Annotated in this window: 102 protein-coding genes and 1 tRNA gene (1 of these 103 running past the window's edge); 65 read left to right on the forward strand and 38 right to left on the reverse strand. The window is 55.3% G+C overall.

The window, feature by feature from the left end; translation table 11 throughout:
- Positions 1-65: 65 nt before the first annotated feature.
- A tRNA-Met gene (locus tag TH2_RS18435) sits at positions 66-142 on the forward strand.
- A gap of 200 nt (positions 143-342) precedes the next feature.
- Here TH2_RS18435 and TH2_RS18440 read toward each other — a convergent pair.
- Positions 343-2,304, reverse strand: a complete 1,962-nt coding sequence (locus TH2_RS18440; protein ID WP_008891961.1) for a 3-hydroxyacyl-CoA dehydrogenase NAD-binding domain-containing protein — start codon at positions 2,302-2,304, stop codon at positions 343-345.
- 1 nt (position 2,305) lies between these two features.
- Positions 2,306-3,142 carry an alpha/beta hydrolase gene (locus TH2_RS18445; RefSeq protein ID WP_008891962.1) on the reverse strand — a complete coding sequence of 279 codons (837 nt, stop codon included), beginning with the start codon at positions 3,140-3,142 and terminating at the stop codon, positions 2,306-2,308.
- Positions 3,143-3,322: 180 nt separating this feature from the next.
- Here TH2_RS18445 and TH2_RS18450 point away from each other — a divergent pair, with 180 nt between their 5' ends.
- The 15 genes from TH2_RS18450 (at position 3,323) to TH2_RS18520 (ending at position 18,040) form a co-directional block, all read left to right on the forward strand.
- Positions 3,323-5,617, forward strand: a complete 2,295-nt coding sequence (locus tag TH2_RS18450; protein ID WP_040824648.1) for a bifunctional salicylyl-CoA 5-hydroxylase/oxidoreductase — start codon at positions 3,323-3,325, stop codon at positions 5,615-5,617.
- 6 nt (positions 5,618-5,623) lie between these two features.
- Positions 5,624-6,382, forward strand: coding sequence for an SDR family NAD(P)-dependent oxidoreductase (locus tag TH2_RS18455; RefSeq protein ID WP_008891964.1), 759 nt, complete (start codon positions 5,624-5,626; stop codon positions 6,380-6,382).
- A gap of 2 nt (positions 6,383-6,384) precedes the next feature.
- A complete protein-coding gene (locus tag TH2_RS18460; RefSeq protein WP_143588777.1) occupies positions 6,385-6,879 on the forward strand; it encodes a MarR family winged helix-turn-helix transcriptional regulator in 495 nt (164 codons plus the stop codon).
- Positions 6,872-7,684, forward strand: coding sequence for an enoyl-CoA hydratase family protein (locus TH2_RS18465; protein WP_008891966.1), 813 nt, complete (start codon positions 6,872-6,874; stop codon positions 7,682-7,684). The genes TH2_RS18460 and TH2_RS18465 overlap by 8 nt, the downstream gene beginning before the upstream one ends.
- Complete coding sequence (locus TH2_RS18470) at positions 7,684-8,835, forward strand: acyl-CoA dehydrogenase family protein (RefSeq protein WP_008891967.1); 1,152 nt, start codon at positions 7,684-7,686, stop codon at positions 8,833-8,835. Before TH2_RS18465 ends, TH2_RS18470 begins: the two co-directional genes overlap by 1 nt.
- Before the next feature lie 25 nt (positions 8,836-8,860).
- Entirely contained in the window at positions 8,861-10,486 is a 1,626-nt protein-coding gene (locus TH2_RS18475; protein WP_008891968.1) for an AMP-binding protein, read from the forward strand.
- Positions 10,483-11,676, forward strand: a complete 1,194-nt coding sequence (gene kynU, locus TH2_RS18480) for a kynureninase (protein ID WP_008891969.1) — start codon at positions 10,483-10,485, stop codon at positions 11,674-11,676. Before TH2_RS18475 ends, kynU begins: the two co-directional genes overlap by 4 nt.
- A 1-nt stretch (position 11,677) precedes the next feature.
- Positions 11,678-12,526 (forward strand): tryptophan 2,3-dioxygenase, encoded by an 849-nt coding sequence (gene kynA, locus TH2_RS18485; RefSeq protein WP_008891970.1) that lies wholly within the window; start codon positions 11,678-11,680, stop codon positions 12,524-12,526.
- A 137-nt stretch (positions 12,527-12,663) separates the two neighbouring features.
- Complete coding sequence (locus TH2_RS18490; protein ID WP_008891971.1) at positions 12,664-13,803, forward strand: ABC transporter substrate-binding protein; 1,140 nt, start codon at positions 12,664-12,666, stop codon at positions 13,801-13,803.
- Between the two features lie 79 nt (positions 13,804-13,882).
- Complete coding sequence (locus TH2_RS18495) at positions 13,883-14,800, forward strand: branched-chain amino acid ABC transporter permease (RefSeq protein ID WP_008891972.1); 918 nt, start codon at positions 13,883-13,885, stop codon at positions 14,798-14,800.
- Positions 14,800-15,786: a branched-chain amino acid ABC transporter permease gene (locus TH2_RS18500; protein WP_008891973.1), complete on the forward strand. Its 987-nt coding sequence runs from the start codon at positions 14,800-14,802 to the stop codon at positions 15,784-15,786. The genes TH2_RS18495 and TH2_RS18500 overlap by 1 nt, the downstream gene beginning before the upstream one ends.
- On the forward strand, positions 15,779-16,528 hold the full coding sequence (locus TH2_RS18505) for an ABC transporter ATP-binding protein (protein WP_008891974.1): 750 nt from the start codon (positions 15,779-15,781) through the stop codon (positions 16,526-16,528). Before TH2_RS18500 ends, TH2_RS18505 begins: the two co-directional genes overlap by 8 nt.
- Before the next feature lies 1 nt (position 16,529).
- Positions 16,530-17,219 carry an ABC transporter ATP-binding protein gene (locus TH2_RS18510; RefSeq protein ID WP_008891975.1) on the forward strand — a complete coding sequence of 230 codons (690 nt, stop codon included), beginning with the start codon at positions 16,530-16,532 and terminating at the stop codon, positions 17,217-17,219.
- A gap of 1 nt (position 17,220) precedes the next feature.
- A complete protein-coding gene (locus tag TH2_RS18515) occupies positions 17,221-17,652 on the forward strand; it encodes an acyl-CoA thioesterase (RefSeq protein ID WP_008891976.1) in 432 nt (143 codons plus the stop codon).
- A complete protein-coding gene (locus TH2_RS18520; protein ID WP_008891977.1) occupies positions 17,645-18,040 on the forward strand; it encodes a RidA family protein in 396 nt (131 codons plus the stop codon). Before TH2_RS18515 ends, TH2_RS18520 begins: the two co-directional genes overlap by 8 nt.
- An 85-nt stretch (positions 18,041-18,125) precedes the next feature.
- On the opposite strand, the gene TH2_RS18525 is transcribed toward TH2_RS18520, so the two are convergent.
- The 4 genes from TH2_RS18525 to TH2_RS18540 form a co-directional block, all read right to left on the reverse strand.
- The gene (locus tag TH2_RS18525) at positions 18,126-19,286 is read right to left on the reverse strand and encodes an ABC transporter permease (RefSeq protein ID WP_008891978.1); all 1,161 of its coding nucleotides are present in this window, start codon (positions 19,284-19,286) and stop codon (positions 18,126-18,128) included.
- Entirely contained in the window at positions 19,283-20,203 is a 921-nt protein-coding gene (locus TH2_RS18530; protein WP_008891979.1) for an ABC transporter permease, read from the reverse strand. Before TH2_RS18530 ends, TH2_RS18525 begins: the two co-directional genes overlap by 4 nt.
- 12 nt (positions 20,204-20,215) lie before the next feature.
- Entirely contained in the window at positions 20,216-21,313 is a 1,098-nt protein-coding gene (locus TH2_RS18535; protein ID WP_008891980.1) for an ABC transporter ATP-binding protein, read from the reverse strand.
- Positions 21,314-21,471: 158 nt separating this feature from the next.
- Positions 21,472-22,614: a substrate-binding domain-containing protein gene (locus TH2_RS18540; RefSeq protein ID WP_008891981.1), complete on the reverse strand. Its 1,143-nt coding sequence runs from the start codon at positions 22,612-22,614 to the stop codon at positions 21,472-21,474.
- A 234-nt stretch (positions 22,615-22,848) separates the two neighbouring features.
- Here TH2_RS18540 and pdxR point away from each other — a divergent pair, with 234 nt between their 5' ends.
- Positions 22,849-24,363, forward strand: coding sequence for a MocR-like pyridoxine biosynthesis transcription factor PdxR (gene pdxR / locus TH2_RS18545; protein ID WP_008891982.1), 1,515 nt, complete (start codon positions 22,849-22,851; stop codon positions 24,361-24,363).
- Positions 24,364-24,434: 71 nt separating this feature from the next.
- Here the strand turns inward: pdxR and aptA are convergent, their stop codons facing one another.
- Positions 24,435-25,754 carry an omega-aminotransferase AptA gene (gene aptA, locus TH2_RS18550; RefSeq protein WP_008891983.1) on the reverse strand — a complete coding sequence of 440 codons (1,320 nt, stop codon included), beginning with the start codon at positions 25,752-25,754 and terminating at the stop codon, positions 24,435-24,437.
- A gap of 196 nt (positions 25,755-25,950) precedes the next feature.
- Between aptA and TH2_RS18555 the strand changes: the two genes are divergently transcribed.
- The 4 genes from TH2_RS18555 to TH2_RS18570 all read left to right on the forward strand — a co-directional run bounded on the left by TH2_RS18555 (position 25,951) and on the right by TH2_RS18570 (position 31,063).
- Positions 25,951-26,685, forward strand: a complete 735-nt coding sequence (locus tag TH2_RS18555; RefSeq protein WP_008891984.1) for a TSUP family transporter — start codon at positions 25,951-25,953, stop codon at positions 26,683-26,685.
- Between the two features lie 38 nt (positions 26,686-26,723).
- Positions 26,724-27,482 carry an SDR family oxidoreductase gene (locus tag TH2_RS18560; RefSeq protein ID WP_008891985.1) on the forward strand — a complete coding sequence of 253 codons (759 nt, stop codon included), beginning with the start codon at positions 26,724-26,726 and terminating at the stop codon, positions 27,480-27,482.
- Between the two features lie 138 nt (positions 27,483-27,620).
- Complete coding sequence (locus tag TH2_RS18565) at positions 27,621-29,054, forward strand: sigma-54-dependent transcriptional regulator (protein ID WP_008891986.1); 1,434 nt, start codon at positions 27,621-27,623, stop codon at positions 29,052-29,054.
- On the forward strand, positions 29,051-31,063 hold the full coding sequence (locus TH2_RS18570; RefSeq protein ID WP_008891987.1) for a sensor histidine kinase: 2,013 nt from the start codon (positions 29,051-29,053) through the stop codon (positions 31,061-31,063). Before TH2_RS18565 ends, TH2_RS18570 begins: the two co-directional genes overlap by 4 nt.
- Before the next feature lie 23 nt (positions 31,064-31,086).
- Here the strand turns inward: TH2_RS18570 and TH2_RS18575 are convergent, their stop codons facing one another.
- Positions 31,087-31,653, reverse strand: a complete 567-nt coding sequence (locus TH2_RS18575; RefSeq protein WP_008891988.1) for a GNAT family N-acetyltransferase — start codon at positions 31,651-31,653, stop codon at positions 31,087-31,089.
- A 410-nt stretch (positions 31,654-32,063) separates the two neighbouring features.
- Here TH2_RS18575 and TH2_RS18580 point away from each other — a divergent pair, with 410 nt between their 5' ends.
- The 9 genes from TH2_RS18580 to TH2_RS18620 all read left to right on the forward strand — a co-directional run bounded on the left by TH2_RS18580 (position 32,064) and on the right by TH2_RS18620 (position 42,950).
- Positions 32,064-33,788, forward strand: coding sequence for an OFA family MFS transporter (locus TH2_RS18580; RefSeq protein ID WP_051007672.1), 1,725 nt, complete (start codon positions 32,064-32,066; stop codon positions 33,786-33,788).
- A gap of 307 nt (positions 33,789-34,095) precedes the next feature.
- Positions 34,096-34,983: a LysR family transcriptional regulator gene (locus TH2_RS18585; RefSeq protein WP_008891990.1), complete on the forward strand. Its 888-nt coding sequence runs from the start codon at positions 34,096-34,098 to the stop codon at positions 34,981-34,983.
- Between the two features lie 5 nt (positions 34,984-34,988).
- Positions 34,989-35,606, forward strand: coding sequence for a hypothetical protein (locus tag TH2_RS18590; RefSeq protein WP_008891991.1), 618 nt, complete (start codon positions 34,989-34,991; stop codon positions 35,604-35,606).
- A gap of 171 nt (positions 35,607-35,777) precedes the next feature.
- Positions 35,778-36,242: a formate dehydrogenase subunit gamma gene (locus tag TH2_RS18595; protein ID WP_008891992.1), complete on the forward strand. Its 465-nt coding sequence runs from the start codon at positions 35,778-35,780 to the stop codon at positions 36,240-36,242.
- Positions 36,239-37,795, forward strand: a complete 1,557-nt coding sequence (locus tag TH2_RS18600; RefSeq protein WP_008891993.1) for a formate dehydrogenase beta subunit — start codon at positions 36,239-36,241, stop codon at positions 37,793-37,795. Before TH2_RS18595 ends, TH2_RS18600 begins: the two co-directional genes overlap by 4 nt.
- Positions 37,796-37,799: 4 nt before the next feature.
- On the forward strand, positions 37,800-40,679 hold the full coding sequence (fdhF, locus tag TH2_RS18605) for a formate dehydrogenase subunit alpha (RefSeq protein WP_008891994.1): 2,880 nt from the start codon (positions 37,800-37,802) through the stop codon (positions 40,677-40,679).
- Positions 40,680-40,771: 92 nt separating this feature from the next.
- The gene (locus TH2_RS18610; RefSeq protein ID WP_008891995.1) at positions 40,772-40,996 is read left to right on the forward strand and encodes a formate dehydrogenase subunit delta; all 225 of its coding nucleotides are present in this window, start codon (positions 40,772-40,774) and stop codon (positions 40,994-40,996) included.
- Positions 40,993-41,802, forward strand: a complete 810-nt coding sequence (gene fdhD, locus TH2_RS18615; RefSeq protein WP_238538733.1) for a formate dehydrogenase accessory sulfurtransferase FdhD — start codon at positions 40,993-40,995, stop codon at positions 41,800-41,802. The genes TH2_RS18610 and fdhD overlap by 4 nt, the downstream gene beginning before the upstream one ends.
- A 236-nt stretch (positions 41,803-42,038) precedes the next feature.
- Positions 42,039-42,950: a dihydrodipicolinate synthase family protein gene (locus TH2_RS18620; RefSeq protein ID WP_008891997.1), complete on the forward strand. Its 912-nt coding sequence runs from the start codon at positions 42,039-42,041 to the stop codon at positions 42,948-42,950.
- A gap of 25 nt (positions 42,951-42,975) precedes the next feature.
- On the opposite strand, the gene TH2_RS18625 is transcribed toward TH2_RS18620, so the two are convergent.
- The gene (locus TH2_RS18625; protein WP_008891998.1) at positions 42,976-43,686 is read right to left on the reverse strand and encodes a GntR family transcriptional regulator; all 711 of its coding nucleotides are present in this window, start codon (positions 43,684-43,686) and stop codon (positions 42,976-42,978) included.
- Positions 43,687-43,913: 227 nt separating this feature from the next.
- On the opposite strand from TH2_RS18625, the gene araD reads away from it, so the two are divergent.
- From araD to TH2_RS18640, 3 genes are all read left to right on the forward strand, one after another.
- A complete protein-coding gene (araD, locus tag TH2_RS18630) occupies positions 43,914-45,647 on the forward strand; it encodes an L-arabinonate dehydratase (protein WP_008891999.1) in 1,734 nt (577 codons plus the stop codon).
- Positions 45,648-45,658: 11 nt separating this feature from the next.
- Positions 45,659-46,378, forward strand: coding sequence for a ribonuclease activity regulator RraA (locus TH2_RS18635; protein ID WP_008892000.1), 720 nt, complete (start codon positions 45,659-45,661; stop codon positions 46,376-46,378).
- 69 nt (positions 46,379-46,447) lie between these two features.
- Positions 46,448-47,962: an aldehyde dehydrogenase (NADP(+)) gene (locus tag TH2_RS18640; protein WP_008892001.1), complete on the forward strand. Its 1,515-nt coding sequence runs from the start codon at positions 46,448-46,450 to the stop codon at positions 47,960-47,962.
- A gap of 93 nt (positions 47,963-48,055) precedes the next feature.
- Here the strand turns inward: TH2_RS18640 and TH2_RS18645 are convergent, their stop codons facing one another.
- From TH2_RS18645 to xylF, 5 genes are all read right to left on the reverse strand, one after another.
- On the reverse strand, positions 48,056-49,309 hold the full coding sequence (locus tag TH2_RS18645; RefSeq protein ID WP_008892002.1) for an ROK family transcriptional regulator: 1,254 nt from the start codon (positions 49,307-49,309) through the stop codon (positions 48,056-48,058).
- A 58-nt stretch (positions 49,310-49,367) separates the two neighbouring features.
- Positions 49,368-50,549, reverse strand: coding sequence for a fumarylacetoacetate hydrolase family protein (locus TH2_RS18650; RefSeq protein WP_008892003.1), 1,182 nt, complete (start codon positions 50,547-50,549; stop codon positions 49,368-49,370).
- Between the two features lie 17 nt (positions 50,550-50,566).
- Positions 50,567-51,394, reverse strand: coding sequence for an ATP-binding cassette domain-containing protein (locus TH2_RS18655; RefSeq protein WP_008892004.1), 828 nt, complete (start codon positions 51,392-51,394; stop codon positions 50,567-50,569).
- 11 nt (positions 51,395-51,405) lie between these two features.
- Positions 51,406-52,671 carry a sugar ABC transporter permease gene (locus TH2_RS18660; protein ID WP_081579325.1) on the reverse strand — a complete coding sequence of 422 codons (1,266 nt, stop codon included), beginning with the start codon at positions 52,669-52,671 and terminating at the stop codon, positions 51,406-51,408.
- A 101-nt stretch (positions 52,672-52,772) separates the two neighbouring features.
- The gene (xylF, locus tag TH2_RS18665) at positions 52,773-53,804 is read right to left on the reverse strand and encodes a D-xylose ABC transporter substrate-binding protein (RefSeq protein ID WP_008892006.1); all 1,032 of its coding nucleotides are present in this window, start codon (positions 53,802-53,804) and stop codon (positions 52,773-52,775) included.
- Between the two features lie 241 nt (positions 53,805-54,045).
- On the opposite strand from xylF, the gene TH2_RS18670 reads away from it, so the two are divergent.
- Both TH2_RS18670 and TH2_RS18675 read left to right on the forward strand, forming a co-directional pair.
- A complete protein-coding gene (locus TH2_RS18670; RefSeq protein WP_008892007.1) occupies positions 54,046-54,807 on the forward strand; it encodes an SDR family NAD(P)-dependent oxidoreductase in 762 nt (253 codons plus the stop codon).
- Positions 54,808-54,879: 72 nt separating this feature from the next.
- Positions 54,880-57,042 carry a dihydroxy-acid dehydratase domain-containing protein gene (locus TH2_RS18675; RefSeq protein ID WP_008892008.1) on the forward strand — a complete coding sequence of 721 codons (2,163 nt, stop codon included), beginning with the start codon at positions 54,880-54,882 and terminating at the stop codon, positions 57,040-57,042.
- An 81-nt stretch (positions 57,043-57,123) separates the two neighbouring features.
- Here TH2_RS18675 and purU read toward each other — a convergent pair whose 3' ends face one another.
- The 6 genes from purU to TH2_RS18705 form a co-directional block, all read right to left on the reverse strand.
- On the reverse strand, positions 57,124-58,008 hold the full coding sequence (gene purU, locus TH2_RS18680; protein WP_008892009.1) for a formyltetrahydrofolate deformylase: 885 nt from the start codon (positions 58,006-58,008) through the stop codon (positions 57,124-57,126).
- A gap of 82 nt (positions 58,009-58,090) precedes the next feature.
- Complete coding sequence (gene glnT / locus TH2_RS18685; protein ID WP_008892010.1) at positions 58,091-59,395, reverse strand: type III glutamate--ammonia ligase; 1,305 nt, start codon at positions 59,393-59,395, stop codon at positions 58,091-58,093.
- Between the two features lie 86 nt (positions 59,396-59,481).
- Positions 59,482-60,810 carry an FMN-binding glutamate synthase family protein gene (locus TH2_RS18690; protein WP_008892011.1) on the reverse strand — a complete coding sequence of 443 codons (1,329 nt, stop codon included), beginning with the start codon at positions 60,808-60,810 and terminating at the stop codon, positions 59,482-59,484.
- A gap of 66 nt (positions 60,811-60,876) precedes the next feature.
- Positions 60,877-61,563, reverse strand: a complete 687-nt coding sequence (locus TH2_RS18695; RefSeq protein ID WP_008892012.1) for a GltB/FmdC/FwdC-like GXGXG domain-containing protein — start codon at positions 61,561-61,563, stop codon at positions 60,877-60,879.
- Positions 61,564-61,647: 84 nt separating this feature from the next.
- Complete coding sequence (locus TH2_RS18700; RefSeq protein WP_008892013.1) at positions 61,648-62,544, reverse strand: class II glutamine amidotransferase; 897 nt, start codon at positions 62,542-62,544, stop codon at positions 61,648-61,650.
- Positions 62,545-62,662: 118 nt separating this feature from the next.
- Positions 62,663-63,367, reverse strand: a complete 705-nt coding sequence (locus tag TH2_RS18705) for a helix-turn-helix domain-containing protein (RefSeq protein ID WP_008892014.1) — start codon at positions 63,365-63,367, stop codon at positions 62,663-62,665.
- Positions 63,368-63,761: 394 nt separating this feature from the next.
- Here TH2_RS18705 and TH2_RS18710 point away from each other — a divergent pair, with 394 nt between their 5' ends.
- The 5 genes from TH2_RS18710 to TH2_RS18730 all read left to right on the forward strand — a co-directional run bounded on the left by TH2_RS18710 (position 63,762) and on the right by TH2_RS18730 (position 69,034).
- Positions 63,762-64,895: an aminomethyl transferase family protein gene (locus tag TH2_RS18710; protein WP_008892015.1), complete on the forward strand. Its 1,134-nt coding sequence runs from the start codon at positions 63,762-63,764 to the stop codon at positions 64,893-64,895.
- 81 nt (positions 64,896-64,976) lie between these two features.
- Positions 64,977-65,588 (forward strand): dimethylamine monooxygenase subunit DmmA family protein, encoded by a 612-nt coding sequence (locus TH2_RS18715; RefSeq protein WP_008892016.1) that lies wholly within the window; start codon positions 64,977-64,979, stop codon positions 65,586-65,588.
- A complete protein-coding gene (locus tag TH2_RS18720; RefSeq protein ID WP_008892017.1) occupies positions 65,585-66,550 on the forward strand; it encodes a PDR/VanB family oxidoreductase in 966 nt (321 codons plus the stop codon). Before TH2_RS18715 ends, TH2_RS18720 begins: the two co-directional genes overlap by 4 nt.
- Before the next feature lie 14 nt (positions 66,551-66,564).
- The gene (locus TH2_RS18725) at positions 66,565-67,605 is read left to right on the forward strand and encodes a heme-dependent oxidative N-demethylase family protein (protein ID WP_008892018.1); all 1,041 of its coding nucleotides are present in this window, start codon (positions 66,565-66,567) and stop codon (positions 67,603-67,605) included.
- Positions 67,606-67,672: 67 nt separating this feature from the next.
- Positions 67,673-69,034: an NAD(P)-binding domain-containing protein gene (locus tag TH2_RS18730; RefSeq protein ID WP_008892019.1), complete on the forward strand. Its 1,362-nt coding sequence runs from the start codon at positions 67,673-67,675 to the stop codon at positions 69,032-69,034.
- Between the two features lie 127 nt (positions 69,035-69,161).
- On the opposite strand, the gene TH2_RS18735 is transcribed toward TH2_RS18730, so the two are convergent.
- From TH2_RS18735 to TH2_RS18745, 4 genes are all read right to left on the reverse strand, one after another.
- Positions 69,162-71,546, reverse strand: a complete 2,385-nt coding sequence (locus TH2_RS18735) for a trimethylamine N-oxide demethylase (RefSeq protein ID WP_008892020.1) — start codon at positions 71,544-71,546, stop codon at positions 69,162-69,164.
- A 247-nt stretch (positions 71,547-71,793) separates the two neighbouring features.
- Positions 71,794-71,958, reverse strand: coding sequence for a hypothetical protein (locus TH2_RS21505; RefSeq protein WP_008892021.1), 165 nt, complete (start codon positions 71,956-71,958; stop codon positions 71,794-71,796).
- A gap of 36 nt (positions 71,959-71,994) precedes the next feature.
- On the reverse strand, positions 71,995-73,341 hold the full coding sequence (locus TH2_RS18740) for an ammonium transporter (RefSeq protein ID WP_008892022.1): 1,347 nt from the start codon (positions 73,339-73,341) through the stop codon (positions 71,995-71,997).
- Between the two features lie 293 nt (positions 73,342-73,634).
- Positions 73,635-74,645, reverse strand: coding sequence for a GlxA family transcriptional regulator (locus TH2_RS18745; RefSeq protein ID WP_008892023.1), 1,011 nt, complete (start codon positions 74,643-74,645; stop codon positions 73,635-73,637).
- Positions 74,646-74,783: 138 nt separating this feature from the next.
- Here TH2_RS18745 and TH2_RS18750 point away from each other — a divergent pair, with 138 nt between their 5' ends.
- Genes TH2_RS18750 through TH2_RS18765 form a run of 4 tightly spaced genes read left to right on the forward strand, consistent with a single transcriptional unit; the run spans position 74,784 to position 79,835 of the window.
- Positions 74,784-76,037: a sarcosine oxidase subunit beta family protein gene (locus tag TH2_RS18750; protein WP_202949030.1), complete on the forward strand. Its 1,254-nt coding sequence runs from the start codon at positions 74,784-74,786 to the stop codon at positions 76,035-76,037.
- A gap of 12 nt (positions 76,038-76,049) precedes the next feature.
- Entirely contained in the window at positions 76,050-76,328 is a 279-nt protein-coding gene (locus tag TH2_RS18755; protein ID WP_008892025.1) for a sarcosine oxidase subunit delta, read from the forward strand.
- Positions 76,325-79,300, forward strand: coding sequence for a sarcosine oxidase subunit alpha family protein (locus TH2_RS18760; protein ID WP_008892026.1), 2,976 nt, complete (start codon positions 76,325-76,327; stop codon positions 79,298-79,300). The genes TH2_RS18755 and TH2_RS18760 overlap by 4 nt, the downstream gene beginning before the upstream one ends.
- Positions 79,293-79,835, forward strand: coding sequence for a sarcosine oxidase subunit gamma (locus tag TH2_RS18765; RefSeq protein ID WP_008892027.1), 543 nt, complete (start codon positions 79,293-79,295; stop codon positions 79,833-79,835). Before TH2_RS18760 ends, TH2_RS18765 begins: the two co-directional genes overlap by 8 nt.
- A 5-nt stretch (positions 79,836-79,840) precedes the next feature.
- Here the strand turns inward: TH2_RS18765 and argE are convergent, their stop codons facing one another.
- Together argE and TH2_RS18775 are read right to left on the reverse strand one after the other, a co-directional pair.
- Positions 79,841-81,019 carry an acetylornithine deacetylase gene (gene argE, locus TH2_RS18770; RefSeq protein ID WP_008892028.1) on the reverse strand — a complete coding sequence of 393 codons (1,179 nt, stop codon included), beginning with the start codon at positions 81,017-81,019 and terminating at the stop codon, positions 79,841-79,843.
- On the reverse strand, positions 81,016-81,783 hold the full coding sequence (locus tag TH2_RS18775; RefSeq protein ID WP_040824675.1) for an NAD kinase: 768 nt from the start codon (positions 81,781-81,783) through the stop codon (positions 81,016-81,018). Before TH2_RS18775 ends, argE begins: the two co-directional genes overlap by 4 nt.
- A gap of 213 nt (positions 81,784-81,996) precedes the next feature.
- Between TH2_RS18775 and TH2_RS18780 the strand changes: the two genes are divergently transcribed.
- From TH2_RS18780 to TH2_RS18805, 5 genes are all read left to right on the forward strand, one after another.
- Positions 81,997-82,731 carry a TetR/AcrR family transcriptional regulator gene (locus tag TH2_RS18780; protein ID WP_008892030.1) on the forward strand — a complete coding sequence of 245 codons (735 nt, stop codon included), beginning with the start codon at positions 81,997-81,999 and terminating at the stop codon, positions 82,729-82,731.
- A 171-nt stretch (positions 82,732-82,902) separates the two neighbouring features.
- Positions 82,903-83,826 carry a sulfurtransferase gene (locus tag TH2_RS18785; protein ID WP_008892031.1) on the forward strand — a complete coding sequence of 308 codons (924 nt, stop codon included), beginning with the start codon at positions 82,903-82,905 and terminating at the stop codon, positions 83,824-83,826.
- 105 nt (positions 83,827-83,931) lie between these two features.
- Positions 83,932-85,143, forward strand: coding sequence for a YeeE/YedE family protein (locus TH2_RS18790; RefSeq protein WP_008892032.1), 1,212 nt, complete (start codon positions 83,932-83,934; stop codon positions 85,141-85,143).
- Positions 85,144-86,123: 980 nt separating this feature from the next.
- Positions 86,124-87,941, forward strand: a complete 1,818-nt coding sequence (locus TH2_RS21930) for a DEAD/DEAH box helicase (protein ID WP_008892033.1) — start codon at positions 86,124-86,126, stop codon at positions 87,939-87,941.
- Positions 87,942-88,019: 78 nt separating this feature from the next.
- On the forward strand, positions 88,020-88,229 hold the full coding sequence (locus TH2_RS18805) for a cold-shock protein (RefSeq protein WP_008892034.1): 210 nt from the start codon (positions 88,020-88,022) through the stop codon (positions 88,227-88,229).
- A 92-nt stretch (positions 88,230-88,321) separates the two neighbouring features.
- Here the strand turns inward: TH2_RS18805 and TH2_RS18810 are convergent, their stop codons facing one another.
- Positions 88,322-88,999 carry a FadR/GntR family transcriptional regulator gene (locus TH2_RS18810; RefSeq protein WP_008892035.1) on the reverse strand — a complete coding sequence of 226 codons (678 nt, stop codon included), beginning with the start codon at positions 88,997-88,999 and terminating at the stop codon, positions 88,322-88,324.
- Positions 89,000-89,208: 209 nt separating this feature from the next.
- On the opposite strand from TH2_RS18810, the gene TH2_RS18815 reads away from it, so the two are divergent.
- The 6 genes from TH2_RS18815 (at position 89,209) to TH2_RS18840 (ending at position 93,955) form a co-directional block, all read left to right on the forward strand.
- Positions 89,209-89,991, forward strand: a complete 783-nt coding sequence (locus tag TH2_RS18815; protein ID WP_008892036.1) for a transporter substrate-binding domain-containing protein — start codon at positions 89,209-89,211, stop codon at positions 89,989-89,991.
- A gap of 35 nt (positions 89,992-90,026) precedes the next feature.
- A complete protein-coding gene (locus TH2_RS18820) occupies positions 90,027-90,698 on the forward strand; it encodes an amino acid ABC transporter permease (protein WP_008892037.1) in 672 nt (223 codons plus the stop codon).
- The gene (locus TH2_RS18825) at positions 90,691-91,344 is read left to right on the forward strand and encodes an amino acid ABC transporter permease (RefSeq protein WP_008892038.1); all 654 of its coding nucleotides are present in this window, start codon (positions 90,691-90,693) and stop codon (positions 91,342-91,344) included. Before TH2_RS18820 ends, TH2_RS18825 begins: the two co-directional genes overlap by 8 nt.
- Positions 91,331-92,059 (forward strand): amino acid ABC transporter ATP-binding protein, encoded by a 729-nt coding sequence (locus TH2_RS18830; RefSeq protein ID WP_008892039.1) that lies wholly within the window; start codon positions 91,331-91,333, stop codon positions 92,057-92,059. The genes TH2_RS18825 and TH2_RS18830 overlap by 14 nt, the downstream gene beginning before the upstream one ends.
- Positions 92,060-92,186: 127 nt before the next feature.
- A complete protein-coding gene (locus tag TH2_RS18835) occupies positions 92,187-93,443 on the forward strand; it encodes an MFS transporter (protein WP_008892040.1) in 1,257 nt (418 codons plus the stop codon).
- Positions 93,444-93,481: 38 nt separating this feature from the next.
- Positions 93,482-93,955, forward strand: a complete 474-nt coding sequence (locus TH2_RS18840; protein ID WP_008892041.1) for a YaiI/YqxD family protein — start codon at positions 93,482-93,484, stop codon at positions 93,953-93,955.
- 130 nt (positions 93,956-94,085) lie between these two features.
- On the opposite strand, the gene TH2_RS18845 is transcribed toward TH2_RS18840, so the two are convergent.
- Positions 94,086-95,543, reverse strand: coding sequence for an aldehyde dehydrogenase (locus TH2_RS18845; RefSeq protein WP_008892042.1), 1,458 nt, complete (start codon positions 95,541-95,543; stop codon positions 94,086-94,088).
- Between the two features lie 393 nt (positions 95,544-95,936).
- On the opposite strand from TH2_RS18845, the gene TH2_RS18850 reads away from it, so the two are divergent.
- On the forward strand, positions 95,937-96,911 hold the full coding sequence (locus TH2_RS18850) for a helix-turn-helix domain-containing protein (protein ID WP_008892043.1): 975 nt from the start codon (positions 95,937-95,939) through the stop codon (positions 96,909-96,911).
- 137 nt (positions 96,912-97,048) lie between these two features.
- Positions 97,049-97,891: a DUF3750 domain-containing protein gene (locus tag TH2_RS18855; protein WP_051007673.1), complete on the forward strand. Its 843-nt coding sequence runs from the start codon at positions 97,049-97,051 to the stop codon at positions 97,889-97,891.
- Here the strand turns inward: TH2_RS18855 and TH2_RS18860 are convergent.
- Entirely contained in the window at positions 97,888-98,412 is a 525-nt protein-coding gene (locus TH2_RS18860; protein ID WP_008892045.1) for a TspO/MBR family protein, read from the reverse strand. The two genes, TH2_RS18855 and TH2_RS18860, sit on opposite strands and share 4 nt — an antisense overlap.
- A gap of 21 nt (positions 98,413-98,433) precedes the next feature.
- The gene (locus tag TH2_RS18865) at positions 98,434-99,600 is read right to left on the reverse strand and encodes an alpha/beta hydrolase (RefSeq protein WP_008892046.1); all 1,167 of its coding nucleotides are present in this window, start codon (positions 99,598-99,600) and stop codon (positions 98,434-98,436) included.
- Positions 99,601-99,933: 333 nt separating this feature from the next.
- On the opposite strand from TH2_RS18865, the gene TH2_RS18870 reads away from it, so the two are divergent.
- Entirely contained in the window at positions 99,934-101,625 is a 1,692-nt protein-coding gene (locus TH2_RS18870) for a methyl-accepting chemotaxis protein (protein ID WP_008892047.1), read from the forward strand.
- Positions 101,626-101,713: 88 nt separating this feature from the next.
- On the opposite strand, the gene TH2_RS18875 is transcribed toward TH2_RS18870, so the two are convergent.
- The gene (locus tag TH2_RS18875) at positions 101,714-102,415 is read right to left on the reverse strand and encodes a glutathione binding-like protein (RefSeq protein ID WP_008892048.1); all 702 of its coding nucleotides are present in this window, start codon (positions 102,413-102,415) and stop codon (positions 101,714-101,716) included.
- Positions 102,416-102,569: 154 nt separating this feature from the next.
- Between TH2_RS18875 and TH2_RS18880 the strand changes: the two genes are divergently transcribed.
- Positions 102,570-103,262 carry a glutathione S-transferase family protein gene (locus TH2_RS18880; protein ID WP_008892049.1) on the forward strand — a complete coding sequence of 231 codons (693 nt, stop codon included), beginning with the start codon at positions 102,570-102,572 and terminating at the stop codon, positions 103,260-103,262.
- 80 nt (positions 103,263-103,342) lie between these two features.
- Here TH2_RS18880 and TH2_RS18885 read toward each other — a convergent pair whose 3' ends face one another.
- Positions 103,343-104,683, reverse strand: a complete 1,341-nt coding sequence (locus TH2_RS18885) for an MFS transporter (protein ID WP_008892050.1) — start codon at positions 104,681-104,683, stop codon at positions 103,343-103,345.
- A gap of 449 nt (positions 104,684-105,132) precedes the next feature.
- Between TH2_RS18885 and cyoA the strand changes: the two genes are divergently transcribed.
- The 5 genes from cyoA (at position 105,133) to TH2_RS18910 (ending at position 110,239) form a co-directional block, all read left to right on the forward strand.
- Positions 105,133-106,263, forward strand: a complete 1,131-nt coding sequence (cyoA, locus tag TH2_RS18890; RefSeq protein WP_165374901.1) for a ubiquinol oxidase subunit II — start codon at positions 105,133-105,135, stop codon at positions 106,261-106,263.
- Between the two features lie 89 nt (positions 106,264-106,352).
- Positions 106,353-108,362 carry a cytochrome o ubiquinol oxidase subunit I gene (cyoB, locus tag TH2_RS18895; protein ID WP_008892052.1) on the forward strand — a complete coding sequence of 670 codons (2,010 nt, stop codon included), beginning with the start codon at positions 106,353-106,355 and terminating at the stop codon, positions 108,360-108,362.
- Between the two features lie 10 nt (positions 108,363-108,372).
- Positions 108,373-108,993 (forward strand): cytochrome o ubiquinol oxidase subunit III, encoded by a 621-nt coding sequence (cyoC, locus tag TH2_RS18900; RefSeq protein ID WP_008892053.1) that lies wholly within the window; start codon positions 108,373-108,375, stop codon positions 108,991-108,993.
- Positions 108,990-109,370 carry a cytochrome o ubiquinol oxidase subunit IV gene (locus TH2_RS18905; protein WP_008892054.1) on the forward strand — a complete coding sequence of 127 codons (381 nt, stop codon included), beginning with the start codon at positions 108,990-108,992 and terminating at the stop codon, positions 109,368-109,370. The genes cyoC and TH2_RS18905 overlap by 4 nt, the downstream gene beginning before the upstream one ends.
- Positions 109,371-109,516: 146 nt before the next feature.
- The gene (locus TH2_RS18910) at positions 109,517-110,239 is read left to right on the forward strand and encodes an SURF1 family protein (protein ID WP_008892055.1); all 723 of its coding nucleotides are present in this window, start codon (positions 109,517-109,519) and stop codon (positions 110,237-110,239) included.
- 8 nt (positions 110,240-110,247) lie between these two features.
- Here TH2_RS18910 and TH2_RS18915 read toward each other — a convergent pair whose 3' ends face one another.
- Positions 110,248-111,501, reverse strand: coding sequence for a DUF2235 domain-containing protein (locus TH2_RS18915; protein WP_008892056.1), 1,254 nt, complete (start codon positions 111,499-111,501; stop codon positions 110,248-110,250).
- A gap of 274 nt (positions 111,502-111,775) precedes the next feature.
- On the opposite strand from TH2_RS18915, the gene TH2_RS18920 reads away from it, so the two are divergent.
- Positions 111,776-112,414 (forward strand): glutathione S-transferase family protein, encoded by a 639-nt coding sequence (locus tag TH2_RS18920; protein ID WP_008892057.1) that lies wholly within the window; start codon positions 111,776-111,778, stop codon positions 112,412-112,414.
- Between the two features lie 92 nt (positions 112,415-112,506).
- Here TH2_RS18920 and TH2_RS18925 read toward each other — a convergent pair whose 3' ends face one another.
- The 5 genes from TH2_RS18925 to TH2_RS18945 form a co-directional block, all read right to left on the reverse strand.
- Positions 112,507-113,064, reverse strand: coding sequence for a peroxiredoxin-like family protein (locus TH2_RS18925; RefSeq protein WP_008892058.1), 558 nt, complete (start codon positions 113,062-113,064; stop codon positions 112,507-112,509).
- Positions 113,065-113,188: 124 nt separating this feature from the next.
- On the reverse strand, positions 113,189-113,812 hold the full coding sequence (locus TH2_RS18930) for a class I SAM-dependent methyltransferase (RefSeq protein ID WP_008892059.1): 624 nt from the start codon (positions 113,810-113,812) through the stop codon (positions 113,189-113,191).
- 109 nt (positions 113,813-113,921) lie between these two features.
- On the reverse strand, positions 113,922-114,503 hold the full coding sequence (locus TH2_RS18935) for a TetR/AcrR family transcriptional regulator (RefSeq protein ID WP_008892060.1): 582 nt from the start codon (positions 114,501-114,503) through the stop codon (positions 113,922-113,924).
- A gap of 117 nt (positions 114,504-114,620) precedes the next feature.
- A complete protein-coding gene (locus TH2_RS18940) occupies positions 114,621-115,145 on the reverse strand; it encodes a dihydrofolate reductase (RefSeq protein WP_008892061.1) in 525 nt (174 codons plus the stop codon).
- Positions 115,145-115,343, reverse strand: partial view of a thymidylate synthase gene (locus TH2_RS18945; protein WP_008892062.1) — the 3' end only. 596 nt of this gene lie beyond the right edge of the window; the window shows 199 of its 795 coding nt (coding positions 597-795); the start codon falls outside the window, past its right edge; its stop codon occupies positions 115,145-115,147. Before TH2_RS18945 ends, TH2_RS18940 begins: the two co-directional genes overlap by 1 nt.

Genomic DNA, 115,343 nt, shown 5'->3' on the forward strand with positions numbered 1-115,343 from the left:
CCGCTTCAAACATGAGCGGCGTTATCTGTTTAAAGCCCAGCGCCTAAACAGATATATCACCCTGACGCGGGGTGGAGCAGCCCGGTAGCTCGTCAGGCTCATAACCTGAAGGTCGCAGGTTCAAATCCTGCCCCCGCAACCAAAATAAAGCCCTTAACTCAATGAGTTAGGGGCTTTTTTGATTCTTGGCTTGTGGCGGGCTTTTTTAATGTTCGATTGACGGGTGCATATGGATTGGAACATCGCAAACAGGCCAATGCCTGTTTGCAGGTTCTTTGCGTAGGCCATAGGCCGGAGCTGAGCGAGCAAAGCGAGCGCTAATCCTGCCCCCGCAACTCTCTCCTAATCCTCATTGCCAGTCATAAACATCGGCCCACCCTTGTGCCTCGGGAAGCCATAGCCATTGACCATGACAACATCAATGGCATCAGCATTGTTGGCGATCCCTTCAGCGAGGATCTTGTCGCCTTCACTGCGCATCGCACCAAGGATGACATCCAAGATTTCCGTGCTGGTGAAATCACGCCGGGTAATGCCTTTTTTAGCTGATTCGGCAATCACCAATGCATCGACCTCCGGATCCGGCTGAGCCTTGCCATTGTCGTCATAGTGATACCAGCCAAGGCCGTTCTTTTTGCCAAAACGCCCCATCTCACACAGATAATCTCCCAAGGCGACGTAACGTTCGGCCGGATCGCGGAACGGGGCGAGGCGTTTGCGGGTTGCCCAGGAAATCTCAAGGCCCGCCATATCCTGCATGGCAAACAGGCCCATCGGGAAGCCGAATTCGACCATGGCGGCATCAATTTGATCGGGCAATGCGCCGTCTTCGAGCATGTATTCACAATGCTTGCGATAAGCCGACATGATCCGGTTGCCGATAAAGCCATCGCAAACGCCGCACGGAACGGCAATCTTGCCAAGGGCGCGGGCAAACTCGAATGCGGTTGCAAGGCTTTGGGCGTCGGCCGACTTAGTCCGCACTACTTCAAGCAGCTTCATGATATGGGCGGGCGAGAAGAAATGCAGGCCAATCACGCGTTGTGGATTGATGCACCGTGATGCGATTTCGTTGATATCAAGATAGGATGTGTTTGATGCAAGGACTGCATCGGCCTTGCAATGAAGACTTAGTTTGCCAAAGACATCGTGTTTAACCGCCATATCTTCAAACACGGCCTCGACCACCAGATCGGCGTGGGATAAGGCAGCGTAATCAATGCTGGTCGAAAGGGACGCCATCAGCGCATCAAATCGATCCTGACTGATCAGACCGCGCTTGAGGCTGCCAGCAATGTGTTTTTCAACCGTCGCACGGCCATTGTCACAGGCAGCTTCATCTCGTTCGATGATCGTGACATCAAAGCCCGCGAGCAGTGACGCGGTTGCTATGCCAGCCCCCATGATACCGCCGCCAATCACACCGACCTGGTGGATCGGGTTTGGTTCGACACCTTTGAGTTCGGGCAGTTTGGCAACAGAGCGTTCGGCAAAGAAGATGTGACGCAGCGCCTTTGACTGATCGCTGTCACGCAGTTCGATGAATTTTTCGCGTTCAAAATCAAGGCCTGCATCCGGTCCGTGTTCGATGCCATTTCGGATGGCAGAAATAGCGGCAAGCGGGGCGACCTGACCACGCGCCTTCTTTTTCGTCGCGGATGTTATGTCATCCCATTGCGCAGAGCTCGGCGCATCAATGGGATCCCTCGCAAGAAGCCATGCCGGTGTTCCACGACTGAGGATGGTTTTGGCAAAGTCGCGTGCGGCATCGCCCAAGGCGCCGTGGGTAATGGCATCAAGTAAGCCGATCTCGTTGGCCTTGGTGGCCGATATTGGTTTGCCGCTGGTAATCATCGAGACGGCTTCGCTAACCGGGATCAGGCGCGGCAAGCGGGTCGTGCCACCCGCGCCCGGGATCAGGCCGAGATTTACTTCCGGCAGGCCAAGTTTGGCGGTGCTATCGGCAATGCGGTAATGACAGCCAAGGGCCACTTCCAGTCCACCACCAAGAGCGTGCCCATGAATGGCGGCGATGAACGGTTTGGTTGCGGCCTCTATGCGTTTGATCACGTCGGGCAGGATCGGCGCCTTTGGCGGTTGGCCAAACTCGCTGACATCGGCACCGGCGATGAAGGTCTTGCCGTCGCAAATCAGAATCGCGGCGCGGATGTCATCATTGCCATCAATCTGATCCAGGGCATCGACGATCCCGCTGCGCACAGCGTGGCTGGTCGCGTTAATCGGCGGGTTGTTGATGGTGATAACGGCAATGGCGTTTTCAAGTGTCAGTGTGACAGTCGACATTTTAGGCGTCCTCTGCACTGATGGGGGTAAGCAGACAGGCAACGAGATCGGAATCCGGGTCGGCGAGATCGGCAATCACATTGAAATGATGTTTGTCCGGGGCATGTACACTTCGCGTGCGGGCGCCAAGACCGGTCCAGATATTGGCCAGCAGATCATTCTGGCGAACAAATTCCGGGCGTTCATCGGCCCCGACCCAGCAGGTGATCGAACATGGCAAGGCGGGCTTCAGAAGGGCAGCACTTTCACGTTCGGCTTCGGCCGCGTCCAGTCCGAGGGTGTCGTTCATGGAGGTCCGCAGCAGCGGGCGAAGATCATGAAGGCCGGAAATGGAAACCGTGTTTTCAATCCGTGCCAGAACGGAGGACGAAAGCGGCGACGTGTGGCTGACCATACGGCTGACAAGATGGCCGCCGGCCGAATGCCCCGTGATGTGGATCGGACCCGCGATCTGATCTGCGGCATGCGTGATGGCAGCCCCGACCTGGCGGGTAATGTCGGAAAGGTGTGCGTCGGGGGCGAGTGTATAGCTTGGCATGCAGACAGCCCAGCCTCTGGTCACGGCACCATTTGCCAGGTGCGACCAGCTGGATTTGTCAAATGCCTTCCAGTAGCCGCCATGCACGAACACGACCAGACCTTTGGGCGTGCCGGTTGGCAGGAAAAGGTCATATTTTTCGCGAGGGGCGTTGCCATAGGCGATGTCAAGCCGGGCGCGATTGTCGCCACTGAGCTCGTCGCGAAACTTTGCCGACTGGGTCGCCCAAAGTTCCGGATAGGTTGCGGCATCGGCAATGTAATCGCCATTGGCATAAGCATCATCCCAGTCGGTAATCATGGTCGGTTCCCTGAATTTTCGTACAGCACCTGTCTGGTGCATTCTGGTAATGGATCAAATTCTAGGCAAATCCATAGATATTTCAAACTTAAAATATATGTGCTTGAAATAAAATAAAACGAGGCGTACCGTTTTATCAGTTTCCCGAAACAACCAAACAAATCAGGAAGGGAAAAGCTGGTGAGAGTAGCTTGTCTGGGTGGCGGTCCTGCGGGGCTTTATTTTGCAATCTCGATGAAATTGCGCGACCCCGCGCATGAGGTTGTTGTGATTGAACGCAACAAGCCTGATGACACATTTGGCTGGGGCGTGGTGCTGTCCGACGAGACGCTGGACAATCTGGCCGAGAATGACACCAAAAGTGCCGAGGAAATTCGCGCCAACTTTTCCTATTGGGATGACGTTGCGGTTCAGTATCGCGGCGAAAAGACGATTTCCACTGGTCACGGGTTCTGTGGCATTGGGCGTAAAAAGCTTCTGATCCTGTTACAAGATCGGGCACGCGAACTTGGTGTGGAGTTGCGCTTTGAGACCGAGGCCGAAAGTGCCGCGCATTATGCCAAGGAATTTGATCTTGTCGTTGCCAGTGACGGCCTGAATTCCAGAACCCGCACCGAATTTGCCGAACATTTCCAGCCTGATATTGATACCCGCAAATGCAAGTTTGTTTGGCTGGGTACGCATCAGAAATTCGATGACGCCTTTACCTTTATCTTTGAAGAAACCGACAAGGGTTGGGTCTGGGCACACGCCTATCAGTTTGATGACGAAACCGCGACCTTCATTGTCGAATGCACTCAGGAAACCTGGGATGCCTATGGCTTTGGCGAGATGTCGAAGGAAGAGTCGATTGCGACCTGTGAGGACATCTTCAAGGATCATCTCGGCGGTCACAATCTGATCAGCAATGCGCTCCATATTCGTGGTTCGGCCTGGCTGAGCTTCCCGCGGGTTTTGTGCAAAAGCTGGTCGCATGAAAACATCGTTTTGATGGGCGATGCGGCGGCGACCGCGCATTTTTCCATTGGGTCAGGCACCAAGCTTGCACTTGAAAGTGCGATTGCGCTGGCGAACTACCTGCATTCCGAAGGCGACCTTAAGTCCGCCTTTGGCAAATACGAAGACGAGCGCCGTCTTGAGGTCCTGCGGCTGCAGTCAGCTGCACGCAACTCGATGGAATGGTTTGAGGAAATCGAACGTTATTTCGATTTTGATCCGACCCAGTTTACTTATTCGCTTCTGACCAGATCGCAGCGCATCAGTCACGAAAACCTGCGCCTACGCGATGCAAAATGGCTTGAAGGTGCGGAAAAATGGTTCCAGACGCAGGCGGGCCTTCCGGAAAGTGCGCCGGTGCGCCATCCGATGTTCGTGCCCTATCAGTTGCGCGACATGTCGCTTAAGAACCGCATCGTTGTCTCGCCGATGGCACAGTACAAGGCGGCTGATGGCTGCCCGACCGACTGGCATCTGGTGCATTACGCCGAGCGCGCAAAAGGCGGGGCAGGGTTGGTTTATACCGAGATGACATGTGTATCGCCGGAAGGCCGCATCACACCGGGCTGCCCGGGGGCCTATGATGCAAGCCATGAGAAGGCCTGGGCGCGGATTACGGATTTCATCCATGCCGAGACGGATGCCAAGGTCTGCATGCAGATCGGTCATTCCGGGCGGAAGGGTTCGACCCAGCTTGGCTGGGAAGAAATGGATGCACCATTAAAGGATGGCAACTGGCCGCTGATGTCGGCATCTGCCATCGCATGGTCGGACCGCAATGCGGTGCCAAAGGCCATGACGCGTGAAGACATGGATATGGTTCGTGATCAGTTTGTTGCATCTGCCAAAATGGCCGATCGCGCAGGCTTTGACATGATCGAGGTTCATGCCGCGCATGGTTATCTTCTGTCCTCTTTCATCAGCCCGGTCAGCAATATCCGCGATGATGAATATGGTGGGTCGCTTGAAAACCGGATGCGCTATCCGCTTGAAGTCATCAATGCCGTCCGTGCGGCATGGCCCAAGAACAAGCCGATGTCGGTCCGTATTTCGGCCAATGACTGGGTCGGTGATGCCGGTATTACGCCCGAAGAAGCGGTCGAGATTGCCAAGATGCTTAAGGCCAATGACGTCGATATTTGTGACGTTTCGGCGGGGCAGACGACAACGGATGCCAAACCGGTTTATGGTCGCATGTTCCAGACGCCGTTTTCCGACCGTATCCGCAACGAAGCCGGTATTCCGACCATGGCGGTTGGCAATATCTATGAGGCAGATCACGTCAATTCGATCCTGATGGCCGGGCGTGCTGATCTTGTTTGTCTGGCGCGACCGCATCTGGCCAATCCGTATTGGGCGCTGCATCAGGCAGCCAACCTTGGCAACCGCACCGAAAACTGGCCGGCGCCATACTATGCCGGGCGTGATCAGATGTGCCGTCTTGCCGAGCGGGCTGAAACCATGACCGGAAAGGTATAAGCACGGATGACCGATCTTGCCGTTCATAACGCATTGATCACCGGCGGCGGTTCCGGTGTCGGGGCCGTGATGGCCCGGATGCTGGCCGATAATGGTGTGAAGGTGGCTGTTTCCGGGCGGCGATCAGATGTGCTGGCTGAAGTTGCCGAACATCAAAACATCACTGCCATCGTGGCCGATGTCACCGATGAAACATCAGTGCAAGATATGTTCACAACCATGGTCGATGTGGTTGGCACCCCTGATCTGGTGATCGCCAATGCCGGCATGGCCGAAAGTGCCCCGATTGGTAAAACATCGGTCGATCTTTGGCAACGGACCATGGATGTCAATCTGACCGGGACGTTTTTGACGTTCCGTGAAGGATTGGCTGCGATGGACAAGACCAAGCCGGGGCGGCTGATTTCCATTGCCTCGACCGCTGGGCTTAAGGGTTATGCCTATGTTACGGCTTATTGTGCGGCAAAACATGGCGTTGTGGGCACGGTCAAGGGCATGGCGGCGGAATTGGCCAACAGCCCGATCACGATCAATGCGGTTTGCCCGGGTTTCATGGAAACGCCGATGTTGGCAAAGTCGGTTGAAAACATCGTTGCCAAAACCGGTATGAGCAAGGACGCCGCGCGCGCAAGCCTTGCCAAAATCAATCCGCAAAACCGGTTCATTCAGCCTGAAGAGGTTGCTGAAACCGTCATGTGGCTTTGCAGCTCCAAGGCGGCATCGATAACGGGACAGACGATTTCCGTTTCGGGAGGAGAAGTATGAACATGAACAAATCCGAAGCACTTTCCGAACGGGCAGGAAATGAGACGTCTGATCTGTCGAAGGCACGTTTACGCGCCTGGCTGCAAATCCTGAAGGTGTCGCGAAAGATCGAAGGCGAGCTGCGCGAAAAGATGCGCCTTGAGTTCGGATCAACGCTGCCGCGCTTTGACGTGCTGGCCGCCCTTTATCGCGAACGTGATGGCATGCGCATGAGCGAGCTTTCAAAGTCGCTGATGGTATCAAACGGCAATGTTACAGGCATCGTTGATCGTCTGGTGGCAGAGGGATTGGTTGTTCGCATGCCGGTCGAAAATGATCGCCGGGCATCGATTGTCCGCCTGACCAAGGCGGGTGAAAAGGATTTCGCTGAACGTGCGCTGGTACATGAAGGTTGGGTTTCTGATCTGTTTTCCGATCTGTCGTCTGGCGATGCCGATGCCCTGATCCGCATCCTGCGCAACATTTCTCATCATAACGAGGCGCCCCACCATGACTAAGATGGCAAACATCACGCCCAAACATTTCAACTGGCGCATGGAAGGCGACGTTGCGGTCATTTCGCTTGATCGCCCGGATCGCAAGAACCCGTTGACCTTTGAAAGCTATGCCGAGCTTCGCGATACATTCCGCGATCTGGTCTATGCCGATGACGTCAAGGCGGTCGTGTTTGGTTCGAACGGGGGCAATTTCTGCTCTGGCGGGGATGTGCATGACATCATCGGCCCGCTGATCGACAAGGACATGAAGGGCCTTCTGGAATTCACCCGCATGACCGGTGATCTGGTCAAGGCGATCATTGGCTGTGGCAAACCGGTAATTGCCGCGGTCGACGGTGTTTGTGTCGGGGCCGGGGCGATCATTGCCATGGCATCTGATCTGCGACTGGCGACGGCGGCGTCCAAAACCGCGTTCCTGTTTACCCGGGTCGGGCTTGCCGGATGTGACATGGGGGCATGTGCCATCCTGCCGCGCATCATCGGACAGGGCCGCGCTGCAGAGCTTCTTTACACCGGCCGATCCATGTCGGCGGAGGAAGGCGAGCGTTGGGGCTTTTATAATCGTCTGGTCGAGGCAGATGCGCTTGAGGCCGAAGCGATTGCACTTGCAGCCCGTATTTCCCAAGGCCCGAACTTTGGTCACATGATGACCAAAACCATGCTGGCCCAGGAATGGAATATGTCGATCGAACAGGCGATCGAGGCCGAAGCACAGGCGCAGGCGATTTGCATGCAGACCGAGGATTTCAATCGCGCCTACAAGGCATTCGTTGCCAAGGAAAAACCGGTGTTCGAGGGTGACTGATGGCAGATAAGACCTATCTTGATTGGCCATTCTTTGAAGACCGCCATCGCGAACTGGCGGCCAAGCTTGATGATTGGGCTGCGGCCAATATCAAGGGCATCAATCACGAGGATGTCGATGCGGCCTGTCGCGATCTTGTGGCACGCCTGGCCAGTGGCGACTGGTTGCGTCATGCCGCGGTTGATCCGGATGATGCGGGATCAAAGCTTGATGTCAGATCGCTTTGTCTGATCCGTGAAACACTGGCGCGTTATGACGGGCTTGCTGATTTTTCATTTGCGATGCAAGGGTTGGGGAGTGGCGCAATCTCCTTGTTCGGGACAAACGACCAGAAAGATAACTGGTTGCCAAAAGTACGTTCCGGCAAGGCGATTGCCGCCTTTGCACTGACCGAACCGCAATCGGGCTCGGACGTTGCCAATATCGCGCTTGAGGCAAAGCGTGATGGCGATGACTTCGTGCTGAACGGTGAAAAAACCTGGATTTCGAACGGCGGCATTGCCGATTTCTATTGTGTCTTTGCCCGCACGGGTGAAGCCCCCGGTGCCAAGGGACTTTCGGCCTTCATCGTTCCGGCGAACGTGTCCGGCTTTGAAATCGCTGAGCGCCTTCACACCATCGCGCCGCATCCGTTGGCACGTTTGAAATTTACCGATTGCCGTATTCAGGCCTCCGCCCTGATGGGCAAGGGGGGGGATGGGTTCAAGATCGCGATGTCGGTTTTGGATGTTTTCCGATCGACCGTTGCCGCAGCCGCCCTTGGCTTTGCGCGTCGCGCACTTGATGAAACCATCACCCGCGTTCAGGAACGCGAACTGTTTGGCGCGCCACTTTTTGATTTGCAGATGGTTCAGGGGCATGTCGCGGACATGGCGCTTGATATCGATGCCTCGGCCCTTCTGGTTTATCGCGCTGCCTGGCTTAAGGACAGTGGTGCTGCGCGGGTTAGTCGCGAAGCGGCAATGGCCAAACTTTATTCAACCGATCATGCACAAACCGTCATCGATAAGGCGGTGCAAATTCATGGCGGCGATGGTGTGCGCAGCGGGCACATCGTTGAATCGCTTTACCGGGAAATTCGCGCCCTTCGCATTTATGAAGGCGCATCCGACGTCCAGAAAATAATCATCGCACGGCAAACGCTGGCGTAATAATGGCTGTATCAGGGACTTCACAATGCTCGGACCAACCGCACATACCGATAGCTTCACACGGGACAAGTTGCCCCCGTTTGCAGAATGGCCGGATATCAATCTGGATGGGTTTGATTATCCCGAATATCTGAATGCCGGGGTCGAACTGACCGACAAGATGGTCGAACAGGGGTTTGGCGATAACACAGCCCTGATCGGCAATGGGCGCCAGCGTACCTATAAGGAACTGGCAGACTGGACCAACCGGATCGCCCATGCATTGGCCGAGGATTACGGTGTCAAACCGGGCAATCGCATCCTGATCCGTTCGGCCAACAACCCGGCGATGGTAGCTTGCTGGCTGGCGGCGACCAAGGCCGGGGCGGTTGTGGTCAATACCATGCCGATGCTCCGTGCCGGTGAGTTGGGCCAGATCGTTGACAAGGCCGAGATCGAATTTGCCCTGTGTGACACGCGCCTGATGGATGAACTGGTGGCGTGTGCCAAGGACAGCAAGTTCCTTAAGAAGGTCATCGGCTTTGACGGTACGGCCAATCATGATGCGGAGCTTGATCGCATTGCGCTGACCAAATCGGTCAAGTTCGAAGCGGTCAAGACCGGGCGCGATGATGTTGCCTTGTTGGGCTTTACATCGGGCACCACGGGCAGTCCGAAGGCGACCATGCATTTCCACCGTGATCTTTTGATCATTGCCGATGGCTATGCCAAGGAAGTGCTGAATGTCACCCCTGATGACGTGTTTGTCGGCTCCCCGCCGCTGGCCTTTACGTTCGGGCTTGGCGGGCTTGCGATCTTTCCGTTGCGGTTCGGGGCGACGGCGACCTTGCTTGAAAAGGCGTCTCCACCCAACATGATCGAAATCATCGAAACCTATAAGGCAACGGTTTGCTTTACCGCACCGACCGCATACCGGGTGATGTTATCAGCCATGGAAGATGGTGCTGATCTGTCATCGCTGCGCGCCGCCGTTTCGGCCGGTGAAACCCTGCCGGCCCCGGTCTATGAGGCGTGGATGGCAAAAACAGGTAAGCCGATGCTTGATGGCATTGGCGCGACCGAGATGCTCCATATCTTTATTTCCAACCGATTTGGTGACAGTCACCCGGCCTGCACCGGTCGCCCGGTGACGGGGTATGAAGCCAAGATTGTCGATGACAAAATGAACGAAGTACCGGTCGGAACCGTTGGGCGCCTTGCGGTTCGTGGTCCCACGGGATGCCGTTATCTGGATGACGTGCGTCAGAGCGTCTATGTCCGCGATGGCTGGAACCTGACGGGGGATGCGTTCTTTGTTGATGAAGACGGCTACTATCATTTTGCGGCACGCAACGACGACATGATTGTGTCATCGGGCTATAACATCGCCGGGCCAGAGGTGGAGGCGGCGTTGTTAGCACATGCGTCGGTTGCGGAATGTGCGGTTGTTGGCGCACCCGATGAAGAACGCGGAACGATTGTTCAGGCCCATATTGTCCTGGCCGAAGGGTTTGATCCAACGCCCGAGATGGCCAAAGCGCTTCAGGATCATGTAAAAGCGACCATCGCGCCGTTTAAATATCCGCGCTCCGTCGTCTTTATCGAGGCGTTGCCAAAAACCGCGACTGGAAAAATCCAGCGCTTCAGACTGAAACAGGAACCGTCTGCATGACCGACTTTGCCGCCACCAAATCCCTGTTCCATATCCCGGAAGGTGTGATTTACCTTGATGGGAACTCGCTTGGTGTGCTGCCGAAAACCGCAGCCAACCGCGCCAAGGAGATGATCGAACAGGAATGGGGGGAAATGCTTATCCGTGGCTGGAACGATGCCAAATGGATGGAGCAACCCGAACGTGTCGGCAATCTTGTCGCACGTTTGATCGGGGCGGCACCCGGTACTGTGGTGATGGGCGATACCCTGTCGATCAAGGTCTATCAGGCATTGGCAAGTGCGGTTGAAATGCGCCCGGATCGCAAGGTGATCGTTTCTGATAATGGCAACTTCCCGACCGATCTTTATATGGCAGATGGCCTGATCAAGTCGCTTGATCGTGGTCATGTGTTGAAAACACCGAACCCTGAAGATGTCGAAAGCCTGATCAACGAAGATCTGGCGGTGCTGATGCTGACTCAGGTGGATTACCGCACGGGCCGCATGCACGACATGAAACGCCTAACCGATCTGGCGCATGCCGCTGGCGCATTGGTGATTTGGGATTTGGCGCATTCGGCCGGGGCTGTGCCGGTTGACCTAACCGGATGCAATGCCGATTTCGCTGTGGGTTGTACGTACAAGTATCTGAATGGTGGTCCCGGTGCACCGGCCTTTATCTATGTCCACCCGGATCATGCAAAATCTGCCCGTCCGGCGCTTTCGGGTTGGCTTGGCCATGCGGCGCCCTTTGCCTTTGATCCCGATTATACCCCAGCACCGGATGTATCGCGCATGCGTGTCGGCACCCCGCCGGTTATTCAGATGACCGTGTTGGAAGAAGCCATGAAGGCATGGGACGGCGTTGACATGGCCGATATCCGCAAACGCAGTATCGAGCTGTGTGAGCAATTCATCGCCGGGGTCGAGGCAAATTGCCCGATGCTGGAACTGGCAAGCCCGCGCAATCCCCAAGAACGTGGATCGCAGGTGTCGTTCAAGTTTGATCAGGGCTATGCCGTCATGCAGGCCTTGATCGCCCATGGTGTGATTGGTGACTTCCGCGCACCGGATGTCATTCGCTTTGGCTTCACCCCGCTTTATATCGACAAGGGTGATGTTGATGGTGCGGTGAAAATTTTGGCTGAAATCATGGAAACCCGCGCTTGGGACAAGCCGGAATTCCACAAACGCAACGCGGTGACCTGAGATGGCAAAGCAGACCTCGCCATATGATCCAAGCACGGAAGGTGCGCGCACGGATTTCTCCGATCAGATGTCCTATGGGGATTATCTGTCGCTTGATGCGATCCTGACGGCCCAGCATCCGCAATCGGATGCCCATGATGAGATGCTTTTCATCATTCAGCACCAGACGTCAGAACTTTGGATGAAGCTTGCCATTCGCGAAATCAGTGCGGCCCGTAGGGCGATCCATGGTGGTGATCTGCGCCCGGCGTTCAAGATGCTGGCGCGTGTGTCGCGCATTTTCGAACAGCTTAACAACGCATGGGATGTCCTGCGCACCATGACGCCAAGCGATTACACGACGTTTCGCGATGCGCTTGGCCCGTCTTCGGGGTTCCAATCCTATCAGTACCGATTGATCGAATTCATGCTGGGCAATCGCAACCACGCGATGTTGCGCCCGCATGCGCACCGCGAAGACATCACCGAAATGCTCAAGGCGGAGCTGGCAACACCAAGCCTTTATGACGAAGCTCTTTGCTTGCTGAATGCTGAGGACGGGATTGAGGTGCCAGCAGACGTTCTAAACCGTGATGTGTCGGCACCCTATGCGGCTGATGATGCGGTGATCGCCGCCTGGCAAAAGGTTTACAGCGATCCGGGGAAATACTGGTCGCTTTATGAATTGGCGGAAAAGCTGGTCGATTTCGAAGACTATTTCCGGCGATGGCGCTTTAACCATGTCACGACGGTCGAACGCGTGATCGGGTTCAAGCGTGGCACTGGAGGCACGGGAGGCGTCAGTTACCTGAAGAAAATGTTGGAAGTAGAACTGTTTCCGGAACTCTGGCGGGTTAGAACCACGCTTTGAGGATGGACGGACCGGATGCAAATACTGCAAAATCAGGGGCAGGCATCAGGTTCACTAAAACCGTGACGCATAAAGACATAAATGTCGCGGGATCAACGTGTTGCTAAATGAAAAATTGTATAAACACGGAGGCTTAAATGAAGGGTATTAAGACAACCATCGCAGCAGCTGCTGCTTTGCTTGCAGCCGGAGCTGCGCAGGCAGAGCCGGTCAAGGTGGGTATGATCACCACACTTTCTGGCGGTGGTGCAGGGCTTGGTATTGATGCACGTGACGGCTTCATGCTTGCTGTCAAACAGGCGAACAATCCCGATCTTGAAGTCGTAATCGAAGACGATCAGCGCAAACCTGATATCGCGGTTCAGCTGGCCGATAAAATGATCCAGCAGGACAAGGTTGATGTTCTGACCGGTATCATCTGGTCGAACCTTGCGATGGCGGTTGTGCCGTCTGCGGTGGCTCAGGACAAGATCTACATGTCGGTTAACGCGGCACCGTCACAGCTGGCAGGCAAGGGCTGCAACAAGAACTATTTCAGCGTTTCCTATCAGAACGACAACCTGCATGAAGCCGCCGGTGGCTATGCTTCGAGTGCGGGTTATGAAAAGGCGTTCATCCTTGCGCCGAACTATCCGGCTGGTAAAGATTCACTGACCGGTTTCAAGCGTTTCTTCTTTGGCGATATCACCAACGAAGTTTACACCAAGCTTGGTCAAACCGACTACGCAGCTGAAATTGCACAAATTCGTGCATCAGATGCGGATCACGTATTCTTCTTCCTGCCGGGCGGCATGGGCATCGCGTTCATGAAGCAGTATGCCCAGTCTGGCGTCGACAAGCCGCTGATTGGTCCGGCCTTCTCGATGGATCAGGGCATCCTCGGTGCCGTTGGTGACGCAGCACTTGGTGTGAAAAACACCTCGAACTGGTCGAAAGATATCGACAACCCGACCAACGCAGCTTTCGTTGAGACCTTCCAGGCTGAATATGGTCGTCTGCCGTCGCTCTATGCATCGTTTGGCTTCGATACCGCCAATCTGCTGCTGTCGGCGATGGATAAGGCAAGCATTTCGGACAAGGATGCCTTCCGTGAAGCCCTGCGTGCGGCTGATTTCAATTCCGTGCGCGGCAAGTTCACCTTCGGTCCGAACCAGCATCCGATCCAGGATCTGTATGTCCGTGAAGTCGTCAAAGAAGGCGATGTGCTGACCAACAAGATCATTGGTACGGCGCTGACGGATCACTCTGACGCCTATGCGTCGGAATGCTCGATGTAATAAAGAGCTGACAAGAGGCCGGGGGCCGGTTTCGATTTTGTAGTTGGCCCCCGACCACCTTGTGACGGAGTTTCCAATAATGTTCTCTCTTTTTCTGGAGCAGCTGTTAAACGGCCTTCAGTCCGGGGTGATGCTGTTTTTAATGGCATCGGGGCTGACGCTGGTTTTCGGTGTGATGGGGCTGATTAATCTTGCCCATGGCTCCCTTTATATGATCGGTGCGTTTGCCTGTGCGGCTGTGGCTGCATGGACCGGGTCTTTCTGGCTGGGGCTTGTCGCCAGTCTGATGGCGGCTGCCATTGCCGGTGCGCTGGTCGAAATGTTGATTATCCGCCGTCTTTATAACCGTGATCACCTTGATCAGGTTCTGGCGACTTTTGCGCTTATTTTGATTTTTTCCGAAGGCACCCGCTGGATTTTCGGATCCTTCCCGCTGTTTTTAAGCGTGCCTGATTTCCTGACCGGCACTGTTATTTTGCCGGGTGGATCGCAATATCCGCTTTTCCGTTTGGCCATTATTGTTGCCGGGCTTGCTGTTGCGGTCGGTTTGTTCCTGTTGATTGGCAAAACCCGTCTTGGCATCCGTATCCGCGCGGGCGAGGCTGACCGTGGCATGATCGCGGCCCTCGGTGTCGATATTGATCGTCTTTACACCATTGTCTTTGCCCTTGGGGCTGCGTTGGCCGGGCTTGCTGGTGCCTTTGTTGGCACGACCCAGTCGGTTCAGGTTGGCATGGGTGAACCGGTTCTTATTCTGGCCTTTGTCGTGATCGTCATTGGCGGTATCGGCTCCATTAAAGGCGCGTTGGTCGGCTCCTTGCTGGTTGGGTTTACCGACACGATGGGGCGGTTCCTGTTGCCGCATGCTTTTGCGACCTTCCTTGATCCGTCAAGTGCCACGGCGATTGGCTCGGCACTGGCATCCATGTTGATTTATATCGTGATGGCGCTGGTTCTGTTCCTGCGGCCAAGCGGTCTGTTCGGGGCGACTTCCTGATGACCATGAACCGCGAGTTTCTCATTAATTCCATCCTTGCGATTGCGCTCATCACCGTTCCGCTGATCGCGCTTGGCATGGATGAACCTTTCATCATTACCCTTGCCACAAAGGTCGCGATCTTTGCCATGGCCGGTGTCGGGCTTAACCTTGTGCTGGGCTATGGCGGGCTTGTGTCGTTCGGGCATGCGGCGTTCTTTGGTATTGGCGGTTATGCCGCCGGTATCCTTGCCAGTCATGCGCTGAACTATGAACCGATCATGGAAAGCCCGTTCCTGATCGAAGGCACAACCCAGATGATCATCATCTGGATTGTTGCCCTGATCGTTTCGGCACTGGTGGCGCTGTTGATCGGGGCGATCACGCTGCGCACCAGCGGGGTCTATTTCATCATGATCACGCTGGCCTTTGCGCAGATGATCTATTACTTCGCGATCTCCTGGCCGGCGTATGGCGGGGAAGACGGGTTGTCGATCTATGTGCGCAATGGCTTCCCGGGGATCAACACCCTTGATCCGATCAGCTTCTTCGCGCTTTGTGCCGTGATGCTGGCGATTGCGATGGTGTTCTCGGCCGTTCTGATCCGCTCACGTTTTGGTCTTGCCCTTCAGGGGGCGCGTCAGAATGCGCAACGCATGACGGCGGTTGGCATTGCGCCGTTTCGCATTCGACTGGTGGCGTTTGTGATTTCGGCGATGATCACCGCCCTTGCCGGTGCGCTTTATGCCGACCTCAACCGTTTTGTCAGCCCGACAATGCTGTCCTGGCATATGTCAGGGGAAATCATGGTGTTTGTCATTTTGGGCGGGGTTGGTCGTTTGTTTGGCCCGCTTGCCGGTGCGGCCCTTTACATCATTCTGGAACACCTTCTGGGCGGTGTCTGGGAATTCTGGCAGTTGCCGTTGGGTGTCCTGCTGCTTCTGGTCGTGCTGTTTGCGCGCGGTGGACTTGTCGGTGTTCTGGCGGGGGAGCGTAAACATGTCTGATGCCATTCTTTCGCTTTCCGATGTCACCAAGCAGTTCGGGTCGCTTCTGGCCAGTGACAGTGTCACGCTTGATCTGCGACCGGGCGAAATTCACGCCCTGATCGGTCCGAACGGGGCAGGCAAATCCACCCTGATCAAACAGATCGCGGGCGAGATTAAATCTGATCGTGGCGATATCCATTTCAACGGTCAGAACATCAACGCGCTTGATGCGGTGGCGCGATCCCGCATGGGGCTGGCCCGAACGTTTCAGGTGTCATCCCTGATGCCGGAATTCTCCGTCCTGCAAAACGTCATGCTGGCGCGCCAGTCGGTCAGCGGCAAAGTGTTCCGGTTCTTTAAGCCGGTGTTGGGTGACAAGTCGCTGGTTGATCCGGCGATGGCACAGCTTGAACGGGTTGGCTTGGCGGATCGTGCGCAAATGCGTGCAGCCGACATTTCGCACGGGGAACGTCGCCAGCTTGAAATGGCCGTCGCCCTTGCCCTGGAACCCAAGGCGTTTTTGTTGGATGAACCGATGGCCGGTATGGGGCCGGAGGGTTCCAAACGCCTGACCGGGTTCCTTGATGGATTGCGTGGACAGGCACCGATCCTTCTGGTCGAACATGACATGGATGCGGTCTTTGCGCTCGCAGACCGGATTTCGGTTCTGGTGTATGGCCGGATCATTGCCACCGGCACGGTGGACGAAATTCGCGGCAATGATGATGTCAAACGTGCCTATCTCGGGGAGGAAGCCTGATATGACTGCACTTCTCGAACTTAGTGGCGTTACCGCGTTTTATGGCGCGTCGCAGGCTCTGTTTGGCATTGATTTGTCCCTGAACGAAGGCGAGGCCGTCGCCCTTATGGGCCGTAACGGCATGGGCAAGACCACCACGATCAAAACCATCTGTCGCATGATGGAACATCGTGATGGTTCAATCCATTTTGCCGGGCAGGATCTGGCAAAGATGCCATCGCACAAGGCGGCCCGCCTTGGTCTTGGTCTGGTGCCCGAAGGGCGCCGGTGTTTTGCCCAGCTAAGTGTGACGGAAAACCTGATTGCCGCCGCCCGTCCGGGCGAATGGGATTTTGACCGGGTGGCGGGACTATTCCCGCGTCTGGCCGAACGCTGCGATCAAAAGGCCATGACCCTTTCGGGGGGCGAGCAACAGATGCTGGCAATCGGCCGTGCATTGATGACCAATCCGCGTTTGCTGATCCTTGATGAAGCAACCGAGGGACTGGCACCGGTCGTGCGTCAGGAAATCTGGGCGGCGATCAATCAGCTTAAACAATCGGGGCTGACGATCCTTGTGGTCGACAAATCGCTTAAGGAACTTTCAGGTGTCGCTGATCGCTATGTGATCGTCGAAAAGGGCATCACGGCCTGGAGTGGGGCGGTGAACGAACTGACCGACGACCTGGCTGACCGGTATCTGGGGGTCTGATATGGCGGCATTCACCTATACCCAGAAAGTCATGTTTCAACATTGCGATCCGGCGGGGATTGTTTTCTATCCCCGCTATTTCGAGATGGTGAATGCCACGGTCGAGGAATGGTTTGATCAGGTCATCGGGTTCGGGTTCCCGACCATGCATGGTCCGATGAAGGTTGCCGTTCCGACAGCGGCGCTCAGTGTCGCCTTTACTGCGCCAAGCAAGCTTGGCGATGTTTTGGAATTCTGTCTGATCCCGACCCGGATCGGACGTTCCAGTTTAGAGCTGGAAATCACCGCACGATCAGGTGCCGAGCAACGCCTGAAAACAACGGTCACTCTGGTCTTTACGAAACACGGGGCCGGAAAGTCAGTGGCATGGCCAGATGATTTGCGTGCCAAAATCGAAAAAGAAATCAATCAAGTGGTAGAAAACAATGCATAAAATCATTCAGCCTGACGGATGGAAACAGCCCAAGGGATATGCCAACGGCGTCTTGGCCGATGGTGCCCGCCTTTACATCGGTGGCCAGATTGGCTGGAACGAAGATCAGGTCTTTGTTGCCAAGGATTTCGTTGGCCAGATGGAACAGGCGCTTAAAAACATTGTCGCCGTTCTGGAAGCTGCTGGCGGCAAACCCGAACACATTGCCCGCCTGACCTGGTATGTCACGGATAAAAAGGAATATCTCGCCCATCAGCGCGAAGTCGGGCAGGCCTATCAACGCGTCCTTGGCAAGCATTTCCCGGCGATGACCATGGTTGTGGTCAAGGAACTCATCGAAGACGAGGCACTGGTCGAGATCGAGGCAACCGCCGCCATTCCGTCCTGATCAGGCATCAGGGCCTGACGGAACAAAAAAGGGCAGCACATCGCGTGCTGCCCTTTTTGTTGATCAGCTTGCCGAAAGGTAATGTTTAATTGCCTTCCGGGGCACTGGTTCCGAGGTTCTCGGGCGAGAAGATGTTGTTGCCAAACGGGCTTGGTGCCGATGCACTGCCCTCATCACCGCCAAGCGGGCCAAGGTTGGGCATTGTCGGGGCTGGCACAGCCTGTTGCGGTGAGTTGATCGATTGCTGTTCCATCAACTGCTGTTGCAGGGCGCGCTTTTCTTCAAGGACTTGCGCCGTGCAGACACTGGAATCATGGTTCTGGATAAACAGAACCGCGGCAAGTGTCAGAGCACCCAAAATCACGGCAACCGTTCCCGGGTGCGTCGCGATCTTCAGGGCCGGTCGTTCGGCAATCACATGGGCCCAGCCCTTGCTGTAATAGCGATTGCGGCATTCATAAATGATCGCCCCGATCAGCGTGATGGCGATGATAATCACCGCCACGGCCGAGATTGACGGATCAAGACCATACCGCACCTTGGACGACAGAACCGTGGTGAAGGTGCTGCTTGAAACAATCGTAAACACGGTGGTGTTGTAGTTTTCAAGCGATGCCAGAAACGCCAGAACCGTGGCCGAACCAATCGCCGGCGCCATGAAGGGCAAAAGCACTTTGACAAACGCCTGCGTGGGCGTTGCACCCATATCAAGGGCCGCCTCGGTCAGCGTGGTGTCAAACCGCTGAATACGTGACAGGAACACCAGCATCGAATAAGCGGCGATAAAGGTCACCTGACCAAAGATGGTCAGGAACGTTCCGTCATAGAAGAAGCTCTCATACGGTGCATTGAACAACGTGCCGATCCGGTCCCAGAAAATCAGGGTCGAAAGACCGATGACAACGCCGGGCACGAGAATGGGCGCAATGAAGATCGTATAAAGGGCTGCGCGTAATTTGGGACCAACCTGTGACAGCGTGATCGCGGCTGCCAGTCCGATTGGAATGGCAACACAAACAACGCCCACCCCGATCAAAAGCGAATTACCAAGCCCGGAAAGAAGCTTGTCGTCGCTGGCAAGCTTGCCAAACCAGTCGGTGGTAAAACACTCCCACGGTGATACGCGCGGGAAGGTCGATGAGTTGAACGCGGTGATCACCATGATGATCAGCGGCCCGAATAGATAGGCAAAGAACAGGGTCAAATACAGACCGGGGATCAATGCAGTCGGGGATTTCATCTTCATTGTTTGATCTCCCCGATCGAAACCTTGAACAGGCGCATCACCAGCAGGACAAGCGCGATACAGACAATCAGAAGGACCATCGCATAGGCCGACCCGCGCGGCCAGTTGCCGCCGGAGTTAAACCATTGATAGACCAACTGCGTGAACCACAGGTTTGATGGGCCCCCCAAGATCTGTGGTGCCGCAAGTGCGCCTGATGTCAGCATGAAGACCATGGTCATGCCCGATGCAATGCCCGGCTTGGCATAGGGAATGACCACCTTGGCATGGACCTGCCACCAGTTGGCCCCCATGTCACGCGCGGCTTCGATCTGATTTCGATCAAGGCTTTCAATCGCGTTATAAAGCGGGAAGATCATCAAAAGGATGTAGGCATAAGCCAACCCGGCATAAAGCGCGACATCCTGACGGATAAAGTCAATTGGCGTATCCCAAAGTCCAAGCCCCATGCCCGTTTCATTGATGACACCCGTGGCGCCAAACAGAATACGAAACGCAAAGGCACGCAGGATTTCGTTGATCCAATAGGGCACGATAAGCGCCAATACTAGCAAGCGCGCCTTGGCCCCGGTCGATGATTTGGCCAGCACAAAGGCCACCGGGTAACAGATGATCAAATCGAACACTGTGACGAACACAGCCGCAAGCAGTGTTTTGAAAAGGATGCCGATATCAAGGGTGTTTATCCCGTCGGACGCACCACTTCCTTGGAAGAAATATCGATATTGCTCAAGGGTATAGACGTCTTCGGGGCCGCCAATCTTGGCCGGTGGCAGGTTAAATCGGAACGAATAATCCAGCATGGTCAGTTGCGGCAGGATGATCAGAATGAACACCCAAAGACTGACCGCAAGCATCAGATAGATCGAGACCGCCATCCCGTTGCGTCTGACAAGGTCATAAAAAAGATCACGCATGATACGGCCCCCTTACGCGCTGGCCAATTCGCCCGGTTTGAGCGCAATGCCCATTTCCGGTGCGAAATCGAGTTTGACCGGGGTATTGGCATCAATCGCGTTGGTGCCATCATTGATCAGCGAAAGCTTAAGGTCCGTGCCACTCGCATTCATCACGATATGGCGCATATTGCCCTCGAACTCTTCGGTGACGAAGTTGGTTTCGAACTGATTGATAGCACTATCGTCTTTCGAAAGCCGAAGCGCTTCTGGACGCACGAACAGATGGCAGGCATCCCCGGGCGCCAAGGCAGGGCCGCCCGCCGGATGGTTTTCGACCGTAAAGGGGGTGCCAAGACCCGCATCGATTTTCATTGTCTTGCCGTCATTGGACAAAACCGTGCCATCAAGCACATTGTTTTCACCGACAAATGACGCGACAAAGCTTGTCGTCGGGTGATCATAGATCGCCTTGCCATCGCCGATCTGCTCGATCTTGCCCTTGTTCATCACCGCAATGCGGTCTGACATGGTCAGGGCCTCACCCTGATCGTGGGTGATGTAGATAAAGGTCAGACCGACCTGTTTTTGAATGGCGCGCAATTCAGTGCGCATGTGTTGCCGCAGTTTAAGATCAAGGGCCGACAACGGTTCATCAAGAAGAAGAATGTCAGGTTCAACCGCAAGGGCGCGGGCAATCGCCACACGCTGTTTCTGACCACCGGAAAGTTCGCTGACTTTCTTGTCGCCCTGACCGGGCAGGGCAATCAGTTCAAGCAACTCATCGGCACGTTTGCGCCGGGTTTTCTTGTCCACGCCACGTACTTCCAGGGGGAAGGCGATGTTATCAGCGACCGTACGCAACGGGAAAAGCGCAAGGTTTTGGAAAATAAGCGCGGTGGGACGTTTGTTCGGGCCAACGCCACGCATGTCCTGACCACCGATTTTGACCTTGCCGCGTGTTGGTTCCTGAAAACCGGAAATACAGCGCAAAAGCGTTGTCTTGCCACAGCCCGACGGGCCGAGGAATGAAAAGAACTCGCCACCCGCGATGTTCAGATTTGCTTTATGGACAGCGGTGAATTCGCCGAACTCTACCCAGACATGCTCAAGCGAAATTTCTTTGGTCATAGAACTGACAACCCCCTGAAAACGTCAAAGCCCGTTCGCCCGTAAACACAGGCGATACCGGAATTATTGTTGTTTGAAATGCATCGGCCCTAGGATCATGTCCCTAGAAACCCAAAAAGGGCGACACGCGCAAAGTCGTGCCGCCCCAAAGATCGGAATCAGGCGCTTTCGAAGCGGTTCACATATTCGGTACGCATGTCGGCATACCACTGCGGTTCGGACGGCCACGGGTTGAGGTTGGCCAATGCTTCGCCCGGATAGGCATCGGCAAAGTTCTTGGCATAGGCTTCGCCTGCGAACTTGTCGGCACCCAGAACCGGGGAGTTGTAACCGTGATGGTCAATTGCCTCACCTGCCAGTTCCGGCATGTAGGCATATTTGATGAACTCATAAGCCTGTTCGATGTTTTCGGCACCAGTCGGCAGGGCAAGGCCATCGACCCATGCCAGCGCACCTTCTTTTGGCGCACGGTACATGACAGGTTCGCCAGCAGTTTTAAGCGCAAGCGGCGGGCCATCCCAGGTCTGGCCAACAATCACGCCTTCGTTCAGAAGACCGTTCTTCTGGGTATCGGCATCGTTCCAGATCAGTTTGATATTGCCTTTGCGCGCGATGCACCATTCGGTGATCTTTTCCCAAACAGGGCGCATTTCTTCTTCGGAGGTGTAGGCCTTCCAGACCGAACCCGGGGCCAGTTCGCCCGTGGTTTCCATGTAAAGGCCAGCCCCCAGCATCATGGAATGCGCGCGGCCCATGGTTTTGCCAGCATTGGCTTCGGACCAGACATCGCCATAGGACGGGAACATGCCTTCTGGCTGGAACATATCGGTACGCCACGCCATGCCTTCGGTGCCCCAGATATGCGGCAGCCAATAGGTGGAGCCAGCCTCAAACGCCCAATCGGTGCTGCCGATCTTGGCCATTGCCGGGTTCACCGCCTCAATGGCGACTTTGGACATGTCGAACGGCTGAAGCAGTTCCAGTGCCTTCCACTGAAGGGCACGGTTGTTGGTCGGCGATACGATGTCAAAGCCGCGACCTTTGGAAGCCTTCATCTTGTTGATGATTTCCTCGTTCGAGCCGATGCCGGTGTAATTCACCTTGATGCCCGTTGCATCGGTAAACGATTTGAGGAACGTCTCTGGCAGATAATCAGACCACATCAGAATGTTGATTTCGCCAGAGGATGCGAGTGCTTTTCTGCTGATAATTGCAGGCATTGCAAGTGCCGAACCGGCGGCAAGCGAACCTTTAAGAAGTGTGCGCCGGTTAAGTTTCGGGCCGGAAGTGAACTTGGTCATCCGTATGTCTCCTGATAGCCGGGATTTTTCCCTTATGTGCGGCGCACCATGCGCCTCCCTGGTGGACATAACTTCCCTGAACCGACCGCATTATGATCGCGGTTCTTGTTCCTGCTTTATCGCATTGACAAAATGGTACATCTGCCGGTTACTCTAGTAATAGAGCCACAAGGCAAAAACTATGGTGCCACGCCGGTTAACGTGCTGCAGTGCCGAATAAGAGGGGCATAACCGATGCTCGACATTCGACTTGAGGATCCGGCAATTGCCGGTCAAACCCTGCAGCAACAGCTGCATCAGTGCCTCGTCGATGCGATTCTTGAAGGTCGGTTACCGTCGCATGAACCCTTGCCATCGACCCGCGATCTGGCGTCCGCCCTTAAGGTGTCGCGCAATACGGTGGTGCTGGTTTATCAACGCCTGCTCGACGATGGATATCTGACAGCCGTCTGGCGGCGGGGACATTTCGTCAATGAGCAATATATCCGCCAGCAACTGCGCCTGAGTGTGGATACGCGGACCGCCTCGCTGTTTACCAAGGAACGCGATCCAGATTTGTGGCGACGCCATTTGCAGTTCCGCCCGACCGAGGCGCGCAATATCGTCAAACCCGCCAACTGGCGCGATTTTCCCTATCCGTTCATCTATGGCCAGGTTTCACCCGACAAAACCACCATTTCGCGCTGGCGCGATTCCATGCGGCTGGCCGGGTCGCTTGCCCATTCGCAAAGTTGGGTCGGTGATCAGGTCGATATGGATGATCCGCAACTTCTTGAACAGATCATTACCCGCATTCTGCCCCATCGTGGTTTGCGCGCCCATCCGGAACAGTTGCTGATTACCATTGGCGCGCAGAACGCGCTGTTTCTGGTCGGGCAGCTTCTGGCAGGGCGGGGCAGGACAGTTGGCGTCGAAGATCCGGGTTATGTGGATGCGCGCAATATCTTTGCCTCCACGGGGGCTGATATTTGCCCGCTTCCGATTGATAGCGAAGGTCTTGCCAACTCACCCGTGCTGTCGAACTGCGATATGGTCTACACCACGCCATCGCACCAATGCCCCACCAGTGTCACCATGTCACTGGATCGCCGTCTTCAGCTTGTTGAAAGGGCGCGCAAGGATGACTTCATCTTGGTCGAGGACGATTACGAGCATGAGCTGAATTATCTTGGTCATCAGCGCGCGGCGCTTAAAAGCTACGATAATTCCGGCCATATCATCTATATCGGCAGTCTGACCAAGCTGATGTTCCCCGGCTTGCGGATTGGTTACATCCTTGCCGACAGTGAACTGATCAAGGAATTACGTGCGCTGCGTCGCCTGAATTACCGCCACCCATCTGCACAGGATCAGCGCGCCATGGCCTTGTTCATCGGTGAAGGTCATCTGGACTCACATCTGCGCCGGACGCGTGATCGCCTGTCGGAGAAGTGGCAATTGATGCAAAACGAAATTTCGCGGCAATTACCCGAATTGAATGTCACCCCGACCACGGGCGGGTCGGCGGTTTGGGTTAAACTGCCCGACAATATCGATGCTTGGGCCGTCCATCGCGAAGCCGCTAAACGCGGGGTTTTGGTCGAGCCGGGCGATGTGCACTATTGCGATCCAGACCGCGCACCGCGTGATCGCCTCAGACTGGGGTTTGCCGTGATTGAACGCGATCAGATTGCACCCGGCATCACTCAGTTGCGCAATGCCATCATGGCGGTGATTGCTGAAAACAGGAAAGGGACCGCTGCACAGTAAACTGTGTGTATGGCGGTCCCTTTAACGCGACCCCACTCCCCTGAGATCGGCATCTGTCCCCTGCAGGCAGATTACATTGGTGCGCCAAGTACCTTCTGAAGGATGGCAACCATGTCGTCGATGTCCTGTTCGGTGCTGACGAACGCTGGCGCGAAAATGATCGCATCGCCGGTCGCCTTGACGTGAAGGCCTTCGTCGAACAATGCCCGCTGTGCCCAGCTTCCCTTTGCACCCGGCGCATCTCCCGGTGTCAGCTGAATACCCGACATCATGCCATAGCCGCGAAGGTCGCTGACATGGGGCAGGTTGCGCAGACCAAACACACCATCAAGAAAGTGCGAAGACAATTCGTTGGCACGTTCGAACAGTTTGTCCTTGGCATAGATATCAAGGGCTGCGATCCCGGCGGCACAGGCCACCGGATGGGCGGAATAGGTATAGCCATGGAAGAATTCCGGGCGATCCGCATCGCCGGCAGCCTCAAAGACAGCCGCCTGAATTTCGGCACTGGTGGCAACCGCACTCATGGGAATAGCACCGTTGGTCAGTGCCTTGGCCATGGTGATCAGGTCCGGCTTGACTGCGAATGCCTGGGAGGCGAAAGCAGAACCTGTTCGGCCAAAACCGGTAATCACTTCGTCAAATACCAGCAGGATGCCGTATTTGTCGCAAATCGCGCGAAGCTTTTCGAGATACCCTTTGGGTGGCACGATGGTGCCAATCGATCCGGCAATTGGTTCGACAAAGACCGCGGCAATGGTATCGCCGCCGTAGGTCTTGCAGATTTCCTCAAGATCATTGGCCAGATCCGCATCGGTTTCCGGCTGGCCGCGGGTGAATTTTTGTTCTTCGGTCCATGTGTGGCGCATATGCACGACATCACAGGTAATCCCGGAAAAATCACGTCGGTTATTAACCATCCCCGCAAGTGACGTACCGCCAAGGTTCACCCCGTGATAGCCCCATGCGCGTGACACAAACCGGGTGCGCTGGGCATTGCCGGTCGCACGGTGATAGGCCAGACACATCTTCATTGCGGTATCAACCGCCTCGGAACCCGATCCGGCAAAGAACACGCGATCAAGCCCGTCTGGCAGGATGCCGGCCAGCTTTTCGGCAAATTCAAACGACACGGGGGCGGCGCGCTGGAAATGCGGTGAATAGTCAAGTGTGCTCAGTTGCTTGTAAACTGCATCGGCGATTTCCGGTCGTCCATGACCGGCCGCACAGCAAAACAGACCAGACGAACCATCCAGAATTTCACGGCCTTCCGGGGTCCAGTATTTCACACCTTCTGCCTTGGCAAACATCTGCGGTTCTTCGTGAAACAGACGGTTGTTGGTGAAAGGCATCCAATGGTTGGTCATGTTCGGCTTGACGGACACGTTCATGCTGGCTCCTGTCGACAAGAGTGTGGGGCGGAAATCTTATGCTGCTAGCTAAACCCGTCCCCTCGCATGGCGTTAGTGCCAGAACTCGATAATATTTGGGTCCAGATCGCTATGTGGCTCCATCAAAAGGGACGATGTGGCTCTATTGCCGACGCAGTCAGTGGCGTAATTCAGGTCTGTAACAACGAGGAATTCCATGGAACTGATCTTGTCTGGCATGGTCGTCGCGGTTGCCGCCCTGTTTCGTGGCGTCACCGGATTTGGCTTTGCACTGCTGGCAGCACTTGGTCTGTCAAGCTTGCTGGCCCCGGCAACGGCGACGCCGATCATCCTGATCATTGATATTGTTCTGACCGGCTTGATCCTGCGCGATTTTGATCGGGCCAAGGTCGACTGGCGGGCCTGTTCGATCCTGCTGACTTTCGGGCTTTTCGGGGCGGTGCTTGGCCCTTATGTCGCCTTTGCACTGGATGATCAGACCATCCGGATTGCCACCAACCTTGCAATTGCGGTGGCGGCACTGGTTGCCATGTTGCACCATCCGCCAAAATGGATGGGACATTTTGTCATCGGGGCACTGCTGGCCTGTTCGGTCGGTATCCTGATGTCGGGCTTTGCCGTTGGCGGACCATTGGTTGCAGCCTGGCTTTTGGCCGGTGGCACGCAGGATGTCCGCGTGCGTAACACGCTTGCGATCTATTTCGGCGCGGTTGATGTGCTGGGATTTATCACCCGTGCGGCCGCGGGCATGTTGCCCGATAATTTCATCGCACTTGTCCTGCCGCTGCTGGTGATTGCCATGATCGCCTATTTCCCCGGCGAGATGATCTATCGTCGGATGTCGGCAACCACCTGGCGCCGTGTTTGCGCCATCAGCCTCGTTCTTATTGCCATTATCGGTTTCGCTCAGACCATCGCGATTGGTCTGTGACCCATTATATCAAACTGTCTAAACCACCGGAGATCCCCATGACCAAAACAGCACTCATTACCGGCGCAACTTCTGGCTTTGGCGCGGCAACGGCCCGGCGTTTTGTCAAGGAAGGCTGGAAAGTCATCGTAACCGGCCGACGGGCCGAACGGCTTGACGCCCTTGTCGATGAACTCGGTGGCGCATCGGTTGCCCATGCACTTTGCTTTGATATTCAGGACGCCGATGTAACCCGGAACGCAATTGACAGCCTTCCGGCGGACTTCGCCGAGATCGATCTTCTGGTCAATAATGCCGGTTTGGCGCTGGGCACCGGTCCGGCACAGGAATGCAATCTGTCAGACTGGATGACGATGATCGACACCAATACCAAGGGCCTGGTCGCCATCACCCGCATCCTGCTTGATAAACTGATCGAACGAAAAGGGGCGATTGTTAATCTGGCTTCCATCGCGTCGAACTGGCCTTATCCGGGCGGGAATGTCTATGGCGCGACCAAGGCGTTCGTTCAACAATTCTCGCTGGGCATTCGTTGTGACCTTGCGGGCACGGGTGTTCGCGTCACCTCGATCGAGCCGGGGCTTTGTGAAAGCGAATTCACGCTGGTCCGAACCGGTGGCAACAAGGAAGCCTACGACAAGCTTTACAGTGGTGCCGATCCGATCCAGCCCGAAGACATCGCCGAAAGCATCTTCTGGGTGGCGAACTTGCCAGCGCATGTGAATGTCAACTCGCTGGAAGTCATGCCGGTCAGTCAAAGCTGGTCGCCGTTTGCCATTCATCGCAAGCAAGCCTGATCCCATATTTTGCACATCCGTTGGTGAAGGTAACTTCTGTGTTAGAATGAGCTAACCCTCACCAACGGTTTTGCTTTTCTCTTTCCGCTGAACTAAGCTTTTAAAAAAACAAAAAGCATGTTTCATCGGAGGGACATCATGAGATCGACCGTTCTGGGCGCGTCAGATGGGGCAGCGTCGCCTGTCGGCAATGACGCAAGCCATGGCGGGCCGGGGCCTGAATTTGGGCCGTGGCTTGAAAAGGCATCCATCCTGATCGTCGATGACGAACCGGGCATGCGCAATTTCCTTGTCCGTACCCTGGGGCCACGCGCCAAACGCGTCGAAGAGGCTGCCGACTGCGAAGAGGCCACAGCCCTTCTTGACCAGCACCATTTTGATGTCGTCATCCTTGATAACATCATGCCCGGCAAAAGCGGGGTGGAATGGTTGACCGAACAGCGCGAAATCGGCTTTTTCTCCGACGCAATCCTGATGACGGCCTATGCCGATCTTGATACCGCCATCAAGGCGCTGCGTGCGGGGGCGGTCGACTTTGTCCTGAAACCATTTCGCTCCAACCAGATTTTGAACGCGGTGGCGCGCTGTCTGGATCGCATGCGGCTGCGCCGTGAAAACCATGTGCTGCGCCACGAATTGCGGGCAACGTCTGATCATGTGTTGCTGCGTGACAAGCTGATTGGCTATTCGCCGCAAATTCAGGAAATCCGTGAAACCATCGCCCGCGTGGCACCTCTTCCGACATCCATTCTGATTTCCGGGGAAAGTGGCACGGGCAAGGAAGTCACCGCACGTTCGTTGCATGCGCTTTCTGATCGCGCCGAAAAGCCGTTTGTTCCGATCAACTGTGCCGCCATTCCGTCTGAGATGATCGAGGCGGAATTGTTCGGTCACGTCAAAGGGGCCTTTACCGGCGCGCAATCCGCACGCGATGGGCTTTTCATGCATGCGCAGGGCGGAACCCTGTTTTTGGATGAAGTCGGTGAACTGTCGTTGGCGACCCAAAGCAAGCTTTTGCGCGCAATCGAAAGCCGCCGTGTCCGCCCGGTGGGTTCTGAACGCGAAGCACCTGTTGATTTGCGTTTTATCTTTGCCACCAACGCCGATCTTGAGGCTGAAGTCGAAGCCGGGCGTTTCAGGGCTGATCTGTTTTATCGCATCAATGTCATGCATATCGAAATGCCACCCCTTTCTGCCCGCGGGGATGATGTCCTTGAACTGGCCGAGCTTTTCATGACCAAACTGTCCAAGCAGCTTGGCGTACGTGCCGTGCCCATGGATGCGGCTGTGCGTGCCGGACTGACACGCTATGACTGGCCGGGCAATGTGCGTGAATTGCGCAACCTGATTGAACGGACCCTGATCCTTGGCAAGTTCCCGGCGGAATTCCGCGATGAACTTGCCGATCAGGGATCGCAGGTTGACCGAGATGAAACGCTTGATGAGATGGAACGTCGTCACATTCTGGCGATGTTGCACAAGACCAATGGCAATCGCAACGAAGCCGCCAGACGGTTGGGGGTATCGCGCAAGACCATTGATCGCAAATGCGCAAGCTGGGAACAGGAATGACCGACGCGTCATTGTCGGGCGCCACCAAGCCCCCCGCCAAAAGAACACGATCCGTTCGTTTTAAGTTGCTGGCGATTGCGCTTTTGCCGACGCTTGTGATCCTGCCATTGTTGCTTGGCGTGATGATGGTGCGGTGGAATACCAAGTTCGATGCGCTGTTAACATCAAAGGTCAGTGGCGATCTGACGATTGCCCATCAGTACTTCACGCATATCCTTGAAAATACCGGCGAACAGATCCAGGCACTTGGCCAATCGGTCGCCTTTCGCGAAGTGCTCGCCAAAGGTGATGTTGCGGAGGTCGACCGCCTGCTTGCAGAACGTCAAAGCAAGCTTGGCCTTGATTTCCTCTATCTGTCACCCGCGCTGGGTGGCACAGGTTCTGGCCAACCCGATGCGGACTGGCCGGTGATTGCCAGTGCCTTGCGCGGGCAATCGATGACCAGCATCGATATTTTCAGCAACAGCGACCTAGCGGCGATTTCGCCCGATCTGGCCGAACGCGCACATCTCGATCTGATTGATACGCCCAATGCCGTGCCCTCGACACGCAATGCTGAAACGCGCGGCATGGTTGTGCATTCGGCAAGCCATGTTGAATTGCCAAACGGGCAAAATGCCGCCTTGGTCGGGGGTATTTTGCTCAACCAGAATTTGGCGTTCATCGATACGATCAACGATCTTGTCTATCGCCAAAGCAGCCTGCCCGAAGGCAGTCAGGGAACGGCGACCCTTTTCCTTGATGATGTGCGTGTCAGTACCAATGTCCGCCTGTTTGCCGATCGTCGCGCCCTTGGTACGCGGGTTTCAAGTGCGGTGCGCAAAACTGTCCTTGAGGATGGCCAAGTCTGGCTTGATCGCGCCTTTGTGGTCAATGACTGGTATATCTCGGCTTATGAGCCGATCAAGGACAGCTATGGCAAACGGGTTGGTATGCTGTATGTCGGGTTTCTTGAAGCCCCGTTTGCCCAGACAAAGTATGAAAGCCTTCTGATCCTGATCGGGGCGTTTTTGTTTGTCGCGGCCCTGTCGGTGCCAATCTTCCTGCGCTGGGCGCGGGGTATTTTCAAACCGCTTGAACGCATGGCCAATACCATTGGTCGGGTTGAAAACGGCGATCTGTCGGCCAGAACCAACATTGATCAGGTGCAGGACGAGATCGCCCTTGTGGCCGACCATCTTGATGACCTTTTGGATCAGGTGCAAGAACGCGATAAACGTTTGCGCGCCTGGAACGATCAGCTAAATGAACGGGTTGATGCCCGCACCAGCGAACTGCGCGAAGCCAATCGCCAGCTCGAAGCTACCACAAGACAACTGATCATGTCCGAAAAGCTTGCGGCCATTGGGGAAATCACCGCCGGTGTGGCGCATGAAATCAACAATCCGGTGGCGGTGCTTCAGGGCAACTTGGATGTTCTCCGTGATTTGTTGGGCGAACATGCCCGATTGGGTGATACCGAATTCCGCCTGATTGATGAGCAGGTCAATCGCATTAATCTGATCGTGACGAAGCTCCTGCAATTCGCCAAGCCCGAAGAATATGCCGGATATGTCGAACGCCATAGCGTGGCCGACGTGATTGACGATTGCATGCCGCTAGTCGCCCATCTGCTCAGCCGGGCGGATATAGACGTCGTGCGCGAACATCATTCAACCCGGCTGGTTTTGATGAACCGGACCGAGTTGCAGCAGGTTCTGGTCAATCTGATGGTCAATGCCCTGCATGCCATGTCCGAACGCGGGACGCTGACCCTGACCGATATTGATCAGGATCGCGATGGCCTGCCGGGCATTCTGATCACGGTGCGCGATACCGGATCAGGTATGGATGCCGGCGTGCTGAACCGTATCTTTGATCCGTTCTATACCACCAAACGGCGCGAAGGGACGGGGCTTGGTCTGTCGATTACCAAGACCCTGATTGATCGACAGGGCGGCGGGCTTGAAGTCGAAAGCAAGCCCGGAAAGGGCACCACATTCATGATCTGGCTGCCGGAGGCGGATTAGGGCCAGACCGGGCGCCGGGCCGATTACTTTGTTGGGCTTTTCGGAGTGCCTGCACGCAGCCATTCCTTTTTCAGAATGGCATACACAAAAGTGTTTTCGTATTTGGTGGTGCCGTCGGGGTTGTTAACAAACGAAATAAACTCCTCAAAGCAAGCCTCTTTGCGCATGCCAAGTTTCTCGCACAGCTTCTGCGATTTGAAATTGTTGTCCTCGACATAGGCATAAAGCCTTCTTGCGTCGCGCTGTGTGAACAGATGGTCAAACAAGGCTTGTGCGCTTTCACTGGCATATCCCTTGCCTTCAACCTTTTCGTTGAAGTTCCAGCCGACGGAAAAGGTGTCGGCTTGTTCCGGGCCATCGTGATGAAGCAACAGTTCACCAATTAAGGCTCCTGTTTCTTTCAGGCAGACCGCAAGACACGTCTTATCCTTTGCACGTTTCCGCGCCTTTGCCTTCGCTTGTTCCAGCGTTGTGACTTTGTCATCCATAAAGCAGTTTACGCGCGGGTTCGAAATGTACTCGAACAGTTCTGCGGCATCAGCTTCAACAAAGGGTCTGATGATCAATCTGTCCGTGATGATGTCGCTCATATGCGTCCTTCGCGGGTAGGCGGATGGTGACAGGCTCATCGCCCTTTCTTACTAAAGCGGTACGCGCAATGAAAAGGGTTATCGCAGCGTGATTTTTCAATCCCCTACAATCCTGTCCAAACCCGGAACGCGCGTTGGGGCATCGCATTGAAATTGCTGCGGTTGCGAGTGGACATTTTGTCCATTTGCACGTTATCCGCGAAAAAAGATATGGACATTTTGTCCATGCGTGTGCGCTGCAACAGTCCATTTCAGTTTGGAAGAATGACAGAAAACGGCGCTTGTTATGCAATGGCATGGCGATTGCGATGTTGAGAGTTCCGGATTTAACCGTGTTTGCCCTGCACCATGACCGATTGTGCGACGGGGAAGGGCAAGGAAAATCCAAAGACCGGGAGGACAACATCGCTATGTTTGACAAGCTCAAAAAAGAACACATCGTCGCTGGTGACGATTTCAATCGCTGGAAAGTGCCACCAGCATCCATTGCTATTCATTTGTGTATTGGCTCCGTCTACGCTTGGAGCATCTTCAACCCGCCACTGATCAAGGAATTTGGCGTGGTCAGTGCTAGCTCCGGTGACTGGGGCCTGCAATCCGTTGTCTGGATTTTCTCTGTTGCCATCGTCTTCCTTGGCCTTGCGGCGGCATTTGGCGGCAAATGGCTTGAAGAAGTCGGCCCGCGTATGGTCGGTGTCGTTGCCGCCTTTTGCTGGGGTGGTGGTTTCATCATCGGTGGCCTTGGCATCATGACCCATCAGCTTTGGCTGGTATATCTCGGCTATGGCGCGCTTGGCGGCTGTGGTCTTGGTCTTGGCTATGTATCGCCGGTATCAACGCTTATTCGCTGGTTCCCGGACCGCCGTGGTATGGCAACCGGCATGGCGATCATGGGCTTTGGCGGCGGTGCGATGATCGCAACTCCGATCAAGGAAGGCCTGCTGTCGGCGTTCTATAAGGTGCCGGAATATCTTGGCCCGGAAAGTGCCGTAAACCTCGTGACCGAGGGCGGCAAACGCATGGCCGAAGTCGGTGGCCAGATGGTTGAAGTCGTGGTTGCCGGTGCCGCACAGGTTGCCTCGGCTCCGGTGCCGATCGAAGAGGGCGTTTATGTTGTCGGAACCGGGAACACCGGTGCGGCTGCGACCTTCTTTACGCTTGGTGTTGCCTATTTCATCGTGATGGTTATTGCGGCCTTTTCCTATCGCGTGCCGCGCGAAGGCTGGCTTCCGGCTGGTTGGACGCCGCCGACCGCGGATGCCGCATCCAAACGCATGATTACGCATGCGAACGTTCATATCGATCAGGCGCTTAAAACGCCGCAATTCTACCTGCTGTGGATTGTGCTGTGCTTTAACGTGACGGCGGGTATCGGGGTGATTGGCGTTGCCAAAACCATGATGACCGAAATCTTTGGCACGACCTTGCCGCTGGTTGTGAACTCTGCCTTTGCGGCGACCTATGTGTTCATGATTTCGGTCTTTAACATGTGCGGTCGTTTCTTCTGGGCGTCGATGTCGGATTATATCGGGCGCAAGAACACCTATTACTGCTTCTTCATTCTGGGCATCGCGCTTTATCTGTCGATCCCGTTTGCCGCAGAACAGGTCAGCATCAACCCGGCTGTAACATGGCTTGTCATGTTCTATGCCGCAACCATGATCATCTTCACGATGTATGGCGGTGGCTTTGCAACCATTCCGGCCTATCTTGCCGATATCTTTGGCACCAAATATGTCGGTGGTATCCATGGTCGTCTTCTGACCGCATGGAGCACGGCCGGTGTTCTTGGTCCGCTTGCCATCACCCAGTTGCGTCAAGCCTCGGTCACAAGTTCGATCAAGGATCTGGCCTCAAAGGTGGATCCGGCGGCCTTCCAGGAAAAGTTCGGTGCCGGTATTGCCCAGCTTGATCAACTGGTTGCGGCCAAAACGGTGACCATCGGGCGTCTGATGGAAATCGCACCGGCAGGGACGGTTGATCCGACCTCAAGCCTCTATAACACCACCATGTATGCCATGGCGGCTTTGCTTGCGATTGCGTTGGTCGCCAACAAGCTGGTCAGCCCGATCCATGAAAAGCATCACATGGAAACGCAGCAAGCTGGCGGAAGCGAGGCTCCGTCCAAGGCCTAACCTGACCAAGGGCGCTGGCCGATATACCCATGGCCAGCGCCCGTTTTGCCGGTTCCACTTTCCAGCAAAACAGGGCATGAGTGGGACATCATGCCAAAGCGTCAGGGGCAGATCCGGGTTCTGTTCATCCGGCCCGGATCTGCGTTCTGTTGCAGGAATAACCTTTATGCCCGAAGGGGTAATCGGTTATCCTGCAACCAGAACACTTCCCCGCGACGTAGAGTGTTCAGTCAAAAACAAAGCGACCCGAAAACGGGATCGCGATCACCGCCATAAAAAGCATCCGCCTTGCGATGCCGGATACGCCATGATTGATAAACTCGAAATGTTTATGGTTCTCGCCCGCGAGCAGCATTTTGGACATGCTGCCGAACATTGCGGCGTGACCCAGCCAACCCTTTCAAGCGCCCTGCGCCAGCTTGAAGATCATCTTGGCGTCGTGTTGGTCAAACGCGGGTCGCGCTATCAGGGGCTGACACCCGAAGGCGAACGGGTTCTCGAATGGGCGCGCCATATCGTCGGCAGCACCCGATCCATGCGCGATGAAATGCGCGCCATGCGCTTTGGCCTGACCGGGCAGGTGCAGATTGCCGTCATACCGACCGCCCTTGCGATGGTCCATGAATTGACCACACCGTTTCGCGAAAAACACCCCGATGTCAGCTTTGCCATCCTGTCGCGGACCTCGGTCGAAATTCAGGCATTGCTTGATGATCTTCGCATTGATGCCGGGATTACCTATCTTGATAACGAACCCCTGGGGCGTGTCACCGCCATTCCGCTTTATCGGGAACGCTATCATCTGGTGACGTCCAACATGGACGATCTGGCCGGAAGTGACACAATTACCTGGCGCGAAGCCGCCAAACTGCCGCTTTGTCTTTTGACGCCTGATATGCAGAACCGCCGCATCATTGATCAGCATCTTGATGCTGTTGGCGCGAAAGTCAGTGCGACGCTTGAAAGCGATTCCATGATTGCGCTGTTCACCCATGTGCAAACCGGTAACTGGGCCAGCATCATGCCGGAAAAAATGGTCGAAAGTTTCGGGATGCGCGACCGGGTCAAATCAATCCCGATTATTGAACCGGATGCGACCCACACAGTTGGCTTGATCGCGGCAAAACGAGAGCCTGCAACCCCGGTTGTTTCTGCCTTGTTGAAAGAAGCAATGAAGTTCAGTTTGGATGCATAAGTGATATGAACGGCATCGAACTTCTGGCTACAGCTGATGTATTTAAGCAAAACGAAGTGTATAATCTTCTAGCTAACGGGAAGGCAGAAAACGTTGGTGCTGTTCGGGTTGAGGTTGCTTCTATAGAACGCGATACGGCACGTGGAATCGCCTTAAAGGAAGTTGCCCCAAAACTGTCCGCTTGTATTGAAGGTGGCAAGTTTTGGGAGTTGAGTGCTGACTCACGGCGGGTTCCTGCGAACCGGGTCACTCGGTACAGAAATCGGATGAAAGTTGCGAGAGATACCATTTGCGAAGAGCATCAGAATGCTGGTGGTCTGCGCCTTTTTTCTGCAGCTTTGGTATCCGAAGTAAATTTGTTGGAAGTCGTGCCGCGGCTCCAGCCTACAGATTGTTCCTTTCTGACCTATTTGCCTGCGCAATTCGATACGCGAAGTCTTATAAGAAAAGGATGGGAAAATACCTTCGCGGAAAGTTCGGATTTTCTAAGTTTGGTTTGCTCTGCAGGCTTTGTTTTAAAGCCTTTTGGGGCATTCGATGACCCTGAAGCAGGTTGGTATATTCTCGGTGATTCTCGGTTAATCGTTCAATTCGCATTGAGCCAAAATGCCGTGCTGAAGTGAGTGATTGAGCGTTGTGCAGTCGTTAGCTATGTCGGCTCGTTACTAAGAAGACTCTCTTGATAGGTTTTCGCTATTGCGTAACGGGATGGCTTTATTGAACAGGTCGGGACAATGCCCGACAATGTTCATAATAAACAAGAATTTGATAACATGCTTGAGAGAGAGGCTTGCATGTCGGAAACGACCGAGGACCAGAATGTCCGCGTCGCTGCCATTTGTGATCAACTGATCACTTTGGAAGGACCGTTATTGCCAATTCTGCACGAGGTGCAGGAAGAATTTGGCTATATCCCCGATGGCGCGCTTCAGACAATTGCAAAGAAGCTGAACCTCAGCCGGGCGGAAGTCCACGGGGTGGCAAGCTTCTATCATGACTTCCGCGAAGAAAAGGCCGGCAAGCATGTCATCAAGATCTGCCGGGCCGAAGCCTGTCAGGCGATGGGGGCCGATGCCCTTGGTGATCAGATCCGTCGTCATTTGAAAGTCGACTGGTCGCAAACCACCGCTGATCGCAAGATCACGCTGGAACCTGTCTTTTGCCTTGGTCTCTGTGCCTGCGCACCAGCCGCAATGATTGATGGCAAGGTTGTTGGTCGTGTCAATGCGGATCGCATTCTTGAAAAGGTGGGGTCATGAGCATCAAGGTTTACGTTCCACTTGATTCCGGTTCTGTCGCACTGGGGGCTGATGACGTCGCATCCGCGATTGCCGCCAAGGCATCGAAGGCCGGTTCGGATGTCAAGATCGTGCGCAACGGCTCGTTTGGCATGTATTGGCTGGAACCAATGGTCGAGGTCGAAACCCCGCGCGGGCGTGTCGCCTATGGTCCGGTCAGCACCGATGATATCGACGCATTGTTTGAGGCCGACTTCCTGACTGGCGGCCTCCATAAACTGTATCTCGGTCGCACCCAGGATATCCCGTTCCTCAAAAGCCAGTCGCGCCTGACGTTCCAGCGCTGCGGCATTGTTGATCCGGTATCGCTTGAAGATTATCGCGCCAACGATGGCCTTACGGGGCTTGAAAACGCGCTTAAGATGACGGACGAAGAAATCGTCAAGGCCGTCACCGATAGCGGCCTGCGCGGGCGCGGTGGTGCCGGTTTCCCGACGGGCATCAAATGGAACACTGTCCGCGAAGCCGATGGCGATCAGAAATACATCGTTTGTAATGCTGATGAAGGCGATAGCGGGACCTTTGCCGATCGCATGATTATGGAAGGCGAACCGTTTGTCCTGATCGAAGGCATGATCATTGCCGGTCTCGCCACTGGTGCGACCAAGGGCTATGTCTATACCCGTTCGGAATACCCGACAGCGATTGATGTCATGAACGAGGCGATCAAGGTCGCCCGTGCCGCCGGTGTTCTGGGCGATAATGTCCTTGGATCCGGCAACGCGTTCGATATCGAAGTTCGCATGGGTGCAGGTGCCTATGTCTGTGGCGAGGAAACATCCCTTCTTAACAGCATGGAAGGCAAGCGCGGTGTCGTCCGTGCCAAGCCGCCATTGCCTGCCTTGGAAGGCTTCCTTGGCCGACCAACTGTCGTCAATAACGTGATTTCGCTGTGCTCTGTGCCGGTCATTCTGGAAAAGGGTGCGGAATATTATCGCGATTACGGCATGGGCCGGTCGCGGGGCACCATCCCGATCCAGATTGCCGGAAACGTCAAACATGGCGGGCTTTATGAAGTCGGCTTTGGTCTGACCCTTGGTGAAATTGTCGAGCAGATCGGCGGTGGGACGGCCACAGGTCGTCCGGTCAAGGCAGTTCAGGTCGGTGGTCCGTTGGGCGCCTATTTCCCCAAGGAACTGTTTGATACGCCGTTTGACTACGAAGAATTCGCCAAGCGTGATGGTCTGATCGGTCACGCCGGTGTTGTCGTGTTTGATGACACGGTCGACATGATGAAGCAGGCCCGCTTTGCCATGGAATTCTGTGCGATTGAATCATGCGGCAAATGTACGCCATGCCGCATTGGTTCGATCCGTGGCACCGAAGTGGTCGACAAGCTTGAACGCGGTGAACAGCCGGAATTGCAGATCGAGCTGTTGCGTGATCTGTGTGAGACCATGAAGTTCGGATCGCTGTGCGCACTGGGCGGCTTTACGCCGTACCCGGTCCTCAGCGCACTAACCCATTTCCCTGATGACTTCAAGCCACGCGCGCTTGATATAGCTGCGGAGTGAAACGATGTCCTTGATCAAAGAAGTTGACTACGGAACCCCCGCCAAGAAGTCCGAAAAGACGGTAACCCTGACCATTGATGGCAAGGACATTACCGTGCCCGAAGGTACCTCTGTCATGCGGGCCTCGATGGAGGCCGGCATTCAGGTCCCGAAACTGTGCGCGACCGATATGGTTGACGCATTCGGGTCGTGCCGCCTGTGTCTGGTTGAGGTCGAAGGCCGCAACGGCACCCCGGCATCCTGCACGACGCCGGCAGCTGACGGCATGGTTGTCCATACCCAGACCGAGCGGCTCAAGAAAATCCGCAAAGGCGTGATGGAACTTTACATCTCCGACCATCCGCTTGATTGCCTGACCTGTGCGGCCAATGGCGATTGCGAATTGCAGGATATGGCAGGGGCGGTTGGCCTGCGCGATGTGCGTTATGGCTATGAGGGTGAAAACCACGTTCAGGTCCGCCAGAACGGTGAAGAAAACCCGCGCTACATGGCCAAGGATGAAACCAACCCGTATTTCACCTATGACCCGTCGAAATGCATTGTCTGTTCGCGCTGTGTGCGGGCCTGCGAGGAAGTGCAGGGCACCTTTGCACTGACCATCGAAGGCCGTGGCTTTGAATCCCGCGTGTCGCCGGGCATGCATGAAAACTTCCTGGATTCCGAATGCGTATCGTGCGGTGCCTGCGTGCAGGCCTGCCCGACGGCAACGCTTCAGGAAAAATCGGTCATTGAAATCGGTCAGCCGGAACACTCCGTTGTGACCACCTGTGCCTATTGCGGGGTGGGTTGCTCGTTCAAGGCGGAAATGCGCGGCGAGGAACTTGTCCGCATGGTGCCGTACAAGGACGGCAAGGCCAACCGGGGTCATTCCTGTGTGAAGGGGCGTTTTGCCTATGGCTATGCCAATCACAAGGACCGCATCCTCAATCCGATGATCCGCGAAAGTGTGGATGAACCCTGGCAGGAAGTCAGCTGGGAAGAAGCGCTTCGCTTTACCGCCGACAAGTTCAAGGGCATTCAGGCCAAATACGGCAAGGGCGCGCTGGGCGGGATTACCTCGTCACGGTGCACGAACGAGGAAACCTTCCTTGTTCAGAAACTGATCCGTGCCGGGTTCGGTAATAACAACGTCGATACCTGCGCGCGTGTTTGCCATTCACCGACCGGGTATGGCCTTAAAACGACGTTTGGTACCTCGGCCGGGACGCAGGATTTTGATTCTGTTGAACATACCGATGTTGTCATCCTGATTGGCGCCAATCCGACCGATGGCCATCCTGTCTTTGCCTCGCGCCTGAAAAAACGCCTGCGTCAGGGGGCGAAACTGATCATCATTGATCCGCGCCGGATTGACCTTGTGCGGTCCCCGCATATCGAGGCGGTCGCCCATATCCCGCTGCGTCCGGGCACCAACGTCGCGGTTTTGACGTCGCTTGCCCATGTCATCGTCACCGAGGGCCTGTTTGACGAGGCATTCGTGCGTGAACGGTGTGACTGGGACGAATTCCAGGATTGGGCAACCTTTGTGTCTGATCCGAAACACAGCCCCGAAGCCATCGCCGATATGATCGGTGTTGACGGCGAAACCATGCGAAAGGCCGCACGCACCTTTGCTACCGGCGGCAATGGCGCGATCTATTACGGTCTTGGTGTCACGGAACACAGCCAGGGTTCAACCACCGTGATGGCAATTGCCAACCTTGCCATGGCGACCGGCAATATCGGTCGTCCGGGTGTGGGGGTGAACCCGCTGCGTGGTCAGAACAACGTGCAGGGCTCCTGCGATATGGGGTCGTTCCCGCACGAACTGCCGGGCTATCGCCATATTCAGGACAGCGCCACCCGCGATATTTTTGAGGATATCTGGGGCGTCAAACTGGATGACGAGCCGGGGCTTCGTATCCCCAATATGCTCGATGCGGCTGTCGAAGGCACGTTCAAGGGCATCTATATTCAGGGTGAAGATATCCTTCAGTCTGACCCGGATACGAAACATGTCGCGGCCGGTCTGGCGGCAATGGAATGTGTGGTCGTCCATGACCTGTTCCTTAATGAAACCGCGAACTACGCGCATGTGTTCCTGCCCGGGTCGACCTTCCTTGAAAAGGACGGGACCTTCACCAACGCCGAACGCCGCATTAACCGCGTGCGCAAGGTGATGACACCGCTTAATGGCTTTGCCGATTGGGAAGTTACCCAGAACCTGGCCCGCGCGATGGGTCTTGACTGGAACTACACCCATCCGTCGCAGGTCATGGACGAAATTGCCAAGACGACGCCAAGCTTTGCCAAAGTCAGCTATGACTTGCTGGAAGAAAAGGGCTCGGTCCAGTGGCCGTGTAATGACAAGGCGCCCGAAGGGACCCCGGTCATGCATATCGATGGCTTTGTTCGTGGCAAGGGCAAGTTTGTTGTCACCGAATATGTCGCAACCGATGAACGTACCGGTCCGCGCTTCCCGCTTCTGCTGACCACAGGCCGTATCCTTAGTCAGTATAACGTGGGTGCCCAGACCAGGCGTACGGAAAACACCACCTGGCATAAGGAAGACTTGCTGGAAATCCACCCGCATGATGCCGAACAGCGGGGCATTCGTGAAGGCGACTGGATCCGTCTGGCATCCCGGTCGGGCGAAACATCCCTTCGTGCCACCATTACCGACCGTGTCGCACCGGGTGTGGTTTACACCACTTTCCACCATCCGGGTACACAGGCCAACGTGATCACCACCGACTATACCGACTGGGCGACAAACTGCCCGGAATACAAGGTTACTGCGGTTCAGGTTTCGCCAAGTAATGGCCCGACCGAATGGCAGGTCGAATATGATCGTCAGGCCGAACAGTCACGCCGGATCAAACCGCGCGTCGATGCCGCCGAATAGGATAACGAGCCAGACATTGTGCTATACTCCCTTGGCATGATGTCTGGCTCTCCTGCTTGAATACAAAGTTTACAGTCAAAGAGTGAACCGCAATGGCACCCGACAAACTTGTCTATATGGCTAATCAGATCGCGACCTTTTTCAAATCCCAGCCCGAGGGCGAGGGCGTTGATGGTGTTGCCAACCATATCAGCGATTTCTGGGAACCGCGCATGCGCAAGCAGCTGTTTGACATGATCGTCGAAGGCAAGGCCGACTTCCATCCTTTGGTGATCAAGGCCGCCCCGAAAATCCGGAAGGTCAAGGAAACCGCATGATGGCCAAGCCATCGGAGAATCGCATTCTGGACGGGCGCGACGTCGATCTTGCGCGGGCCGTATCAGGCGATGATGGTAACGATGATGCGCCGATCATGTTGCAGCCGGAAGTTCCGGCTGCTTTGACGTTTAATGGTCAATCGCACGCGGTGATGATGGTTTCACCGCACGACCTTGAAGACTTCATGGTCGGCTTTGCCCTGTCCGAAGGCATTGCCGATGACATTTCCCAGATCACGCTGCGCGACGTGCGCAAGACCCTGCAGGGTTATGTGATCGAGGCCGATCTGCATGAAGATGTCTTTGATCGTCTTGCCGATCGTCAACGCACGCTTGAAGGTCGATCTGGCTGTGGTTTGTGTGGTGTGCAATCGCTTGAAGCCGTCGCCATGGACAAGATCGGGACGGTCACGCCATCCAACATGACACAGGACGTCGTCTTGCGGGCGATTGACGCGCTTCCGGAATATCAGACCCGCAATCGCGAAGGCGGTGGGTTGCTACATGCCAGCGCCTTTGTCGATGGTGGCGGTAACATCGTTCTGGTCCGTGAAGATATCGGCCGCCACAACGCGCTTGATAAGGTGCTTGGCGCTGTGGCGCGACAGGGGATCGATCAGACCGGCGGGTTCATTCTGATGACCAGCCGCTGTTCCTATGAAATTGTCACCAAGACCGTGCAATTCGGGGTGGGCGGGCTTGTGACCCTTTCGGGCCCGACATTGACGGCCGTGAACCTCGCGCGCAAGGCCGGTTTGACCATGATCTGCCGCGAACGGCGTGGTCTGTTTCGCCGTTTTGCCTGACCTGTAAACGGCTTTTCCCAACTTGTAATTTTCTGATGATGACCTGTTTGCAACACAGGTGTAATTGTACACGTCTGCCTGGACCGCGCTTTCCAGTTTCTTAAGCGCATAATTGGAATTGCCATATCCCCGCATACTTGTTATTCAAGATGTAATTAAATATTACAAGATGGTCCGCCGGTCAGCCGGATATTTGATCCACGGCACGCGGGCCACGGCACGGGGATAAGGAAACCATGGCACTTTCAAAAACTGAATTGCGCGCCGTTTTGTCGGGGATTTCGGGCATTCTTGTCACGCCCTATGATGACAATGGCGATGTCGCGCCCAAGAAGCTCGTGCCGGTGATTGATCGTGCGCTGGCCGCGGGGGTCCATTTCCCGGTTGTGAATGGCAATACCGGCGAATTTTATGCCCTGACCACCGACGAGGCGATCACGATGGCGAAGTCGGTTGCCGAGATGCTGGATGGTCGTGCCCCGATGCTGGCCGGGATTGGTCGCGGCGTGCGTGATGCCTGCGCGCTGGCCAAGGCATCGGCCGAGGCCGGGGCAGAAGCATTGATGATCCATCAGCCGCCAGATCCGTTTGTCGCACCGCGCGGTGTTGTTGACTACATCAAACGGATTACTGATGCGTCCGGTGGTTTGCCGATGATGCTGTATCTGCGTAACGATGCCATTGGCACCAAGGCCATTACGGAACTGTGCGCGGTCGAAGGTGTTGCTGGTGTTAAATGGGCAACGCCAAACCCGATGAAGCTGGCCGAGGCAATCCATGCCTGTGATCCGGATATCGTCTGGGTCGGGGGGCTTGCGGAAACATGGGCACCGGCATTTTATGCCGTTGGCGCACGTGGATTTACCTCGGGCCTGATCAATGTCTGGCCGGAACGCTCTATGGCCATTCATGCCGCCCTTGAGGCCAGCGACTATGCCAAGGCCCGCCAGTTGATCGGAGAAATGAAGGCCTTTGAAGAAGTCCGGGCCGAGGAAATGAACGGCACCAACGTGACCGGTGTGAAGGCAGCCCTGAAATTACTGGGTGATGATTGCGGTCCTACGCGCCCGCCATCAGCCTGGCCGTTGACCGAGGCCCAGCAGGAAAAGCTTTCAAGCTTCATGAAGGGAAACGGCCTGATCGGCTAGGTCGACTTTGGGTAACCGCGCCGTCCTAGAAGAAGGACGGATGGCGTTCGCGGATAGCATCGACGGTGGCAAGGGTTCCCATCAGATGTTCGCGAACGACCTCGCAGGCGGTATCGGCGTCACCCTTGTCAATCGCGGCCAGAATGCGCGCATGACAATCAAGGATGGATGCCGATTTTCCCGGGTCGGGCAGGTTGAGCTTGCGCAGGCGGTCAATGTGACCCGACCTGGCTTCGACTACACCGTAAAGCTGGGCGACACCGGCAGCCTCATAAAGCGCGTAGTGGAAATCGCGATCAAGCTTGCCAAAGGTATCAAGATCGTTCGCGGCACTGACCGCATTTTGCTGAGCAAGGATGGAGTGCGCTTTGACAGTCAGGGCAGGGTCTTTGGCATTGGCGAGACGGCGGGTGACCTCCAGCTCGACCGACAGACGCAGGAACTGGGTTTCCAGCGCTTGCTCGACATCGATGCGCGATACCTCGGTCTTGGACTGCGGGAAGGTGTCAACAAGGCCTTCTTCTTCAAGCTTGAGCAAGGCATCACGTACTGGCGTCTGGCTGACGCCGTATTCTTCGGCGATTTCGGCGCGTGACAGGTATTGGCCCGGCGCAAGTTCCAGATCGATGATGCGCTTGCGCAAAGAATCATGGAGCTGCGTACTTGCCGAGCCACGTTTGAGTTTGGGCAGGCGCTTTTTGGCGATCGGTGCGTCTTTCAACAGGTTTTCGACCATGATGTTCCCGCAATTCATTTCTGGTCACACAATTTGTATACAGGCGTCTTGCTCGACATGCACTAATATATTACTATATCAAACAGTCAAAAGTGAATATCTTTCTGTGCCTGTCATCGGCGGCGGAAATCCTCAGGCCACGGCGTTTGCGTCCAAGACCGGAGATCGCCTTTCTGAGTGCCGCCCGTTGCAAGCATGGTCGCGTTTTACATTCCGAGGATAAGACAATGAGTAAGAAACAGCCTCAGGACCTGAGATCGGCACGCTGGTTCGCCCCCGACGATCTGCGGACATTTGGCCATCGATCACGGATGATGCAGCTTGGCTATTCCGAAGACGATTTTCGCGACAAGCCAATCATCGGTGTCCTGAATACCTGGTCGGAACTCAATACCTGTCATTCGCATTTCCGCGAACGTGTCGTTGATGTGAAACGCGGTGTTGCGCAGGCGGGTGGCTTTGCCGTCGAACTGCCGTCGCTTTCCGTTGATGAAAGCTTCACCAAGCCGACCTCGATGCTTTATCGCAACCTGCTTGCCATGGAGACCGAGGAAATGATCCGGTCCCACCCGCTGGACGGTGTGGTTTTGATGGGCGGCTGTGACAAGACCACGCCGGGTCTGGTGATGGGTGCGATTTCGGCCGGTGTGCCGATGATCTATCTGCCTGCCGGGCCGATGTTGCGCGGTAACTATGCCGGCAAAATCCTTGGGTCGGGCTCTGATGCCTGGAAATATTGGGATGAACGCCGCGCGGGTAACATCAGCGACGAAGAATGGTTGGGTATTCAGGGCGGGATTGCCCGATCTGCCGGGACCTGCATGACCATGGGCACCGCATCGACCATGACGGCGATTGCCGATTCAATGGGGCTGACCTTGCCGGGTGCCTCTTCGATCCCGGCGGTCGATAGCGGTCATCAGCGCATGTCGGCCGATTGCGGACGCCGCATTGTTGAGATGGTCTGGGAAGACCTGACACCCGATCAGATCATCACCGATGCATCCTGCCGAAACGCTGCCATTGTCGCCATGGCAACCGGTTGTTCCACCAACGCCGTGGTTCATCTGATCGCAATGGCAAAGCGTGCTGGTGTGGGGCTTAAGCTTGAAGACCTTGATGAACTTGGCCGCACCACGCCGCTGATTGCCAATGTCCGGCCATCGGGCAAGGATTACCTGATGGAAGATTTCTTCTATGCCGGGGGCTTGCGCGCCCTGATGAAACAGATGGAAGATCGTCTGGATACCAGTTGTATGACGGTGACCGGCAAGACCCTTGGTGAAAACCTTGAAGGCGCGGTGGTTTATAATGACGATGTCATCCGCCCGCTTGATAACCCGGTCTATAAGGAAGGCTCCCTTGCCGTGCTTAAGGGCAATCTGTGCCCGAACGGTGCGGTGATCAAGCCTGCTGCTTGTGATCCGAAATATCATGTTCATGAAGGCCCGGCACTGGTGTTTGACAGCTATCCGGAAATGAAAAAGGCCGTTGATGACGAGAACCTCGATATCACGCCTGATCATGTGATGGTTCTGCGCAACGCCGGTCCACAAGGCGGTCCCGGCTTCCCGGAATGGGGCATGTTGCCGATCCCCAAGGCGCTGATCAAACAGGGTCATCGTGACATGCTGCGGATTTCCGATGCCCGCATGTCTGGTACGTCTTACGGCGCGTGTGTTCTGCATGTCAGCCCGGAAAGCTATATCGGCGGGCCACTCGCACTTCTGAAAAATGGTGATACGGTCCGCCTTGATCTGCCAAATCGCTCGCTTGATATGCTTGTACCCGAGGAAGAGCTTGAAGCGCGGCGCAAGGCCCTGACACCGCCGGAACCGCGTTTCGAACGTGGGTATGGCTACATGTTCTCGCGCCATGTAACCCAGGCCGATCAGGGCTGCGATTTTGACTTCCTTGAAACCGATTTCGGCAAAACTGCCGGCGAACCTGACATTTTCTAAGGACACCGACCATGACGGAATATGTATTGTCTGATGCCACGCGCGAAAAACTGATGCGCACCTCGACGGCGTCTGTTGCCACCCAGCTTTACAAGCGGGGCTTGCGCAACCAGTTCATTCAGGGTGTCCGGCCCGTGGCACCGAAAAAGAAAAACATGGTCGGGCAGGCCTTTACGCTGCGCTATATCCCCGCACGCGAAGACCGCAACCCGATCGAGGTGTTCCGCAACGAAGACCATCCGCAACGTGTTGCGATTGAAACCTGCCCGCCGGGTCATGTTCTGGTGATGGATGGTCGCAAGGATGCGTCTGCGGCATCGGCCGGGTCGATCCTTGTCACCCGTTTGGCTGTGCGCGGTGGTGCCGGGATCGTCTCAGATGCCGGTTTCCGCGATGCCGAGGGGATCGGTGAACTTGACATGCCAGCCTACTGTGCCGGTCCGTCAGCCCCGACCAATCTGACCAAGCACGAGGCGCTTGATATCAACGTTCCGATCGCGTGTGGCGATGTTGCCGTCTTCCCGGGTGATGTTCTTGTTGGCGACACGGACGGGGTGATGGTGATCCCCGCACATCTGGCAGACGAGATCGCCGATGCCTGTGCAGGCATGGAAAGTTACGAGGCCTTTGTGATCGAACAAGTGGCCAATGGGGCGTCAATTATCGGACTTTATCCCTGCACCAAAGAAGAGAATCAGAAAAAGTATGAGGAATGGCTGGCAAGTCAGTAAAATCGCGGTTACGTTGACCTTCATGTAATCAATTTACCCCTATCCACGCATTCCAGAGGATCGATTGAAATGTCTTATACCCTGACAGGAAAACATCTGATTGCCGGTGAATGGGTCGCTGGCGAGACGACCTTCCAGTCCGAGCCGGCCCATGGCCCGGCCAACACCTTCCCGGTCGGCACGCCCGCCCTGGTTGATCAGGCCGCAAAGGCCGCCGAAGAAGCCTTTTGGACTTACGGCTATTCAACCCGCGAAGAGCGCGCGAAATTCATCAACACGATTGCGGATGAAATCGATGCGCGTGGCGATGAAATCACCGAAATCGGCACCCAGGAAACCGGCCTGCCCGAAGCACGCCTTCAGGGTGAGCGCGGCCGTACCGTCGGTCAGCTTCGCCTGTTTGCCAGCCACATCCTTGATGGCGAATATCTGGATCGTCGTTATGACGAAGCTCTTCCGGATCGTGCACCGCTGCCGCGTCCTGACCTGCGTTTGATGCAGCGTCCGATTGGCCCGGTGGCCGTATTTGGTGCGTCCAACTTCCCGCTGGCCTTCTCGGTCGCGGGTGGTGATACCGCATCGGCACTGGCTGCTGGTTGCCCGGTCGTGGTCAAGGGTCACTCGGCCCATCCGGGTACCGGTGAAATCGTTGCCCAGGCGATTGATGCCGCAATCAAGAAATGTGGTGTTCACCCGGGTGTGTTCAGCCTGATCCAGGGTGGCAAACGTGACGTTGGTCAGAGCCTGGTGCAGCATCCGCTGATCAAGGCGGTTGGCTTTACCGGATCGCTTGGCGGTGGTCGTGCGCTTTATGATCTGTGTGCTGCCCGTCCGGAGCCGATCCCGTTCTTCGGCGAACTTGGTTCGGTCAACCCGATGTTCCTGCTGCCGGCTGCTGTCAAGGCACGCGGTGCGGAAATCGGCAAAGGCTGGGCAGGGTCGCTGACCATGGGTGCTGGCCAGTTCTGCACCAATCCGGGTATTGCCGTTGTGATCGAAGGTCCTGATGCGGATGCATTCGTTGCCGCCGCCAAGGAAGGTCTTTCGGGTGTTGGTCCGCAAACCATGCTGACCGATGGCATGGCAGAAACCTATCGCGCCGGTGCCAAGCGTGTCGCGGCGACTTCGGGTGTCAAAGAAGTTCTGACCACGTCTTGTGATCTGCGCAATGCGACGCCGTATCTGTTTGAGACCACCGGTGAAAACTGGCTTGCCAACCATGAGCTTGGCGAAGAAGTCTTTGGTCCGCTCGGCCTTGTCGTTCGCGTCAAGGACGTTGCCGAAATGCGCAAGATTGCCAAATCGCTTGAAGGTCAGTTGACCTGCACCCTGCATCTTGATGCCGGCGATGCGGCAGATGCCCGTTCGCTTCTGCCGATCCTTGAACACAAGGCTGGCCGCGTTCTGGCCAACGGTTTCCCGACCGGTGTGGAAGTATCCGACACTATGGTCCATGGCGGACCATACCCGGCATCGACCAACTTCGGGGCAACCTCTGTCGGGACCATGGCCATCCGTCGCTTCCTGCGTCCGGTTTGCTATCAGAACATTCCGACCGATGTTCTGCCCAAAGACATCGCCTAAGCGATATCTCTTCGCGACAGCTTTGCTGAAAAGAAAAAGCCGCCTATTTGGGCGGCTTTTTTGTTAATCCCGGATTTGTTAGTCGCGGATTTGTTATTCCCGGACCGTTGCGGTGGCCTGAAACATGTTTTCATCATGCCTGAGCAGGCTTTGACCAATCGCCCCTTGAAGGGCCAGATCCTTGTCCCACGGAAGATAGGTGATGGTCGGATTTCGGCTGAGTTCAGGTACCTGTGCCTCGTCCAGACCACGCCTGAGTTCCGGTTCCATCATGTCGAATGCCCGGGCACCCGATCCGGTAATGAAAATCTGTTTGGGGCCCAGCAGGGCAATCAGGTTGGCGATGCCATATCCCAATACCTTGCCAGCATGGCGGAAAAGTTCGGCAAGCCCGGTATCGCCGCGGCGGGCGCGGGCAACCAGATCCATCATCTGTTCTTCGCTGGGGTGCAGGTTATTGGTATCGGGCAGGTCAATCACGCCGCGTGCATCACGCAGGATGGCATAATCCCCGATATAGGCCTCAAGACATCCACGTCGGCCGCAATTGCACAGCGGCCCGTCAGGTTGGTATTTGGTGTGACCAAACTCCGCAGCAGTCCCGAAGTCACCGTTATAGACCTTGCCATTCAGAACCAGACCCATACCGATCCCGTAGCCCAGCATGATCACGGCAAAGTCGCCATCATTATGCAGGTTGGTATTTTGCGAGATCGCCGTTGCGATGCAGTTTGCATCGTTCGACATCTGAACTGCGCTGCCATATCGCTCGCTGAGTGATTTAACCAGGGGTATGTGGCGATGACGGAGGGCTGGCGACCAGATGATCTCGCCGCTGTTGCTATCAGTCACCCCTTGAATTGCGATGCTGATGCCCGCGGGCGGATGGATGCAGAAATCGCGATTGCGTTCGAGAAACCGGTCAATCAACGCAATCAGGGTTCTGGTCAATTCGTCTGCGCCAAGATCGCGGGTATTGATGCAGTGTTCGATGCTGCGTTCAATTTCACCCTTGAAATTGCCCAGCGCAATTTCGATCAGATTGATGGTGATTTTGACCCCGATGACGCAGGCCGCATTCGGCACCAGATCCAGCAAAACCTTGGGACGGCCACGCGTGGTGCCATTCCCATTTCCGTTTGCGGTGCCGTTATTGTTGCTGCCTTCGCTTTCCTTTACCAAACCCTGCGCCATCAAATCGGCGGTTAGCGACGTGACAGTCGCAGGGCTTAGTCCAGTTGCCGTACCGATATCAATGCGCGCAGCAGGGCCATGCATGCGCAGATAGCGCAAGATCGCCGTCTGGGAGGGCTGGCGCGGTGTTTCGCTTTCTGTACGGCGCATCATGTGGTTGATCAGTATCCTTGTTAACATGCCCGTTCGGGCAATTTATATGTGCCCGCGGTCAGAGCAATCCGCGACGCGCAAGGTTGTTCATCAACGCGCTGATCCCGAACGTCCAGGGTTTAATGGCATCTGATCGGTCGACCTGATTGACCAGTTTACCAAGGCTTGGCGTCGAGATGCTGACAAGGTCGCCCATTTCGTGGGTAAAGCCCTTGCCGGCACCACCCCGGTCATCGGTCGGCGCAAACATCGTTCCAAGGAACAGCATGATGCCATCCGGATATTGGTGATGTTTGCCGATCGCCTGTGAAACAAGGCTTTCGGGTGTGCGGCTGATTTGGCTCATGGAGCTGACCGCATCAAGGTGATATCCCTCTGGTCCATCGACGGCCATGGCGATATCGGCCGATTTGACAGTTTCCAGCGTGAACTTGCCGTCAAACAGGCGGATGAACGGCCCAATCGCGCAGGATGCGTTATTGTCCTTTGCCTTGCCCAGCAACAGGGCAGAGCGCCCTTCGACATCACGCAGGTTGACGTCGTTGCCAAGTGTGGCGCCGACGATCTTGCCCTTTGATGTCACGGTCAGAACCACTTCCGGTTCTGGGTTGTTCCAGGTTGAAATCGGGTGCAGGCCGACATGCGCACCATGCCCGACAGCCGACATGACCGGCGCCTTGGTAAAGATTTCCGCATCCGGACCAATGCCGACTTCAAGATATTGCGACCACGCGCCTTTTTCGAGCAGCACGGTCTTGATGTCGGCGGCCTTTTGCGAACCCGGTTCGATCTGTGAGAGGTCATCACCGATAATGCCGGTGATTTCGGTGCGGATCTGATCGGCTTTGCTTGAGTCACCGCGCGCTTGTTCCTCGATCACGCGTTCAAGGAGGCTTGCAACAAATGTCACACCGCTTGCCTTGATCGCCTGCAGATCATTGGGGGACAGAAGGTGCGGAGTGTTTTCATCAGCCCCCGGACGGGACTGGTCCAGAATATCACTGAGGGTAGCGACAGTCGGGAAGCTTGCCGGATTTGAAAGCTTTGCCAGAACGTCATCAAGTTCAAGGATTTCGCTGACGGTCGGTGCGACACTGCTGATATCACGCAGCGTTTCACCATCAAGAAGCACCGGTGTCGGTCCGGAAACGCGCGGGTCCCAGATGCGCCCGATCAGGACGGCATTACTTGCGTCATCGGGCAGGATGTCTTGGGCGTTGATGGGGAAGCCTGTGGTCATCTCGGTGTCTCGCTTGTTTATCTGTGGGTGGTGCCATTCGCGGCACCCGTTGCATTGGTTGCGCCGGGGCCAGCCAGATGCAGAAGGTGCTCGGGCATTTTGCCCAGAATGATCATCCCAAGTACGTCGTCATGTGTGACATCCTCGGTTCTAACGCTGCCAACCAGTTTTCCGTTCTTCATGACATGCAACCGGTCAGAAAGGTCAAACACATCATGAAGATCGTGGCTAATCAACAAAATACCCAAGCCGTCACGCTTTAATTGGTCAATCAGTTCGCCGACCATCTTTGTTTCATGAACCCCAAGGGCCGCACAGGGTTCATCCATGATCAATACGCGTGCTTCAAACAGAAGGGCACGTGCAATGGCGACCGACTGGCGCTGCCCGCCCGAAAGGGCAGACACGGGGGATGTGAACTTTTTGAAGTTCGGGTTCAGGCGATGAAGGACTTCACGCGCCTTGTGTTCCATGGCGGCATCATCAAGAAACCCGAACTTGTCAGTGATTTCACGTCCCAGAAACAGGTTCTGGGCGGCATCAAGATTGTCGGCAAGTGCCAGGTTCTGATAGATCGTTTCGATGTTGTTGTCGCGTGCGTCACGCGCGTTCTCGATCTTAGCTTCCTTGCCATCGACAATGATCTGGCCGCTATCGGCCTGATAGGCACCCGAAAGAATTTTGATCAGCGTTGATTTGCCCGCACCGTTATGGCCCAGAACGCCAACCACTTCGCCGGGATAAAGATCAATGGATACGCCATCAACAGCCTTCACCCCGCCAAAGCTGATATGGATATCTTGCATTTCGACCAGCGGATCTTTGGTCATGTTTGGATCAGTCATCACGGGTCTCCTTACGCGGTCGGGTCGCTGTAGCGGCGATGGAAATACTTGTCGCTAAAGACGGCGACGACAAGAACCAGGCCGATGACGATGCTTTGCAGCGAGGTATCCACGCCCAAAAGCGCCATGCCGCTTTGCAGGCTTTGCATCACAAGCGCCCCGATCAGCGCGCCATAGATCGTCCCAAGCCCACCGGCAAGCGACGTGCCGCCAATAACCACGGCTGCAATCACGCGAAGTTCGTCAAGCGTGCCCAGATCGTTGCCCGCTGATTGCAGGCGGGCCGATGAAATCGCCGCACTGATCGCGCAAAGGACACCCATCAGGGCAAAGACCGCCACCGTCATGCGTTTGACGTTAATCCCGGCCAGTTCGGCCGCCTGTGGGTTGCCGCCAATCGCAAAGACATAGCGCCCGAAACGGGTGCGTTTAACCGCGATGGTCAGGATGATCGCGACAAGCGCAACAATCAGAAGCGGGATCGGAATGCCGTGCGAAATTTCAAGGTTTTCTGGCGTAACCGGAATGCCCTTGTTTTCCAAAAGGCGTTCTGCCGCGCGCGTTGGCAGGTGATAGGCATTCAGTGTCGCGACAACAATCAGGACCAGACCGGCCTTGATAATCGTGTTGGTGTATTCGGCCCAGATTGGTTTGACCGGAAATTCGAAGGACAGGCGACGACGGCGTTCCATGATCGCGGCGTAAATGATTGCAAGAATGGCGATCAAGGCGACGATCCAGCTCCAGGTCGCACCAATCGTTCCTTCGATGCCGCCGCCCAGCAGAATGTAATTCTGATCAAGCGGGGCAACCGTGCGCCCTTGTGTGACCCACCATGCGGATCCGCGCCAGACCAAAAGCCCGCCAAGTGTCACGATAAATGCCGGGACGCCAAGATAACCGACGGCCACACCTTGAATGGAACCGATCAGGCCGCCGACAACAATGCCGACCAACAGCGTCAGCACCCAGGTCAGGGGATGGTTGTAATCAAGGAACTGCGGCAGGACATCGGTCTGAACGACCCCCATGATCATGGCCAGAACACCCAGGACTGCCCCGACCGAAAGGTCGATATGACGGGTGACAATGATCAGGACCATGCCGCACGCCATCACCGCCACAGAGGCAGTCTGAACCGACAGGTTAAAGATGTTTCGGGGCGTGATAAAGCGACCGCCCGAGGCAATGTCAAAACCCACCCAGATAATCAGCAGGACAACGGCGAGGCCAACCAGACGACGGTCGACTTCCATTTTCGAAAGTAGTCGTGACATGAAAAAGCTCGTAAAGCAGCGGGGCCGAACTGCGATATCTGCACGATATGTGGAATGCAGTCGGCCCCGGGTTTATGCAAGGTCGGAGGAAACAGGTTGGCCTAATTGCAGGCCGCAACCTTGCTGTTGGTTACGCCCTGGCAAACCACGTCTTTGGACACCCAGCCAGCATCAATCACCAGATCAAGTTTGTTCTGGGTGATCGCAACCGGATCAAGGAAGTAAGACTTCATGGTCACGCCATTCGGGCTCTGCCAATCTTCGGTACCGTCAACCTCATCAAGCTTGGTGCCCTTGGCAAGTTCAACGGCGATCTCAGCCGCACGCTTGCCAAGAAGACGGGCATCTTTCCAGACCGAAACCGTCTGGGTGCCAAGTGCTACACGGTTCAGTGCGGCATGATCGCCGTCCTGACCCGATACAGGAATGCCCTGCATGCCCTGTGCAGACAGTGCTGCAACAACACCACCGGCGGTGCCATCGTTGGATGCGACAACGGCATCAACCTTGTTGTCCGCAGCCGTCAGGAACTGTTCCATGTTCCGCTGCGCGATGGCTGGCTGCCAGCTGTCGGTATAGGCTTCGCCAACAACCTTGATGTCGCCCGCGTCAATTGCATTCTGCAGGATTTCAAGCTGTCCTTCGTGCAGAATGTTGGCGTTCGGGTCGGTAGGTGCGCCTTTGATGAAGACGTAGTTGCCTTTCGGTTGTTTGGCAAAAACGGCCTCTGCCTGAAGGCGGCCGACTTCCTTGTTGTTGAACGTAATGTAATAGGCGTTCGAGTCTTCGATCAGGCGGTCATAGCCGACGACCGGAATGCCTTCGTTCAGGGCCTTTTCGACAGCCGGGCCAATTGATGCTGAGTCCTGTGCCAGGACGATCAGAGCATCGGCACCACGTGCGATCAGGCTTTCGATATCGGAAAGCTGTTTGGACGGATTGCTTTGGGCATCTGCGCTGATGTACTCAGCCCCCGCAGCATCCAGAGCGGCCTTGATTGCGGCTTCATCGGTTTTCCAGCGTTCTTCCTGGAAGTTCGACCAGCTGACACCAACAGTCAGATCAGCAGCAAAGGCATTTGCAGACAGCAGAACGGTTCCGGCCAACATGGCCGTTGATAGGAGTTTTTTCATCGGTTTCTTCCCTGAATAAATGTGTCTTCTGGTGACATTTATTTTTGTTATCGAAAAAATGTTGACGTGAAGAAGGCGTCCTGTCAAATATTTTTTAGTGAATAAATTAAATTCATCGCTTTTCACGCATTTTTATATCGCAGTTTGCGATTAAGGGTTGAATTGACGGTGTTTATAATGTGGTGCGCCGCAGCAATTAATTTATTCACCTAAAATAATATGAAAAGAGACAGGGAACGTTATGACAGCGAGTTATCACGACATTGACGGTAAATCCGTGCTTGTAACCGGCGGTGCATCCGGGATTGGCGCCTCGATCGTGCGCGCATTCTGTGCGCAGGGGGCGCGGGTCGGGTTCTTCGATATCGATGATGCCGCCGCGCAAAAACTGATCGCCTCCATAAAGGAAGAGCACGGCGTAACCCCGGTCTACAAATCGCTTGATTTGCGCAATCAATCATCCATTTCCGATGCGGTCCGCGACATGTCGGTTGCGATTGGCCCGATTGACGTTCTGGTGAACAATGCAGCGCGCGATGATCGGCATTCGCCCGAAGATATCAGTCCTGACAAGTGGCGTGATGGCCTGGATGTGAACCTGAACCATCATTTCTTTTGTGCCCAGGCAGTCGCACCGGGGATGAAGGAAAAACGGTGCGGAAGTATTATCAATTTCAGTTCTGTGAGTTATATGATGGGCCTGCCGGATCTGGTAACGTACGAGACCGCAAAGGCCGGTATTATCGGACTGACGCGCGCGCTTGCCCGGGACTGGGGTGAATATGGCATTCGCGTCAATGCGGTGACGCCGGGCTGCATCATGACACAGCGCCAGCTTGATCTTTGGATTTCTCCCGAGGATGAAGAACGCATTCAGGAGCAGCAATGCGTCAAACGCCGGCTGGTGGGGGATGATGTTGCACAGATGGTTCTTTTCCTGGCATCTGATGTTTCGTCGGCCTGTTCATCACAGAACTTTATCGTGGATGGCGGCATCGTCTGATCGTGTGTTTCGACGGGCGCCAGGACTGCTGCTCGCCCCGAGACCACTGCTCGAACTTGGAAAAAACAGTTTATGTCGCCTGCAAATCTCTCTGATCAGCCAATCATCATCGATGAAAAAGCCAACCCGTATCGCGACTGCATTCAGGGTCTCGCCAACCAGCCAATCACAGTGGTGCGGTTGCTGCGCGATGCTGTGAACGAAAACCCGGTTGTTGCCAGTGGTCGCAAGTTTGCCGTTCCCGAAATCAAGGACGTGGTCGGGCGTCTGGTGGAAAACCGCCCGCGCATCGCAATCATTGCCGGCGCGCCGGATCATCCGGCCCATCTTCTCGATCGTCCGCAGGCACTGATGGCGGCACTGCGCATCTGGGAAATGGGCGGGGTTCCGTTCCTGTTCCATGTGCCGGTGATTTGCGATGGCACGGCGCAAAACAATATCGGGCAAAGCTATTCGCTGGCATCGCGCAACCATACGGCGGCGGCGGTAAACATCACCTTTGAAGGCCACAGTTATCATGCGGCCTATGTGATTGCCGGCTGTGACAAGTCGCCTGCCGCGGTGGTGGCCGGTCTGGCCGCGGCCGATCATGCACGCGCCTGGCGCGGCGATCAGGCGCCCGTTTGGGCGGTGTTTGCACCGTCGCACGTTCTTAAAGGCGGCGAAATTCCCGAAGGCACGCGTCGTTTGCTTGATAAGATCGCTGCTGAATCCGATGCCGCGGGCCACGATGATCTGGGTGCCGATATCCGCGAAAACATGCGCTATATCCTGCAATGCACGTCGGACGAGGCCTTTGCAGGGTTGCTCGAACGTGCCCGGCTTCTGGGGATTATCGACGGGGCGATGGAACGTCGGGTTCTGGATGAGCTCGCAACGGCAACCTGTGATTCCAAGGGCGGCATTTGTGCCTTTAACGGCACGGGCAATTCATCGCGCACCATGTTGGCGGCCTTTGGCCTTACCCCGCCGGAACTCGAATTGCTGACCGATGTCCCGCCGTTCGAGGCCGTGGCAGCCGGGATCGATGCCTTGTTTGGCGTTTTCAACAAGCCGGAATATGCGATTGGCAATTTGCTGAAGGCCAACTTCGCCAATTTCGTGCGTGTTCATAATGCCACGGGATCGAGCAGCAACATGCTTTTGCATTTGCCATTCATGATGCGCTATGCCGGTTTTGATATTTCGATTGATGATTATCAGGATGTGCGCACCAAAACACCGGTGCCGGAAATTTTCGCCCACAGCCTGACGGAGAACCGCGACACTTTTGTTTTGGCCCAGCAAATGGCCGAAGGCAAAAACCGCGGCATGGAAAGCATCTATCGCATTCTGGCCGACCTTGGTGTGGCGATGGATCTTGATGCGCCGACCATCCTTGGAAAAACCTGGGCGGAACGCATCGCCAATCTGGAAAACCCGGTTGATCTGTCGCTGGGCGACGCATCGGTCATTCGTGCCAATCCGGTCAGACAGCGTTCAGGCGTTGATGTCATCACCGGCAGTTTCTTTGAAAACTGTGCGGTCAAGACATCGGGCATGAGCGACCGTTTGTTATCGCACTTTGATGATCATGTCTTCATCGTGCGCTATTACGAGAACGAACATGTCTGCAATGCCGACTTTGCTTCGCCCGATTTGATTACGCGTCTGATTGAAACCGATGGCGTTGACGAGGAACTGATTGCCGCAGTCGTGCGTCGCAATGGCGGAAATCGTGTCGATATGAATGCGCCAAAGGACATGTTCGAACAGGGCCATTTGTCCTTTGCATTTGTCATCGGCGGGCAGGGGCCGGAAGCCTATGGCATGCCGGAAATGTTTTCGCCGTCGCAGAACTTGCGCCATCACCGCATTCTCGAAGCTTCATCCATGCTGATCACCGATGGACGTTATTCCGGGGTGACCAAGGGGGCCTGTATCGGTCATATGGTGCCGGAGGCCTTTACAGGTGGTGCAATCGGCTATCTTAAGGATGGCGATGTGCTGCGCCTTGATCTGACAGGGCTAACGCTGGATTGGCTCGATCCCGAGGCATTTAAACGTGGGGAAGAGGTCGCATCCGATCCCCGCGACATTGCAGATCGCAAGCCGGTCTTTGATGCACGATTCAAACGCATGGCCGATCGCCAGTGCGATATCGCCGCAAGCAACGTGCTTGACGGGATTGGCAATGCCGCTCGCGGTATTGTGCCCCGTGCCGTCGATCGTCGCGCAACCAAATCTTGGCGTTAAGCCGCAAGGGTTTCACACCAAAATGCAAAACGCCCCGTGCCGTATTGGCCGGGGCGTTTTTGATTGTCGGAGGTGCTAAACTTAGCCCATGCGCTCCGATGCGTAGCTTCCCGGGCTTGGCGGGAAGACGATGGTGCGGTTGCCGTTGATGAACGAACGGTGGTGGATATGGGCATGCACCGCACGCGCCAGCACCTGGCTTTCGACATCTCGGCCAATCGACACATAATCGGCCGAGTTCTGGGCGTGGGTAATGCGCGCAATGTCCTGTTCGATGATCGGACCTTCATCAAGGTCAGCGGTGACATAATGCGCGGTTGCGCCAATCAGTTTGACCCCGCGCACATAGGCCTGTTGATAAGGGTTGGCGCCCTTGAAGCTTGGCAGGAAGGAGTGGTGGATGTTGATGATCTTGCCACTCATCTTCTTGCACAGGCTGTCAGACAGAACCTGCATATAGCGGGCCAGAACGATCAGTTCGACATTATAGTCAGAAACAACATCAAGAAGCTTTTTCTCGGCTTCGGGCTTGTTTTCCTTGGTAACCGGGATGTGGTGGAAGGGAATGTCGTGATTAACGACAACCTTCTGATAATCAAGATGATTTGACACCACGCCAACGATATCAATCGGAAGCGCCCCGATTTTCCAACGATACAGCAGATCGTTCAGGCAATGACCAAACCGCGACACCATCAGAAGAACCTTCATCTTCTCGGAGCTGTCATGGATTTCGTACTTCATGCCAAGTTCTGCTGCCGGCCCCTCAAAGCCTGCAATCAGGGTTTCCTGATCAACACCTTCTTCGCTGACGAAGGCAACCCGCATAAAGAACAGGCCGGTTTCTTGGTCGTCAAACTGGGAGCTATCGGTAATGTTGCAGCCGTTATCTGCCAAATAGGTCGAAATAGCAGCAACCACCCCGCGCTGAGAATCGCAGGAAACAGTCAGAACGTAGCTTTTCATCGCGTCTGGCTTTCTCGTTTGGAATAATCAAAAATTGCCCGGCCCCGTCCATCGGGGAATGAGATAAGGCCGGGCAGAAGCATTAAATATCAAGTGTGTTCTCACGTTCCCAGCGGGAAAAGTGAGAAACGTAAGAATTCCACTCGGTTTGTTTGAGTTTGAGATAGGCACTTGAGAATTCCTTGCCCATCGCAAGCTGGAGCTCTTCGTTAGAGCCCATTTCACGCAGGGCATCGAGCAGGTTCAGCGGCAGACGCGGTGCATCCTTGATAGAATGCCCTTCCTTGTACATGTCGATATCGTAATGCGGTCCCGGATCGGCATTGGTTGCCATGCCATCAAGACCGGCCGCAATGATCACGGCCTGAAGAAGATACGGGTTTGTTGCCCCATCGGGCAGACGCAATTCAAAACGCCCAGGCCCCGGAACGCGGACCATGTGCGTGCGGTTGTTGCCGGTCCAGGTCACCGTGTTCGGGGCCCAGGTCGCGCCCGACATGGTGCGCGGCGCATTGATACGCTTATAGGAATTGACCGTCGGGTTGGTGATCACCGCCATGGCAGAGGCATGCTTCATAATGCCACCAAGGAAATGCTTGCCCTTGGCCGACAGGCCAAATGGCATGTCATTATCGGCAAAGGCATTGGCACCATCATTATCCCAGACCGACACATGGCAGTGACAGCCATTGCCGGTCAGGCCCGGGAAGGGTTTTGGCATGAAGGTTGCGCGAAGGCCGTGCTTTTCGGCGATTGATTTGACCATGAACTTGAAAAAGGAATGCTTGTCGGCAGTTTTAAGTGCGTCATCGAATTCCCAGTTCATTTCAAACTGGCCATTGGCATCTTCGTGATCGTTCTGATACGCACCCCAGCCAAGTTCAAGCATATAGTCGCAAATCTCGGCAATCACGTCATAGCGGCGCATGACGGCCTGCTGGTCATAGCACGGCTTTTCCGCCGTATCGGCCGGGTCGGAGATTTGCGAACCATCGGTGGTAACAAGAAAGAATTCCGCCTCGACCCCGGTTTTGACATTCAGGCCAAGTTCAGCCGCCTTGGCGATCTGGGCTTTCAGCACGTTGCGCGGGGCCTGTTCGACCGGTGTGCCTTCCATGATGCAGTCGGCGGCAACCCAGGCGACTTCCGGTTTCCAGGGCAACTGGATGACAGAGCTGGGATCAGGAATGGCAAACATGTCCGGGTGCGCCGGGCTCAGGTCAAGCCAGGTGGCAAAACCGGCAAAACCGGCACCGTCTTCCTGCATGTCGGCAATTGCCTGGGTCGGGACAAGTTTGGCGCGCTGCCCGCCAAACAGGTCGGTAAAGCTGATCATAAAGTATTTGATGCCGCGTTCCCGGGCAAAGGCTGATAGATCCTTGGTCATTGAAGTCCCCTGACGAATTTTATGCAGTGCCAACCGTTATCCCGGCATGCCCAAAGGCACACCGGGTCTGGTGGTGCGTTGATGTTCTAGAATCCTCCCTGACCGGGAACCCAGTTGGTCCCGGCAAGCGGTACACCCGCCATGGCGGCCGCTTCGATATTCAGTGCGCAAAGATCCTCGGGTTCGAGGTTGTGCACATGATTTTTGCCGCAGGCGCGCGCAATGGTTTGCGCTTCAAGGGTCATGACCTTCAGATAGTTGGCCAGTCGCCGCCCGGCGGCAATCGGGTCAACCCGTTTCATCAGGTCGGCATCCTGTGTCGTGATGCCTGCGGGATCACGGCCTTCATGCCAGTCGTCATAGGCACCGGTGGTGGTGCCAAGTGCATTATAGTCTGCTTCCCATTTCGGGTCATTGTCACCAATCGCGACCAGGGCCGCAGTCCCGATGGAAACCGCATCCGCCCCAAGGGCAAGCGCCTTGGCAACGTCCGCACCATTGCGGATACCGCCCGATACGATCAACTGTACCTTGCGATGCATGCCCATATCCTGCAATGCTTTTACCGCCGGGCGGATACAGGCAAGGGTCGGTTGACCAACATGTTCAATGAACACTTCCTGGGTCGCCGCCGTGCCGCCCTGCATGCCGTCAAGCACGATGACATCCGCCCCGGCCTTGACGGCAAGCGCCACGTCATAATAGGGGCGTGCACCCCCGACCTTGATAAAGATCGGCTTTTCCCAATCGGTGATTTCGCGGAGTTCCTGAATTTTGATTTCAAGATCATCCGGGCCGGTCCAGTCCGGATGACGGCAGGCAGACCGCTGATCAATGCCCATCGGCAGGTTGCGCATTTCCGCCACACGATCCGAGATCTTCTGACCCAGCAACATGCCGCCACCGCCCGGTTTCGCGCCCTGACCAATGACGATTTCAATCGCGTCGGCGCGTTTCAGATCGCGCGGATTCATGCCATAGCGTGATGGCAGATACTGATAGACAAGCTGCGTGGAATGGCCGCGCTCTTCCTCGGTCATGCCGCCATCACCTGTGGTGGTTGATGTGCCCGCCGCCGACGCGCCGCGCCCAAGGGCTTCTTTTGCCGGGCCGGAAAGCGAACCAAAGCTCATACCTGCGATGGTAATCGGAATTTTAAGTTCGAGCGGCTTTTTGGCAAAGCGGGTGCCAAGTGTGACACCAGTTTCGCATTTCTCGCGATATCCTTCCAGCGGATAGCGCGACATTGATGCGCCAAGGAACAGCAGGTCATCAAAATGCGGGACCTTGCGTTTCGCACCACCACCCCGGATGTCGTAAATACCGGTTGCTGCTGCACGGCGAATTTCCGAAAGAGTGTAGTCATCAAAGGTTGCCGATTTACGCGGCGTCGTAACGGGATTTTTATAGCTCATCTTCTGATCCTGTCTTTGGGCTGACGCGCTCGGAATTTTTTTCCGTGCGGCGTTCAGCATGCCGCATCAATAGGCGTCGAAATTATCAACACTGAAGTTGTAAAGCGTTCTGGCAGAGCCATATCGCGTGAATTCTTCGGGTTTCACATCGGTAATTCCGGCATCGGCAAGAAGCTTGGTCAGAAGCTCGATATGTTCGGCCCGCATTTCTTTTTTCTCGCAATCGGCACCAAGGCTTTTGACCGTGCCGCGCACGAACAGGCGCGCTTCATACAGCGAATCACCCAGCGCATCACCGGCATCGCCCAGAACAACAAGGTTGCCCGATTGCGCCATAAAGGCCGACATGTGGCCGATATTGCCCTTAACGACGATATCGACACCTTTCATCGAAATGCCGCACCGTGACGATGCATTGCCTTCGATCACCAGCAACCCGCCGTGGGCTGTTGCCCCGGCATACTGGCTGGCATCGCCCTTGATCACGACTTTGCCCGACATCATGTTTTCCGCCACACCCGGCCCGGCATTGCCATTGACTGTGACGGTGGCTTTTTCGTTCATGCCCGCACAGTAATAGCCGACACTGCCCTTGATTGTGACATTGACCGGGGCATCAATACCGACCGCAACCGCATGTGCACCGCGTGGATTGGTGATTTCGAAATCTTCACTGGCACCACTTTTATCAAGCGCATGAAGCGCCTGGTTAAGCGCGCGCAGTTCGGTGGTTGCAAGATCAAACACTGGCATATGTGTTCCTTCCTTATGTGACCGCGATATGGATGGCGGTCGGGTCGGCGCGCGCATCGCAGCAGCCGACAGGGTTCGTGTTAATCAGTGTTCCCAGAAATAAACCGTGGCCGGTTCCGGTTCCCAGACGCGGGCGTCTTCAATGCCCGGCAGATTGACCAGTGCGCGATATTCGGACCCGAATGCGACATAGGCATCGGTTTCCGCCATCACGGCCGGTTTGCAGGCAATCGGGTCGCGGACAACGCCAAAGCCCGATTTGGTCCCCACCACAAAGGTGAAAAATCCGTCCAGGTCATCAAGCGCACTGGTCAGGGCCTCGCCCAGATTTTTGCCCTTGGCCATTTCACCCGTCAGATAGGCGGCGGCAACCTCTGAATCGTTTTGGGTTTCAAGGCGAATGCCTTCGCGCGTCAGTTCGCGACGCAGGTTATTGTGGTTTGACAGCGATCCGTTATGCACAAGGCACTGGTCCGACCCGGTCGAAAACGGGTGGGCGCCAAGGGTGGTCACCGCACTTTCGGTCGCCATGCGGGTATGGCCGATCCCGTGGGTGCCGCTCATGTCGGAAATCTTGAAGCGTTCAAGTACGTCCTTGGGTAGGCCGACTTCCTTGTAGATTTCCATGGCCGTACCCGTCCCCATGACGCGGACATTCGGGCGAAGGTCTTCAAGTGCGCTTCGGGTCGCATCGATCTGATCGCTTGAAACCGTAATCACCGCATGGGTGTTTTTGGGCAGGATGGATGCGTTTTTGATCCCGGCTTTGCGCAGGTCTTCGGTCAGTCCAGAAAAATCTGTTTCCGGTTCCGGAGACTGGATCGTGAGTTTGACCAAATCATTCTGATCTGCGCCATAAATTGCGATGCCCGCACTATCGGGACCACGGTCGGTCATGGTCACCAGCATTTCAGACAACAACGCGCCGAGCTGTGGTTCCAGACTTTTATCTTTAAGGAATAAACCAACAATGCCGCACATGGCAGGACAGTCTCCATTCTGTTTCTGAAACGGAGACTACCTGTTCGCGAATGCGGAATCAACTATGAAGAATAAAAATTTCTTCTCAGTGAATTGATGTTTTCACCGGGGTGAATGCTTATCCCCGGGCGGGATAGCAGATGATCGATAGGTAACGTATTGGAAATGAAAGAAGTTCTTCCGGTCCGTGGCGGGCATCGGCATCAAAGAACAGGCTGTCGCCTTCTTTCATGTAGTAAAGCTGATCGCCATGGCGGTAGCGAACTTCACCCTCAAGCATATAGATGAATTCCATGCCTTCATGCTGGAAGGCGGGGAAGCTGCTCGACTCCTCGGTAAGCGTTAGCAAATAGGGTTCGACCACGACACCGCTGGTGTTGTTATCGATATGACCCAGCAGGTTATATTCATGGCCTGCGCGCGTGCCGCGACGTTCAATCGCAACACCTTCGCCGGATTTCACGAACACTGCATTGCGCGGTTCTTCATAACGGCGGAAGAAATCGGTCAGCGGCACACCCAGCGCACTTGCCAGTGCCTGAAGCGAGGTCAGCGACGGCGAGGTGACGCCGTTTTCGATCTTGGAAAGCATCCCCATCGAAATCCCCGTTGCCGAGGCCAGATCGGAAATCGTAATGCCCAGCTTCTTGCGGAGCGCTCGGACTTCATGGCCGATGGCAATTTCCAGATTGTTTTCCTTGGGTTCACGAAGCGCGTGCGGGTCCTGGGTGAGGGCGGCGGGTTTGCTCTTGGTGTCCATGCCTGATCCTTGCTCGCTATTGGCGGTGGTCTGGGCGGCTTGTTTTGTTTTGCTATTTGCCATGCTGGCTTGTCCTCCGTCACCGGTTTTGTCCCGGTGCGGGTCCGCTCGTTTCTGGTTTCCTCGAACGGCCACTTGATGCGGCCTGCTTTTTTATCGGTCGTATGCGCCCGGGCTTTTACCCTTATTGATCTGCCATACGCCATAGGCATGACTTACACTGGCAGGAAATATTTATCAACTCCAGGGAAAATAAATTTCCGCAAAGGCGATATGAGGGGTGGGGATGGAAGTTGCTGCAATGCCGTGTAAAATAGCCTTTAAGGAATAAAAATTGAATAATATGAAAAATAATTATTGCGTTCGCGAACAAGATACCGCCAAAATATAGAACAAAATAAGCCGATAATAGCGCGCTGATTGTGCGCAAAGGCAATCATATCAGGAGGCCATCACTATGACTGCAAGCTGGAGATTTTCAGCCCTTGCCGATCGGCATCGCGCGCTTGGTTCCAATCTCGAAGACTGGAGCGGTATGGGCACCGCCTGGACCTATGACAAGGATTGGGACGAGGAATATATCGCGATCCGCACCAAGGCCGGGATCATGGATGTTTCGGGTCTGAAAAAGGTTCATATCACCGGCGCGCATGCATCACACGTGATCGACTATGCCACCACGCGCAATGTCGAAAAGATCTATCCCGGCAAATCGGTCTATGCCTGCATGCTTAATGATCAGGGCAAGTTTACTGATGATTGCGTGATTTATCGCATGGGGCCGAATTCATGGATGGTGGTGCACGGATCGGGCACCGGGCATGAAGAGCTGACCAAGGCGGCCATGGGCCGCGATGTATCGGTTCGTTTTGATGACAACCTTCATGATTTGTCGCTGCAAGGGCCGCTTGCGGTCGATTATCTGGCGGAATATGTGCCGGGAATTCGCGATCTGCCGTATTTCCATCACACCCAGACGCAGTTGTTTGGCGCCCCTGTGATGATTTCGCGCACCGGCTATACCGGTGAACGCGGCTATGAGATCTTCTGTCGTGGTCAGGATGCCGGAATGATCTGGGATCGCATCGTTGCCGAGGGCAAGGATATGGGCATTATTCCGACCCGCTTTACCACGCTTGATATGCTGCGTGTTGAAAGCTACCTGCTGTTTTACCCTTATGATAACTCGCAGATGTATCCGTTCGAAAATGAAGGTCCGGGCGATACCCTGTGGGAGCTTGGCCTTGATTTCACTGTCAGCCCGGGCAAGACCGGCTTCCGCGGTGCCGAGGAACATTATCGCCTGAAAGGCAAGGAACGCTTCAAGATCTTTGGCATCCTGTTTGATGGCAAGGAAGTCCCTGCCGAAGGCGCCGAGGTGTTCAAGGACGGGGCCAAGGTCGGCGTTGTGACCTGTGCGATGTATTCACCGCTTAAGGATCAGACCATGGCCATCGCCCGTCTGGCGGTGGATTGCGCCGAACAGGGTGTGAAGCTCGAAGTGACGGGTGAAAAAGGCATGCTCGGCGGAATGGCCCATACCATGCCATTTGACGACCCCAAAAAATTGAAAAGAACAGCCAAGGGTTAAGCAAGCTGACCGGGGGCTGTCAGAGGCCCCCGGATCAAACGCCTGATCCTTGAGGTTTCTGACAGAATGGGACCCGCTACCATGTCTGAGAGTCTTATCGAAGAAAGCATTCTTTCCCGTCCGACCTATGGCACGTTAAAAATCGTGCCGGGTCTGGCGCATTATTTTCTGGCCGATGCATCCGGTGCTGAATGTGTTATCCGGGTCGTACAGGAACTACCGCGCGACATGTTGGAAAAGGTACATATCCTTTATGTGCCGACCCCGGGTGAAGCCGCCCTGATTACGTCGCTTTATGCGCTGGGGGCCAAACGGTTCGAACATTTCCCGACCATCGAAGAAGCCGTCGCAAAACTCGGCGACTGGTTATCGGACGCCAAGATGGGCAGTCAGCTTTATCTCGCCGGGACCGAAGGGCTGGTCGGGCAGGGCGTTGCCAAGGGTGAGGCATGTGGGCTGGATCATACCGCCGTGCAGTGTGAGCATCGCGGTAGTCTGGCGCGGCGCGTTCAGTGTGTTCACTGCAAAACCATGATCGAGGACGTCACCACCCAGCCGGTCAAATGCCCGTCTTGTGATTTGCTGTTGCTCGTGCGTGATCACTATTCCCGACGGCTGGCGGCGTTTCAGGGTGTCTGCATCAATGCCGAAGACCCGTCTGAAGAAATCGAAATCAAGGAGGTGTTCAAATGAGTGCGTCCGATCATTTGATTCCGGTGGTTGTCAGCAACGTGGTCGAGGTCAACCCGATCATCAAACGGTTCGAGTTCAAGCACGTGAATGGCGATGAGCTGCCGGCCTTTTCGGGCGGGGCGCATATCGTTGTCGAGATGCTTGATGACGGCACGAAACGCAAAAATCCCTATTCGCTGATGAGTTCCCCGTTCGAGCGCGACCAATATTCCATTTCGGTACGCCGTGACGATACCGGGCGCGGCGGATCGAAATTTATGCATGAACAGGTGCAACCTGGCATGCAGATGAAAATCTCTGCTCCGGTTAATCTGTTCGCGCTGGACCTGCGGGCGCGAAAGCACCTGATGATTGCGGGCGGCATCGGCATCACGCCATTCATCGCACAAATGGCCCAGGCCGATAAGCTCGGCGTGCCGTTTGAATTGCACTATGCCGCGCGATCAGTATCGCAGGCCGCCTATATGGACAGCCTTGCAGATCGGTTTGGTGATCACGTGTCGTGCTATTGCGATGATCAGGGCGAAAGCGTTGATTTGGAAATGCTTTTATCCAATCAGCCCCTTGGCACGCATGTCTATGTCTGCGGCCCAAAGGGCATGATCGAACGGGTGGTTGAAACCGCGACAAGTCTTGGTTGGCCCGCAGCACACGTTCATTTCGAACACTTCCTGGCCCCGCCGGTTGGTGAGCCCTTTGATGTGCATCTGGCCAAGGCCGGGATTGATATCACGGTGGGTGCGGAGCAAAGCCTGCTTGAAGCGGTCGAGGCATCCGGAACCCCGATCAATTGCATGTGCCGGGGCGGGGCGTGTGGTCAGTGTGAAACGGTGGTTGTCGCCTGCGAGGGCGAGATCATGCACAACGACCACTGGCTTGACGAAGAACAGCGTGCGGCAAAGCAACGGATCATGCCGTGTGTTTCGCGGTTCCGTGGCAAACGCCTTGAACTTGATCTGTAAGGGGGATTTCAGTCATGACCATCCAGTTTAAGGACGAGAGCTTCCGCGGTGATTTCACCTACGCCAACAGTCCGTCAAACATCCCGCGTTTTCCGTTCCCGTTCCCGGAAGACGAATATATGTATTCGACCAATATCGAACCTCATCATGCTGCCCGTGCCGGCAGCCCGTTTGAAAATGCGTTTGATGTTGATGAACATTACGTCGCGGAAATGAAGGATCGTGCCCTAGTTTTGGCCGACGACCCCGGTCGGTGTCAGGCCCTGCCGCATATGGAAACGGCGGGGTGGGATTTCCTTGAACTGGTGATGGTATCCAAGGCGCGCGATTATCCTGATCTGTTCAAACTGACCATGGATGGCGATCGCTGGCACTGGATCAACAAGCCGCTTCAGATCGACGATACCTTTACCTTTGGTGACAGTTCAACACTGCCCTGCCATCCGATGGAATATATCGGACGCCAGGTACAAGGCGATCACGCCATCCTCGATCAGCGCGATGGCAACCTATGGATGGATGCCGGGATCATCACCGCACAGGCCGACTGGTCGCTTGATTTCGACATTGGCATGAATTTCTTTGAATGGCACGCGCCGGTTCCGCTGGCCCATGAACTGGGCGTTTTCCAGCGCGCGCTGAAGTTCCTTCTGACCTTGCCGCAAGGGCAGCCGTCACGTCGTCTGAACTGGACGCTCACGGTTAATCCGCGCCTTGATACCAGCCCGGAAAACTATCCTAAATGGGGCCCGGATCGCATGACCGTGACGCCGGAAAATATTGGCGAAAAGGTCCATCTGCGTGTGGAACTTCAGACCTTCTGGCGTCTGCCGCGTTCCAACGCGATCCTGTTTCCGATCCGTACTTATTTGATGGCAATGAACGAAGTCGTGACCCAGCCGAAATGGGCGCGTCGCATTCATCGTGTCATGCGCGATCTGCGCCCGGAACTTGTCGAATACAAGGGGCTGTCGCGCTACCACCCGATCCTGGTCGAGTGGCTTTCACAATTTGACGACGGCGCGCCGACGTCACCGGGGATATTCCCCGACTAAGCAAGAACGAACCGGCAGAAAGCCGGACGGAGGAGACGCATAACGCTTTTATTGGGGATTTGAGGCTATGACACTTCGTGTTGCAATTATTGGCGCCGGTCCGTCAGGCATGGCGCAGATGCGTGCATTTCAATCTGCAGCAGCCAAAGGGGCCGAAATCCCCGAAATCGTCTGTTTTGAACGTCAGGAAGACTGGGGTGGTTTGTGGAACTACACCTGGCGCACCGGTCTTGATGAATATGGCGAGCCGATCCACGGATCGATGTATCGCTATCTGTGGTCAAACGGCCCGAAAGAGTGCCTGGAATTTGCCGATTACACCTTCGAGGAGCACTTCGGCAAACCCATCGCATCCTATCCGCCGCGTGCTGTGATCTGGGATTACATCAAGGGGCGCGTTGAAAAGGCCAATGTGCGTTCGTGGGTGCGTTTCAGAACCCCGGTCCGCACGGTCGAGTTCAATGAAGACAGCCAGACCTTTGCGGTGACATCACATGATCTGAAAAATGATGTGGTTTCGACCGAGGAATTTGATCATGTCATTGTTGCCAATGGTCATTTCTCGACGCCGAATGTGCCGGAATTCCCGGGCTTTGATACCTTTGGCGGGCGCGTTCTGCATGCCCATGATTTCCGCGACGCGCTGGAATTCAAGGGCAAGGATATCCTGCTGATTGGGACGTCCTATTCGGCCGAGGATATCGGATCGCAATGCTATAAATATGGCTGCAAATCCGTCACGGTCAGCCACCGGACAAACCCGATTGGCTTTGACTGGCCCGATAACTGGGCCGAAGTCCCGCTTCTGACCAAGGTTGATGGTAATACGGCCTATTTCAAAGATGGTTCGTCACGCGAGGTGGACGCGATCATTCTGTGCACCGGCTATCAGCATTACTTCCCGTTCCTGACCGATGATTTGCGTCTTAAGACCGATAACCGTCTGTGGCCGCTGGGCCTGTATAAAGGTGTCGTCTGGGAAGAAAATCCGAAGATGATGTATCTCGGCATGCAGGACCAGTTCTTTACCTTCAACATGTTTGATGCCCAGGCATGGTTTGCCCGTGACGTGATCATGGGACGCATTCCGCTGCCATCGAAGGATGAAATGAAGGCCGACAGCCAAGCCTGGCGTGATCGCGAAGAAGGTCTTAAGGACGATCATGACATGATCTGGTTCCAGGGTGACTACACCGCCCATCTGATCGAAATGACGGATTATCCGATGTTCGATATCGAAGGGGTGAACAAGACCTTCGAGGAATGGGAACATGACAAGGCCGATGACATCATGGGCTATCGCAACAAGTCCTACCGGTCGCTGATGACGGGCAATATGTCACCGGCCCATCACACGCCATGGCTTGAAGAGCTTGATGACAGCCTTGAGGCCTATTTGCAGATCGAAAAGAAAACGGCTGCCGAATAGGCAGCCGACGATCAACGCTTTCAAAGAAGCGGGCGCAAGCCCGCCGTCTCCCTTAACCAAACTCGCAGTCACCCCCACAGTCGCCATGACTGCGGGGTTTCTTTTGCAAGGCTTTAAGCCGCGGGTTTCAGGACCGTGGCTTTTCCTTTTTGGGGTCATAGTGCGGGAAGGCGGTGATGGTCGCAGGCAGGCGCACCATATGACCATCAAGCTTGCCAATCTCGACCTCGGTCCCGATATCAGCATGCGCGATATCTACCCGGGCAAGGGCGATATTCTTGCCCAAAATTGGCGATCGCATCGCACTGGTGATCACGCCGATTTGCGCACGGCCGATATGGACGCAATCGCTATGACCGACCGTGACATTGCCATCAATCTCGATCCCGACCAGCTTGTGCGATGGGTGTTCCTTGCGCCGGATCAGGGCGTCACGACCAATAAAATCATCTTCCTTGGATTTCAGCGGCACGGTAAAGCCGATGCCTGCTTCAAACGGATCGGTCTGATCGGAAAACTCGTAATCGGCAAAGATCAAACCGGCCTCGATCCGGACCATATCAAGGGCGGCCAACCCCATCGGGGTCAGGTCGTGTGGCTTGCCCGCTTCCCAGACGGCGTCAAAGACGGTATTGGCGTCCTTGGGGTGGCACCAGACTTCATAGCCCAGTTCGCCGGTATAGCCTGTGCGCGAGACGACAACGGGTGCACCTTTGGCGTCCCCGATCCGGCCGATGGTGAATTTGAACCACTCGACCTCATCCATGGATGGCTGATGCGGGGGCGTCCAGATCACCTCGCGCAGGATGTCTCGGCTTTTGGGTCCCTGAACGGCGATGTTGTGCATCTGATCGGTTGATGAACGGATCAGGACCTGCAGGCCAAGTTTTTCCGCCTGTTCGCGCAGCCACACCCCACTATAGTCATCGCCGCAAATCCAGCGGAAGTTGTCCTGCCCCAGACGCAGCAGCGTGCCATCGTCAATCATTCCGCCGTGTGGATAGCACATCGCGGAATAGACGACCTGCCCGATACCAAGTTTTTTGACATTGCGCGTCAGGCAATATTGCATCAGCGTTTCGCTGTCCGGGCCGGTAATTTCGAACTTGCGCAAGGCAGACAAATCGATCACCACGGCCTTTTCCCGGCAGGCATAATATTCTTCGATCATGCCGTGGCCGGTATATTCATGGGCCAGCCAGAAACCCTTATATTCGACGAAGTTGCGGGTCAGTTCGCTTGTACGCGGTTGGAAGGCGGTTTCTTTGGTCATTTTCGCTTCGGCCTCTGCAGTCGGGCGCCAGGCAACGGCATGGGAAAACTTCTCTTTGCCGTCATAGCTTCGGATATGGATATCGGTCGGTTTCCAGGCATTGGCCGCTGATGTGTCATCCGGGCAGGCCGATGAAACACAAACCAGATCGGTCATCGCGCGCAGCAACACATAATCACCCGGACGCGACCAGGGCTGATCGGCAAACATCACGCCGTGATCATCAATACCGGTATTGAAGAAGAAATTGATCGCCATCCATCCCGCACGCGGATCAACGCCAAAGTGCGACAGCGCACCATTGAAGTTATCCGTGCAGTTCACGTGGCCGGGATAGCCGATATCGTCGTAATATTTCGCCGCACAGGCCATGGCAAAGGCGTCATGGCGCCCGCAGGTATCCTGAACGACCTCGACCAGCGGATCCATGTCCTGATCAAAATACTTCCCGTGCAGGCCGGGCATTGGATAAGCATGGCCCATCAATGTGCGCGTGGTCGTTACATCCAGCGGGTTCTGAATACCGCGATCAAGTTTGCGCGCATCAAAGCACTGAAAATCGGTGCATTGCCGTCCATCGACATCGAGAATCTGTATGTAATCACCCGCCTTGATTTCATAGGCCTCGGCGGTGGAGGAGTGCACACGTAAATCCACGACCGGATCGGCCAGTGGATCGGGCAGGGCGAAGCTGTAGGTATCGTGATGATGGGCGCGCTTGATCAGGGCGGTGATCGGTGTTGCCGTGTTATGCGCATCAATCTGCATCAAGGGGGCCGGGGCGGCAATGATGACAAAGCCATCAAGCTGCACGGTTAGTTCAACCGTATCGCCCGGCGGGCTGGCATTGCCAAAAAGACGGTGCGCAAGGCACGCTTCCAGTTTGATGTCACGTTTACGCAAGGTCTGGGCGAAACGCGCAAGGCTGTCATCAAAGGGATCTGATAGCAAATCCATCAGGCCTTTGGGTGCGCCATGAGCGAGGGGTTCAAAAATCTCGGGCCGTGGGGCGCCACTTGGTGTCAGACCAATCAGTTCGACCGATTGCATGCCTTCACAGTTGCGCAGTGCCAGTTGGTCGCCTTCGCGGACCGCAATCATGACCGCACCACGTCCGGGAATTTCATAGCGTTCGCGATTGCGCGCCATGGCGGTGCGTCCGGCATTGATAATGCGGCTGGGACGGGCGGCGCGAACAGAATGGGGATAGGTTTCCGGCGTTCGGGCGAGATCGATCATTGTGGCCTCGTGCAGTGAATGATCTGAAAGCGGCGGGAAGTCTGATGGCCCGGACAAGCAGGATCAGAGTTTGGCCTGTTGTCCCATATGGGCATGCCGGTCAGGCGTGCCAGAAGTAATTCCTGATATTTGGTCTTTGGCAGAAAGGCAGAGAGGCCAGTTTTGATACTGGCCTCTCGCTGTGTCGGTTGAGCGAAGCAGCACCTTAAGGGTTCAGGGCAGAATGGTCCTGCTTCACACAATCAGATTACATGTCTTTGTATGCTTTGTTCTCGTGAATGGCCATCGAAGCGATGGTCCAGACGCACACGCCAATACCAACAAGCGTGAGAGCCACGAGCAGAGCCGGTTTGTCAGCAAAGGTGAAGTAAGCCTCTGCACCTTCCCAGCTGGTAATCGGAGCTGTGTTCATGTTTCAGTTTCCTTGTTTCGATGTGTCAGAACGAACTTACTCAGCCGGGGTCGGCGAAGTCGGATCGTTGGTGAACGCAGCCGGAACAGAGCTTTCCGGATATGCGCTTACCGGAACTTCAGCCTTGTCGAGGCCAGCCAGCTCTGCGTTTTCAGAAACGCGCAGCAGACCAACAACCTTCAGTACCAGGGACAGAACGTAACCCGGTGCGAAGCCAAGGATCATGAAGACGACAGCACTTGAAAGCTGACCAACGAACGAGATCTCCGGACCGGCAACGTTCTGGTAACCAGAAGCGAAGATGCCAGCCATAACCAGACCCCAGACGCCGCCAAAGCCGTGAACAGCAACTGCACCAACCGCATCGTCGATTTTGAATTTCTCGACGAGGATGTCGTTGAGTTTCGGCATGACGCAACCGCCGCCGAAGCTGATCAGGAAGGCAAGACCCGGATAGTACAGGTCAAGTGCCGGAGCAGAAGAGATCACACCGATCAGGGCACCGGACATCATCCAGAACGGATCACGGGTAACCAGATACGCACCGATCATGCCGCCTGCAACGCCCATCAGGGTGTTGAATGCGAATGCCGACAGGGTTGCCGGGGTGTTGTAGATGGTCATCCAGGTGTCGCCGGTATAGATGATGCAGCCGCCAAGGAAGCCGAAGAAGCCCATAACGATGAGCATCAGGCCAATCAGCGACATCGGCATGTTGTGACCGTCGATGTTGTTGACCGTACCATCGGCATTAAAGCGACCGATACGCGGACCAAGGTTGATCAGAACACCAAGGGTGAAGAAACCAGCGATGGTGTGAACGGCACCCGCCGCACCAACGTCATGCAGGCCCCACTCGGTGGTGAGCCAACCATCCGGGTGCCAGCCCCAGGATGCGCCGAAGACCCATACAACCGCACCCAGGAAAAGGGCGAGGATGGTGAAGCCGGAAATACGGATACGTTCGATCACCGAGCCCGACATGATCGAGGCGGTGGTTGCTGCGAACAGCGTGAAGGCCGCATAGAAGATACCCGACGCGTTATCGGTCAGGTTCGGACCCATATATTCGCTCCAGGGCAGGCCTGCCTCGGAACCGTCGGAAATGGTGAAGCCCGTCGGGAACGCAAGATAGATCCACCAGCCGATATAATAGAAGGCCGGGATCAGGAATGCGAAAGCGATCAGGTTTTTCATGCCGGATGCCAGCGCGTTCTTTGCACGCGATGCACCCATTTCGTACGCAAGGAAGCCAGCATGAATTGCAAGCATCAGTGCAGTACACCACCAATAGAATACTTCGGAATTGATGGTCGTTGCCATGCTGAGCGATGCTTCAAGGCTGTCCAGCCTTGCCATCAACTCTGGTACGGATTGTTCCATTTTAGTCTCTCCATCACATAATGCCCCCCGATGGACATTCCTTTTATTAAAAATCAATTCCCTATAGTGAACAAGTTCTAATGTGTTTTTTATTGTGCGTCGCAAAAAATATAACAAAAACAGAACTTTAGAAAATTACAAATTCAAATGCACGGGATTTTGAGTAAAAAATAGACGTCATGAATCACTGCATATCAATTATGCAGATTCGCGGAGTTGTGCCGATTCTGTCGATTTCTCGTGTGGGGATATGCATCCCTCGGTTGGATAGGTTCCGGGGATTTGGGGTGGCGTCAGATGCCGCGTACCGCGCTTGGCTTCACACCGTAAACGGTTTTGTAGCTACGCGAAAAATGGCTGCTGTTGGAAAAGCCGGTGGCAAAGGCAATCTCGGAAATGGTCAGGGCACTTTGGGTCAGAAGCTTGTGCGCATGTTCAAGCCGCACCTGCCGATAGGTTTCAAGGAACGACTTGCCCAGATGCTGATCAAACAGGCGATCAAGCTGGCGGGTTGAAAGCCGTGCAAAGCGGGCCATTTCGCCGCGGGTTTTCGGATCCTCGATGGTGGTTTCCATCTTTTCGAGGACCCGAAGCAATGCCGGATGATGCAGATTATAGCGTTCGGCAAGCGATGCTCGCTGCGGTCCGCCCGATTGTCCGACCTGGGTGTGCAGATACCAGTCCGATACCCTTGTGGCAAAATCCGATCCAAGGTTTTCGGCAATCATGGCATGCATCATGTCAATTGGGGCGACCCCGCCGCCGCACGTAATGCGATCGCCATCAATGACAAAGCGCGCACGCTCGGGTTCCAAATCGGGAAAAGCTTCGATCAGAGCCGGGGCATGTTCCCAGTGAATGGTGAATTGCCGCTGTCCCAGAAGGCCCGCGGCCGCCAGAACATAGGCCCCGCTTGAAATACCCCCCATGCGCACGCCCCAGCGGGCCAGTTTGCGCAAATTGCCCAGCATGCCCGGCGCTTGCCATTGCGATGGATGGCCCCCGGCGCAGACAAACAGGGTGTGCAGGTTGGTCGGGGCCTGCGCAAGCGGGGTGGTCGGGACCATGGTCCCGGATGAGGACAGGACATTTCCACCCGTCGCCGAATAATTCAGAACCTTGTAGATCGGCTGACCCGCCAGAAGGTTGGCGGCACGCAGCGGCTCAATCGCCGAGGCATAAGACATCAACGCAAAATCAGGCAGCAACATGAAACCGATATGCTGGGTGGCCGGAACCGGTTTGGCATCAAGTTGCCCGGTACGCGGGGGGCGTGTGGTTCTGTTTTGGGTTTCTGAGCTCATGACGCCGGTATCCCGCGTTGGGCGACAATAATATCGTGATGTCGCATTTGTGTTATTGGATGTCTTTAATAGACAAGCTGCAATTCGCACCTCTGTCAAGATTGCTGGGTACCCGATGTGGGCAACAGCGAAAGATCGATGATGCGTTATTCAGCCCTGTCATTGCTTGGCAATGCATTTTCCAAGAACAAGAACTGGAAGCCGGCCTGGCGCAATCCGGACCCGAAACCACATTACGATGTGATCATCATCGGCGGTGGTGGGCATGGATTGGCAACCGCCTATTACCTTTCCAAGGTGTTTGGCGTGCGCAATGTTGCCGTGCTTGAAAAGGGCTATCTTGGATCCGGGAATATCGGGCGGAATACGACAATCATTCGATCCAACTACCTGCTTGAAGGCAATAACCCGTTCTACGAATTTTCGATGAGGCTGTGGGAAGGTCTTGAACAAGATTTCAATTTCAACGCCATGGTCTCCCAGCGCGGCGTGATCAATCTGTTTCATTCCGATGCCCAGCGCGATGCCTACACGCGCAGGGGCAATGCCATGCGCCTGCACGGGGTGGATGCGGATCTTCTTAACCGTGATCAGTTGCGCGAAAAGCTGCCGTTTCTGGATTATGAAAATGCCCGGTTCCCGATCATGGGCGGGCTGATGCAGGCGCGCGGCGGCACGGTGCGCCATGATGCCGTTGCGTGGGGCTTTGCGCGCGGGGCTGATCAGAACGGCGTTGATATCATCCAGAATTGCGAAGTCACCGGCATTGACCGCGATGGCGATCAAATCACCGGGGTTCAGACCACACGCGGTGCGATCACGTGTAACAAACTGGCCATGGCAGTGGCCGGCAGTTCAAGTCATGTCGCCAAAATGGTCGATATGCGCCTGCCGATTGAAAGCCATGCGCTTCAGGCCTTTGTGTCGGAAGGATTGAAACCGTTTATCGATAGGGTGGTGACCTTTGGCGCGGGGCATTTTTATGTGTCGCAATCCGATAAGGGCGGTCTGGTGTTTGGTGGGGATATCGAAGGTTATAACTCCTACGCCCAGCGCGGGAACCTAGCGTGCGTGGAACATGTGGCCGAGGCCGGTATGGCGATGATCCCCGCACTCTCGCGGGTGCGTATCCTGCGCAGTTGGGGCGGGATCATGGATATGAGCATGGATGGATCGCCGATCATGGATCGCACCCATCTGTCGAACCTCTATTTCAATGGTGGCTGGTGCTATGGCGGGTTCAAGGCGACCCCGGCGTCGGGCTATTGCTTTGCCCATTTGCTGGCGAACGATACGCCGCATGAAACCGCAACCGCGTTTCGCATGGACCGCTTTGCACGCGGGTATCTTCTGGATGAAAAGGGCGTTGGCGCCCAGGCGAACCTGCATTGAGGAAATTTGGAAATGAGTAGTCTTGTCAAATGTCCTCATTGCGGTTTGCGCCCACGCGAGGAATTTACAATCCGCGGCGAAGTCGCAACCCCGCGCCCAGATGCCGGTGCCGATGAAGCCCTTTGGTTTGATCATGTTTACCTGCGCGACAACCCGCGCGGTGAACATCGCGAATACTGGCACCATTCCGGCGGGTGTCGCCGCTGGCTGGTCTTGACGCGCAATACCCTGACCCATGAAACGTCTGACGTGGTCGATGCAAGCACCTTGAAATTGGGGGAACGGGCATGACCAGTTTCCGGATTGATGGCGGTACCCTGATTGACCGCAATGATGTGCGCCGCTTTACCTTTAATGGCGAAGTACTCACTGGCTTTGGTGGCGATACGGTTGCATCAAGCCTGTTGGCCAATGGCAAGCAGTTGGTTGGCCGTAGTTTCAAATATCACCGACCACGCGGCATCCTGACCGCCGGGGCTGCGGAACCCAACGCGCTTCTGACCATCGGGCGGGACGGGCGGCGTGATCCCAACACCCGTGCGACCATGGCGGAACTGTTTGATGGGCTTGAAGCCAGGTCGCAGAACTGCTGGCCGAATGTCAATTTTGATATCGGGGCGGCCAATGGGTTGCTTGGGCCGCTTTTAGGCGCCGGGTTCTATTACAAGACATTCATGTGGCCAGCCGCCTTTTGGGAAAAGGTCTATGAACCGCTGATCCGCAAGGCTGCCGGTTTGGGGCGGGCAAGCTATGACCCCGATCCGGGCTATTACGAAAAATGCTGGGCACATTGCGATCTTCTGGTGATTGGGGCAGGGCCAGCTGGGCTTGCCGCTGCCCTGACGGCTGGGCGGGCCGGTGTGCGCGTGATCATTGCCGATGAAGGAGTGCAACTTGGCGGCGGTTTGATCGCCGAAGGAAGCCCGGTGGGTGGTAAGCCGGCCGACGCGGTGCTTGCCGATATCATTGGTGAATTGCACGCCCTTTCCAATGTCGAAATCAAAAAACGCACAACCGTTTTTGCCGCCTATGATGATCAGGTGTTTGGCGCGGTCGAACGGGTGCAAAAGCATCTGCCCGAAGGCGAGATCAACCCGCACCGTGCGATGGAACGTCTTTGGCGCATCGTCGCGCGCCAAGTGGTGCTGGCGACCGGGGCGGAAGAGCGTCCGATTGTCTTTGGTGGCAATGATCGCCCGGGTGTCATGATGGCCGGTGCCATGCGCACCTATTTGAATGCCTATGGCGTAGCACCGGGCAAACGGGTGGCGTTGTTTGCCAATAACAGTCAGGCCTATCAGACCGCGCTGGACCTTGAGGTACGTGGTATCGAGGTCGCCGCGATCATTGATCCGCGCACCTGCCCGAATATTGATTATGACGGTAAGGCGCGCCTGATTGCCGGTGCAATGGTGCGTGATACTGCGGGTCGCAAGGCGATCAAATCCATCACGGTCCGCCATGATGATGGTCGTGATGAAGTTATCGCGGTGGATGCCCTTGGCGTATCAGGCGGCTATAGCCCGATTGTGCATCTGGCCTGCCATCGTGGAGGCAAACCTGTCTGGTCGGACGCGCATGTCGGTTTCATGCCGCCGGAAAATACCGATGGCATGACGCCCTGCGGGGCGGTTGCCGGAAAAGCTGGCATTGCTGACTGTTTTGCAGACGGCGGTGTTGCCGCCGTCAAGGCGTTGGCGGAACTGGGTGTGATGGGCGAGGCCGCATCACTTCCGGGTGTCGAGCAGACCGCGGAAACAGTCGATCATATCCAGCCGGTCTGGCATGTCGCTTCGACCAAGGGCAAGGCGTTTGTTGACTTCCAGAATGACGTCGCGGCGTCTGACATTACCCTTGCCATGCGCGAAGGCTATGATCATGTAGAACTTGCCAAACGTTATACCACCAACGGCATGGCGACTGATCAAGGCAAGACATCGAATGTGAATGCCATTGGCATTCTGGCCGAGAACAAGGGTGTTTCGCCCGGCGAAATCGGTACAACAACCTTCCGTCCGTTTTACACGCCAGTATCTTTCGGTGCGCTGGTCGGGGCGTCCAAGGGAATGGATTTTCAGCCAGTGCGCAAATCACCGCTGCATGGTTGGGCAGGGCGCAATGGTGCTAAGTTCGTAGAAACCGGGCTTTGGTACCGATCCAGCTGGTTCCCCAAGGATGGCGAGACCTTCTGGCGTGATAGCGTGGACCGTGAAGTCAATACCGTGCGAACCAAGGTCGGTATCTGTGATGTGTCCACCCTTGGCAAGATCGAGATTTTTGGTGCTGATGCGGCAGAGTTCCTGAACCGGGTTTATTGCAATGCCTTCCTGAAACTGCCGGTGGGCAAGGCGCGCTATGGCATCATGCTGCGCGAGGATGGCTTTGTGTATGATGACGGCACGACAAGTTGTCTTGGCGGAAATCATTACTTCATGACGACGACGACGGCCCTTGCCGCCGGGGTTTTGACCCATCTGGAATTCTGTGCGCAGGTGCTGTGGCCGGAGTTGGATGTCCGTTTGGCGTCGGCGACCGACCAATGGGCCCAGATGGCGATTGCCGGGCCCAGGTCGCGTGAGGTGCTGTCCAAAATCATTGATGATGATATCTCGAACGAGGCATTCCCGTTCCTGGCTGCGCGCGAAGTGTCGATGTTTGGGGGACGCCTGAAGGGGCGGTTGTTCCGAATTTCGTTCTCGGGCGAGCTCGCCTATGAAATCGCGGTGCCTGCCGGATATGGCGAGAGCGTTGCTGATGCGGTCATGGCTGCCGGGGAAGAATTCGGCATCACGCCATACGGCACCGAGACCCTTGGCGTGATGCGGATTGAAAAGGGCCATGTCACCCACGCTGAAATTAACGGCACAGTCACACCTGCCGATCTGGGCATGGGCAGGATGGTGTCAGCCAAGAAGGATGACTTTATCGGCCGGGTAATGAACCTGCGTGAAGGGCTGGTTGATCCAGATCGTCCAGCACTGGTCGGGATCAAGCCGAAATCACCGTCTGACAAGTTCGCCACCGGATCGCACATTCTTAATCCCGGTGAAGACGTCAGTCTTGCCAATGATCAGGGCTATGTCACCTCGATGTGTCATTCACCGACACTGGGGCATGCGATTGGTTTGGCGCTGGTTAAAAACGGCCCCAAACGTCATGGCGAGGAAGTTGTTATCTGGAATGGTCTGGCCGGAACAACTGTCACCGGCATCCTGTGCAATCCTGCCTTTGTCGATCCAGAAAATGAGAAACTCCATGCGTGATTATCCATTGGAAAACCGTGGCGCATTTCCGCCCCACGTCGCGGCGGGTGCCGGTGCGTCGATCAGTCTCGCCCCGGTGAAAGGTGGCTTTGTGATCCATTTGCTGGGCGATGCCAAAAGCGATGAAGCGGCCCTGAAGAAGGCGCTTGCAAAGATTGCCCCGGAGCTTGGTGCGGATGTGCGCAAGTCCGCGCCAAATCAGTGGTTCTGGGTGGGGGATGCGGATGTTTCTTCTGACCGGCTGACGGAAATTCAGGCGGGGCTACCCAGCCAATTTGCACTGGCCGATCAGACGCACGGGCGGGTGCGCATGAGGTTGTCCGGGCCATCATCACGCACAGTTCTGGCCAAGGGCACCATGGTCGATCTGTCAGCCGATCTGTTCGCCATCGGTCAGTCGGCCATGACCCAGATTGGGCACATCGGGGCAATGATCACCCGCATCGAAGATGACAGTTTCGAGCTGATTGTTTTGCGCAGCTTTGCCGGCAGCCTGTGGGACGAATTGAACCATATGGCGGCCGAGTTCCGCTAAGCCGGTTACTTGACCAAAACCGCCAGAAGCTTATCGAGGAACACTTCGCAACGGCCCAACTGATCAAGTTCGATGAATTCGTCGGGCTTGTGGGCCTGTTCGATACTGCCCGGGCCGCAGACCACGGTTGGAATATCGCCAAGGGCCGAAAATGCGCCGGCCTCTGTGCCGAAGCTGACCTTGCCGGTGGTGTTGGCACCCGTGAGCGCCATGACAAGTTTGGTGACTTCTTCGTCATCGCCGGTGGCAAGGCCCGGCATATCGGAAACCACTTCAACCTCGATGCCTACATCGTCGTAAATCTCGCGCATTTCGGGTTCAAGGGTATTTTCGATGTAATCGTAAATCTTGGCTTTAAGTGCTTCGCGATCGTCATTGGGCAGATTGCGGAATTCAAAATCGACAAAGCAATTCTGCGGAATGATGTTGAGCTGTGTGCCACCCTTGATCACACCGGTATGGAAGGTGGTGTGGTTTGGCTCAAACTCGTCATCATGCGGGCCGTTTTCGCGGCATTCACGGCCAAGCTTACGCAGGAACACCACCAGTTCGGCGGCAAATTCAACCGCATTGACCCCTTCGCGCGGCAACGACGAGTGCCCCGAACGACCGGTGAAATGTGCACGGGCAGAAAATTTGCCCTTGTGCTGGGTGATGACCTTCATCTCGGTCGGTTCTCCAACGATGCACATGGCCGGTTTGTGTGGCAGGTTGTTGATCGCCTCGACCAGGCTTGGCACACCCAGACAGCCAACTTCTTCGTCATAGGTGAAAGCCAGATGGATCGGCACCCGAAGGTTGGCGTTCTTGAAAGTTTCCGCCTTGGCCAGAAGGCAGGCCAGAAAACCCTTCATGTCGCACGATCCGCGGCCATAAAGCTTTTCGTTGCGGATATCAATCTCGTAGGGATCAGACGCCCAGTTCTGGCCTTCGGTCGGGACCACGTCACTGTGGCCTGACAGGATCACACCACCCGCAACGTTCGGGCCGATGGTGGCATAAAGGTTGGCCTTGGTATCCGTCGGGTCGCGCACAACCAGCGTGTCATAGCCCAAACCATCCAGGAATGCCTTTACCTCGTCAATCAGCGCCAGATTGGGCGTCATGCTGACGGATTGATGGCGGATCAGTTTGCGGCACCATTGAATGGTGTTTTCTGACGGGGCAAGTGCGGCGGTGGTCATTCGACGAATTGTTCCTTGAGGATACGTTCTTCAAGATTGTGTTCCGGATCAAATAGCAGCTTGATTTTCATGCTGCGGTCTTCACGGATTTTCACGCTCGAGACATCGCGAACCTCGGTATAGTCGGCAACGGCCGAAACCGGGCGCTTTTCGGGGTTCTCGATCTGGAAGACAACTTCTGCGCCATGGGGCAAAAGTGCGCCACGCCAACGACGCGGGCGAAACGGACTGATCGGGGTAAGGGCTAACAACCCGCTTCCCATCGGCAGGATCGGACCATGTGCCGACAGGTTATAGGCCGTACTGCCGGCTGGCGTGCAGACAAGCGCGCCATCGCAAACCAGTTCGGCCAGACGTTCAACGCCATCAACCTTGATACGCAGTTTAGCGGCCTGACGGGTTTCACGCAAAAGCGACACTTCATTGATTGCCAGCGCACACAGGCTTTCGCCCGAAACGGTGTGGGCTTCCATCTGAAGCGGGTGCAGCTCGACCGTCTGGGCCTCTGCGATGCGGTCGGTCAAATTCATTTCGCGGAATTCATTCATCAGAAATCCGACCGTGCCCCGGTTCATGCCATAGATCGGCACCTTGCGGCCCATATAACGGTGCAGGGTTTCCAGCATGAACCCGTCGCCGCCAAGGGCTACGATCACGTCGGCCTTGTCGGGCGCAATGTGGCCGTATCTGTGTTTTAGCCGATACATCGCATCCTGTGCGATTTTGGTTTCGGCTGCAACGAAGGCGATGGAATCAAGCTGCATCTTCGATCCAACGGATGTTTGGGGCTCGCCCGAAAGGGCATGGCCGAACAATAGAGTACGCTTTGCACTGAATTGCAAGGGGCTGCGTGATGTTCGTCCCCATGCGGATGTTTTGACTAAACACCAGTATGATTGACGGCACGAAAAAAACAGTGGAACCTGAAAGTTACGGGTTCCAATCCCCGGTTCAAATCAAAAAAACAGAACGGCGCGATGTCAAAAGAACCATTCAGCTTCTCTGCCGCCCTTTCCCGCATTTCACGTCCTGATGAAGGTCATGACGATGATGTGCTGGAAGTCGGCGAAAGCATGGAGCTTGATGGTGCGTCCGAAACAGCACTCGTCCCCAAAAGGATCCGCAACCCGGATGCCACCCGTCAGAAGCTTCTGGACGCGGCGTTTGGCGAAATCCGCCGGGCCGGGTTCGGCGGGGCGTCAATCAGCAACATCCTTGAACAAAGCGGCTGTACGAAAGGTGCGCTTTATCACCACTTTTCCGGCAAGGCCAAACTGATCAACGCCGTGATCGAGGAATGCCTGCCGGGCTATGTTGACGAGGTCTGGCTGGATGATCTCGAAGGGGCAGAGGATATATTGCCCGTGTTGATGGGGCAGGTGGATCGATTGGGCAGTGAAAATGCACCGGCAATGCTGGCCGGCGGATGTCCCTTGGCGCGTCTGGCATCCGGTGCCGGGGAACTTGATGAAAGCCTGCGCAAGCGTATTGACGGTGTTTACCGGTATTGGCGGCGCGGGCTTGCGTCCCGCATTGGCAAGGCGCAGTTCGACAAGACTGTGCGCACCGATATTGAACCCTCGGCCGTTGCGGAATTCATCATTGCCGCCCTGCACGGGTTCCTGACCCGCCCGCCTGCCTTGCGTAATCTGGAAACCCAGGATTCATTCGCGCGCGAATTTGCCCGCTATCTCAATAATCTTCGGCCTTGATCAGACTTAATAGCTAAAGCCCTTCGTTCTGAATTGCGCGGCACGTAGATTATTGTGCTGCTAGCCATTAATACAAACTATAAATGTAATATAGATTGTATTGACATTTATTTGTGATGAATTAGGTATATTGCACAAAATCATGATGAATTGATCATTGGAGACAGCCCCATGCGTTCCCTTATCCTTTCTGCCGTTGCGGCGGTCACTTTTGCCTTTGCGGGCAGTGCTGCGCAGGCGGAACGTCTTACCGAAAAGCCGCTGGTTGATGCCAACTGGGTTGCGGACAATCTTGATAACCCGTCGATGGTTGTTGTTGATATCCGCTCGCTTACCAAGGACGGCAACCCTTATGAAGCTGGCCACATTCCGGGTGCGGTCTTTGCGCCTTATGGCAAGTTTGGCTGGCGGGCAAAAGTCAATGATGTGGTTGGTATGCTGCCGCCGGTTGATGTGATTTCTAAACGCATCGGTGCACTTGGCATCGACAATGACAAACAGGTTGTTGTCGTTCCGGCAGGCCAGAACAGCTCCGACTTCGGTTCTGCCACCCGCGTTTACTGGACCTTCAAGGTGCTTGGTCATGACGCGGTTACCATCCTTGATGGTGGTCAGCGCGCCTGGCTTGCCGCGGACAAGGAAGTCTCGACCGATCCGGTCGTGCCAAAGGCCGTTGCGTTCAATGCCAATTTCCGTCCGGAACTTGTTGCGACCGCCGATGATGTTGCCAAGGCGCGTGCAGAGGGTGTTGCACTTGTCGATGCCCGTCCGGTTTCGCAGTTCAAGGGCGAAGCAAAAAGCGGTGTTGTCGCCCGTCCGGGTGCCGTTCCGGGGGCGAAAAACATTCCGCAGTCAAAGTTTTATAACGATCAGGATGGTGCCTTTGTCGCGGCTGACGTGATCGAAAACCTTGTGGCAGATGCAGGTGTTTCCAAGGACAGCAAGGAAATCACCTATTGCAATACCGGTCACTGGGCATCGGTCGCATGGTTTGGCCTTTCCGAAGTGATGGGCAACAAGAACACGGCGATGTATGATGGCTCCATGACCGAATGGGCGGCGGATCCGAACCGTGAAATGGTGATCCCGGAATAACCGGATAACCATACGGCTCCCACCAGCCGCGAACATTCTGGACGGAACCGGGCAGCCGGTTCCGTTTTCATTTAGATATCTGATTTCAGGTTATTGAGCCTCACCATGTCTGAAACGACCTTAAAAGCAAATCCGGTAACACCGGGTTTCACCTTTGACAAAGGACCGGCTGCCATCACCGCTGTCCTGTTTGTCCTTGTCGGTATCGCAATTTCACAGGCCGTCGATCTTAAACAGGCCGTGCTTTATGGCCTTGGCGGATTGCTTGGCATTGCGCTTTATCATGCGTCCTTCGGTTTCACCGGCGGTTGGCGCCGCTTTTCGGTTGAAAAGCGCGGCCGTGCCTTGCGTGCGCAGCTTTTGATGATCGGGGTTGCGGCGGCGGCCTTTATCCCGTTGCTGGCGCTTGGCAATCCGTTTGGCGGATCGGTCGTTGGGGCGGTTGCGCCTGTCGGCATGTCGGTGCTGATCGGGGCGTTTTTGTTTGGGCTTGGCATGCAGCTTGGCGGGGGCTGTGGTTCTGGCACCTTGTTCACCGTTGGTGGCGGCAGTGCGCGCATGCTGGTCACGCTCGTGTTCTTTATTATTGGTGCGGTGATCGGCACGGCCCATCTGCCGATGTGGCTTGAGCTGCCCTCCTTGCCGCCGATGAGCCTTGGTCGTGAATATGGCATTGGTGGCGGTCTTGCCGTGACGTTTGGTGGTCTGGCGCTGGTGGCGTTGCTGACCGTGTTCGTTGAAAAGCGCGCCCATGGCGGGTTGGAAGTTGTTTCAACGGCACCGCGCGAAGGTCTGGCGCGTTTCATCCATGGTCCCTGGCCGATGATCTGGACCGGCTTGCTTTTGGCCGGGCTTAATGTTGCGACGCTTCTGATTGCAGGCCATCCGTGGTCGATCACCTTTGGCTTTGGCCTTTGGGGCGCAAAGATCGCGCAGGTCATTGGTGTTCCGGTTGAAACCTGGGAATTCTGGAACTGGGCTGGTCCGGCGCGTGCGCTTGGTAATTCGGTCCTGCAGGATAATACCTCGGTTATGAATTTCGGCATCGTGATCGGGGCGGCGTTTGCCGCAGCCCTTGCCGGCAAGTTCGCACCCAAGGTTTCTGTTCCGGTTGCATCCCTTATCGCGGCCGCCATTGGCGGGCTTTTGATGGGTTATGGTGCGCGTCTGGCGTTTGGCTGCAACATTGGCGCGTTCTTTAGCGGGATCGCCTCGGGCAGTGTGCATGGTTGGCTGTGGTTTGTGCTGGCCTTTGCCGGCAGTTGGATTGGCATTGCGTTGCGTCCTGTCTTTGGAATGGATGGTTTCCGGAAATGAGCGAGAAAAACACACTCCTGTTTGGTGCGGTCTTCCTTGCGGCAACTGGTGCCGTTGCGCTTGATCACTACAGCCACACCGCAAACATCTCGGCCGTTGCCAATCCGGCCCCGGCCAAACTTCCGGCAGCGGGCAGTAACCCGTGCGCTGCCAATCCTTGTGCCGCAAACCCCTGCGGGGCCAACCCGTGTGCCGCGAACCCATGTGCAGCAAACCCGTGTTCAGCCAACCCATGCGGGGCTGGCTATAACCCGTGCGGTGCGAATCCATGTGGTGCGGGCTATAATCCTTGTTCGGCAAGCCCGTGTGGTGCCAATCCGTGCGCGGCCTACAACCCGTGTGCGGCAGGAAACCCTTGCAGTCCTTCCAGTCCGTGCGGTGGTTTTAACCCCTGCGGTGTGCGATCAGCTAACCCTTGCGCGGCTGCGCCATGCAGCGCCAATCCCTGCGCCGCATTCAATCCGTGCGCTGCTTCCAACCCATGTGCGGCAGGAAACCCGTGTGCCGCTTATAACCCGTGTGCTGCGTCGCCCTGTGTTGCCTCGCCCTGTGCCGCATCTCCGTGTGCGCCAGCGGCAAGTAACCCATGTGCCGCCAGCAATCCTTGTGCGGCCTATAATCCGTGCGGGGCAGGGAACCCGTGTGCGGCATATTGATGCCGGCAAAGGCAGTATGCATTTGAAATCACAACGGCATGGCAGCGCAATTCTGCCATGCCGTTGTGCGTAAAACGCGGGGCTGTCAAAAATAAGCTGTTTGACAAGGGGATAAAACTCTGCGCATGGTGTGGCTGTTATTTGATCGCTCCAGAAGCGTAGAGGGGAATTAACGCCCCTACTGTCGAGTGGTTAACCCAAGAACGCATTGAAGTATCCAGCTACGCGGGTGCTTCCAGAACTGCAAGGCGCAGACCTGATTACTAATTTTCACCGGGCGAAGTCCCAGCTGTCTGCAGCCTCCAATTTACGAGTTACCCTTATTTGACCCAGTTTTCCGAACTCGGCCTCGCCGAGCCGGTCCTTCGCGCGCTTGCCCAAGAAGGCTACGACGCGCCGACCCCGATCCAGGCACAATCCATTCCCTCTCTTCTAGACGGTAAGGACCTACTTGGTATCGCACAGACCGGTACCGGCAAGACGGCAGCGTTCGCATTGCCGATCCTTGACCGCCTTTCCAAATCCCAAACCCGCACGCCCAAAGGGGCATGCCGTGTACTTGTTCTTGCGCCGACGCGTGAACTTGCCGCCCAGATTGGCGAAAGTTTCCGTGCCTATGGCCGCTTTCTTAATGTTCGCACGGCTGTCGTTGTTGGTGGTGTTGCCCCTGGTCCGCAGATCAAGGCAATAACCCCTGGTGTTGAGGTTCTTGTCGCAACACCTGGTCGTTTGCTTGACCATGTTGATAGCGGTAAGCTCAGCCTTAAACATGTTGAAGTGGTGGTGCTTGATGAAGCCGACCACATGCTTGATCTTGGCTTCTTGCCGCCGATCAAGCGCATTATCAAGATGTTGCCGCGTGATCGCCAGAACCTGTTTTTCTCTGCCACCATGCCGACCCAGATTGGTCAGCTGGCCGGGGACATGCTGTCTGATCCTGTCAAGGTGTCGGTAACCCCGGTTGCCACCACCCAGGAACGCGTCGAGCAGTCGGTCTATTTGATCGAACGCACCCGTAAGCGTCAGCTGCTGGCAGAGCTTCTTGATAATCCGGCTTTCAAGCGTACGCTGGTCTTTACCCGGACCAAGCGCGGTGCGGACCGTGTCGCGCGCCATCTTGAAGCCAATAAAATCAGCGCAGCTGCCATTCATGGCAACAAAAGCCAGAACCAGCGTGAACGTGCTCTGAACGCCTTTAAGGATGGTCAGATCAACGTGCTTGTCGCAACTGATATCGCCGCACGCGGTATCGACGTCGATAGCGTGACCCACGTTGTGAACTTCGAACTCCCGAACGTGCCGGAAAGCTATGTTCACCGTATCGGCCGTACGGCCCGCGGTGGTGCCAGCGGATCGGCAATTGCGTTTTGTGATGAAGAAGAACGTGGTCTGTTGCGCGATATCGAAAAAACGACCCGCCAAAGCATTCCGGTGATTGATCGCCGTGATGCAAAGGCCGCAGCCGAGCAGGAAGCACTTTCCGACGAAGCGCGTGAAAGCAACCGTGGCCGCCGCACTAGTGGTGGCAATGGTGGCGGTCAGTCGCGCGGAAATGGCGGACGTGGTGCATCGGGCGGCAATGGTCGCGGTGGGCGCCCGGCCAATGGCCGGAATGCCCGCAATGATCGTTCGGATCGCAGTGATGCGCGCACTTCTGCGCCGCGTCGTGATCGTGATGATGCCCGCAAACAAACGACACAAAGCCGCGATGGCGCAGACAATGCTTCAAGAGCATCGGCAGACAAGGCCCCTTCGAACCCGGCGCTGGAGAAATCCAAAAGCCGTTACAAGGGTGGCCTGAAGTCGAAACCTGCCAATGGTCGTGGCGGGAACCCTGAAAATGGCCCCCGTCAGAATGATGGTGGCAAGCGCCCTACGAAACGCGTTGATTCCAATGGAAATCGTCGCGACGGGGCGAAAACTGACAATTCAATTTCTTCCGGTTTGTCCTTTATGGGCAGTGCCGAGGAACGCCGCGCGACTGGTAACGGGAGCAATAGTGCCCGAAATACCGGACCGCAAGGCAAGCGCGGCGGTGTAAACCGCAATCGCAATCATCGTGGCGCACAGTCCGGCGGGCAGCCGGGTGGTGCGGGCCGCGAAAACACTTCTGGAAAACAGCCGAGGCGTGAACGCGCCTGATTGTTTTTCAAACCCCTATAGGCGCACCCACGCGGGGTGTGTCGAAACGCCAATCAATACTCGATAGGAGATCTAAAGATGGCAACTGGTACCGTTAAATGGTTCAACGCAACTAAAGGTTTTGGTTTCATTCAGCCGGACGAAGGCGGAAATGACGTATTCCTGCACATCAGCGCCGTTGAACGCGCTGGCATGGGCCACCCGCAGGAAGGCGACAAAATCAACTACGAACTGCGCACCGACTCACGTTCGGGCCGCGTTTCGGCAGATGATCTGACCGCTGCCTAATTCGGCTTGTCCTTCCTTGTGAAGGGCGCCGTATTAACGAAACCCCCATCCGGGAAACCGGGTGGGGGTTTTGTTTTGCCAAAAAGTTGTCCTTAAGGGCGCAAGAAGGCGATCTTGGCGCGGGTGGCGGCACTCAGGACATGGAAATGCATGGCATCGCGCGCGCCGGATGGGTTGTGTTCACGCACATAACGCAAAACTTGCTCGTGTTCGGCGAGCGGGGCGGCAATCGCCTTGGCGTTGGCAAAGGGCAGCATCTGGTTCTCGTGAATGATCTGGGCTGCGGGATGCATGGCCTTGGCAAACATCGGGTTGCCCGACGCCAGAAGAAGAACTTCATGAAATTCCGTATCGGCGGTGGCAGCGGCAATCAGGTCGTCTGTCTCTAGCGCGTTTCGCATATCGGTGATGCTGGTCTCAAGCGCATCGAGGTGATCCTTGCTGCGCATCTGGGCCGCAAGGCCGGCAACATAGGGCTCGATCGCAAGCCGGAACTGATAAACCTGTCCGGCCTGGCGATTTCGGTCCTGGCCAATCGGCGGCAGGTTCTGGCGATCGGTGATGTATACGCCTTTTCCGGCGTGGATGTGGATCAGTCCAAGAGCTTCGAGTGTGGCAAGAGCTTCGCGCAGGCTGGTGCGGCTGATACCCAGTTCGCTTGCCAGATTGCGCTGGGCAGGCAGCGAGTCACCTGCCTTTAGGCCCTTGTTTTTTATCAGGTTCCGAATGTCCCGGGCTGCGCGTTCCGGGGCGGTTTCACTGCGTGTCATGTATTGTCCCACATCTGGTCAGACCAGTTGAATGGTTTTTGATATTCAAAAAATGCTGATTTTTAAAGGATTATGATCAATCTCATGCTGAATTTACGCTGAAGAAAAAATTATTCATAGACAAAAGATCAAAAAATGTGCAGCGTCAAAATCAGGCTAAAAATAATGCACATAATTTCAGAAACGATTAGACAGACGGGTAGAGGCTCATGAAACAATTCTTCAAAACTGCGATTGCTGCGGTGGCAATGCTTGCTGCACCGCTTGGGGCAGCGTCGGCCAGCGCGCTCGACAGCATCTCCGAGGCCGGTGTTCTCAAGGTTGCCGTGCCGCAGGACTTTCCGCCATTTGGTTCGGTGGGGACCGATATGCAGCCAAAGGGCTATGACATTGATATGGCGGCCCTGATTGCCGAAGAGCTTGGTGTAAAGCTTGAACTGGTACCGGTCACCTCGAGCAACCGCATCCCATATCTCAACACCGGCAAGGTCGATCTGGTGATTTCCAGCCTTGGCAAGAACCCGGACCGTGAAAAGGTGATCGATTTTAGCGATCCCTATGCACCGTTCTATAACGGCGTCTTTGGCCCGGCTGATTTTTCGGTCGAAAAGGCAGCCGACCTTGTGGGTATGTCGGTTGGCGTGACGCGTGGTGCAATCGAAGATCTTGAACTGACCAAGATTGCGCCGTCTGACGTTGATATCAAACGCTACGAAGACAATAACGGCACGATTTCGGCCTTCCTGTCGGGTCAGGTAGATCTGATCGCGACTGGGAACGTGACGGCAGCCGCGATCATTGAACGCGACCCGCCGCGCAAGCCGGAGCCGAAATTCCTGATCAAAAACTCGCCCTGCTATGTCGGCCTGAACAAAGAAGAGCCGGAACTCATGGCCAAGGTCAATGAGATCATCGCAGCTTCAATCGCCGATGGTCGTTTGAATGCGATTGCCGAAAAGTGGCTTGGTATTCCGCTTCCGGAAAAACTCTAAGCTTTTTGGCTGATTGACAGGATCGTTATAGATCAATGGCATATAAATTCGATTTCGGCGCCATCGTGCCGCATTGGCAACTGCTGTTTGACGGGGTCATTCTGACCACGGAGCTAACAGTCATCGGTGCTGTGGTTGGCGTCGGGCTCGGGATCATGGGGGCGTGGGCGCGTGCGTCGCGCGCCCCGGTGATCAGCCAGATTGTCGGTGTGTATGTGGAACTGATCCGCAACACACCGTTTTTGGTGCAACTCTTCTTTATCTTCTTCGGGCTTCCCGCACTTGGCGTGAAGCTGACTGAATTTCAGGCCGCCGTTTTGGCGATGATCGTCAATCTCGGTGCCTATTCCACGGAAATCATCCGGGCCGGCATTCTGGCTATCCCGCAAGGCCAGATCGAAGCAGCCCAAAGTCTTGCAATGAACCGGGTGCAAATTTTCCGTTATGTCGTGATTTTACCCGCACTCAAGAAAATCTGGCCGGCCCTTTCCAGTCAGATTGTAATTGTCATGCTGGGATCATCGGTCTGTTCGCAGATCGCGGCCGAGGAACTGACATTCGGCGCGAACTATATTCAGGCGCTTAATTTCCGGGCGTTTGAAGTCTATTTCGTGGTGACGGGTTTGTATCTTGTGATGTCGATCCTGCTTCGGATGGGCTTGAAGGTTCTCGGTAACTTCCTGTTTGAACGGCGGCGTCATGTCTGAATTTTCCCTGTGGGATATTGTTTATAACCTGTTGCTTGCCGCGCGCTGGACAGTGTTGCTGTCGCTTACGGCCTTTGTGCTTGGCGGGCTGGTTGGCTTGTTGCTTTTGATGGTGCGCACGGCTGGCAATCCGTGGGTGATCCGACTGGTGCGCGGCTATGTCGAACTGTTTCAGGGCACGCCGCTTTTGATGCAGTTATTCATTGTCTTTTTCGGCTTGCCACTGATCGGGCTGGATGTGTCGCCATGGGTGGCGGCAACCCTTGGCCTGACATTGTTCACCAGTGCGTTTCTGACCGAAATCTGGCGCGGATGTGTTGAATCGATTGGCAAGGGTCAATGGGAAGCATCGGCAAGCCTTGGCATGAATTTTACCCAACAGATGCGCTATATCGTTTTGCCGCAGGCGCTTCGCATTGCCGTCCCACCAACGGTGGGCTTTTCGGTTCAGGTGGTCAAGGGAACAGCCGTGGCATCAATCATCGGCTTTGTTGAACTGACCAAGGCCGGCACCATGATCACCAATGCCACCTATGAACCGTTTACGGTCTATGGCTGTGTGGCGGTGATGTATTTCCTGATTTGTTATCCGCTATCGCTTTTTGCCCGCCACCTCGAAGGAAAGTTCCGCCATGTCGCTCGTTGAATTGCATGCCATCCATAAAAGCTTTGGCGAGCTCGAAGTTCTCAAGGGCATTGATCTTTCAATCGACGAGGGGCAGGTCATTGCCCTGATTGGTAAAAGCGGATCGGGCAAAAGCACGCTGTTGCGCACAATCAACGGGCTTGAGGTCATTGATGATGGTGTGATCATCGTTGATGGCAAAAAGATCAGCGACCGTGATGCGGATCTGCTTGGCCTTCGACTTCAGGTCGGCATGGTGTTTCAACAGTTCAACCTGTTCCCGCATTACACGGCCCTTGAGAACGTCATGCTGTCCCCGCAGGTCGTCAAAAAGCAATCCAAGGCCGAGGCTAAACAAATCGCTGAGGAAATGCTGGCCAAGGTCGGCTTGGCGGACAAGATGATGCATTACCCCGATCAATTGTCAGGCGGGCAGCAACAGCGCGTGGCGATCGCCCGTGCACTGGCGATGAAGCCAAAGGTTCTTTTGTGTGACGAAGTGACATCCGCACTTGACCCCGAACTGGTCAACGAGGTTTTGGCGGTTGTCCGCCAACTTGCCGAAGAAGGCATGACGCTTGTCATGGTCACACACGAAATGCGTTTTGCGCGTGAAGTTTGCGACAAGCTGGTCTTTATGCATCAGGGCCGCATTCATGAAACCGGCGATCCGGAAACGGTCTTTGCCAACCCGAAAACCCCGGAGCTTGCAAGTTTCGTTGGCGGTCTTGCCTGATCCATATCGCGTCGTTCGTGATGCTTTTATGACATCTGATGCGTAAAGCGCGGAAATGTTTAACGATTTCAGGTTGAGACGCTAGAACGGTTCCCGTGATGCCATGACAGGTTAGGGGACGGTTTCGATGCAGGGTGATGGGGCAGGTGACGGCGTAAACGATGTTGGGGCTGGCCAAAAGGCCGGGCTGTCGCCAATCATGGCGGTTCTGGATCGCTATCCGTTTCTTGTGCTTGGCTTGCTGCTTGTTGGGGCTTTTGCCTCGTCGAGTGCTGCACCCTTGGCCGGGCTTTATGTTGTCGAAGGTTTGGGGCAAGCCCCCTGGAAGCTAAGCCTGGTGGCGATTGTCCAGGTGTGCGTGACGCTGATTGTGAACCGCACATTTGGGCGTGCGATTGACCGGGCGGTGCCGATCAAGTTCCTGCTGGTGACCAGTATTCTGTGCTTTGGCGTTGGGATGACCCTGCTGGGTCTGTTTCAGATTTACTGGGTTTATCTTGGCATTGCATCGATCCTTCTGGGAATTGGGTCCGGTGCGCTTTCGGTGATGTATTCATTCGGGCGCCTGTTTGCCGAACAGACCGGGCGCGATGTCGTCAAGTTCAACGGCTTCCTTCGCATCCAGACATCGCTTGGCTGGATGGTGGGGCCGGCGGCGTCCTTGTCATTTTATGGCGTCTATGGTTTTGCCCCGACCTATTATGCAATTGCCGGACTTGCCGCGAGCTGGTGTGTGACCTGTTTGGTGATTGTGCCGGGCGCATTTAAAACCCATCACCCCAACAGTCTGAAAACCGGGCAGAAAGTCCCCTTTAACTTTGGCCTGTTGTCGGCCTGCGTGCCGGTGTTTTTCATCGGGGCGGCCAATGTGGTGTTTGTTTCGGCAATGCCGCTTTATTTCTCGACCGAGTTGGGGCTGGTGGCGTCTTCGGCCGGATTTGCCCTGACGGTGAAATGCTTTGTCGAAGTGGTGGTGATCTATTTCTGCGCAACGCTGATCAAACGGGTGGGCGAGCGTAAGGGCATGTTGATCGCGGCCCTTTTTGGGGCGGTATTCTTTGGCCTGATTTATCAGGCGACGACACTTGTTGATGTGCTGGCCCTCGCGACACTTGATGGGCTTTATTACGGTATCTTTGCCGGGATCAGCATGACGTTCGTTCAAAACTTCGCCACCGATCAGCCCGGTGTTGCGACCAGTTACTATGTCAGCACGCTGTTTGTCGGTGGTTTGATCGGCAATCTTTTGACCGGGGTGGTGGCCAGTGCCTTTGATTTCCAGACGACCGTTTTGATGGCCTGTGCGTTTGCCTTTGTCGGGGCGGTGGTTTTGGCCGTGATGCGCGATGCAAAGCATTCTGCGCCGGTCGGGCAGGGTTCATGATGGCTTGACTTTGATCGCGTCCCGGCGATTATCGCGCCATGAACGAAAATACTGAAAACACCCGTCCACGTTTGTTTGTTGATGCCGATGCCTGCCCGGTGAAGGCAGAATGCGAACGTGTGGCTGAACGCCACCGGATCGAGATGATCATGGTATCAAACGGCGGCATTCGCCCGTCACGCAATCCGTTGATCAAGATCGTGATTGTGCCGCCGGAACCCGATGCCGCCGATGACTGGATTGCGGAAAACGCGCGCGCACGTGATGTGATCATTACCAATGATATTCCGCTGGCATCGCGCGGGATTGAAATCGGTGCCCGGGTTCTCAAAGCCAACGGTCAGGAATTTACCGAGGCCAATATTGGCAATGCGCTGGCCGGGCGTGAAATCGCCGCCCATATGCGCGAAGTCACGGGCGAGCAAGGGCGGAATGCCGCCTTTACCCAGAAAGACCGATCGAAGTTTTCAAGCGCGTTGGAAGTTTTGGTGCAGGCCGTTCTGCGCGGCTGATCGACATCCCCAAAAAACACGGGCCGCCAGATGATGCATCTGACGGCCCGCACACAGGTCCTGATTTGGTGAGGGAACAGTTCTCACGAAATCAGGCTTCCCCCCTGCGTATCTTCATGAACAGCAAGGCTTAGAACGGATAGTGGCGCTTGCCGCTCTGGATCGTGATCCAGCGCATTTCGGTGAATTCATCAATCGATGCCTGGGATCCGAAACGGCCATAGCCGGACGACTTCACACCGCCAAACGGCATCTGTGCTTCGTCCTGAACGGTCGGGCTGTTGATGTGGCAGATGCCGCTTTCAATGCGTTTGGCAACTTCCATCGCACGCGGAATGTTGGTCGAGAAGACCGCAGATGACAGGCCATATTCGCTGTCATTGGCGATGCGAACGGCCTCGTCCTCGTCCCCTGCGCGAATGACAACACAGATCGGGCCAAAGCTCTCCTCGGAATAGATTTTCATTGCCGGGGTGACGTGGTCAAGCAGGCTGGCATCCATCAGAACGCCGTCCTTGGCCTTGCCCGAACCGGCGACCAGTTTGGCACCCTTGGACACCGCGTCTTCGACCAGTTCCTCGATGCGATTGACCGCCTCGACACTGACAACACCGCCAAGGATGTTTTCGGCCTTGGCCGGATCGCCTGCGGTCAGGGTTTTGGCCTTGGCGGCCAGTTTGGCAACAAAGTCATCGGCAACCGCATTGTCAACAATCAGGCGTTCGGTCGACATGCAAATTTGGCCCTGGTTCATATAGGCGCCAAAGGCCGCACCATTAACCGCCTCATCAAGGTCGGCGTCATCCAGAACAAGGAACGGTGCCTTGCCACCCAGTTCAAGCAGAACCGGCTTAAGGTGTTCAGCCGCAAGCTTGGCAATGATGCGCCCGACACGGGTCGAGCCGGTAAAGTTGATGCGACGCACGGCCGGATGGGCAATCAGGGTTTCAACGATTTCCGGCGCATCTTCCGGGGCATTGGTCACAACGTTGACAACACCTTCGGGCGCGCCGGCTTCAACCAGGCAATCTCCGATCAAACGATGCAGGGCCGGGCAAAGTTCGGACGCCTTGAGAATGACGGTATTGCCACAGGCAAGCGGCATGGCAATCGCGCGCGTACCAAGGATCACCGGGGCGTTCCAGGGCGCAATGCCCAGAACCACACCAACCGGCTGACGAATGCCCATGGCCATCAGACCCGGCGTGTCAGACGGAATGACATCGCCCTGAATTTGTGTCGTCATGCCACCGGCTTCACGCAGCATATTGGCGGCAAGATGGGCGTTGAATCCACCCCACATGCGCGTGCTGCCGGTTTCATCAAGGACCAGCTGACCGAACTGATCGCCCTTGGCCTCCATGATGTCGGCAGCCTTAAGCAGGATCTTGCGCCGTGCGCCCGGACCCATTTTCGACCATTCCGGGAAGGCGGCGGCGGCGGCATCGGCGGCCTTGCGGGCATCGGCAGCATTGGCGGCCGCAGCCACGGTTGCGACTTCGCCAGTGACCGGGTTCTTGCGTTCAAAAGTGCGGTTGTTTGACGCACTTACGTCCTGATTGTTGATCAAAAGTTGGGCCTGATTCATGACGTTTCTCCTGAATTTTCATTATCAGCCGGACTGCGACGAAGCAAAATATTGCGCATGACCAAACGGTCAAACGTCGCCTGACACAGCAGGGTGATGACCCGGACCTTGGCCCGGTTGATGTATTTTTCGGAGGATGCGGTCGCGTTTTTACCAAGATACTTCGCATCACGAAGTAAAATTGGTGGTTATCCTCCCCACTGTTGTTTTGATGTGTCAAAATAACAGGTTTGTATTCGTTGCATTCTTTTTGTTTTTGACGGTTTCTTTGACCTTTTTTCCAGTAGGCAATGGAAAGGTTCGAATGTAAAGGTGCCTAAATTGACAATTTAAGACGAAAAATTGTACATTTATACCTATAACTATTTGGGAATAGATGGGCGATAAAAAGGCATGATTGATCGACAAGGTCATCCGTTTTCGGCCTCTGGCCGGGACGACGGTACCGAAAGCCCGTTTACGGATCTTGTCCCTGTCGCAGCACAGGCAATGATGGATCGTTTCGATCATCCGTTGTCGCAACAGGCCTGGGTAATGAACGATCCAGCGCGGCGAGATCGCTGTTATGCAGTGTTGCTGCAAAGTGGCCGGGCCGAGGTTGGCTTGCGGCATGGCACGATCAGGTGTACGGCCCCCGCCCTGGTCTGGTTGCCGCTCGGTGAAACGCAGCGTTTCAGCGTTGGTCCCGGCAGTGATGGTTATTTGCTTTCCGTTGCGGAGGATCTGGTGGCACGCCATTGCGGTGATGGCAGTTCAGTGGCAGGTGGTCTTGCCGGGACTGGCCTGCCTTTGCGCTTTGCCGCAGACACCGTTCATAACGTTACCCCGCAAGAGGGCAGTGGCAATCTGGTGTTGCTTGAGCGCAGCTTTGAAGCCATCCGGTCTGAGCTGATGGGAAATGCACTTGGTGCCAGTCTTGTGGTTGGCGCGCATTTACATATCATTCTGACCATGGTTCTGCGTCTGGCAGAAGGCGTGATGGCGCAACGCAACCAGCATGGTCCGGGCTCAATCACCTTTCAGCGATTTTTGCAGGTGCTGGAGCTGCATTTTCGCGAACATTGGAATGTTGCCGATTATGCAAAGGCCCTTGGCGTCAGTGAACGCAGATTGGGGTCTGCGGTGTTGCGCGCAACCGGAAAGCCGCCCTTAACGATTATCCATGAACGTGTCCTGCGCGAGGCCTGCATGCGTTTGGAACAATCCCCGCTTGGTGTGGCGCAGATCGCGTATGGTTTGGGTTTTCGCGATCCAGCCTATTTCAGCCGGTTTTTCAAACGTTATATGGGGGAGGCACCCGGTGGCTATCGCCGGTTACGACGTGCGCACGAGCGTTTGCGTGATGATACTTTTGCGGCCTGGCCATAGGCCCGGTTTCGCCACTTCAGGCGGAATAAAGATGGATTCCCCTCAGGATAGAAGGTTGCGTTGCCTTTTTTTGATCCTACTTGTCTGCTTTAACCGTAATAACAAAGTCATGACCTGTTAGTTTGATTGGATCGACGTTGCGTAAAGGCAAAACCCTGTTTCTTGGTCTTTTGGCCGTTCTTGTCCTGCCATTTGGCATCAGCCTGGCAGAAGACCCGCCGGGTGAAAAAGCCAAGGAACGCTATACGTGGCGCAATGCGCCACGCCATTCTTCGGGTGTGGCGCCTGATGCGGTCGCCAACCGGGATCAGGCGATTGTCATGGTGATGGCGGCCGAAACATTTGGCTGGCGCGCCTATTTCGCGGTTCATCCATGGATTATCTATAAGCGTGCCGGTGAAACCCGATATACCCGCTATGACGTGGTGGGGTGGGGCAGCGGCAATGTGGTGCGCCAGAATTACGCGATCCCGGATGGTCTTTGGTATGGCTCGAAGCCGGAACTTCTGGCGGCCCATCGGGGCGAGGCGGCCGAAAAGCTGATCCCCGAGATCGAACAGGCGATCAAATCCTATCCGTTCCCGCGCGAATATCGCAGTTATCCGGGCCCGAACAGCAACACCTTTATCGCCCATATCGGCCGGGAAGTGCCGGGGTTGAACCTTGATATGCCAGCCAACGCAATCGGCAAGGATTATCGCCCGATCACAAATCCGGTTGGGCTTTCTTCCAGCGGACAGGGCGTGCAGGCCAACCTTTTGGGTGTCCTTGGTATGTCGCTTGGTCTGGAAGAAGGGATCGAGCTTAATCTGCTGGGGCTGAACTTCGGGATTGATTTCAACCGTCCGGCACTGCGTTTGCCATCGATTGGGCGATTGGGCATGGATAGTGTTGCGCAAACAACCGAAGCTTCGGAGCCCAACAGTGATCGTGCGGCCACCGAAACGGAAATTGATGTCGTCGCAGAACCAAGCAGTTAATTAAGCTGCCAGATCGCGGCATTGAGCAGGGTGGCAAAAGCCACCCAAAGGGCGTAGGGCACCAATAGCATCCCGGCCAGACGGTCAATCTTCCAGAACGCAACCATGTTGGCAATGATCAGGCCAAGCAGGATTACGATATCAATCAGGCCCAATAGGGGTGACTGCGCGCCAAAGAACAAAAACGACCATGCAAGGTTAAGCGTCAACTGACCTGCATAAAGGCCAAAGGCGCCTTTGGCGTTGGCGATGCCCACCTTGAGCCAGGCGCGCCAGCCGCTAAAGGCGATCATGAAATAAATGACGGTCCATACCGGGCCGAAAACCCAGTTGGGTGGGCGGAAGAACGGCTTGTTCAGTGCCGCATACCAGTCATTGACGCTGGTGGCTGTCACCGCCCCGCCAAATGCCGATATGATCAGACACAACACCATAAACGCAATCAGGGCAAACACACGGGTGCGATGGTTGGGGTGATGAATATGCCCTGCACTCATCATTTCCTGTTCGCTGTTGGTCATGGTGTTGACGGGTCCTTTGGCCTAGTTGGTGACGTCGCCGATTGCGTCGATCAAGGCATCGAAATAGGGGTTCCAGGTCAGTCGGGCATGGTACTTGCCCGGCTCCATATATCCCCATGCACTGCGCCAGAGCAGTGCTCGATCCGCTGGTCGTTCGATGTCTTCCTGACCGTTCTCGATGAAGACAAAGCTTCCCTTCGCACCGTAATACGGATTGTCGGGCGAGAACAGGGCGCTCAGATGTGAGAAACTACTGATCTGTTGATCGGGCAGATTGCTGTTGAGGTTCTCAATCCGGCTGTCGTTGCTTGGTGCGTTGACTTCATCATACCAGACCAGGCGTGAAGCCGGGTTGGTGAAATGCGTCTCAAAGCGATGAAGCATTGCAATTGGATCGAGCACACTGTCGTCCGCGCTCATGGTAACAAGGGCGGGGCGGTCAAACGGCTTTGCGTCAAGCGCATCATCGACGTCGGTGACGCTGCGGTAATAAAGTGCCGATGCCTTGGTCGACAGGGATTGATAGTTGATCACGTTGTCTTCCGGATCGGCATCGACCCAATCCCACAGATACTGGACCAGTGGTGTCAGGAATAACAGATCACTGCCCGGCTCGATGCCCGGCGAAAACAGCAACAGCCCGTCAATGTCCGGGTTCCGAGCAGCGTAACTGGTGACAAGATTGCCACCGGTTGAAAAACCACCCAGCCAGACTTCATCCACCTCGCGTTCCAGAAGCGCAACCTGATGGGCGACCGATCCCGTCCAGTCCTCATAATCGGGCAGGCTGAGATCACCCGGGCGGGTGCCGTGGCCAGGCAGCAACATCGACCGTGCGAGCCAGCCATCCTTGGCCATCGCCACTGCAATGTCGTGGAAGTACCAAGGGCTTGATCCCAGACCATGAACGAACAAAACCCCACGGCTGGGCTTATTTGCGTCCATTGGTTCAGGCCGAACTTCAAACGGAATGTTGCGCGCAATTTCCATTTCATGGTCATCGGTCAGAAAAACCCGATGGGAGGCGATCCAGTCACGCGTTTCAGATACGTAATCCTCGAAATTATCCTGCATGTAGGGCGGGATGCCGGGTGACTGATCATAAAGCGCGTTTTCTGGCGGGAATGCACAGGCCGCAAGCAGGCTTGCCGGGATCAGGGCCAACAGGATTGTGCGAAGTGGGCGCATGAGGTGTCCTTTGGCCAAGATGCTGAGAAATGATGTAAATTACTGAAATGACTACGTCAAATGTCGCACGACAGATCACTTGTTTGGGGCGTCTTATCGTGCGTTGGTGTGCCCGGATAGCGATAGGAAGATTATCGGATGCCAAGCTGAAATGGCAAGCAGCTGTGATGGCCGTCACAGCAAAGAGATAATGCATAATATATGCGATTCAATTGGTATGATGATTTGTGACATGGTCACGGGCTGCCGACTTCAGTGTTTGTGAAGTGGTTCTAAAACAAGAAAACCTTGCCGATACCTTGGCAAGGAATATCCAAGGGGAAGGGGAATGCCATGTTGTCACTGAGTTCGGTGAAAATCGGCACACGTATGCTGATTATTGTCGCGGGCGCGGTTCTTGCGGTGTTGCTGGTCGGGGCGTTCGGTCTGACCGAATTGCGCCAAAACATGCTTGAGGACCGCAAAACAAAAACGAAGAACCTTGTTGAATCCACAATCAATTTGATTGGTCATTATCATGCGCTGGAACAGTCCGGCGAAATGACCACCGAAGAGGCGCAAAATGCCGCCAAAGGCGCTGTTGCAGCCCTTCGTTATGATGAGAAGAACTATTTCTTTGTGTTTGATCACACACCGGTTCTTCTGATCCATGACATCAAGAAGGATCTTGTTGGCAAGAACTTGACCGACAATGTCGATGGATCGGGCAAATTCCTTTATCGCGAGTTCGTGCGCGTCGCCGAAGAGAAGGGCGAGGGTTTTGTCGATTATACCTACAAGGTCCCGAATTCGGATGATCTTCGTCCGAAGCTTTCATTCGTCAAGGATTTCAAACCGTGGGGCTGGATCGTCGCCACCGGCATTTACATCGATGATGTAAACGCTGTTTTCATGCAAATCATGCTGGTGATGGGTGGTGTTGCCTTGGCGATCCTGGTTGCGGTTGTTGGCGTCTCGTTGATGATCAGCCGCGGTATTACCCGCCCGCTTTTCGATATTTCGGAAAACATGCTGCGTCTGTCGCAGGGCGATCACAATATCGAGGTTAATTACACCCACCAGAAAAGCGAGATCGGCGATCTGGCACGGGCGATGGATATCTTCAAATCGAAAACCATCGAAATGGAAGAAATGCGCACCCAGCGTGAAGAGCAGGAACGCATCGCCGAAGAAGACAAGCGTGCGGCCCTTCGCAAAATGGCCGACAGTTTCGAAGCCAGTGTCGGGCAGGTTGTTGCCCAGGTGATCGAGGCATCGGGCAATATGCAAAGCTCTGCCAATGCGATGACCGATACCTCCAAGCAGGTCGGCGAACGTTCAACGGTTGTTTCGGCAGCATCGCAGGAAATGTCGACCAATGTGGAGACGGTTGCCTCGGCGGCTGAGGAACTGAGCACGTCTATTGCCGAAATCAGCAATCAGGTCGCCCAATCCGCAACCATCGCCAAAGGTGCTGTTCAAACCTCGGAAGAAACGCATCAGAAGATCGAATTGCTTGCAGAGGCGGCAAACCAGATCGGTGAAGTTGTTTCGCTGATCACCGACATTGCCGAGCAGACCAACCTTCTGGCCCTGAACGCAACGATCGAGGCCGCGCGTGCCGGTGATGCCGGCAAGGGCTTTGCTGTTGTCGCCAACGAGGTCAAGAACCTTGCAAACCAGACGGCAAAGGCAACCGAGGATATCCGGTCCCAGGTCAGCGACATTCAGGTCGCTACATCCAATGCCGTTAATGCGATTGCCGAAATTGCTGAGACCATCCGAAGCCTCGACGGGGCGACGACGACAATCGCATCCGCCGTTGAAGAGCAGGGGGCCGCAACCCAGGAAATCGCGCGCAACGTCGAACAGGCATCACACGGCAGCCGCGATGTATCTGAAAATATCTCGGGCGTGTCGACGGCAGCAAATGACGCCGAAAAGCTTTCGGGCGAGGTGCTTGGCCTTGCCGAGGGGCTTGGACGTCAGGCGGCTGTTCTGAACGAAGCTGTTGAATCGTTCCTGGCCGAAGTGCGTAACGCCTAAGCCTTAGAGACGATCACGCAAAACAAAACCGCCAGTCCTGCAACAGGGCTGGCGGTTTTTTCATGATCTTGTGGTTTGGTCCATCTGGTCAGGATTTCTGGGTGCTTTTCGCCGTTTGACCAAACAGGACCTTCTTGTCTTCTTCACTCATTTCGCCTGCGCGCAGACCTTCGCCAGCCTTATAGGCCGCAATCGTTGCCGGACGGGATTGTATGGCTTCGAACCAGCGTTTCAGGTTCGGGAACTCATTCAGGTCCTGCTGCTGTTTTTCGTGGCTGACTATCCATGGATAGCAGGCCATATCGGCAATCGTGTAGTCATCACCGGCAATGAATTTGCGGCCCTCAAGACGCTTGTTCAGAACGCCATAAAGACGGTTGGTCTCGTTGACATAACGGGTGATCGCGTACGGGATCTTTTCCGGTGCATAGGTGCCGAAATGATGGTTCTGACCGGCCATCGGGCCAAGGCCGCCCATCTGCCAGAACAGCCATTCCATCACCGTTTTGCGCCCGCGCACATCACTCGGGATGAACTTTCCGGTTTTCTCGGCCAGATATTGCAAGATGGCGCCAGACTCAAACACCGTAATGGCGTCGCCACCATCGGCCGGATCGTGATCAATGATCGCGGGCATGCGGTTGTTGGGCGAAAAGGCCAGGAATTCCGGTTTGAACTGATCGCCGGTACCGATATTGACCGGCACGATCTTGTAGTCCAGTCCGGCTTCTTCAAGGAACAGCGTGATTTTATGGCCGTTCGGGGTTGGCCAGTAATACAGATCAATCATGGGCCAAAGGCTCCTTTAAACTATTCGTGATGGCGAATTCGATAATCGAAGCTTGCCAATCAGGTTGTTATCGGTCAATTTAAAACGATCATTCCAAAATGCAAGAGCCGGTCACGCCATTGTGTAACGGCGATACCAGGCAAGGAGACGTGTCATGATCCGCTTCTATTACCACCCCACACCCAACCCGCAGAAAATCTCGATGATGCTTGAGGCATCCGGTTTGCCCTATGAGGTCCTGCCGGTTGATACCCGTAAAGGTCAGCAGCATGACCCGGCCTTCCGCGCCATCAACCCGAATGGCAAGGTCCCGGCAATTGTCGATACCGACGGGTCGGGGGGCAAGGAAGTGCGCGTGTTTGATTCAAATGCGATCCTGCTGTATCTCGCCGAAAAGTCCGGCAAGTTCCTGGGTAAGCCTGAAGATCGCGGTGAGTTCCTGTCGTGGTTGATGTTCATTGCCACCGGTCTGGGTCCGTTTTCAGGGCAGGCAGTGCATTTCCAGCATGTCGCACCTGAGGGCAGCGATTATGGCGTAAACCGTTATCGCAACGAAATCGCCCGCCATTATCAGGTGCTGGAAGACCATATGGAAGGTCGTGATTTCATCGTTGGTGATGAGATGACGATTGTTGATATCTCGGCCTGGGGCTGGATCGACAAGGCCCCGTTCGTGCACAAGAACCCGGATGTCTGGGACAAGTATCCCAACATCAAACGCTGGTTTGACGCGATCAACCGCCTGCCGGCAGCCGTCAGTGCGCGCGAGGTTGGCAAGGACCACACCTTTAAGACGGAAATGGACGAAGACGCAAAACGCGCCATGTTCCCGTCGAACTACGCATAAGCCGACGAAACGGCTCTGCAAACGAAAACACCCCGGCCAGATTGGCCGGGGTGTTTGCTTTACCGTATATGTCTTGGCAATCAGTCGGTGGTTTTTGCCCCGAACTGCTTGTTGAATTGCAGCACCAGCAGGGTGACAACCGCGCCCGAAAGCAGGTAGGCACCAACACCGGGCAGACCAAACTTGTCGCACAGATAAAGCGCGATCAGTGGTGCAAAACCAGCCCCCAGCAACCATGCAAGGTCGGATGTCAGGGCCGATCCGGTGTAGCGATATTCACGTTTGAAGTTGGATGCCAGTGTACCGGCCGCCTGACCAAAGCACAGGCCAAGAACCGCAAAGCCACCCAGAACAATCATGCCTTCATTGATGATGTTATAGGTGTAAAGCAGAGGGGTCAGGATCGCACCAAGCAGGATGATGCCCGCACTGTATCCCAGCAACCGGCGCCGGCCGAGCTGATCGGCAATAAAGCCCGATGCAACGATGCCAAAGGCACAGAGCACCGCGCCAACACCCTGGGTCAGCAGGAACTGCCCCGGATTGCCGTTGGCATAAAGATAAACCCAGCTGAGCGCAAAGACAGTGACCAGATGGAACAGGGCATAGCTGACCATTGGGACCAGCGCACCCAGCACAACGGTACGACCGTTATGTTTGAGTGTGTCGATGACACGCGCAGCTTCGAGCTCGTTCTTTTCAAGCAGATGGCCGAATTCCGAGGTGGCCACCAGACGCAGGCGGGCAAACAGCGCAACAACGTTGATTGCAAAGGCAACGAAGAACGCATAGCGCCAGCCAAAGGCCAGGAAGTCATCAGGATGAAGGGTCAATAGCAGGAAGGCAAACAGCGAAGATGCCAGCATGAAGCCAAGCGGTGCGCCCAACTGCGGGATCATCGCGTACCAACCCTTGCGGTTGTCCGGTGCGTTAAGGGCCAACAAGGACGCAAGACCATCCCATGCGCCACCCCATGCAAGACCTTGCAGGAAGCGGAAGGCACACAGAAGGTAAATCGCAACCACGCCTGCCGAGGCAAAGCTTGGCAAAAAGGCCATTGCGGCGGTGGACCCGCCAAGCAGGAACATGGCAATCGTCAGTTTGACGCCGCGACCATGCTGACGGTCAACGGTCATAAAGACAAGCGACCCGACAGGGCGTGCGATAAAGGCCAGAGAGAATATGGCAAAGGAATACATGGTGCCCATCAGTGCGGTTTCACCGGGAAACAGCAATTGCGGGAAGACCAGTACCGATGCGATGCAATAAACGAAGAAGTCGAAGAATTCAGATGTCCGGCCGATGATCACGCCAAGCGCGATTTGTCCCGGATCGTTGGTGGCGTCGGCATTGTGATGCCGCGCATCGCGTTCCAAACCCGAAGAGGTGGCGGTCGCGTAGTGTTCTGTTGTTTGGGTCACGCCGTTCTCCCTTATTCACTGGTCGGGCCTTTTGGCCCTAACTGCTTTTGATTGGATCACAAATCCGGCTCGAAGGACGATACGACTTTGGATCGAGTCTAAGTATAGACATGTGAATTGCAAACGTCAGTGTCAATTATTGTGATGCACCGCACAACGCGCGGTTTACATCCGAATGATAATTGTCATTACGACCCTGCTATGCGCCGCGGGTAGCTTGACATTGCTGCAACGCAGCTATAGCAATTCCCGCGAATTTCCGATTTGGCATTTTTTTGAAAAAAAATTGCTTTCTTTGTGCCCTTTCCGTGGATGTCTGGAATTATAATTCCTATATGCGTTTGCGGCAGGGTACGACGCGTGGCGATCTTTGGTGGGTCGCTATGCGGCTCGCAGGCATATGGTTGTCTGTGAGAACATCTTCCAGTGACTGAGGAAGTATGAAGCGCATGCTTTCAAAACTTGTACGTGGCGTCGCATTGACCTCAATGTTCTCGCTTCTGGCCGGTTGCAACCTTGTTGTGATCGATCCGTCGGGCGATATTGCCTCTCAGCAGGCCGACCTTATTATCGTATCAACCATCCTGATGCTGCTGATCATTGTTCCGGTCATGGCATTGACGGTCTTCTTTGCCTGGAAATACCGGCAGGGAAACAAGGATGCGGAATACGATCCCGAATGGCATCATTCCACCAAATTGGAAGTTGTCATCTGGTCTGCCCCGCTGGTGATCATTATTGCCCTTGGCGCGATTACGTGGGTTACGACCCATACGCTTGATCCGTATCGTCCGCTCGACCGTATTGATGCTGAACGTCCACTGCCAAAAGATCATGAGCCGATGGTGATTGAAGTCGTTTCTCTCGATTGGAAATGGCTGTTCCTGTATCCGGAACAGGGCATTGCGACTGTCAACGAACTCGCAGCTCCGGTCGATACGCCAATCCAGTTCAAAATCACCTCTTCGGGAATCATGAACTCGTTCTTCATTCCGGCTCTTGCGGGCCAGATTTATTCGATGGCGGGGATGGAAACAAAACTCCATGCCGTAATCAATGAAGAAGGTGTTTTTGACGGGTTCTCGGGGAACTACAGCGGTGAGGGGTTCTCTCATATGCGCTTTAAGTTCCACGGGCTGAGCCAAGACGGGTTTGATGCCTGGGTCGATAATGTGAAGGCCGATGAAAACCTTTTGGGGCGTTCGCAATATCTTGAGCTTGAAAAACCCAGCATCAAGGAACCGGTTCGGTACTTCAGCTCGGTAGATCCGGAACTTTACAACGCGATCCTCAACATGTGCGTTGACCAGTCGAAAATGTGCATGAACGAGATGATGCATATTGACGAAAATGGTGGCGGCGGTCTGGCCGGTATCAATAACGTCATGTCCTTGACCTATGACGTGCCGCAGATGCGTGGCAGTCAGCCATTGCCCGAAAGCAAGTCCTACGTTGCGACGCTTTGCACTGCACCGGAAGGTGGCTTGGCTGGTGAACTTGCGAACCTGCCGTTGTTTGACAATGAACAGGTCTCGCGTGCCATGAGTGTTGCGCCGTCAGGTGTTTCAACAGGGTTCTGAAGCAGTGCCGGTTGGTAAAAGCCAACCGGCCCTTCGCAGTTTTGGCATCGGCTACGATGCCTGTCTGCATTTGAAAGAAGAGTAATCCGATGTTCTCTAATCCGGACCTTTTACATTTTATATTTGGCCGGCTGTCACTTGATTCACTTCCGTTCCATGAACCGATCCTTGTGGTGACGTTTGCGGCGGTGGTTCTGGGCGGTATCGCTGTTGTCGGCGGTATCACCTATTTCCGCCTCTGGGGATATCTCTGGAACGAGTGGATCACGTCGATTGACCACAAAAAAATCGGCATTATGTACATCATATTGGCGCTTGTCATGCTTTTGCGTGGTTTCTCCGATGCGCTTATGATGCGTGCCCAGCAGGCGATGGCTTTTGGCGGCTCGGAAGGTTTCCTTCCCCCTGATCATTACGATCAGATATTCACCGCCCACGGCGTAATCATGATCTTCTTCGTGGCCATGCCGCTGGTGACGGGGCTTATGAACTTTGTCGTGCCGCTACAAATCGGCGCGCGTGACGTTGCGTTCCCGTTCCTGAATAATTTCAGCTTCTGGATGACCACCTGTGGTGCCGCGCTGATCATGGTGTCGCTGTTTGTCGGTGAGTTCGCGAAAACCGGCTGGCTGGCCTATCCGCCGCTGTCTGACATTGTCTACAGTCCGGGGGTCGGGGTCGATTATTATATCTGGGCCTTGCAGATTGCCGGTGTCGGGACGTTGCTGTCGGGGGTCAATCTGGTTGTGACCATCGTCAAAATGCGCGCACCGGGCATGTCCATGATGAAAATGCCGGTCTTTACCTGGACCGCGCTTTGCACCAACGTTCTGATCGTGGCTGCGTTCCCGGTTCTGACCGCTGTTCTGGTTCTGCTTGGTCTTGACCGCTATGCGGACACCAACTTCTTCACCAACGATCTTGGCGGTAACGCCATGATGTATATCAACCTGATCTGGATTTGGGGGCACCCGGAGGTGTACATCCTGATCCTGCCAGCGTTTGGTGTGTTTTCCGAAGTTGTGTCGACCTTCTGCCGCAAGCGTCTGTTTGGTTATAGCTCGATGGTTTATGCCACCGTGGTTATTACCATCCTGTCCTATATCGTGTGGCTGCACCACTTCTTCACCATGGGGTCCGGGGCAAGTGTGAATGCCTTCTTTGGCATTACCACCATGATCATCTCGATCCCGACCGGTGCGAAAGTCTTCAACTGGATGTTCACGATGTATAAGGGCCGCATCAGTTTTGATGTTCCGATGCTGTGGACCATCGGCTTTATGCTGACCTTTGTGATCGGGGGCATGACGGGTGTTATGCTTGCGGTTCCGCCGGCTGACTTTGTGTTGCATAACAGCCTGTTCCTGATTGCGCATTTCCATAACGTGATTATCGGTGGTGTGGTGTTCGGGATGTTTGCCGGTATCGTTTACTGGTTCCCCAAGGCATTTGGCTTCAAGCTTGATCCGTTCTGGGGCAAAATGTCCTTCTGGCTCTGGCTTGTCGGGTTCTATTTCGCCTTCATGCCGCTTTATGTTCTTGGTCTGATGGGGATTACCCGCCGCATGAGCCAATTTGACGATCCGTCGCTTCAGATCTGGTTCGTGATTGCCGCCTTTGGTGCGCTTCTGATTGCCGGTGGTATCGGTTCGTTCATTCTGTCGATCGTTGTTGCGGTGATCAAACGTGACAAGCTTCGTGATGAAACCGGTGACCCATGGGGGGATGGTCGTACGCTGGAATGGTCGACTTCGTCGCCGCCCCCAGCCTACAACTTTGCCTTTACCCCGGTTGTCCATGATCTTGATGCATGGGCCGACATGAAGAAACGTGGTTATGTCCGTCCGACGGAAGGCTTCCTGGATATCCATATGCCGAAAAATACCGGCGCTGGCTTTATCCTTGCTGCGATCTCGCTCGTTCTTGGCTTTGCACTTGTCTGGCACATCTGGTGGCTTGTTGCGGCAAGCTTCATCGTGCTGATCGTCGGTGCAATTGCCCATACCTTCAACTATGACCGCGATTATCACATCCCGGCATCTGAAGTCGTGGAAACCGAAGACGAACGTACTGCCCTTCTGGCAAAACAGCAGGCGTAAGGGAATGACAATGGCGAATAACACTGCCGCACAGACCGAAATGCCGGTCTTTTACCTGAAAGAAGAGCATCACCCGGAAACCGGGACGATGCTTGGCTTCTGGATCTATCTGATGAGCGATTGCCTCATCTTTGGGATTCTGTTTGCAACCTATGCCGTTATTGGCCAGAACTATGCCGCAGGTCCTTCGCCTGCTGATCTGTTTGATCTCGAACTGGTAGCGATCAACACGTCGATGTTGCTGTTTTCCTCGATCACCTATGGCTTTGCCATGCTGGCGATGGAAAAGGGCAGCATCAAGGGAACGCAGATTTGGCTGGCGATTACCGGCCTGTTTGGCGTCGCGTTCGTGGGGCTGGAAATCTATGAGTTCCATCACCTCTGGAGCCTGGGGGCGACCCCGATGCGCAGTGGTTTCCTCTCGGCGTTCTACACGCTGGTGGCGACCCACGGTTTGCATGTGACCTTTGGCATCATCTGGCTTGTGACCCTGATGGTTCAGGTCGCCCAGCGTGGCCTGATCGTTGAGAACAAGCGCCGTCTGATGTGCCTGTCGATGTTCTGGCACTTCCTTGACGTGATCTGGATCGGTGTCTTCTCCGTTGTTTACCTGCTGGGAGTTCTGGGATGAGCGCACATTCACACGCACATGATGACCATCATGATGGCGGGGCGTCGCATGGCACCTATAAAAGCTATGTGATCGGGTTCGTTCTGTCGGTCATTCTGACCGCGATCCCGTTCTGGCTTGTCATGGACGGTGTTCTGGACAGCAAGGTTGCAACCGCCCTTTGGGTGATGGGACTTGGTGTGATTCAGATCATTGTTCACATGGTCTATTTCCTGCACATGAACACCAAATCCGAAGGTGGCTGGAACTTCCTGGCGCTGATCTTCACCATCGTGATCGTGGCGATTGCCATCGCCGGGTCGCTGTGGGTAATGTATCACCTTAACACCAACATGATGCCGCAGATGGATCACGACATGATCCCGAGCTTCGGCTAGGGACTGCTTGATATGTAAAGGGGGCGCGATACCTTTAGGGGGATCGCGCCCTTTTTGTTTCACCAGATTGCCTTTTGAAAGAACCCGGCATGTCCGACACACCCGTTTCCCTTCCTGTAACAGAAAGCCCAAAAAAGGGCCCCTCCATGACAACCCGAATTGTTGTCCTGATGCTGGCCGCTATCCTGTTTTCCGGGTTCTGTGCTCTTGGATATTGGCAGGTCGAACGTCGGGCCTGGAAGCTTGATCTGATCGAACGGGTTGATGCGCGCGTGCATGGCGATGCGGTTGCCGCACCCACGCGTGATGACTGGGAAAATGTAACCCGCGCACGCGATGAATATCGCAAGGTCAGTGTGACGGGCACCTATCGCAACGATCTTGAAACGCAGGTCTATACTGCCACTGATTACGGGGCAGGATATTGGGTTCTGACACCGCTGATGCGGGATGACGGCACGATTGTCATGATCAACCGCGGCTTTGTTCCAACCGAAAAGCGTGCCCCGGATACGCGGGCTGAAGGCATGGTCGAAGGCGAAGTTACTGTCACCGGCCTGCTTCGCATCAACGAACCGGTCGGGACATTCATCCGTGATAACGTGCCGTCTGAGGAACGCTGGTATTCGCGCGATGTAAAGGCGATCGCGACCAAGCGGGGACTGGATGCAACCAACGTCGCGCCATATTTCGTTGACGGTGATGGGGCAGAAAACCCGGCCAAGCTGCCACTGGGTGGCCTGACCAAAATTCGCTTCCCCAATAACCATCTTACCTATGCGCTGACATGGTTTGGATTGGCATTGCTGACACTTGTGGCGGCGTGGATTGTACTACGCCCGCGCAAGAGATCAGATAGCGACGATTGATCCGCTAATTATTCCAAGGTCGACTGATCGGGCCATGGAATGTCCTTGCGCATGGTCGCGCCGCTCCAGTTGATGATGTTGGGCGTACGTTTGCCGGCATAATGGGCCTTAAGCACCGCATTCAGGTTGGGCGGGCGATACAGAACGCGTTCAAGCGACCCTTCGTGCGAATTGTCATGCAAAACGCCGGTCGAGATATTCCAACGTTCCAGTGCGCTGACATGGATGGCCTCATTGATCGTCTCAAGCCCTTCGGGGATGATGTTCCGCCGATCAAAGTTCGGACATTTGATGCGCAGTTTGTCCCAGAAGTTTCTGGTTTCCGGTGCAATCTGTTCGATCAGGCGCTGATAGGGATAAAGACGGGAGTCCGCATACATCATGGTGCGGCTTTCATACCCCCGCCCGTCGACTGACGGGGCCAGTTTGGTCTTAAGGTGCGACTCATCAAGCTTGAGCTTGGTGTGTTTCTTGACCCGCTTGATCATCCAGTCGAGCGTGATGTCAGATAGCCTGCAATCATCGTAAGACCCGCCAACATTGCTGTGCACGCCGGGAAACCAGACTTGTTCGACAATCTGTTTGTCCGGCAATTTGGTGCCCTTTTCCTTGACCCACAGCGTTGGGGAAAAGGCGCTGCGTTTCTCGTCAATCGCCATTGCATGCAGGGCAACCCGAACGTGCCCGCCAAGCTCCACGTCATGAAAATGATACTTGGCGGGGATCAGGCGGCGTCCAAGGTCGCCCGGAATGCCAAGCGACCCGACTGTGTCCCAAACGCCGACGCATTCAATTGGCACATCCGGTTGGGTTTCGATATCAAGGGTCGAAATTTTGGTACGTTTTGCCTCTGGCGATAAATCGGAGCTGGCAATTTTCGCGATATCGGTCTGAAGTGGATGGCCGAGATAGGGTGGTTTTAAAAGACCACAGAGCCCGATCAATCCCGCCAGACTGCGCGCGGTAAAGGCGCCACGCGAAAATCCAAAGATAAAGATCTCGTCGCCAGGTTGATAGTTGTTGCCAAGGAAGCGATAGCCATCAACGACGTTTTCAAGCAACCCGTTTCCAAACGCACCACCGCGAATTTTATCGATCACATCGCCAGTCCCGACCCCGCGATCATAAAACACGATCTGCGAAACATCCTTGTCGCTGCTCGGCACCGCACGCAGAAGTTTGACGACGTTGGTCGGTTCGGGTGTGTTGGCGGGCTCCTGCCAGGTGCCGTCGAAAAATACAATCAGTCTGCGTTTGGTCATGTGAAGTCCCCTGTGTGATGTGATGCCGGGCGACCTTCTTTGGATCATCTTGTGTGTCACTATACAACTCAAGGGTGATTTTATTAAGGAATATTAAATATAATAAAATGCTGTTGATGTGATGTGATGTGGTGGTCGTCTCGATGACCGACATCCTGCTGACATACAGCTGTCAGGAACCTGTCTGTCGTGTGGTTTACATTGTTGGGAAACAAGGGGAAATTGCCGCCGGATTTCAAACATAATCACACGCGCAAACGCAGGAGCCTTAAGAATGCCATCACAGCGGAACTTGACCTTTTATCACGCGGTACCATCACGCAGCGGTACCGTACATTGGATGTTGCAGGAACTGCGCATTCCGTTTGATGTCAAACTTGTCGACATCCGGGGTGGCGAAGGGCAAACGCCGGAATTCCTGGCCCTCAATCCGCTTGGCAAGGTGCCAACCATTGTGCATGGCGACACGGTCGTAACCGAGGCTGCCGCCATTTGCTGCTATCTGGCCGATCTGTATCCCGAGGCAGGCCTGGCCCCGGCACTGGATGATCCGAAACGCGGTGAATATCTGCGCTGGTTGTTCTTTTCACCGTCCACCATCGAGCCGGCCATGATCGACCGCGTGCGCCAGTACAAGGCAGAAGACAGCAGCCAGAATTCCTATCGCGATTGGGAAACGCTGGTGCCCATTCTGGTCGATTTTGTTGGCAAGGCCGACCCGTGGCTGATGGGGAAGAACTTCACCACTGTTGATGTGGTGTTTGGTTCGACCATTCGGTTTGGCTGCATGTTCGGCATTCTGCCGAAGTATCCGGAATTCGAGGCCTACATCGCCCGGATTGATGCCCGCCCAGCCTATCAGCGTGCACAGGAACTGGATGCACCGCATTTTGCCGCTGCAATGGCGGGTTGATCGTACCGATCCAATTGTATGAAGAATAAAAGGGCCGGTTCCTGCGCTTTGGAACCGGCCCTTTGGCATTTTATCGGCTTTCAGTCGTGGGTTTAGGGATTGGTATGATCAATCACTTCGCCGCGTGCCGGATAGTTTTTGGCAATCACGAAATCAAGCGCGCCAAGGATCTGATCGAACGCCGGGCGGGCAAACGGCATGGTCTGAACAGTCCCGAAATAAAGCGTGCCATCCGGACGCACCAAAAACAGTCCAGGTTCCGAGAAAACGGCAGGTTCTTCATAACCGCTTGAGGTCACACCGTTCGAGGTCGAGATATAAAGACCCCATTCACGCGCGTTATCAAGATCAAGGCCATAGCCAAGATCAATATTCTCAAGCTCCCACTTCGCCTTGGCTTCAGTCGCGCGATCTTCGCCATCGGACGAAACAACAACGACGTTCACGCCGCGCTTGGCAAAGTCTGCAAGCTTGGTATCGAGGTCCTTGAGGTACTTGCCACAGATCGGGCAATGCAGGCCGCGATAGAAAACGACCATGGTGAAGTTTTCCGGGCTTTGGTCAGCAAGCGACCATGTGCCGCCACCGACAAGCGGGACGGACAGGGATGGCACCTTTTGGCGCGGCATCAGCGGGGTAATTGCAGACATTTCGTTCCTCGTGACTTGGGTCAGGTTTAATTGAGATCAATTATGGAACGATCATTCTATAAATCAACAACAAAGAACCGCCATCACCGAACCGTGATGGCGGATGTTATCTCGGGAAGTGTTGTTATACCCGCTTGGCGACGATGAAACGTGATCCGGTGCTGGCCGGATAGGAGCCGGTTTCGATCACCTCAAACCCTGCAGAATGGATCATGCCCTCAAGGCGGGCATAATTCAGAAAATGAACGCGCGGCGCCTTGCCAAGTTTCTGCATGACCCAGATCAGGGGCTTGAGATACCAGAGCTTTTCACCAAGGCAGGGTGTTTTGGTAATGAGCATGCCACCCGGTTTGATGACTTTGTGCAGGGCGGCAATGGCATCTTCCGGCTGATCAAGCAAATGCAGGATGTTAAAGCCAAGCACCACGTCAAAGCGCTCTGCCCCTTGGGCGATGTCATCAATCGTCTTTTGGGCAAAGGTGACATTGTTGGTCGCCTGATCTTTGGCCTTGCCCTGGGCAATTTCGATCATGCGGGCTGAAATATCGGTGGCTGTCAGCTGCCCGACACTATGGGCAAGTTTCAGCGCCGTGGTGCCGGTCCCACAGCCGATTTCAAGCACGTTCTGGTCCGGGGAAAGATAGGCGCGCGTGCGATCAAGGGTTTGCGCATAGGCGGCTTCATTGCCGATTGGTTTGCGGGCGTATTTGTCGGCGGCCGAGTCCCAGAAAGTGTCGCTGCGTATCATGATATATCCGGCTTTTGCACCCGATGTGCGGGGATTGAAACAAGCGCGTGACTATCAAGGAGTGCAGGAAAATGCGCAACCAGAAACGGCTACGAAAAATCGCGCAGGTTTAGTCGAGTGCGGCCAGAATGGTTTCGCAATAGTCGTTCAAGGTTTCCTGATCCGCACCACGGCGCGACATCAGTTGAACCCCCTGAAACGAGCCAGCCAAGAAGCGCGCAAGGGCGCGGACATTCTTACCTTTGGCAATTTTGCCCTGACCAATTGCGCGGTTCAGTGCGGTGGCAAAGGTATCCTCGGCCCGACGGAATGCCTGATGGGCGATGGCGGCGGTTTCCGGGTCGTGCGGGGCAAGCTCCATGCCTGAATTCACCATCAGGCAGCCTTTGTGCCGTCCTTCTGCGGTGCCGGTTTTGGCCGCATCACGGAATGTCTTTTCAATCGCGGCGCGACCATCTTCGATGTTGCGCAGATCGGCAAAGCGTTCAGTGCTGATTTTCTGGCTGTAATGATCAAGGACGCGCAGAAACAGTGCCTTCTTGTCGCCAAAGCTTGCATACATGCTCGCCCGGTTCAGGCCTGTTTCATTGACCAGATCCTGAATAGAGGTCGCTTCAAACCCCTTGCTCCAGAAGATGTTCATGGCGTTATCAAGAACGCTTTCTTCATCAAACGCACGTGGCCGTGGCATTGGCAGTTCCTTCGATCAGATCCGTACTTTGGAACGAATGTTCTGTAATTGCTTTGAAGATGGGCTGACCTGGCCGCAAAATCAATAAGAGCTTGTGATTTGCCCGTAATCTTAGGTTTACGACGCGATCCGATCCAGCGTGACAAAGCTATAATCCGGGCCGTCAGGATTATCGATTTTCTGACGCTTGGTTTCGCGCCATTGATCGGCGGGCAGGGGATCAAGGAAGGTGTCGCCTTCGATCTCGGCATGGACTTCGGTCAGCTCGTAACGTGTCGTGAACGGCAGGGCGAGGTGATAAATCTGCGCACCTCCGCCAATGATCACTTCATTGACGCCATCGCGCACGGCGATTTCGTCGGCCAATTCAATGGCTTCTTCGATATTGTGACAAACCCTCACATTTTCGTGGTCAAAGGACCAGTCGGTGTCACGTGTGACAACAATCGATGTGCGTTTGGGAAGAGGACGGCCAATCGCCTCGAACGTCACGCGCCCGATGATCATCGGTTTGCCAAGGGTGAGCGCCTTGAACCGTTTGAGGTCTTCGGGCAATTCCCACGGCATCCAGCCATCCTTGCCAATCGCGCCATTGGCGGCCGCCGCAACCACGGCAACCCGTTCAACCTTGGGACCTGCCATCAGACAGCAACCTTGCCGGCAATGTGCGGATGCGGGTCATAGCCGGTCAGTTCGAAATCATCATACTTGAAATCAAAGATCGATTTGACGGCGGGATTGATCTTCATGGTCGGAAGCGGGCGGGTATCGCGCGACAGCTGTTTTTCGACCTGATCAAGATGGTTGGTGTAAAGATGCGCATCGCCAAGGGTATGGACA

It is taken from the genome of Thalassospira profundimaris WP0211 (genome assembly GCF_000300275.1).
GTDB lineage: Bacteria > Pseudomonadota > Alphaproteobacteria > Rhodospirillales > Thalassospiraceae > Thalassospira > Thalassospira profundimaris.

Coding starts and splice junctions, on each gene's coding strand:
- TH2_RS18560 (WP_008891985.1), top strand. CDS start 26,724: ATGACCAAAACAGCACTCATTACCGGCGCAACTTCTGGCTTTGGCGCG.
- TH2_RS18785 (WP_008892031.1), top strand. CDS start 82,903: ATGCGTTCCCTTATCCTTTCTGCCGTTGCGGCGGTCACTTTTGCCTTT.
- TH2_RS18505 (WP_008891974.1), top strand. CDS start 15,779: ATGTCTGATGCCATTCTTTCGCTTTCCGATGTCACCAAGCAGTTCGGG.
- xylF (WP_008892006.1), bottom strand. CDS start 53,804: ATGAAAAAACTCCTATCAACGGCCATGTTGGCCGGAACCGTTCTGCTG.
- TH2_RS18495 (WP_008891972.1), top strand. CDS start 13,883: ATGTTCTCTCTTTTTCTGGAGCAGCTGTTAAACGGCCTTCAGTCCGGG.
- TH2_RS18765 (WP_008892027.1), top strand. CDS start 79,293: ATGCGTGATTATCCATTGGAAAACCGTGGCGCATTTCCGCCCCACGTC.
- TH2_RS18715 (WP_008892016.1), top strand. CDS start 64,977: ATGTCTGAGAGTCTTATCGAAGAAAGCATTCTTTCCCGTCCGACCTAT.
- TH2_RS18590 (WP_008891991.1), top strand. CDS start 34,989: ATGAACGGCATCGAACTTCTGGCTACAGCTGATGTATTTAAGCAAAAC.
- TH2_RS18675 (WP_008892008.1), top strand. CDS start 54,880: ATGTCGCCTGCAAATCTCTCTGATCAGCCAATCATCATCGATGAAAAA.
- TH2_RS18660 (WP_081579325.1), bottom strand. CDS start 52,671: ATGTCACGACTACTTTCGAAAATGGAAGTCGACCGTCGTCTGGTTGGC.
- TH2_RS18585 (WP_008891990.1), top strand. CDS start 34,096: ATGATTGATAAACTCGAAATGTTTATGGTTCTCGCCCGCGAGCAGCAT.
- kynA (WP_008891970.1), top strand. CDS start 11,678: ATGGCAAAGCAGACCTCGCCATATGATCCAAGCACGGAAGGTGCGCGC.
- aptA (WP_008891983.1), bottom strand. CDS start 25,754: ATGAACGTGTCCGTCAAGCCGAACATGACCAACCATTGGATGCCTTTC.
- TH2_RS18695 (WP_008892012.1), bottom strand. CDS start 61,563: ATGCCAGTGTTTGATCTTGCAACCACCGAACTGCGCGCGCTTAACCAG.
- TH2_RS18905 (WP_008892054.1), top strand. CDS start 108,990: ATGAGCGCACATTCACACGCACATGATGACCATCATGATGGCGGGGCG.
- TH2_RS18620 (WP_008891997.1), top strand. CDS start 42,039: ATGGCACTTTCAAAAACTGAATTGCGCGCCGTTTTGTCGGGGATTTCG.
- argE (WP_008892028.1), bottom strand. CDS start 81,019: ATGACCACCGCCGCACTTGCCCCGTCAGAAAACACCATTCAATGGTGC.
- TH2_RS18555 (WP_008891984.1), top strand. CDS start 25,951: ATGGAACTGATCTTGTCTGGCATGGTCGTCGCGGTTGCCGCCCTGTTT.
- TH2_RS18820 (WP_008892037.1), top strand. CDS start 90,027: ATGGCATATAAATTCGATTTCGGCGCCATCGTGCCGCATTGGCAACTG.
- TH2_RS18670 (WP_008892007.1), top strand. CDS start 54,046: ATGACAGCGAGTTATCACGACATTGACGGTAAATCCGTGCTTGTAACC.
- TH2_RS18730 (WP_008892019.1), top strand. CDS start 67,673: ATGACACTTCGTGTTGCAATTATTGGCGCCGGTCCGTCAGGCATGGCG.
- TH2_RS18780 (WP_008892030.1), top strand. CDS start 81,997: ATGTCAAAAGAACCATTCAGCTTCTCTGCCGCCCTTTCCCGCATTTCA.
- TH2_RS18745 (WP_008892023.1), bottom strand. CDS start 74,645: ATGAGCTCAGAAACCCAAAACAGAACCACACGCCCCCCGCGTACCGGG.
- TH2_RS18575 (WP_008891988.1), bottom strand. CDS start 31,653: ATGAGCGACATCATCACGGACAGATTGATCATCAGACCCTTTGTTGAA.
- TH2_RS18710 (WP_008892015.1), top strand. CDS start 63,762: ATGACTGCAAGCTGGAGATTTTCAGCCCTTGCCGATCGGCATCGCGCG.
- TH2_RS18515 (WP_008891976.1), top strand. CDS start 17,221: ATGGCGGCATTCACCTATACCCAGAAAGTCATGTTTCAACATTGCGAT.
- TH2_RS18815 (WP_008892036.1), top strand. CDS start 89,209: ATGAAACAATTCTTCAAAACTGCGATTGCTGCGGTGGCAATGCTTGCT.
- TH2_RS18755 (WP_008892025.1), top strand. CDS start 76,050: ATGAGTAGTCTTGTCAAATGTCCTCATTGCGGTTTGCGCCCACGCGAG.
- kynU (WP_008891969.1), top strand. CDS start 10,483: ATGACCGACTTTGCCGCCACCAAATCCCTGTTCCATATCCCGGAAGGT.
- cyoC (WP_008892053.1), top strand. CDS start 108,373: ATGGCGAATAACACTGCCGCACAGACCGAAATGCCGGTCTTTTACCTG.
- TH2_RS18860 (WP_008892045.1), bottom strand. CDS start 98,412: ATGACCAACAGCGAACAGGAAATGATGAGTGCAGGGCATATTCATCAC.
- TH2_RS18705 (WP_008892014.1), bottom strand. CDS start 63,367: ATGGCAAATAGCAAAACAAAACAAGCCGCCCAGACCACCGCCAATAGC.
- TH2_RS18455 (WP_008891964.1), top strand. CDS start 5,624: ATGACCGATCTTGCCGTTCATAACGCATTGATCACCGGCGGCGGTTCC.
- TH2_RS18915 (WP_008892056.1), bottom strand. CDS start 111,501: ATGACCAAACGCAGACTGATTGTATTTTTCGACGGCACCTGGCAGGAG.
- TH2_RS18530 (WP_008891979.1), bottom strand. CDS start 20,203: ATGCGTGATCTTTTTTATGACCTTGTCAGACGCAACGGGATGGCGGTC.
- TH2_RS18725 (WP_008892018.1), top strand. CDS start 66,565: ATGACCATCCAGTTTAAGGACGAGAGCTTCCGCGGTGATTTCACCTAC.
- TH2_RS18790 (WP_008892032.1), top strand. CDS start 83,932: ATGTCTGAAACGACCTTAAAAGCAAATCCGGTAACACCGGGTTTCACC.
- TH2_RS18445 (WP_008891962.1), bottom strand. CDS start 3,142: ATGATTACCGACTGGGATGATGCTTATGCCAATGGCGATTACATTGCC.
- TH2_RS18835 (WP_008892040.1), top strand. CDS start 92,187: ATGCAGGGTGATGGGGCAGGTGACGGCGTAAACGATGTTGGGGCTGGC.
- TH2_RS21505 (WP_008892021.1), bottom strand. CDS start 71,958: ATGAACACAGCTCCGATTACCAGCTGGGAAGGTGCAGAGGCTTACTTC.
- TH2_RS18805 (WP_008892034.1), top strand. CDS start 88,020: ATGGCAACTGGTACCGTTAAATGGTTCAACGCAACTAAAGGTTTTGGT.
- TH2_RS18580 (WP_051007672.1), top strand. CDS start 32,064: ATGTTTGACAAGCTCAAAAAAGAACACATCGTCGCTGGTGACGATTTC.
- TH2_RS18700 (WP_008892013.1), bottom strand. CDS start 62,544: ATGTGCGGCATTGTTGGTTTATTCCTTAAAGATAAAAGTCTGGAACCA.
- TH2_RS18640 (WP_008892001.1), top strand. CDS start 46,448: ATGTCTTATACCCTGACAGGAAAACATCTGATTGCCGGTGAATGGGTC.
- TH2_RS18635 (WP_008892000.1), top strand. CDS start 45,659: ATGACGGAATATGTATTGTCTGATGCCACGCGCGAAAAACTGATGCGC.
- TH2_RS18720 (WP_008892017.1), top strand. CDS start 65,585: ATGAGTGCGTCCGATCATTTGATTCCGGTGGTTGTCAGCAACGTGGTC.
- TH2_RS18520 (WP_008891977.1), top strand. CDS start 17,645: ATGCATAAAATCATTCAGCCTGACGGATGGAAACAGCCCAAGGGATAT.
- TH2_RS18570 (WP_008891987.1), top strand. CDS start 29,051: ATGACCGACGCGTCATTGTCGGGCGCCACCAAGCCCCCCGCCAAAAGA.
- TH2_RS18830 (WP_008892039.1), top strand. CDS start 91,331: ATGTCGCTCGTTGAATTGCATGCCATCCATAAAAGCTTTGGCGAGCTC.
- TH2_RS18930 (WP_008892059.1), bottom strand. CDS start 113,812: ATGATACGCAGCGACACTTTCTGGGACTCGGCCGCCGACAAATACGCC.
- TH2_RS18440 (WP_008891961.1), bottom strand. CDS start 2,304: ATGTCGACTGTCACACTGACACTTGAAAACGCCATTGCCGTTATCACC.
- TH2_RS18910 (WP_008892055.1), top strand. CDS start 109,517: ATGACAACCCGAATTGTTGTCCTGATGCTGGCCGCTATCCTGTTTTCC.
- TH2_RS18810 (WP_008892035.1), bottom strand. CDS start 88,999: ATGACACGCAGTGAAACCGCCCCGGAACGCGCAGCCCGGGACATTCGG.
- TH2_RS18740 (WP_008892022.1), bottom strand. CDS start 73,341: ATGGAACAATCCGTACCAGAGTTGATGGCAAGGCTGGACAGCCTTGAA.
- cyoA (WP_165374901.1), top strand. CDS start 105,133: ATGCTTTCAAAACTTGTACGTGGCGTCGCATTGACCTCAATGTTCTCG.
- TH2_RS18625 (WP_008891998.1), bottom strand. CDS start 43,686: ATGGTCGAAAACCTGTTGAAAGACGCACCGATCGCCAAAAAGCGCCTG.
- TH2_RS18465 (WP_008891966.1), top strand. CDS start 6,872: ATGACTAAGATGGCAAACATCACGCCCAAACATTTCAACTGGCGCATG.
- fdhF (WP_008891994.1), top strand. CDS start 37,800: ATGTCCTTGATCAAAGAAGTTGACTACGGAACCCCCGCCAAGAAGTCC.
- TH2_RS18525 (WP_008891978.1), bottom strand. CDS start 19,286: ATGAAGATGAAATCCCCGACTGCATTGATCCCCGGTCTGTATTTGACC.
- TH2_RS18840 (WP_008892041.1), top strand. CDS start 93,482: ATGAACGAAAATACTGAAAACACCCGTCCACGTTTGTTTGTTGATGCC.
- TH2_RS18500 (WP_008891973.1), top strand. CDS start 14,800: ATGACCATGAACCGCGAGTTTCTCATTAATTCCATCCTTGCGATTGCG.
- TH2_RS18925 (WP_008892058.1), bottom strand. CDS start 113,064: ATGTCTGCAATTACCCCGCTGATGCCGCGCCAAAAGGTGCCATCCCTG.
- TH2_RS18650 (WP_008892003.1), bottom strand. CDS start 50,549: ATGACCACAGGCTTCCCCATCAACGCCCAAGACATCCTGCCCGATGAC.
- TH2_RS18940 (WP_008892061.1), bottom strand. CDS start 115,145: ATGGCAGGTCCCAAGGTTGAACGGGTTGCCGTGGTTGCGGCGGCCGCC.
- TH2_RS18595 (WP_008891992.1), top strand. CDS start 35,778: ATGTCGGAAACGACCGAGGACCAGAATGTCCGCGTCGCTGCCATTTGT.
- fdhD (WP_238538733.1), top strand. CDS start 40,993: ATGATGGCCAAGCCATCGGAGAATCGCATTCTGGACGGGCGCGACGTC.
- TH2_RS18935 (WP_008892060.1), bottom strand. CDS start 114,503: ATGCCACGGCCACGTGCGTTTGATGAAGAAAGCGTTCTTGATAACGCC.
- glnT (WP_008892010.1), bottom strand. CDS start 59,395: ATGACCAAGGATCTATCAGCCTTTGCCCGGGAACGCGGCATCAAATAC.
- TH2_RS18825 (WP_008892038.1), top strand. CDS start 90,691: ATGTCTGAATTTTCCCTGTGGGATATTGTTTATAACCTGTTGCTTGCC.
- araD (WP_008891999.1), top strand. CDS start 43,914: ATGAGTAAGAAACAGCCTCAGGACCTGAGATCGGCACGCTGGTTCGCC.
- TH2_RS18610 (WP_008891995.1), top strand. CDS start 40,772: ATGGCACCCGACAAACTTGTCTATATGGCTAATCAGATCGCGACCTTT.
- TH2_RS18750 (WP_202949030.1), top strand. CDS start 74,784: ATGATGCGTTATTCAGCCCTGTCATTGCTTGGCAATGCATTTTCCAAG.
- TH2_RS18540 (WP_008891981.1), bottom strand. CDS start 22,614: ATGACCAAGTTCACTTCCGGCCCGAAACTTAACCGGCGCACACTTCTT.
- TH2_RS18510 (WP_008891975.1), top strand. CDS start 16,530: ATGACTGCACTTCTCGAACTTAGTGGCGTTACCGCGTTTTATGGCGCG.
- TH2_RS18920 (WP_008892057.1), top strand. CDS start 111,776: ATGCCATCACAGCGGAACTTGACCTTTTATCACGCGGTACCATCACGC.
- TH2_RS18880 (WP_008892049.1), top strand. CDS start 102,570: ATGATCCGCTTCTATTACCACCCCACACCCAACCCGCAGAAAATCTCG.
- pdxR (WP_008891982.1), top strand. CDS start 22,849: ATGCTCGACATTCGACTTGAGGATCCGGCAATTGCCGGTCAAACCCTG.
- TH2_RS18645 (WP_008892002.1), bottom strand. CDS start 49,309: ATGATGCGCCGTACAGAAAGCGAAACACCGCGCCAGCCCTCCCAGACG.
- TH2_RS18655 (WP_008892004.1), bottom strand. CDS start 51,394: ATGACTGATCCAAACATGACCAAAGATCCGCTGGTCGAAATGCAAGAT.
- TH2_RS18535 (WP_008891980.1), bottom strand. CDS start 21,313: ATGACCAAAGAAATTTCGCTTGAGCATGTCTGGGTAGAGTTCGGCGAA.
- TH2_RS18470 (WP_008891967.1), top strand. CDS start 7,684: ATGGCAGATAAGACCTATCTTGATTGGCCATTCTTTGAAGACCGCCAT.
- TH2_RS18875 (WP_008892048.1), bottom strand. CDS start 102,415: ATGATTGATCTGTATTACTGGCCAACCCCGAACGGCCATAAAATCACG.
- TH2_RS18870 (WP_008892047.1), top strand. CDS start 99,934: ATGTTGTCACTGAGTTCGGTGAAAATCGGCACACGTATGCTGATTATT.
- TH2_RS18490 (WP_008891971.1), top strand. CDS start 12,664: ATGAAGGGTATTAAGACAACCATCGCAGCAGCTGCTGCTTTGCTTGCA.
- TH2_RS18600 (WP_008891993.1), top strand. CDS start 36,239: ATGAGCATCAAGGTTTACGTTCCACTTGATTCCGGTTCTGTCGCACTG.
- TH2_RS18460 (WP_143588777.1), top strand. CDS start 6,385: ATGAACAAATCCGAAGCACTTTCCGAACGGGCAGGAAATGAGACGTCT.
- TH2_RS18565 (WP_008891986.1), top strand. CDS start 27,621: ATGAGATCGACCGTTCTGGGCGCGTCAGATGGGGCAGCGTCGCCTGTC.
- TH2_RS18775 (WP_040824675.1), bottom strand. CDS start 81,783: ATGCAGCTTGATTCCATCGCCTTCGTTGCAGCCGAAACCAAAATCGCA.
- cyoB (WP_008892052.1), top strand. CDS start 106,353: ATGTTCTCTAATCCGGACCTTTTACATTTTATATTTGGCCGGCTGTCA.
- TH2_RS18760 (WP_008892026.1), top strand. CDS start 76,325: ATGACCAGTTTCCGGATTGATGGCGGTACCCTGATTGACCGCAATGAT.
- TH2_RS18475 (WP_008891968.1), top strand. CDS start 8,861: ATGCTCGGACCAACCGCACATACCGATAGCTTCACACGGGACAAGTTG.
- TH2_RS18865 (WP_008892046.1), bottom strand. CDS start 99,600: ATGCGCCCACTTCGCACAATCCTGTTGGCCCTGATCCCGGCAAGCCTG.
- TH2_RS18845 (WP_008892042.1), bottom strand. CDS start 95,543: ATGAATCAGGCCCAACTTTTGATCAACAATCAGGACGTAAGTGCGTCA.
- TH2_RS18690 (WP_008892011.1), bottom strand. CDS start 60,810: ATGAGCTATAAAAATCCCGTTACGACGCCGCGTAAATCGGCAACCTTT.
- TH2_RS18735 (WP_008892020.1), bottom strand. CDS start 71,546: ATGATCGATCTCGCCCGAACGCCGGAAACCTATCCCCATTCTGTTCGC.
- purU (WP_008892009.1), bottom strand. CDS start 58,008: ATGAAAAGCTACGTTCTGACTGTTTCCTGCGATTCTCAGCGCGGGGTG.
- TH2_RS18850 (WP_008892043.1), top strand. CDS start 95,937: ATGATTGATCGACAAGGTCATCCGTTTTCGGCCTCTGGCCGGGACGAC.